Source organism: Sphingobacterium sp. UDSM-2020 (assembly GCF_016132525.1).
In the GTDB taxonomy this organism is placed as follows: domain Bacteria; phylum Bacteroidota; class Bacteroidia; order Sphingobacteriales; family Sphingobacteriaceae; genus Sphingobacterium; species Sphingobacterium anhuiense.
Window position 1 is genome coordinate 237,175 of record NZ_CP066166.1, and the last position, 115,343, is coordinate 352,517.

The 115,343-nt window shown below is 35.4% G+C and carries 89 protein-coding genes (1 of these 89 running past the window's edge); 50 read left to right on the forward strand and 39 right to left on the reverse strand.

Features of this window, described 5'->3' with window-relative positions:
- Positions 1-87: 87 nt before the first annotated feature.
- Together JAZ75_RS01010 and JAZ75_RS01015 are read right to left on the reverse strand one after the other, a co-directional pair.
- Positions 88-273, reverse strand: a complete 186-nt coding sequence (locus tag JAZ75_RS01010; protein ID WP_208699779.1) for a hypothetical protein — start codon at positions 271-273, stop codon at positions 88-90.
- Positions 274-606: 333 nt separating this feature from the next.
- On the reverse strand, positions 607-1,365 hold the full coding sequence (locus JAZ75_RS01015) for a sulfatase-like hydrolase/transferase (protein WP_208699780.1): 759 nt from the start codon (positions 1,363-1,365) through the stop codon (positions 607-609).
- 40 nt (positions 1,366-1,405) lie between these two features.
- Here JAZ75_RS01015 and JAZ75_RS01020 point away from each other — a divergent pair, with 40 nt between their 5' ends.
- The gene (locus JAZ75_RS01020; RefSeq protein ID WP_208699782.1) at positions 1,406-2,740 is read left to right on the forward strand and encodes a mechanosensitive ion channel family protein; all 1,335 of its coding nucleotides are present in this window, start codon (positions 1,406-1,408) and stop codon (positions 2,738-2,740) included.
- Between the two features lie 264 nt (positions 2,741-3,004).
- Positions 3,005-5,026 (forward strand): BCCT family transporter, encoded by a 2,022-nt coding sequence (locus tag JAZ75_RS01025; RefSeq protein ID WP_208699784.1) that lies wholly within the window; start codon positions 3,005-3,007, stop codon positions 5,024-5,026.
- Between the two features lie 155 nt (positions 5,027-5,181).
- On the opposite strand, the gene JAZ75_RS01030 is transcribed toward JAZ75_RS01025, so the two are convergent.
- Complete coding sequence (locus JAZ75_RS01030) at positions 5,182-6,477, reverse strand: DUF389 domain-containing protein (RefSeq protein WP_208699786.1); 1,296 nt, start codon at positions 6,475-6,477, stop codon at positions 5,182-5,184.
- 208 nt (positions 6,478-6,685) lie between these two features.
- Here JAZ75_RS01030 and JAZ75_RS01035 point away from each other — a divergent pair, with 208 nt between their 5' ends.
- Together JAZ75_RS01035 and JAZ75_RS01040 are read left to right on the forward strand one after the other, a co-directional pair.
- Positions 6,686-8,083 carry a TrkH family potassium uptake protein gene (locus JAZ75_RS01035; protein WP_346599801.1) on the forward strand — a complete coding sequence of 466 codons (1,398 nt, stop codon included), beginning with the start codon at positions 6,686-6,688 and terminating at the stop codon, positions 8,081-8,083.
- A gap of 3 nt (positions 8,084-8,086) precedes the next feature.
- Positions 8,087-8,770 (forward strand): potassium channel family protein, encoded by a 684-nt coding sequence (locus JAZ75_RS01040; RefSeq protein ID WP_208699790.1) that lies wholly within the window; start codon positions 8,087-8,089, stop codon positions 8,768-8,770.
- 63 nt (positions 8,771-8,833) lie between these two features.
- Here the strand turns inward: JAZ75_RS01040 and glmM are convergent, their stop codons facing one another.
- Positions 8,834-10,216: a phosphoglucosamine mutase gene (glmM, locus tag JAZ75_RS01045; protein WP_021191171.1), complete on the reverse strand. Its 1,383-nt coding sequence runs from the start codon at positions 10,214-10,216 to the stop codon at positions 8,834-8,836.
- A 203-nt stretch (positions 10,217-10,419) separates the two neighbouring features.
- On the opposite strand from glmM, the gene JAZ75_RS01050 reads away from it, so the two are divergent.
- Both JAZ75_RS01050 and JAZ75_RS01055 read left to right on the forward strand, forming a co-directional pair.
- Positions 10,420-11,004, forward strand: coding sequence for a phosphatase PAP2 family protein (locus JAZ75_RS01050; RefSeq protein ID WP_208699792.1), 585 nt, complete (start codon positions 10,420-10,422; stop codon positions 11,002-11,004).
- Positions 11,001-11,819: a ZIP family metal transporter gene (locus JAZ75_RS01055; protein WP_132772670.1), complete on the forward strand. Its 819-nt coding sequence runs from the start codon at positions 11,001-11,003 to the stop codon at positions 11,817-11,819. The genes JAZ75_RS01050 and JAZ75_RS01055 overlap by 4 nt, the downstream gene beginning before the upstream one ends.
- Here JAZ75_RS01055 and JAZ75_RS01060 read toward each other — a convergent pair.
- Positions 11,816-12,292: a MarR family winged helix-turn-helix transcriptional regulator gene (locus JAZ75_RS01060; RefSeq protein ID WP_021191174.1), complete on the reverse strand. Its 477-nt coding sequence runs from the start codon at positions 12,290-12,292 to the stop codon at positions 11,816-11,818. The genes JAZ75_RS01055 and JAZ75_RS01060 overlap by 4 nt on opposite strands.
- A gap of 106 nt (positions 12,293-12,398) precedes the next feature.
- Between JAZ75_RS01060 and JAZ75_RS01065 the strand changes: the two genes are divergently transcribed.
- The 4 genes from JAZ75_RS01065 (at position 12,399) to JAZ75_RS01080 (ending at position 16,621) form a co-directional block, all read left to right on the forward strand.
- Positions 12,399-12,638: a ferrous iron transport protein A gene (locus tag JAZ75_RS01065; protein WP_021191175.1), complete on the forward strand. Its 240-nt coding sequence runs from the start codon at positions 12,399-12,401 to the stop codon at positions 12,636-12,638.
- On the forward strand, positions 12,639-14,738 hold the full coding sequence (gene feoB, locus JAZ75_RS01070; protein ID WP_208699794.1) for a ferrous iron transport protein B: 2,100 nt from the start codon (positions 12,639-12,641) through the stop codon (positions 14,736-14,738).
- Positions 14,739-14,744: 6 nt separating this feature from the next.
- Complete coding sequence (locus JAZ75_RS01075) at positions 14,745-14,912, forward strand: FeoB-associated Cys-rich membrane protein (RefSeq protein ID WP_021191178.1); 168 nt, start codon at positions 14,745-14,747, stop codon at positions 14,910-14,912.
- 281 nt (positions 14,913-15,193) lie between these two features.
- Positions 15,194-16,621, forward strand: a complete 1,428-nt coding sequence (locus tag JAZ75_RS01080) for an amino acid permease (RefSeq protein WP_132772666.1) — start codon at positions 15,194-15,196, stop codon at positions 16,619-16,621.
- 161 nt (positions 16,622-16,782) lie between these two features.
- Here the strand turns inward: JAZ75_RS01080 and JAZ75_RS01085 are convergent, their stop codons facing one another.
- Both JAZ75_RS01085 and JAZ75_RS01090 read right to left on the reverse strand, forming a co-directional pair.
- Entirely contained in the window at positions 16,783-17,640 is an 858-nt protein-coding gene (locus JAZ75_RS01085) for an aminotransferase class IV (protein ID WP_208699796.1), read from the reverse strand.
- A 13-nt stretch (positions 17,641-17,653) separates the two neighbouring features.
- The gene (locus JAZ75_RS01090) at positions 17,654-18,697 is read right to left on the reverse strand and encodes an RluA family pseudouridine synthase (protein ID WP_132772663.1); all 1,044 of its coding nucleotides are present in this window, start codon (positions 18,695-18,697) and stop codon (positions 17,654-17,656) included.
- A gap of 55 nt (positions 18,698-18,752) precedes the next feature.
- On the opposite strand from JAZ75_RS01090, the gene JAZ75_RS01095 reads away from it, so the two are divergent.
- The 6 genes from JAZ75_RS01095 (at position 18,753) to ppk1 (ending at position 29,672) form a co-directional block, all read left to right on the forward strand.
- Complete coding sequence (locus JAZ75_RS01095) at positions 18,753-19,658, forward strand: 1-aminocyclopropane-1-carboxylate deaminase/D-cysteine desulfhydrase (RefSeq protein WP_021191180.1); 906 nt, start codon at positions 18,753-18,755, stop codon at positions 19,656-19,658.
- A gap of 89 nt (positions 19,659-19,747) precedes the next feature.
- Complete coding sequence (locus tag JAZ75_RS01100; RefSeq protein ID WP_132772660.1) at positions 19,748-20,311, forward strand: NADPH-dependent FMN reductase; 564 nt, start codon at positions 19,748-19,750, stop codon at positions 20,309-20,311.
- A 72-nt stretch (positions 20,312-20,383) separates the two neighbouring features.
- A complete protein-coding gene (locus JAZ75_RS01105) occupies positions 20,384-20,962 on the forward strand; it encodes a DJ-1/PfpI family protein (RefSeq protein ID WP_021191181.1) in 579 nt (192 codons plus the stop codon).
- Positions 20,963-21,115: 153 nt separating this feature from the next.
- Entirely contained in the window at positions 21,116-21,496 is a 381-nt protein-coding gene (locus JAZ75_RS01110; RefSeq protein ID WP_132772658.1) for a hypothetical protein, read from the forward strand.
- Positions 21,497-21,572: 76 nt separating this feature from the next.
- Positions 21,573-27,470: an alpha-2-macroglobulin family protein gene (locus JAZ75_RS01115; RefSeq protein WP_208699798.1), complete on the forward strand. Its 5,898-nt coding sequence runs from the start codon at positions 21,573-21,575 to the stop codon at positions 27,468-27,470.
- A gap of 132 nt (positions 27,471-27,602) precedes the next feature.
- A complete protein-coding gene (ppk1, locus tag JAZ75_RS01120) occupies positions 27,603-29,672 on the forward strand; it encodes a polyphosphate kinase 1 (protein WP_168127455.1) in 2,070 nt (689 codons plus the stop codon).
- 36 nt (positions 29,673-29,708) lie between these two features.
- Here the strand turns inward: ppk1 and guaB are convergent, their stop codons facing one another.
- A complete protein-coding gene (gene guaB / locus JAZ75_RS01125) occupies positions 29,709-31,184 on the reverse strand; it encodes an IMP dehydrogenase (RefSeq protein ID WP_021191186.1) in 1,476 nt (491 codons plus the stop codon).
- Positions 31,185-31,423: 239 nt separating this feature from the next.
- On the opposite strand from guaB, the gene JAZ75_RS01130 reads away from it, so the two are divergent.
- The 13 genes from JAZ75_RS01130 (at position 31,424) to rodA (ending at position 47,923) form a co-directional block, all read left to right on the forward strand.
- Positions 31,424-31,897 carry a hypothetical protein gene (locus JAZ75_RS01130; protein WP_031289033.1) on the forward strand — a complete coding sequence of 158 codons (474 nt, stop codon included), beginning with the start codon at positions 31,424-31,426 and terminating at the stop codon, positions 31,895-31,897.
- 240 nt (positions 31,898-32,137) lie between these two features.
- Positions 32,138-35,104: a protein translocase subunit SecDF gene (gene secDF / locus JAZ75_RS01135; RefSeq protein WP_208699800.1), complete on the forward strand. Its 2,967-nt coding sequence runs from the start codon at positions 32,138-32,140 to the stop codon at positions 35,102-35,104.
- A 145-nt stretch (positions 35,105-35,249) separates the two neighbouring features.
- Complete coding sequence (locus tag JAZ75_RS01140; protein WP_208699802.1) at positions 35,250-35,684, forward strand: MarR family winged helix-turn-helix transcriptional regulator; 435 nt, start codon at positions 35,250-35,252, stop codon at positions 35,682-35,684.
- An 8-nt stretch (positions 35,685-35,692) separates the two neighbouring features.
- Entirely contained in the window at positions 35,693-36,697 is a 1,005-nt protein-coding gene (locus JAZ75_RS01145) for an NAD(P)/FAD-dependent oxidoreductase (protein WP_208699804.1), read from the forward strand.
- 3 nt (positions 36,698-36,700) lie between these two features.
- The gene (locus JAZ75_RS01150; protein WP_208699806.1) at positions 36,701-37,030 is read left to right on the forward strand and encodes a 2Fe-2S iron-sulfur cluster-binding protein; all 330 of its coding nucleotides are present in this window, start codon (positions 36,701-36,703) and stop codon (positions 37,028-37,030) included.
- A 265-nt stretch (positions 37,031-37,295) separates the two neighbouring features.
- Positions 37,296-38,615, forward strand: coding sequence for an NAD(P)/FAD-dependent oxidoreductase (locus JAZ75_RS01155; RefSeq protein ID WP_208699808.1), 1,320 nt, complete (start codon positions 37,296-37,298; stop codon positions 38,613-38,615).
- A gap of 1 nt (position 38,616) precedes the next feature.
- Complete coding sequence (locus JAZ75_RS01160; protein WP_208699810.1) at positions 38,617-40,272, forward strand: DNA polymerase/3'-5' exonuclease PolX; 1,656 nt, start codon at positions 38,617-38,619, stop codon at positions 40,270-40,272.
- Between the two features lie 83 nt (positions 40,273-40,355).
- Complete coding sequence (locus JAZ75_RS01165; protein WP_208699812.1) at positions 40,356-42,014, forward strand: M1 family metallopeptidase; 1,659 nt, start codon at positions 40,356-40,358, stop codon at positions 42,012-42,014.
- Between the two features lie 173 nt (positions 42,015-42,187).
- Positions 42,188-43,213 carry a rod shape-determining protein gene (locus tag JAZ75_RS01170; RefSeq protein ID WP_021191193.1) on the forward strand — a complete coding sequence of 342 codons (1,026 nt, stop codon included), beginning with the start codon at positions 42,188-42,190 and terminating at the stop codon, positions 43,211-43,213.
- Between the two features lie 89 nt (positions 43,214-43,302).
- Positions 43,303-44,145, forward strand: a complete 843-nt coding sequence (gene mreC, locus JAZ75_RS01175; protein ID WP_208699814.1) for a rod shape-determining protein MreC — start codon at positions 43,303-43,305, stop codon at positions 44,143-44,145.
- A complete protein-coding gene (locus JAZ75_RS01180; protein WP_208699816.1) occupies positions 44,138-44,653 on the forward strand; it encodes a rod shape-determining protein MreD in 516 nt (171 codons plus the stop codon). Before mreC ends, JAZ75_RS01180 begins: the two co-directional genes overlap by 8 nt.
- Positions 44,654-44,688: 35 nt before the next feature.
- Positions 44,689-46,665 carry a penicillin-binding protein 2 gene (mrdA, locus tag JAZ75_RS01185; RefSeq protein WP_132772634.1) on the forward strand — a complete coding sequence of 659 codons (1,977 nt, stop codon included), beginning with the start codon at positions 44,689-44,691 and terminating at the stop codon, positions 46,663-46,665.
- Positions 46,658-47,923 (forward strand): rod shape-determining protein RodA, encoded by a 1,266-nt coding sequence (gene rodA / locus JAZ75_RS01190; RefSeq protein ID WP_183912019.1) that lies wholly within the window; start codon positions 46,658-46,660, stop codon positions 47,921-47,923. The genes mrdA and rodA overlap by 8 nt, the downstream gene beginning before the upstream one ends.
- Positions 47,924-47,943: 20 nt before the next feature.
- Here rodA and JAZ75_RS01195 read toward each other — a convergent pair whose 3' ends face one another.
- From JAZ75_RS01195 to JAZ75_RS01205, 3 genes are read right to left on the reverse strand one after another with little or no spacing between them, the layout of a single operon-like run.
- The gene (locus JAZ75_RS01195) at positions 47,944-48,798 is read right to left on the reverse strand and encodes a nucleoside phosphorylase (RefSeq protein ID WP_168127447.1); all 855 of its coding nucleotides are present in this window, start codon (positions 48,796-48,798) and stop codon (positions 47,944-47,946) included.
- Complete coding sequence (locus tag JAZ75_RS01200; RefSeq protein WP_021191198.1) at positions 48,795-49,412, reverse strand: YigZ family protein; 618 nt, start codon at positions 49,410-49,412, stop codon at positions 48,795-48,797. The genes JAZ75_RS01195 and JAZ75_RS01200 overlap by 4 nt, the downstream gene beginning before the upstream one ends.
- Positions 49,409-50,272 carry a hypothetical protein gene (locus JAZ75_RS01205; protein ID WP_021191199.1) on the reverse strand — a complete coding sequence of 288 codons (864 nt, stop codon included), beginning with the start codon at positions 50,270-50,272 and terminating at the stop codon, positions 49,409-49,411. Before JAZ75_RS01205 ends, JAZ75_RS01200 begins: the two co-directional genes overlap by 4 nt.
- A gap of 878 nt (positions 50,273-51,150) precedes the next feature.
- Between JAZ75_RS01205 and JAZ75_RS01210 the strand changes: the two genes are divergently transcribed.
- The 5 genes from JAZ75_RS01210 to JAZ75_RS01230 all read left to right on the forward strand — a co-directional run bounded on the left by JAZ75_RS01210 (position 51,151) and on the right by JAZ75_RS01230 (position 56,484).
- Positions 51,151-51,975 (forward strand): prephenate dehydratase, encoded by an 825-nt coding sequence (locus JAZ75_RS01210; RefSeq protein WP_132772628.1) that lies wholly within the window; start codon positions 51,151-51,153, stop codon positions 51,973-51,975.
- Between the two features lie 133 nt (positions 51,976-52,108).
- Positions 52,109-53,215 carry a chorismate mutase gene (locus tag JAZ75_RS01215; protein ID WP_021191200.1) on the forward strand — a complete coding sequence of 369 codons (1,107 nt, stop codon included), beginning with the start codon at positions 52,109-52,111 and terminating at the stop codon, positions 53,213-53,215.
- A complete protein-coding gene (gene aroA, locus JAZ75_RS01220) occupies positions 53,215-54,462 on the forward strand; it encodes a 3-phosphoshikimate 1-carboxyvinyltransferase (protein ID WP_132772626.1) in 1,248 nt (415 codons plus the stop codon). Before JAZ75_RS01215 ends, aroA begins: the two co-directional genes overlap by 1 nt.
- A gap of 68 nt (positions 54,463-54,530) precedes the next feature.
- The gene (gene aroC, locus JAZ75_RS01225; protein WP_021191201.1) at positions 54,531-55,634 is read left to right on the forward strand and encodes a chorismate synthase; all 1,104 of its coding nucleotides are present in this window, start codon (positions 54,531-54,533) and stop codon (positions 55,632-55,634) included.
- Positions 55,624-56,484: an ROK family protein gene (locus JAZ75_RS01230; RefSeq protein WP_021191202.1), complete on the forward strand. Its 861-nt coding sequence runs from the start codon at positions 55,624-55,626 to the stop codon at positions 56,482-56,484. Before aroC ends, JAZ75_RS01230 begins: the two co-directional genes overlap by 11 nt.
- A 20-nt stretch (positions 56,485-56,504) precedes the next feature.
- Here the strand turns inward: JAZ75_RS01230 and JAZ75_RS01235 are convergent, their stop codons facing one another.
- On the reverse strand, positions 56,505-58,919 hold the full coding sequence (locus JAZ75_RS01235; protein ID WP_208699818.1) for a thiamine pyrophosphate-dependent enzyme: 2,415 nt from the start codon (positions 58,917-58,919) through the stop codon (positions 56,505-56,507).
- A 212-nt stretch (positions 58,920-59,131) separates the two neighbouring features.
- Here JAZ75_RS01235 and JAZ75_RS01240 point away from each other — a divergent pair, with 212 nt between their 5' ends.
- The 4 genes from JAZ75_RS01240 to JAZ75_RS01255 all read left to right on the forward strand — a co-directional run bounded on the left by JAZ75_RS01240 (position 59,132) and on the right by JAZ75_RS01255 (position 62,409).
- Positions 59,132-60,310: a DEAD/DEAH box helicase gene (locus JAZ75_RS01240; protein WP_208699820.1), complete on the forward strand. Its 1,179-nt coding sequence runs from the start codon at positions 59,132-59,134 to the stop codon at positions 60,308-60,310.
- Between the two features lie 85 nt (positions 60,311-60,395).
- Positions 60,396-61,142, forward strand: a complete 747-nt coding sequence (locus JAZ75_RS01245; RefSeq protein ID WP_132772619.1) for a hypothetical protein — start codon at positions 60,396-60,398, stop codon at positions 61,140-61,142.
- The gene (locus tag JAZ75_RS01250) at positions 61,142-61,945 is read left to right on the forward strand and encodes a DUF1080 domain-containing protein (protein WP_208699822.1); all 804 of its coding nucleotides are present in this window, start codon (positions 61,142-61,144) and stop codon (positions 61,943-61,945) included. Before JAZ75_RS01245 ends, JAZ75_RS01250 begins: the two co-directional genes overlap by 1 nt.
- An 11-nt stretch (positions 61,946-61,956) precedes the next feature.
- Entirely contained in the window at positions 61,957-62,409 is a 453-nt protein-coding gene (locus JAZ75_RS01255) for an NUDIX domain-containing protein (protein WP_021191207.1), read from the forward strand.
- Between the two features lie 550 nt (positions 62,410-62,959).
- On the opposite strand, the gene rlmH is transcribed toward JAZ75_RS01255, so the two are convergent.
- The gene (gene rlmH, locus JAZ75_RS01260) at positions 62,960-63,433 is read right to left on the reverse strand and encodes a 23S rRNA (pseudouridine(1915)-N(3))-methyltransferase RlmH (protein ID WP_183912009.1); all 474 of its coding nucleotides are present in this window, start codon (positions 63,431-63,433) and stop codon (positions 62,960-62,962) included.
- Between the two features lie 497 nt (positions 63,434-63,930).
- Here rlmH and JAZ75_RS01265 point away from each other — a divergent pair, with 497 nt between their 5' ends.
- Positions 63,931-64,812 carry a DUF3078 domain-containing protein gene (locus JAZ75_RS01265; protein WP_021191208.1) on the forward strand — a complete coding sequence of 294 codons (882 nt, stop codon included), beginning with the start codon at positions 63,931-63,933 and terminating at the stop codon, positions 64,810-64,812.
- Between the two features lie 59 nt (positions 64,813-64,871).
- On the opposite strand, the gene JAZ75_RS01270 is transcribed toward JAZ75_RS01265, so the two are convergent.
- The 5 genes from JAZ75_RS01270 to pheT form a co-directional block, all read right to left on the reverse strand.
- Positions 64,872-65,396 carry a hypothetical protein gene (locus tag JAZ75_RS01270; RefSeq protein WP_208699824.1) on the reverse strand — a complete coding sequence of 175 codons (525 nt, stop codon included), beginning with the start codon at positions 65,394-65,396 and terminating at the stop codon, positions 64,872-64,874.
- Positions 65,397-66,629: 1,233 nt separating this feature from the next.
- Entirely contained in the window at positions 66,630-68,183 is a 1,554-nt protein-coding gene (gene rny / locus JAZ75_RS01275) for a ribonuclease Y (protein ID WP_132772610.1), read from the reverse strand.
- 247 nt (positions 68,184-68,430) lie between these two features.
- Positions 68,431-68,721 carry a cell division protein ZapA gene (locus tag JAZ75_RS01280; protein WP_021191210.1) on the reverse strand — a complete coding sequence of 97 codons (291 nt, stop codon included), beginning with the start codon at positions 68,719-68,721 and terminating at the stop codon, positions 68,431-68,433.
- A gap of 55 nt (positions 68,722-68,776) precedes the next feature.
- Positions 68,777-69,085 (reverse strand): hypothetical protein, encoded by a 309-nt coding sequence (locus JAZ75_RS01285; RefSeq protein WP_021191211.1) that lies wholly within the window; start codon positions 69,083-69,085, stop codon positions 68,777-68,779.
- Positions 69,086-69,121: 36 nt separating this feature from the next.
- Entirely contained in the window at positions 69,122-71,518 is a 2,397-nt protein-coding gene (pheT, locus tag JAZ75_RS01290; RefSeq protein WP_208699826.1) for a phenylalanine--tRNA ligase subunit beta, read from the reverse strand.
- Between the two features lie 410 nt (positions 71,519-71,928).
- Here pheT and purL point away from each other — a divergent pair, with 410 nt between their 5' ends.
- The gene (purL, locus tag JAZ75_RS01295; protein WP_208699828.1) at positions 71,929-75,603 is read left to right on the forward strand and encodes a phosphoribosylformylglycinamidine synthase; all 3,675 of its coding nucleotides are present in this window, start codon (positions 71,929-71,931) and stop codon (positions 75,601-75,603) included.
- 76 nt (positions 75,604-75,679) lie between these two features.
- On the opposite strand, the gene JAZ75_RS01300 is transcribed toward purL, so the two are convergent.
- The 5 genes from JAZ75_RS01300 to JAZ75_RS01320 all read right to left on the reverse strand — a co-directional run bounded on the left by JAZ75_RS01300 (position 75,680) and on the right by JAZ75_RS01320 (position 78,956).
- Positions 75,680-76,126, reverse strand: coding sequence for a DoxX family protein (locus JAZ75_RS01300; RefSeq protein WP_132772605.1), 447 nt, complete (start codon positions 76,124-76,126; stop codon positions 75,680-75,682).
- Between the two features lie 384 nt (positions 76,127-76,510).
- Positions 76,511-77,653 (reverse strand): glutathionylspermidine synthase family protein, encoded by a 1,143-nt coding sequence (locus JAZ75_RS01305; protein ID WP_232789326.1) that lies wholly within the window; start codon positions 77,651-77,653, stop codon positions 76,511-76,513.
- A complete protein-coding gene (locus tag JAZ75_RS01310) occupies positions 77,653-78,027 on the reverse strand; it encodes a hypothetical protein (protein WP_132770120.1) in 375 nt (124 codons plus the stop codon). The genes JAZ75_RS01305 and JAZ75_RS01310 overlap by 1 nt, the downstream gene beginning before the upstream one ends.
- A gap of 2 nt (positions 78,028-78,029) precedes the next feature.
- Complete coding sequence (locus tag JAZ75_RS01315; RefSeq protein ID WP_021191215.1) at positions 78,030-78,323, reverse strand: hypothetical protein; 294 nt, start codon at positions 78,321-78,323, stop codon at positions 78,030-78,032.
- A gap of 141 nt (positions 78,324-78,464) precedes the next feature.
- On the reverse strand, positions 78,465-78,956 hold the full coding sequence (locus JAZ75_RS01320; RefSeq protein WP_208699830.1) for a hypothetical protein: 492 nt from the start codon (positions 78,954-78,956) through the stop codon (positions 78,465-78,467).
- Positions 78,957-79,042: 86 nt separating this feature from the next.
- Here JAZ75_RS01320 and JAZ75_RS01325 point away from each other — a divergent pair, with 86 nt between their 5' ends.
- From JAZ75_RS01325 to JAZ75_RS01340, 4 genes are all read left to right on the forward strand, one after another.
- A complete protein-coding gene (locus JAZ75_RS01325; protein WP_208699832.1) occupies positions 79,043-79,693 on the forward strand; it encodes a YiiX/YebB-like N1pC/P60 family cysteine hydrolase in 651 nt (216 codons plus the stop codon).
- A 63-nt stretch (positions 79,694-79,756) separates the two neighbouring features.
- A complete protein-coding gene (locus JAZ75_RS01330) occupies positions 79,757-80,464 on the forward strand; it encodes an FkbM family methyltransferase (RefSeq protein WP_132770124.1) in 708 nt (235 codons plus the stop codon).
- Between the two features lie 24 nt (positions 80,465-80,488).
- Complete coding sequence (locus JAZ75_RS01335) at positions 80,489-81,070, forward strand: Crp/Fnr family transcriptional regulator (protein WP_132770126.1); 582 nt, start codon at positions 80,489-80,491, stop codon at positions 81,068-81,070.
- A 135-nt stretch (positions 81,071-81,205) separates the two neighbouring features.
- Positions 81,206-81,796, forward strand: a complete 591-nt coding sequence (locus JAZ75_RS01340; RefSeq protein WP_132770128.1) for a YceI family protein — start codon at positions 81,206-81,208, stop codon at positions 81,794-81,796.
- A 49-nt stretch (positions 81,797-81,845) separates the two neighbouring features.
- Here the strand turns inward: JAZ75_RS01340 and JAZ75_RS01345 are convergent, their stop codons facing one another.
- The 4 genes from JAZ75_RS01345 to JAZ75_RS01360 all read right to left on the reverse strand — a co-directional run bounded on the left by JAZ75_RS01345 (position 81,846) and on the right by JAZ75_RS01360 (position 85,566).
- Positions 81,846-82,634, reverse strand: a complete 789-nt coding sequence (locus tag JAZ75_RS01345; RefSeq protein WP_021191220.1) for an SDR family oxidoreductase — start codon at positions 82,632-82,634, stop codon at positions 81,846-81,848.
- Positions 82,635-82,665: 31 nt separating this feature from the next.
- Complete coding sequence (locus tag JAZ75_RS01350; protein ID WP_208699834.1) at positions 82,666-84,321, reverse strand: ABC1 kinase family protein; 1,656 nt, start codon at positions 84,319-84,321, stop codon at positions 82,666-82,668.
- A gap of 107 nt (positions 84,322-84,428) precedes the next feature.
- Positions 84,429-85,070 (reverse strand): hypothetical protein, encoded by a 642-nt coding sequence (locus tag JAZ75_RS01355; RefSeq protein ID WP_132770132.1) that lies wholly within the window; start codon positions 85,068-85,070, stop codon positions 84,429-84,431.
- A complete protein-coding gene (locus JAZ75_RS01360) occupies positions 85,060-85,566 on the reverse strand; it encodes an RNA polymerase sigma factor (RefSeq protein WP_208699836.1) in 507 nt (168 codons plus the stop codon). Before JAZ75_RS01360 ends, JAZ75_RS01355 begins: the two co-directional genes overlap by 11 nt.
- 143 nt (positions 85,567-85,709) lie before the next feature.
- Between JAZ75_RS01360 and JAZ75_RS01365 the strand changes: the two genes are divergently transcribed.
- Positions 85,710-86,150 carry an acyl-CoA thioesterase gene (locus tag JAZ75_RS01365; RefSeq protein WP_021191224.1) on the forward strand — a complete coding sequence of 147 codons (441 nt, stop codon included), beginning with the start codon at positions 85,710-85,712 and terminating at the stop codon, positions 86,148-86,150.
- Positions 86,151-86,200: 50 nt separating this feature from the next.
- On the opposite strand, the gene JAZ75_RS01370 is transcribed toward JAZ75_RS01365, so the two are convergent.
- Positions 86,201-86,644: an Hsp20/alpha crystallin family protein gene (locus JAZ75_RS01370; RefSeq protein WP_208699838.1), complete on the reverse strand. Its 444-nt coding sequence runs from the start codon at positions 86,642-86,644 to the stop codon at positions 86,201-86,203.
- Between the two features lie 373 nt (positions 86,645-87,017).
- On the opposite strand from JAZ75_RS01370, the gene JAZ75_RS01375 reads away from it, so the two are divergent.
- A complete protein-coding gene (locus tag JAZ75_RS01375) occupies positions 87,018-87,788 on the forward strand; it encodes a methyltransferase domain-containing protein (RefSeq protein ID WP_021191226.1) in 771 nt (256 codons plus the stop codon).
- A gap of 39 nt (positions 87,789-87,827) precedes the next feature.
- Here JAZ75_RS01375 and JAZ75_RS01380 read toward each other — a convergent pair whose 3' ends face one another.
- Together JAZ75_RS01380 and JAZ75_RS01385 are read right to left on the reverse strand one after the other, a co-directional pair.
- Complete coding sequence (locus JAZ75_RS01380) at positions 87,828-88,454, reverse strand: methyltransferase (protein WP_208699840.1); 627 nt, start codon at positions 88,452-88,454, stop codon at positions 87,828-87,830.
- Between the two features lie 406 nt (positions 88,455-88,860).
- Positions 88,861-89,520 carry a DUF2625 family protein gene (locus JAZ75_RS01385; protein WP_208699842.1) on the reverse strand — a complete coding sequence of 220 codons (660 nt, stop codon included), beginning with the start codon at positions 89,518-89,520 and terminating at the stop codon, positions 88,861-88,863.
- A 1,011-nt stretch (positions 89,521-90,531) separates the two neighbouring features.
- Here JAZ75_RS01385 and JAZ75_RS01390 point away from each other — a divergent pair.
- Complete coding sequence (locus tag JAZ75_RS01390; RefSeq protein WP_208699844.1) at positions 90,532-91,512, forward strand: hypothetical protein; 981 nt, start codon at positions 90,532-90,534, stop codon at positions 91,510-91,512.
- A 245-nt stretch (positions 91,513-91,757) separates the two neighbouring features.
- On the opposite strand, the gene JAZ75_RS01395 is transcribed toward JAZ75_RS01390, so the two are convergent.
- From JAZ75_RS01395 to JAZ75_RS01430, 8 genes are all read right to left on the reverse strand, one after another.
- Entirely contained in the window at positions 91,758-92,741 is a 984-nt protein-coding gene (locus JAZ75_RS01395) for a DUF4973 domain-containing protein (RefSeq protein ID WP_021191062.1), read from the reverse strand.
- Positions 92,742-92,928: 187 nt separating this feature from the next.
- Entirely contained in the window at positions 92,929-94,983 is a 2,055-nt protein-coding gene (locus JAZ75_RS01400; protein ID WP_208699846.1) for a RagB/SusD family nutrient uptake outer membrane protein, read from the reverse strand.
- Positions 94,984-94,994: 11 nt separating this feature from the next.
- Positions 94,995-98,144 (reverse strand): SusC/RagA family TonB-linked outer membrane protein, encoded by a 3,150-nt coding sequence (locus tag JAZ75_RS01405; RefSeq protein ID WP_232789327.1) that lies wholly within the window; start codon positions 98,142-98,144, stop codon positions 94,995-94,997.
- A gap of 12 nt (positions 98,145-98,156) precedes the next feature.
- Entirely contained in the window at positions 98,157-99,572 is a 1,416-nt protein-coding gene (locus JAZ75_RS01410) for an IPT/TIG domain-containing protein (protein WP_168127522.1), read from the reverse strand.
- A gap of 1,000 nt (positions 99,573-100,572) precedes the next feature.
- Positions 100,573-101,676 (reverse strand): family 43 glycosylhydrolase, encoded by a 1,104-nt coding sequence (locus JAZ75_RS01415; RefSeq protein WP_208699848.1) that lies wholly within the window; start codon positions 101,674-101,676, stop codon positions 100,573-100,575.
- A gap of 99 nt (positions 101,677-101,775) precedes the next feature.
- Entirely contained in the window at positions 101,776-104,253 is a 2,478-nt protein-coding gene (locus tag JAZ75_RS01420; protein WP_208699850.1) for a glutaminase family protein, read from the reverse strand.
- A 99-nt stretch (positions 104,254-104,352) separates the two neighbouring features.
- Complete coding sequence (locus tag JAZ75_RS01425) at positions 104,353-106,197, reverse strand: glycoside hydrolase family 2 protein (RefSeq protein WP_132770150.1); 1,845 nt, start codon at positions 106,195-106,197, stop codon at positions 104,353-104,355.
- 430 nt (positions 106,198-106,627) lie between these two features.
- Positions 106,628-107,788, reverse strand: coding sequence for an aldose epimerase family protein (locus JAZ75_RS01430; RefSeq protein WP_208699852.1), 1,161 nt, complete (start codon positions 107,786-107,788; stop codon positions 106,628-106,630).
- Positions 107,789-108,014: 226 nt separating this feature from the next.
- Here JAZ75_RS01430 and JAZ75_RS01435 point away from each other — a divergent pair, with 226 nt between their 5' ends.
- Both JAZ75_RS01435 and JAZ75_RS01440 read left to right on the forward strand, forming a co-directional pair.
- The gene (locus tag JAZ75_RS01435; RefSeq protein ID WP_208699854.1) at positions 108,015-111,170 is read left to right on the forward strand and encodes a two-component regulator propeller domain-containing protein; all 3,156 of its coding nucleotides are present in this window, start codon (positions 108,015-108,017) and stop codon (positions 111,168-111,170) included.
- Positions 111,167-111,943: a response regulator gene (locus JAZ75_RS01440; protein WP_206368480.1), complete on the forward strand. Its 777-nt coding sequence runs from the start codon at positions 111,167-111,169 to the stop codon at positions 111,941-111,943. The genes JAZ75_RS01435 and JAZ75_RS01440 overlap by 4 nt, the downstream gene beginning before the upstream one ends.
- Before the next feature lie 87 nt (positions 111,944-112,030).
- On the opposite strand, the gene JAZ75_RS01445 is transcribed toward JAZ75_RS01440, so the two are convergent.
- Positions 112,031-113,503 carry a glycoside hydrolase family 76 protein gene (locus JAZ75_RS01445; protein WP_208699856.1) on the reverse strand — a complete coding sequence of 491 codons (1,473 nt, stop codon included), beginning with the start codon at positions 113,501-113,503 and terminating at the stop codon, positions 112,031-112,033.
- Positions 113,504-113,845: 342 nt separating this feature from the next.
- Between JAZ75_RS01445 and JAZ75_RS01450 the strand changes: the two genes are divergently transcribed.
- A protein-coding gene (locus JAZ75_RS01450) for a hypothetical protein (RefSeq protein ID WP_208699858.1) crosses the window boundary here: on the forward strand, positions 113,846-115,343 show its 5' portion. Its footprint extends 662 nt past the window's final position; the window shows 1,498 of its 2,160 coding nt (coding positions 1-1,498); it begins with the start codon at positions 113,846-113,848; its stop codon lies off the right edge, out of view.

The window sequence follows — 115,343 nt, forward strand, 5'->3', positions numbered from 1 at the left end:
GTACAATAGACAGCGTCGACATTCTGCACTAGGAAACCTTACCATAGAGCAATTCAATAACAAAAAACAAAATCTTAAAAAAACTGCTTAACTAGTACTGCCGATTTTATTTGCAAGTCCAATGTCAGGTTTTTCTTGTTCCATATTTAGTATTGCATGTAAACTGTCGGTCTCAGTTATTACTTCTATATCAGAAAAGTCAAGCAGCACATTCTCTATGATTTCAACTATGCTTTGATTATCGTCGCACACAAAAACTTTTTTATCAATCATAACATAATGGTTTATACAACTAAAGTATAGAAATTACTTTAATTTTGGCATTATTGTAAAAAAATAATTAACAAAATATCAATAAAAACATCTTATTTAGAGATACCAATTTATTTTAAATTTGTTTGTATCATTATTATCCTTCGTTAAACTCGTAAAAAGTTATTATCTCAAAAAACACATTTTTCACATGTCATCATCTTTAATAGGAGAATAAATAATAATATTACCAATATTATAAAGTTGGTGATTAGTGTCTTCTTGGGAAATGTAATAAAAGACTCTCTATTCGATTTAACTCACCTTAGAGAGTACGAAAAGTAAGATCATATTTTACTTAGTCAGTTGAACAGGGACATCATTCGCCTGTAAACTTCCTGAAGTGGTTCTCCCCTCATCAATATATTTACCCATCAAAGCGGTCAGTTCTTTAACCACCAAAGGATATAAATCCACAACATTATGTGTTTCTGAAATGTCTCTATCTAAATCATATAATTGTATTTGGGGTAAATTTTGTTTTATTAAATCTTTTGTTGTTGGATAACTCCATCCACCGGAACCTGCTCCAAAAACCATTTTCCATCTACCCTTTCTGATTGAAAAAATACCCTCTCCAGAGTGATGAATAATATCCTTTCTTTTATATTCACCTTGGGACACTTCTTTCATCAAAGGGTACATACTGTAACTATCTTCGCCTTCGTTATCCTGCAATGGTGTACCGACTATCTCTGCACATGTCGCCATAAAATCGGCAAGACTAATGGTTTGATTTCTTATGCTGCGACCTGTTATAACTGCTGGCCACTTCATAATGAAAGGAACTCGATGTCCGCCCTCAAATATATCGTATTTGGTTCCTCTGTATTGATAACTTGGATGATATCCAAAATTTTCCAATTCTTTTAAACCTGCCGCTGGAGCAAAACCATTATCACTCGTAAAAATGATGAGTGTGTTCTTCTCAATCCCTTGTTTCTTCAATTCGGCCATAACGCGTCCTACGATCGAATCTGTCATCATAACAAAATCTGCATACTCATTTATTCCACTTTTACCTAAAAAATGAGATTTTTTAGAAGAGCTCAAAAATCCTTCTATTTATTTTTTTGTACATTTGTTTGTTAATATGCAAAAATCAAATAGTATTAACATTCACGGACAGACAACAAGTTCAATCTACCACTGGACATTTAACCTTGCTGAAACAATAGGATTACACGACAAGACAGCACATATTTTAAGTGCCACTTTTCTCATTATTGTAACCTTTATCTTCTTACTGTTATTAGATTATTTTCTACGTTTCTTTTTCAATTCAATCGTTACGCGGCTTATTAAAAAAAGTAAAACTAATTGGGATGATAAATTACTTCAAAATAAAGTTCAGATTCACTTAAGCCGTTTTATATTGATCGCAATTGCGCAGCAATTTCTACCCAACATCTTTATAGGCTTCCCATCTTTTATTGACATACTAACGAAACTTCTTGGTATTTTGATGATCTTCGCAATCTATGGTGTGGCTAATGCGCTGTTAAAAACTGTAAGAGATATACTTCGTTCATCTAAAGGTTTTATAGATAAACCTGTTGACAGTTACATTCAGGTGCTACAGATATTTTTGATATTTTTAGTTGGGACTCTTATTGTTTCTGTACTTACAGGAAATTCTCCGTGGTCATTTCTTGTTTCACTAGGAGCTGCCTCTGCTATTTTGATGCTGGTATTTAAGGATACCATTCTTGGTTTTGTAGCAAGTATACAGGTCTCTGCTAATGATTCGGTACGTGTTGGAGATTGGATAGAAATGCCTAAATATGGTGTTGATGGGGATATACTCCAAATAAATCTAAACAATGTACGCGTGCAGAACTGGGATAAGACAATTGTTACCATACCGACATATACCTTGCTGAGCGATTCCTTCAAAAACTATAGAGGTATGCAAGAAAGCGGAGGAAGAAGAATTAAAAGATCTATTTATATCAAAATATCCACCATTAGGTATCTCAGCGATGAAGAAATTCAGGAACTTAAAAAAATTGCACTTTTAACACCTTTTATTGAAAAAAGAGAAAGAGAAATAAAAGAATATAATACAAAAAACAAAATTGATCCCAAAGTTCTTGTAAATGGGAGAAGAATGACAAATATTGGTTTATTCAGGGCATATATTAAAGCCTATGCAATACAAAATCCAGATATTCACCAGGATCTAACCCTATTAGTGCGTCAGCTGGCGCCAAATGAATATGGACTTCCTTTGGAATTGTATATGTTTACTAAAGGAACACAATGGTCATTTTTTGAGGATACGATGTCTGATATTTTTGATCATTTATTTGCGGCTATTAAATCTTTTGACCTAGAAGTATTTGAACTGCCTGCATCTGATGATATTCGGACGCATCTAAATCACCAACATGTGCCATCAATGTTAAAGCACTGGAATATACGATAGCATTTCTTTAATCTGGGAGCTAAAAAATATTCAATTCGTTTGTGATATCTATTTTTAAAAAAATTCTGCTTCGCAAAAGATCAATTTTATAAATTCTGAAAAAGAATGAAAACATATTTGGAGTGATTCCGTTCTAGTATTATGATTTCTTAATAAGAAGAAATGCCCTACTAATAGCACTTAATATTAAAAAAAAAGACGATTTAAAAACATTTTATTTCAAATACATAATCCTATAGCGATGAATCTTAAAATTAAACTTTTATGAAATTAACTAATCTCATAAAGCTAAAGAGCAGCTTTGTTTCTGGTATTATTTTCCCCAGTCTCATCTTTATATTTGGTATTACTTTTTTATCTTGCTTTTTTCCGGTGAGAGCAAATTACTACCTGAATATCCTAAAAACTTTTTTATTTGAAAATATGAACTGGCTCTATGTCATGGTTGTGACTATTTTTGTACTCTTCCTACTTTTTCTAATATTCAGTAAATATGGAAGCATAAGATTAGGTGCCAATGACACGAAACCTGAGTTCTCTTTTTTCTCATGGATATCCATGTTATTTGCGGCAGGAATGGGTATTGGACTAATGTACTTCAGTGTCGCTGAACCGATGTCCCACTACACAGATCCCTCGGTAGCTGGACTAACGTCCACTGCACGTGCTAAAGACGCTCAATTATACACATTTTTCCATTGGGGTATACATGCCTGGGCAATATATGGCGTCGTAGGACTTTCACTCGCTTATTTCACGTATCGGTATAAACTACCCTTATCATTAAGAAGTTGTTTTTATCCGATACTAAAAGACAAAATACAAGGTCGCGCTGGCGATATTGTTGATATGTTTGCTTTGTGCAGCACTTTCTTTGGTATTACAACCACATTGGGTTTTGGTGTGGTGCAGCTCAGTGCCGGCTTAGTACATCTGGGAATAATTCCAGAAAGTAATTTTATGTATCAGGTTATCATCGTCATCGTCATCATGACCATCGCCATTCTTTCGGCTACATCTGGAGTAACAAAAGGTGTTAAAATATTAAGTCAAATTAACATAATAGCGGCATTGGCCCTGATGTTATTTGTTCTTATTTTAGGTCCGACTACTTTTTTGTTGGGAACATTTTCTGAAGGTTTAGGTGAATATATCAATGCCTTTTTTCATCTCACATTTAATACCCATGCACATGAACCCGAGCGTCAGCAATGGTTCTTCAACTGGACTATACTCTATTGGGCCTGGTGGATCTCCTGGTCTCCATATGTAGGTTTATTTATTGCTAAAATATCCAAAGGAAGGACAATAAGGGAATTTATCAGTGCTGTGCTCATCATACCTTCAGTATTTAACTTTATGTGGATGACTATATTCGGGAATAGTGCCATATGGATGGATCAACACCAAGCTCATGGTGCTCTTAGCGCCATAGTTGCTAATACTGATGTACTTCTTTTCAAATTTTTTGAATTCTTCCCGCTACAACAGCTAACAAATATACTTTCCATTTTTATAATTTTCATCTTCTTTGTAACATCAGCCGATTCTGGAATATATGTGATGAACAGTATTTCTACAAACAATGCCTCAAAATCGCCTAAATGGCAATTTATATTCTGGGGAGTGTTATTGGCCATACTTGCTTTGGTACTTTTAAATGCTGGGGGACTAAAATCTTTGCAAACAATGACTTTGATCACAGCACTTCCCTTTTCTATTATTATGTTATTGTTTTGTTACTGTCTCATGCAAGCACTCACCATAGACACTGAATATCATGCACGTGAATTTTCACACTCCACAAACAATTGGTCAGGTGAATATTGGAAAGAGCGCTTAGGACGTATTCTGTCCTACAAAGATCGAAATACAACAGATGCATACTTAAAAAACACAGTGTTTCCTGCTTTTCAGGAACTTGCTGAAGAGTTTGGATCTAAAGGGATAATTGCTACTGTAAATTTAAAATCTGAAAGCCCATCATCTGTTGAAATCGAAATCAAGCACGATGCTATGACTGATTTTCGATATGGCGTAAAAAGTCAACTCGAAAAAATATCAGACTTTTTACGTAAGGAAGAAAACGCACCCGATATTGGTACAATGAAAACACATGTACCCATGACTTATTTTGGTGACGAACGCGAGGGGTATGACATTCAGTATTTTACTAAAAATGAAATCATTAGTGATGTACTGAAACAGTATGAACGATTTTTATCCCTATCATCTGATGAGAAAAATGCAATATTCATAGGTAGTAATTTAAAAGATCAAGGTTAATATGTATAATCAATCTGCTAAATAACTAACAGATTGAGAAAAGAAGAATATCAATTATTTTAATCCGAACGTTATTGATAGAAATACTTCGAATTCTATTACAAATAGCAAAAAACGGAATGGTTTAAATTAATTCTTAACCATTCCGTTTTTTGCTATTCACCTTTCAAAATCTTGATATCAGATCCAGCAAGCTTAATATTCAACCAATCTCTCAGCTTAGAAAGTTCTTTATTGTCCATTTTTTCTTTCCCACTGTAGAACAAAACCGTTTCCATCTTGGTACTATCTACTGTGTTTACTGTTAATTGCTTTCCTATAGAAAAAGGTGTTAGCGTTGGAAATAATGTTGTAATTTCTTTAATTAACTCCTGATCATCAAACTTATATGTGATCAGTTCCTTTCGAAGATTTTGAATAGCAATATCTTTTTCAGACACATTTTCTGAACGTCTACTGATTTCTGCCAAGATATCCCGCTTTAAATCAGTACTATCCTGACGAATAAACAATTCTGTATTATCGATATTATATAGCAAGAGTTTACTTTTCAAATCAATCAACTCAGATTTTGAAAATTTCTTATCCAAAAAAGCTAATTCGATTTTTTTAGGGTTTTGATTAAACTTAGTTTTTTCGTAAATCAGAGTATACCCATTTTGTACAAGTTCATTTTGAATAAACTTATTCACTTGCTGCGTGAATTTTTTCTCCTGCAGTAAAGCATATGCTAAATAAAAACTCGGTACAATCATCACTAGAATTAATAGAGTAATCGTCCTTGTGATGCGCTTTTTCTTTCCTTCATTTAAAAAGCTTACGCTTGGGTATTTCAAAAATTTGACAATAAGAAAAGTCGATATACAAATAAAGAAGCAATTGATCATATAGAGATACATAGCACCTCCGAAATAAGACAGGCTTCCAATGGCTAAGCCATAACCTGCGGTGCAGAGCGGCGGCATTAATGCCGTAGCTATAGCTACACCAGGGATGGGATTACCCTTCTCCACTCGAGTGATGGCTATCACACCAACCATACCTCCAAAAAATGCGATCAGCACATCATATATATTTGGTGATGTTCGGGCTAATAATTCCGATTGGGCCTCTTTAAAAGGACTTAGTGAAAAATATAAAAAGGAAACAAATAAACTGACCAGTGTGGCAATCAAGAGATTTTTTAGAGATTTTTTTAATAATCCAAAATCGTAAGTTCCTAAAGCAAAACCGGCTCCGACTATAGGTCCCATAAGTGGCGATATTAACATAGCACCTATAATAACAGCAGTGGAATTGACATTCAAGCCCACAGAGGCAATTACAATAGCACAAGCTAATATCCATAAATTCGCGCCGCGAAATGAAATATTGGCGATCACATTCTCTAATACTTTTTCCTTTTGATCCTCTCCCTGATGCAGATTTAAAAAATCATTTAGCTTGCTCAAATTATAATCTTTTTATGTTTGTGACTAAATTCTAAAAATAGATCTAGACGATGACAAGATACTACAATATCTAAACATTAGAGATATTTAAAATAACAATACTATTTAATAAAAAATTATCCAACTTGATTTTTTTATTAAACAGAAAATAATATGCATTTAGCCTAATTTTTTTAAATTTGCTCAGCATTTTCACCAAATTTATGAAATGAAGTATTTACAGTTTAATAGATCCTCAATAAGTCCAACACAACTATTTATTCTTAGTTTTATGTTATTGATATTGTTAGGAACAATATTACTTCAACTACCTATCTCTTTAAATAAAGACCTCTCGATTGTTGATGCATTATTTACATCAACGAGTGCTGTATGCGTAACGGGTTTGGTTGTTGTAAACACAAATACTCATTTTACTTTATTTGGTCAGACGGTAATCATGATACTTATTCAAGCCGGTGGTCTTGGTATATTAACCTTTTCGAGTTACTTTAGCTATTTCTTTAAGGGGGGCTCCAGTTATGAACACCAGCTGGCAACTAAAGATTATATGAATGCGGAAAAAGTAGGTGAAGTTTTTATCATGTTAAAGCGCATTTTACTCATTACATTGATCGTAGAAGCATTTGGTGCATTGATGATCTACTTATCACTTAATGCTAAATTAATCCCCAATTGGGAAGAACGAATATTTTTCGCAGTCTTTCATGCGATCTCTTCTTTTTGTAATGCTGGTTTTTCAACACTGCCAAATGGACTGATGGAAGAAACTTATGTAAATAATTATAATTTACAGTTGATCATCATATTATTATTTGTTTTTGGAGGACTAGGGTTTCCGATAGTGATCAATGTGCTTAAATACTTTAAACATATAGCAAATAGATTGATGATGCGGCTGACAAAAAGAAAACAGGATAACTATACAGCCCGAGTTCTCAGTATTAATAGTAAAGTTAACCTGATCACCACATTTTCCCTTATTGTTATTGCAACAATTATACTTTTTTTCAAGGAGTATCATAATACCCTTGCTTCACATGAAGGAATAGGCAAATTCATTACTGCTCTTTTTACGGCTACCACTCCACGAACTGCGGGATATAATTCTATTAATTTTCATGAATTGCACTTTTCTTCAACTATACTGATCATCTTGTTAATGTGGATCGGAGCCTCACCAAATTCAACAGGTGGTGGTATCAAGACGAGCACTTTTTCATTGGCTATTTTTAACTTTATTTCACTTGCGAAAGGAAAAGAACATATAGAGGTTTTTAAACGCGAAATCTCTGAACGTACTATCCGAAGAGCATTTGCCGCAATGACGTTATCTTTATTGGTCATTGGCTTGGGCGTATTTTTAATAACAACTTTTGACCCAAAAATGAGTTTACTTGATATTGCATTTGAATGTTTTTCTGCTTACAGTACAGTAGGTTTAACACTCGGTATTACTGAAGACCTCAGTACAGGGAGTAAATTGGTTATTATCATCATCATGTTTATTGGACGGGTAACAATGCTGTCAATATTGGTATCACTATTCAAAAAAATTAAATTTACTAATTACCGTTATCCAACGGAAGAAATGACTATAATATAAAATATGAAATTTATCGTAATAGGGCTAGGTAGTTTTGGGGCTTCCCTCGCTGAGAAATTAACAGCTCAAGGAAATGAAGTTATGGGCGTGGACAACCGTATGGAAAAAGTAAATATGCTCAAAGACAAGATTACGCATACTATATGTATTGATGCTACAGATGAGGCAGCATTTATGAGTCTTCCGCTTAAAAACACAGATACAGTTATTGTAGCAATAGGTGAAAATGAAGGTGCCAACATTATGGCTACTGCTTTATGTAAAAACCACTTTGTAAAACGGTTGATCAGTAGGGCAATCAATTCGCTACATGAAAAGGTTCTACTAGCTATTGGTGTAAACGAAATTGTACACCCGGAGCAAGAAACTGCCGAACGATGGTCAAAAAAACTTTGTCTTAATGGGTTATTAGAGTCTTTTGAACTGAATGACAATTATAGCATTATAGAGGCAGTTGTACCCAATAAATATGTTGGGAAAAATCTACTGGAGATTGGATTTAGAGAAAAGTTCAATATTTTGGTTCTTACCATTTTGAAGAAGACAGAGCAAAGAAATATTTTCGGAACAAATAGAATGGTTGCCACTGTGCTTCAAGGAATACCGAACCCAAAAACAGTAATTCAAGAGGGAGACATATTGGCACTTTATGGTAGTAATTTAGATCTGAAAGATTTTCTAAAATAACGTACTCTAAAATCAATAAAAAAGAGAGCCTAAATATTTAGGCTCTCTCTAGTTTGCTAGTGATTACTTAATAATTTCTTCGATCTCAGCTATTATTTTTTGTGCAATTGCTTCTGCGGCTTCAGCTGTAGGACCTTCAGAATAGATACGAATAATCGGCTCTGTATTTGATTTGCGTAAGTGAACCCACTCATTTTCAAAATCAATCTTCAATCCATCAATAGTTGAATGCTCTTCATGCTTATATTTTGCTTCCATTTTTGCTAAAAGATCATCAATGTCCAATTCTGGAGTTAATGTGATTTTATTCTTAGACATAAAATATTGTGGCAATTCGGCTCTATATGCAGATACCTTTTTACCCAACTTTGCTAAATGTGTTAAAAATATGGCTACACCAACCAGTGAATCGCGACCGTAGTGTGATGCCGGGTAAATTACACCGCCATTACCCTCACCACCGATAACGGCATTAACTTCTTTCATTTTTGTCACTACATTCACTTCACCAACTGCGGCCGCAAAATATTGACCTCCATGTTTAACAGTTACATCGCGCAATGCTCTTGTTGAAGATAAATTAGAAACTGTATTTCCTTTTGTATGTTGCAAAATATAATCTGATACTGCTACCAAGGTATATTCTTCACCAAATAAATCACCATCTTCCATCATGAAAACCAAACGGTCAACATCAGGATCTACTGCAATACCTAAATCAGCTCCATTTTCCAATACTGCCTTAGAAAGATCTGTAAGATTTTCTTTTAGCGGTTCCGGGTTATGTTGAAATTTACCATCAGGCTCACAATGAATTTTATAAATTGTTTCTACTCCTAGTGCTTCTAACAAAGCAGGAATGAACAAACCTCCTGTGCTATTAACGGCATCCACTGCAATTTTGAAATTTGCATTTTTAACAGCTTCTACATCTACCAGATCCAACGCTAAAACATCATCAATATGTTTCTGCATGTAGCTTGTGTCTTTATGAACTGTTCCCAAATCTTCGAATTCTGAAAAATCAAAATCTAAGCTTTCACCTAATGCCAGTACTTGCTTACCTTCGGCGTCATTGATAAATTCACCTTTAGCATTTAATAATTTTAAAGCATTCCATTGACCTGGATTATGAGACGCTGTTAGGATGATGCCGCCACCAGCATTTTCTTTAGGAACCGCAATCTCAACTGTAGGAGTTGTGGATAAGCCTAAATCAATCACATCTACACCAATACTCTGTAAAGTACCAATAACCAAATTACTGACCATTTCACCGGAAACTCGTGCATCACGACCAACAACAATCTTGTTAATTCCAGTCTGATTCACAATGATCTTACCATAAGCTGCCGTGAACTTCACGATATCGATAGGTGTCAACCCTTCTCCAGAACGACCACCAATGGTACCTCTAATACCAGATATTGATTTAATTAAAGTCATGTTAAATTACGTTTATTCCGTAAAAATAAAACAATAGTCCAAATATTTATAATAAAGCGTTTCCTTTTCTGAAATAATTAACATACTTTTGTTGCAACATTGTTTCTTTTACATATATATCCGCATCAAATTGAAATTATTTATACATTTGGATTCAGATCACGAAGAACTGTTATCAAATAATTTCACTTTAATACAGCAACATGATTGACCAAATAGTACATATTGATCAAGAAATTTTTTTAGCCATTAATCAGGGATTAAGTAATCCGGTATTTGACTGGCTACTTCCAATTTTAAGAAATCCATATACTTGGGCTCCTTTATACCTCTTTTTAGTTATTTTCTTTATTAAAACATATGGTAAAACGGGCATCCTGATTGTTGTTATGACATTAGCTACATTCGGAGCTTCTGATGCAGTCTCTTCTCACTTTATCAAGAAATCAGTTAAACGGGTTCGTCCTTGCAATGATATCGTATTTAAAGAAGAGGTCAATATCCGTGTGAGATGTGGTTCAGGATTTAGCTTTACCTCTTCTCATGCCACCAATCATTTTGCTTTAGCATTTTTCTGGATCGCATTATTCAGAAGAAAATGGAAGCATGCGATGTGGTTATGTATCACATGGGCAACATTAATTTCTGTTTCACAGATATACGTGGGTGTTCACTATCCGTTTGATATCTTATGTGGAGCAATTTTAGGGATACTGATCGGTATGGCAACCGGATATATCTTTAAGAAACTAAAACCAGAATTCTTTAATCCCGTTATAGCGAAATGAGCGCAATCATCTTAGTAAGTATTCTTTTTTTCTCTGCATTAGCAAGTGGTTTAGCAGTGTTCTTTGTAAAAAGAAACAATACGAATTTACTTAAATTAATTCTATCATTTAGTGGTGCCTATCTGTTTGCCATCACGGTACTGCATTTAATACCGCATGTCTATCAGACACGTACTACAGATGCAGAAATTTTAGGAATATATGTATTAGGAGGATTCTTATTCCAACTGGTGCTAGAACAGTTCTCGCAAGGAATCGAACATGGACATCTTCATCATGAAGAAGGCCATCATCATGCTTTTCCTATGGGAATTATGATCAGTTTATGTTTACATGCATTTTTGGAAGGGATGCCTTTAGCTGCTACCCATCAAACAGAGCTGGTTTTTGGAATAGCAATCCACCATATACCTGCTGCATTTGCATTAGGAAGTTTATTGATCAGTACACATCTTTCTAAAAAGAGTATTACGACACTGTTAATTGTTTTTGCTGCGATGACACCTCTGGGATTTTCTTTCAGTAAAGCAATAAGTACCGGTGAAATTGGTAATATTCAACAGTATTTTGATAAAATAATGGCTGTTGTCATCGGTATATTCCTACACATATCGACAACAATATTATTTGAATCTGGCTCAGCAGATCATCATAAATTCAATAAAAAGAAAATGATAGCCGTATTTGTCGGTGTTGCAATTGCTTTGATGAATTTTTTATTTGATGGCCACGGTCACAGCCATTCTTCTTCGGAGGATACACAAGAGATCAATCATGATGGTCATGACCACAGCCATGACCATCATGATCACTAATTAGTTTTGGTTTCAGGTTCTAAACTTCCTCGAAATTTATCCAAGAGTTCATTTAATTGGGTACATTCAGCTTCCGATAGATGATTCGGGAGAATATCACTCAGAAGCATTTCTTGTTCTAGTTCTTCGAGGATTTTAAGCCCTAATTCTGTTATTAATAAGTTGACTGCACGTTTATCTTCATTTGACTTACAGCGATCGACTAGTCCTTTTAGAACCAATCGGTCTATCAACCTCGAAATATCAGGCGTATTCGTCAGCATTCTAGATTTTATCAAATTATTAGTAACCGGTTTCGGAAATTGTCCCCGCAATATCCGTAGCACATTGAATTGACGTAATGTAATTTGCTTTTGTTCTGCCCTCTTCTCCAAAACTGCAGTTACCCAATTACTTGTGTACAATAGGTTAACAGTGGCTCGTTGCCACTCCGTACTAAATTTTTTCACTTGTATGGCTTCATCAATTTTCATAATTTAAATATATCACATATTTATCATAAATGCATAAGAATTACATTAGAATCATTCTAAATCAGATAAAATTCATATATTTGAAAATTACATATTAAGAGAAATAATGCGCGATAAATCTAGTTTAGACAAGCTTAAAAAGGGACAAAAAGCTATAATAGTTGATTTGAATTCGAATGACATTCCCGCTAAATTTTATGAAATGGGATTCCTTCCCGGAACCGAAATTGAAGTCAAACATATTGCCCCTTTAAACGGTCCAATCTGTCTAAATATAATTGCTAGTAACTCATTGATTGCTATCAGAAAGTCTGAAGCCAAAGTAATCATTATCGATCCAAAATAAATGAACAATCCTATTATTGCACTTTTGGGGAATCCAAATGTGGGTAAAACATCGCTGTTTAATCGTATTACGAAACTCAATCAGAAAGTTGGAAATTATCCCGGTATCACCGTTGAGAAACGCGAAGGCTCGTTAACGGCAAACAATAAAACATATAAAATCATTGATTTACCCGGTACTTACACCTTATTTCCAAACTCTTTGGATGAAGAAGTTGTATTCAATATACTTGTCGATCAACAACACAAGCTTAAACCAAATTTAATTGTTGTTGTCGGTGAACCGTCCAACTTAAAGAGATCAATTATTCTCTATCAACAAGCGCGAGAGCTTGGATTACCGGCCATTTTTGTCATCAATATGATTGATGAAGCAACGACAAAAGGTATTCAAATTGATATTCCAAAATTGGAGTCCCTATTAAAGACTAAAGTTTTTTTAACAAATGCACGTAATGGTGAGGGGATTGACAAATTGATCAAAGCTTTTGATTCAATTCCACCACTATATATTGGAAACTTTAGTATTCCCGCACAATATGTTACACCTGTTGAGGAAGCAAAAAAACTATTCCCTCTGGAACACGAGTACAATACATGGCAGTATTTAGCAAAAGGTAACGTAGAATTTCTATCGGAGGAAAAAAATAATGCTCTAGAAAGTATTAGAAAACAGCATAATCTAACTCCACAGGTATTACAAAAAGAAGAATCCATTCAGCGTAATAAGAATTTAGAACATGCATTAAGTACAATCGTATCAAAAGATATCGATTCGAAAAGTGTTACGAATGGTATTGATAAAATCTTACTACACCCTATTTTAGGTTATCTGATTTTCTTTGGGGTGCTGTTTTTGATATTCCAGGGTATTTATAACTGGTCTGGACCAGCCATGGATTTCATTGATACGCAATTTGCCGATTTAGCGGCTTATGTGCAGAGTGTCTTACCAGCAGGACCACTTCCAGATCTATTATCCAATGGTATTATTAAGGGAATTGGCGGTATCGTTATTTTTGTTCCCCAAATTGTGATCTTATATATTTTTATATCATTGATGGAAGAAACAGGCTATATGAGCCGTGTAGTATTCTTAATGGACCGTTGGTTAAGACCTTTTGGACTTAATGGTAAATCAGTCATTCCATTGATCTCAGGTGTCGCTTGTGCTGTTCCTGCTGTAATGTCTGCACGAAACATTGAAAATAGTAAAGAACGTCTGGTAACGATGTTAGTAACACCGTTTATGACCTGTTCTGCACGATTACCAATTTACATTGTAATCATTGGTTTAGTCATTCCTGACACTAAATTTCTTGGGTTCAATATTCAGGGTATTATCTTATTTGCGCTTTATATTTTGGGCATTTTAGCGGCTCTTGGTTCAGCATGGTTATTGAATAAAATTATTAAGACCAAACATAAATCTTTCTTAATTTTCGAATTACCAACTTATAAATTCCCGGACTGGAAAAATTTATTTTTAAATGTTTGGGACAAATCATCCAGTTTCGTTTTTGGCGCAGGTAAAATCATCTTAGCCATATCTGTCATACTTTGGGCGCTTGGAAGTTTTGGTCCTGGTGATAAATTTAAAAATGCAGAAGAAATTGTAACGCAGAATAATCCGTCGCTATCGCAAGAAGATCTCGATCATGAAATATCTTCTTATAAGGTGGAACACTCCTATTTAGGATATCTGGGCATGGTAATTGAGCCTATTGTAGAACCATTGGGGTATGATTGGAAAATGGGAATTGGCTTGATATCATCATTTGCAGCGCGTGAGGTCTTTGTTGGAACAATGGCTACAGTTTATAGCATTGGTGATGATGCAGATATTGAAGATGATGCTTCTAAAAGAACAATCTTAAGTAAAATGAGAGCTGAGGTAAACAGAAATACAGGTTTACCTGCCTATAATCTTGCTTCAGGTGTTTCCCTTCTACTATTTTATGCTTTCGCAATGCAATGTATGAGTACAATAGCAATTGTAAAAAAAGAAACAGCATCTTGGAAATGGACTTTAATTCAAGTAGGATTTATGACAGGCTTAGCTTATATAGCAGCTTTAATCGCCTATCAGGCATTAAAATAAAATATTATGACGAATTTAACTATTCAATACATCATCGTTGGAGTAATCATTATCGCAGCGGTAATCTACTTTTCAAAAACGATGCGTGCTTCATTCAAAGGTAAAAAAAGTTGTGGTAAAGGTTGTGGCTGTGATATGACGCAACCGAAAGTTCAACAAAAAAATAATCTGTAATCACATTCAAATTAGAGATCATTCTTTAGTATAATATATACTGAGGATTAAAAATAAAAACCGTTGTCATGTTCGATGTCAACGGTTTTTGTATTCCATTCGGAGCTGAAATAGAAAAGTTATTTTTGTTGCTAAATAATAAAAAATTACCTTTCAGCTTTCATTACTTGCTATTAGCTTGTATTAACATCAATACAATGCCGAATTATTGATAGATAAAAACTATATTAGTCCTATCTAATGATATCAGCCCGTATATTAACTTTATAAAAAACAATTACGTGGATCAAAATCCAAAACAAAATAACGAATTAAAAAGAGGTCTACAGAATAGACACATTCAACTGATTGCTTTAGGCGGTGCTATTGGAACAGGCCTATTTTTAGGTATCGGTAAGGCTGCTATTTTAGCGGGCCCATCTGTGATATTGGGCTATGCTTTAGCAGGAATCATTGCTTTCTTTATCATGCGCCAATTGGGCGAAATGGTTGTAGAGGAACCCGTCTCTGGGAGCTTTAGCTTTTTTGCCAATAAATACTTAGGATCTTTTGCAGGTTATGCTTCAGGATGGAATTATTGGGTCTTGTACATATTGGTAAGCATGGCAGAGCTAACTGCTATCGGTGTTTATGTGCAGTTTTGGTGGCCTGAAATACCACTCTGGACTTCCAGTCTGTTTTTCTTTTTTATCATTAATGGGCTAAACCTAGCTTCTGTAAAAGTTTACGGAGAGGCCGAGTTCTGGTTTTCTATCGTAAAGGTAGCCGCGATTATAGCCATGATTTTGTTTGGTTCTTATTTGCTTATCAGTGGTACAGGCAGCCCACAATCTTCGATCAGTAATCTTTATAATGACGGTGGATTTTTCCCAAAAGGCTGGCTATCCCAAAGCAGTAATGGTACGTACGAAGGTCTACTTGCCGCGATCGCTTTGATTATGTTTTCTTTTGGTGGCTTAGAATTAGTCGGCATCACCGCCGCAGAGGCCGAAAACCCTGAAAAAAATATACCCAAAGCGACAAATCAGGTGATCTATAGAATTCTTATTTTTTATGTTGGCGCCCTTATTGTTTTGTTCTCACTATCGCCTTGGCAACAGATTACGGCAGATACAAGTCCTTTTGTAACGGTGTTTGACTCTTTGAAAAGTTTTCAGTTTACCCTATTTGGTAAAACCATCTACGCAACAAGCTTAATTGCCAATGTGTTAAATCTAATCGTACTAACGGCAGCATTATCCGTTTATAACAGTAGTGTCTACAGCAATAGCCGTATGCTATATGGTTTAGCAAGTCAGGGCAATGCCCCGAAGTTTCTAAACAAATTAAGTAAGAACCATGTTCCTGTCAATGCCATCTTAGTTTCGGCATTATTTGCAGCTATCTGTGTTGTTATTAATAAAATTATGCCCCAGGATGCATTAGAAATATTAATGTCGTTAGTTGTTTCTTCGCTCATTATTAATTGGGTCATGATCACCGTAACGCACTTCTACTTTAAAAAGGATAAAGTCCGTAGGCATATAAAAACAAAATTTCCATCTTTTCTCTTTCCGATCAGTAATTACATCTGTATTTTATTTTTAGTAGCCGTATTGGTCATCATGTGGATAACAGGAATGAAAGTACCTGTTGAACTAATTCCGATATGGATGGTCCTTCTTTATTTATCTTATCTTTTAGTGAAAAGAAACAAATCCAAACAATAAAAATATAGCGTTCATACTTTTGAACGCTTTACTTGTTTAAGATGTATAGGAATGATTCCCAAATTGATCACCACTCTCTTCAATTGTAATCATCACATAAATAAAAAAGCTTCTAAACGGTAATACCGTTTAGAAGCTTTTTATTAAATTTCTACTTTACTTTATTCAGGATCGTTATAATTCCAGTTTTGTAATTTATTCTGCAATATTCTGGAAATTTTATTGAAATATCTTTTTTGTTTATAACCCATGACCCATTGTACCCCTTGAACAGCGTTCGTGAGAAATATCTCTTCTGCTTCTTTCATGATCTGTGGGCTTATCTGAGCTTCTACCACCTCTATTCCTTCATCAATGGCCATGTCGATCACAACACGTCTCATAACACCTTCAATACAGCCTTCTGAAAGAGCAGGTGTATATAACGTTTTCTCGTAATGAACAAATATATTTGAACTCAATGCTTCGCATAAAAATCCTTCTTGATTCAATAATAAAACATCATCAAAACCCATTTTTTTCTTGTGAATTCCAGCTAAAACATAAATTTGAGAATTTAGTGATTTAATTTTTGATAAATCACTAAATGGTTTTTTATACTCGGTATACAAATCAACAATTAAACCTACTTTTTTATCCTTCAGATTAGGTTCAGGTTTCGCAACCTGAAACACGTACGAAGGTTTATTTGAATGTGGACTGTACAAACCGCCCCCATTTCTAAAAACAGTTAAGCGTATCCGGACAAGCTGACCGACCATATTATTTTTCCGTATCAGTTCCTCTACTTTAGAACGAAAGAAAAATTCATCATAAAGATTTGTATCTTCCAAATGTAAAGCGAGCATCCCTTTTTGCAACCTTTCCATATGGAAAGCTAGGAATCTGATCTCACCATCTTTAAACAGCATCGTTTCAAACAAGCCGTCGCCATAACGTACTGCCCTATTCTCAATAGAGAATATCTCTTGTTCTTCAGGTAAAATATTACCGTTAAAATTGATATATGTTGTTGGCATTTAAGTATAAATATTATTCTTCAGTTGGTTTTGATAAAGCGGCATAATGACGCCATTTCTCCAATCCTAAACGAAAATCTTCTGGTAATGGTACTTCAAATTTAATATTTTCTTTTGATGTTGGATGTACAAAACCAATTACTTCTGCATGAAGAGCTTGTCTAGGTAATATTTTAAAACAATTTTCTACAAATTGTTTATATTTTGTAAATACGGTACCTTTTATAATCTTGTCTCCACCATACATGGCATCATTAAATAATGGATGACCAATAGATTGCATGTGTGCACGAATCTGATGTGTTCTTCCAGTTTCCAACTGACATTCAATTAAAGTCACATAACCTAAACGTTCTATAACCCGGTAATGGGTAACAGACCAGCGCCCATTTGCTTCACTGTCGTACATAGCCATAATACGTCTATCTTTCTGATGACGCCCTATATAACCTGTAATGGTACCATCTTCTTTAATATCACCCCATACCAGCGCAATGTATTTTCTTGTGATACTGTGATCAAAAAATTGCTTCGCCAAGTGAGTCATCGACTTTTCATTCTTGGCAATAACAAGTAATCCAGACGTATCTTTATCAATACGGTGCACTAAACCTGGACGATCAGAGTTTCCGGGTAACTGTGGCAACTGCTGAATATGATGCGTTAAAGCATTTACCAATGTTCCATTATAGTTATTAAAACCAGGATGGACAACCATTCCAGATTCTTTGTTGACGATCAATACATCATTATCTTCATAAATGATATCCAAAGGAATATCTTCGGGATATACTTCGGTATCTCTTGGGGGATCGGGCAAGACAACAGTGATAACATCAAATGGTCTCACTTTGTAGCTTGCCTTTACAGGCTTTTCGTTCACTAATACGGACTCCGCTTCAATAGCTGCCTGAATTTTATTTCGAGATGCATTCTCTACTCTATTCATCAGAAACTTATCGATGCGCAGTAACGCTTGTCCTTTATCTACCTCTATACGCAAATGTTCAAATAACTCTTGATCATCTTGCTCTTGTAACTCTAAATTTTCAGCCATCGTACAAAAATAACCTAATTCATACAAATTCTACTAACTTTGTACATTAAAGTGTATGATATCTTTTAATTTTTATAGTCCCGAACAAAAAATTAGTTTTCCAGACTGGGGAAAAAAAACTATTTATGTCTCTATAAAGCGTGATGACATGATCCATCCGTTTATTTCAGGTAATAAATGGCGGAAATTAAAATTTAATTTGGAGCGTGCATTAGCAGAAAATAAAAACCATTTGGTCACTTTTGGCGGTGCATGGTCTAACCACATTTTGGCAACAGCTTGCGCCGGTGCTACCTTTGGTCTAAAAACAACAGCCTTTTTACGGAGTGACCCTGGAATAAATAATCCGCTCATCGCCATGTGTCGATTATTTGGGATGGAAATTATCTATACTGATCGTACCGAATTTAAAAATAAGCAAGTTCTGTTTGATAAACATTTCAGTAATAACTCAAATGCTTATTTTATAGATGAGGGAGGTCATGGACCGCTTGGTTCTAAAGGATGCGAAGAAATTATAGCATCACTACAGGAATCTTACGATCATATTTTTTGCGCCTGCGGTACTGGGACTACCCTCGCAGGATTACAACACGGTGTGGCGGCATCTGGATTACAAACTGTTGTCCATGGCGTACCTGTCTTAAAAGGAGGAGATTTTATTCATGATGAAGTGCACAAAATATATCCTAGCGATCCTGTTGCAACCCTTCATACTGGATATCATTTTGGAGGATACGCGAAAACTAAACCCGAACTTTTACGGTTCATTGAAAAATTTGTTTCCAATACAGGAATCATGATCGAACCAACTTATACAGGTAAACTCTTTTTTGCGGTTAATGATTTGATTTCTCAAGATTACTTTAAACCTGATGCACGCATTTTGGTTATTCATACCGGAGGGTTAACTGGCTTTCTGGGCATGTATGAACGTTTTAATCTTGATCTAGGTCAATAAATAACTATTTTGGAACCTTTCAAACATTATTTTGACATTTTCATAAAATTAATATTGTACGTTTGAACATCAAATAATAAAAGCTCAAAATGAAAATATTAGCATTTGCTGCTAGTAACAGCAGAAATTCAATTAACAAAACTTTCGTTACTTCAGTTTCTAAATATTATAAAGAAGTAGACGATGTAATCGATATATTAGATTTGAATGATTACGAAATGCCCTTGTATTCTATTGATAGAGAAATAGAGTCTGGCATTCCACAATTAGCATTAGATTTCGCTTCAAAAATTGATGAATCCGATTTTTTATTGATATCGATTGCAGAATACAATGGTTCTTACAATGTTGGTTACAAAAACATCATCGATTGGGTATCCAGAATTGCAGGTCGTAAAACGTTCAATGGAAAACCTGTTTTTCTATTAGCTACTAGCCCAGGACCTATGGGTGGATCTACTGTTTTAAATACAGCCGTAAATAGAATCACTTGGGATGGTGCAGAAGTTTTGGACTCATTCTCCTTACCTGAATTTGGAAATAATTTCGAAAGCGGAAAAGGAGTTACAAATATTCAACATAGAAGTAAGTTAGAAGCTAAAGTACGAGCAACTAAACGTGCTTTAAAAGAGAGAACGGCAAAGCTAGTTTAACCATAACTTAACAGAAAAAGTCATAGTCGTCTCTGACTTTTTTTGTATCTTGGAGAGATAAAAAACAAATTTATGGCAAAGAAAATATTATTACTTGTTGGCGATTTCGTAGAAGACTACGAAGCAATGGTTCCTTTTCAGGCTATGGGTTCTCTAGGTATTGATGTTGATGCTGTAGCACCAGATCGCAAAAAAGGTGATGTAGTACCTACTGCAGTTCATGATTTCACAGGTGACCAAACCTATAAGGAATTACGTGGACACAATTTTGGAATCAATAAAGATTTTGATACCATTAATGTAGAAGAGTATGATGGTCTGTATATAGCGGGAGGCCGGTCTGCAGAGTATATCCGACTGAACAAACGTGTATTAGAAATAACAAAGTATTTTTTTGACAACAATAAGCCCGTTGCGGCGATCTGTCATGGCATACAAGTTTTAACAGCAGCAAAAGTACTCCAAGGACGTACATTAACGGCGTATGTAGCTGTAGGACCAGACATCGAACTTGCTGGCGGAACATGGAAAAACATCCCCGCAGATCAAGCGATTGTAGATGGAAATTTAGTAACATCACCTGCTTGGCCAGGTCATCAAGCTATTCTTAAGGAGTTTTACAAACTATTAGGAATTACAATAGCAATTTAATTACAATACGTTTAAGGAAGCTATCAAGATCGTGAAATAAGTAAGGATATAAATTTTTTGCTCATGATAGCTTCATTACCATTACAAAAACAACTCGAGTACGCTGAGCTTACTGATACAAATGGAAGCTTACACTCATAATGAATAAGTTTAATGAAAAAAAATAAACGGGTATGGTTAATTATCATACCTATTCTAGCAATTCTAGCCTTCATGTTAAAGGATTCTTTAACACAAAAAAGCATTGAAGATCTACCTGGCGAATTTAAAGAGGTTGCATTTGTAAGAAATGAGCAAAATAAAGGCGGTATCATACGCATATATGCAATTTCTGTTGGCAAACCTGATGAAGCAGATTATAAGGCCTGCATAGATTTACTACCGGTAAATGATTATGGAAGCTCAACTACGGCTTACTTTTTTGATAAAAATACGCCCTATCCTACTTCACTAACTATAGAAGCTCCCCACTATGATGGGAAGAAGTTTCAAGCGATTCAAATTTCAAAAAAATCGGGTATGGATAAAAAATAAAAAGGAACAATAAATTCTTTATATTTAAAGAGAATACGCATTGTATTCTCTTTTTTTATTTTCTATAGGTTTTATCATGAAAAAAATACTCCTTTTCATATACTCATTATTGTGCTTATCGCATTCATATGCACAAAAGAAAAACAATCTTGCTCCCTTATGGATGCAGATTGACAGTCTGGCTGATAATCAATTTTGGAAAGAGATCTCTCCTATTCTTGCTAAGGTAGAAGCCGAAGCAGTAAAAAGAAATTGGTATGATGAACAGGTCAAAGCTTTTCTATATCGCCAAAAGATAAACATGCAGACTTCAGATGATTCGGATATAAAATTAAAAGTCATTCAAGAATTTGATATCAAAATTAAACAGCTCGAGAATAAAACCGCGAAAGCCATTTTAACCATTCAACAGGCCCGTAATTATAACGATTATTTCATCAGTAATTATTACAGCATTAATCAGCGTACTGAAGTACAAAACGATGTTAATAACGATTTTACTTTCTGGACAAGTAAACAATTTGAAGATAAAATCAAATCCTTATATCAAAATGCCTTAATAGAAAAAGACATGCTCTTGCATGAACCAAAAGAAAAATGGAGTAAACTCATTGAATCACCACAGCAGTCCTATCTGCCAACGCTATACGATATTGCAGTTTATGATTATATCGATCTCCTTCAACAAAATCAGCCCTACCAGATCTCTTCAGCTAGAAATCAAAAAGATAGTAATACCAAAATTGTCGATAGCTTATACCACGATCTTATAAAAATCCATGAGGGCAAAAATATAGATGCCTATTTATTTAATCAATACCAATTATTGCGTAGCAAAAATAATCCGGATTCTTCCAGATTACAAATTCTTGAAAATTGGATCGCAAAATATAAGCAGTCCCCACTCAAAGAAATTATGATTGTAGATTATATCAACATCTACAAAAACAAGGCAAATATTGTCGCGGTAAATCAACAAGAACAAATAAATATCTTACTAAGAAAAATAGAAACGTATTTACCGCTTGCGGACAGTGCTCATACAAAAACCTATCTATCAACAGTCCGTCAAAATATATTAAAACCAGAAATTCTTCTTGAATCGAAGGAATTTAATACCGCGAATAAAGAGGCATTAATGAAAGTGACACACCGAAATGTCAGTAAGATATTCTATAAAATAATACGTCCAAGAAATATCTTAGATCGTTTTCAATCCGAAATTAACAACGCTAATGATAGTACATTATGGAACATAATCCACACTTTCACCAAAAATAACAACGTTGTAAAGGAAGGCTTTTTTGATCTTAAAGATTTTAAAGATCAAGTAAGTCACGAGACAACTTTGCTAATCCCTGCACTTGATGCAGGTTCTTATACCATCGTATATGCTTCCTCTCCATTTGAAAACGAATACAATGAAAAAAACTGCTATGGCTATCTAAAATTAAATTTTAGCAAATACGCAATGTTGCAAGATGATCAAGTTGTACTGATCGTAAACCGGGAAACAGGGGCACAACAATCCAATGTCTCATTGAAATTTTACAACTTACGTCAAGATAAGTTTGAACTACAATCAACTGAAGCGACAGATAAGAATGGTGTTTTTAACAATAAAAATCAAAATAGAAATCTATTTTTAAGGATTAATGATGAACCTGTATTCATCCCCTTCAATTCATACTATTATCCTCAAGTTGATCATAAAGAAGACACACATAACGATGCAAAAATATTTACGGATAGATCGATCTATAGACCGGGCCAGATTGTCTATTTCAAAGCAATCGTATATAAGAATTACGAAAAGATTAAATACGCAACTATGGCTGATAAACGTATCGTTGTGGGATTATACGACACCAATAATCAACGTGTTGATGAAAAATCATTGGTCACCAATGATTTTGGATCAACAGCAGGATCATTTATCTTAAATACAGGTAATGTAACAGGTCAGTATTATATACAGATTACTGGTGATGGCATAAACCAAAATTACAGCTTCAGTGTAGAAGAATATAAACGTCCAAAATTTGAAGTTACTTTTGACGAATTTAAAGATAAGAAATCATTAGGTGACTCCATTTCTATAACAGGAAAAGCTATATCTTTTAGCGGTGTTCCTATAGCTAATGCCACGGTGGCATATTCGGTCAACAAAGTTGAAAATAGAATAAGACCTTTCGATGTATATGATAGAATTATCGATCGCACATTTAGCGAGACAATCAAAATAGATACCATACGAACTGATAACGAGGGAAATTTTATCATTAGTTTCAAAAGTGAAATACCACAAGATTTTAACAGCAAGTGGCGAGTTACCCAATCATTCAACATCAATGCCTCAGTAATGGATGCTACTGGTGAAACCAATGAAAGTACCACCCGTTTAACTATCGGAAATATTCCCTTTACTTTACAGATAGATGCACCAGAACAAATTGATGCAAATGATCTGGATTCGATTACAATAAGTGCACAAAACCTATCTGGACAAAAAGTACCTGCAAAAGGTAAATTTATACTAAAAAAACGAATAGAAAATAAACGTCTTATTGTCTCCCCGTCATTCTATATTGCGCATGACTTTAGTTACTACAATAGCATTCCTAAGGATGAATTTTTACAGAAGTTCCCCTATGAACCTTACGGAATTGAATATAAAAAAGAAGAGGATTTTACGGTGGTTTACGAGGCAGATTTTGATCTTTCCCAATCAAATAAAATAAAACTTCCAAACAGCAGTAGTTTTGCAGGAAAATATAAATTGGAAGCAATTTCAATTGTTGCGGAAGATACTATTCGTAGTGAGCGGATGATTGAAATCAACAATTCACGGCTACAATCAGATGAAAAATCACCTTTGACCGTTACTGCTGACAAAGCTAATTATCAACTAGCTGACAAGGCTAAAATAAGTCTGGAAACGGATTTTGATTCTCTTCATCTCAACATGACTTCTTCCGAAGATGAAAAAATAGATTTTAAAGTCGTTTCAAAAACGAAAACAACAATTCAAGTTGAAATTCCTAAAACCATCAAGAATAGTTTGGTATTGAATTTCACTGGTGTTAAAAATGGACAGCTTTTCACTAAAACTTTGGTGTTGCCAATACAACAATATAGCCCATCGCTAACAATAGAAACAAAAACTTTCAGAAATAAACTGTATCCTGGACAAAAAGAAACTTGGGAATTGGTCATTAAAGGAAAAAAAGGGGAGCAGATTGCATCAGAGCTTTTGGTGAATATGTATGACGCATCTTTAGACAAACTTAAAAATGTGACCAGCAATGATTTTTCATTTCCTCTAAATCCTTATTCATATCCTTCTTATAGAGCCTGGTATTATACCAATAATCTCAGCAGAAGTACTTTCATCCAAAATTTTGGCGAATTGAATTTTAACACAGCACTAGATTACGATCGATTTAAGAATTTTGGATTCAATATCAATAATTATGATTTTGGCCGTACCAGAAGAATGTCCCCTACTGGATCACTTAGAATCCGAGGTGCAGTAGCAAAACAGGCGGCTGGAGCAGCCCAAGAAGATCTTATGCTCGCAGATGCAGCATCTCCTGTAATGGAAGAGGTAGTCGTAGTCTCCAGTCAAGCAGAAATCGACAAAAATAAAGGCGAGAATCCAATTCAGATTCGGAAAAATCTACAGGAAACAGCTTTCTTCTTACCTCAACTACGAACAGATAAAGATGGTCATGCGGTGTTCAGCTTTGATTCTCCAGAAAGTTTAACCCGCTGGAAGTTTATGGCAATCGCGCATAGTAAAGAATTAGCTATAGGTACCTACACTAATTTTGTTGAAACACAAAAAGATCTGATGATTGTACCCAATATGCCACGTTTCTTTAGAGAAGCAGATCAAATAACAATCAAAGCAAAGGTCAATAACTTGTCTGCAAATGATTTAAAAACCTCTGTTTCGCTAGAAATGTTTGATGCAATTACCATGGCGCCCCTAGCTCTTAACATTCCAATAAAACAAATTACGGTAATTGCTAAAGGCAGTGAAAATACGAGCTGGGAAATTACGATCCCTAAAAATATTGAAGCAATCACCTACCGTATCGTGGCAAAAGGAGGTAACTTCTCTGACGGTGAAGAATCCACTATTCCTGTTCTAAAAAACAGTATGTTAGTCACAGAAACTTTACCTATTGCTGTAAGAGAAGGTCAGTCGAAATCTTTTGAAATGAAAAGTTTACAACAGGGCTCGTCTACTTCCGAACCATACCGCTATACAGTAGAATTAACAAGCAATCCGATCTATCATGCCTTATTTGCGCTACCCTATGTCAATGAGTATCCATATGAATCATCAGAATCAATTTTCAGTAAATTCTATCTAAATTCATTTTCTGCACATCTGGTCAATCAGCACCCAAAAATAAAGCCTGTATTTGAACAATGGAAAGGTAAACAGCAACTTCAATCAAATTTACGTATCAATGAGGAATTGAAAACAATTATGATACAGGAAACACCTTGGTTAAAAGATGCAATTAATGAGGAAGAAACAATGAAGAACATTGCACATCTATTTGATCAGAATACGCTTAAAAATACATTAAAAACAGACGTCGCGAAACTTGCTGCTTTGCAATCATCCGGTGGAGGGTTTTCATGGTATCCTGGAGGTAATGAGAATTTCCAGGTCTCCACCTATATCCTTGAGGGCATCAATAAATTAAATGCGAAAGGCATCATTGCTGAATTTGATTTGACAAATATGGTTAAACCGATCATCACGAAAGGCTTCGCATTTTTAGACAATGAGATTTTACATAATTGGTCCCGTTTTCAGCAAGACAATAAGATGAAACCTAATATTGATCAAGGAATCGAATATCTCTTCGTAAGAAGCAGTTATTCGCCTGAAGATAAAAATACGCAACTGGAACCAGCTATTGCATATTTTCTAAAAGAGATAGATAAAAATAAACTAACATACAGTATTAGCACGCAAGCCAAAGTAGCCCTTATTTTAAATCGCTACAACTTAAAGGAATCTGCTGCACTAGTCATCAAACAATTGCAACAAAAATCTATTGAATCTGTTGAAAAAGGTATGTACTGGAATCAAAATCAACCTGGCTGGTCTTGGTACGAAGCACCAATTGAGACACAAGCCCAACTGATAAGAGCATTTGACGAAGTAAGTCAAGATAAAAAAGCAATTGAAAATATGAAGATCTGGTTGATCAAAAATAAACAAGTACGACACTGGAATTCAACTAAAGCGACTGTCGCTGCTGTTGATGCCTTGATCAACTATGGCGAAAACTGGCTAGATGCTCCAGAAGGTCTTACCATAAAAGTCGCTGGTAAACCATTAGATGAAACACAAATATCGAAACAAATCGGTTCTGGTTACAGGAAAGAAAGTTGGATGAAAAAAGAAATTAAACCTGAATTAGGGAAAGTTGAAATCTCAAAAGCAAGTCCTGGCATAGCATTAGGAGGTTTGTATTACCAGTATTTTGAACAATTAGATCAGATACGGTCCGCCTCATCAACCATTAGCTTACAAAAAGAGCTTTATCTCAAGAAAATTGAACAGTTGAAAGAAGTACTAGTCCCTATAACAGCAGCAACACCTATTCAACTTGGAGATATTGTGAAAGTACGGATTTTGATAAAAAGTGATGGAAATCTATCATTCGTACACCTCAAAGATATGCGAGCATCTGGGTTTGAGCCAACAAATGTAACATCAACCTATAAATACAAACAAGGTTTTGGTTATTATGAAAGCACCAAAGACGCTGCAACGAATTTTTTTATCGATTATTTACCACAAGGAAGCTACGTATTTGAATATGAGTTAAGAGCAAATAATGCGGGTATATTTTCAAATGGAATAACAACTATTCAAAATCTATATGCGCCAGAAATGTCATCACATTCGACAGGTATTCAGATCAAAATAACGGATAACTAGATCACTTAATAGTATTAAAGAGGTGTTACTACATATATATTTAACAATTATTTAATACTATTAAAATACTACATTAATTAAGTAAATTTACATTTGAGGCTAATCGCATAAATAAGAAGTATTAAAAAAAATATGGCACGAAAATTCATTCCTAGAGATGTCAGCTGGTTAAGTTTTAATAGCAGAGTTCTACAGGAAGCGGCTGATGAAACAGTACCTCTTCCTTCTAAAATAAAATTCTTAGGCATATTTTCTAATAACCTAGACGAATTTTTTAGAGTACGCATACCGGGGCTAAAACGCGCAATAGATATTAAAGACAAAGAGGCTAATACATCCTTTTTTGAAGACCCGCAAATTATACTGGATGAAGTCAATACGATTGTTATAAAACAGCAAAAAAAGTTTGATAATTTTTGGGCGCTTATACAAAAAGAGATGGCGCAACAACATGTATATATCAAAGATGCAAGTCAGCTCAACCTCAAACAAGAAGAATTTGTTCGCAATTTCTATTCAGAAGATGTCGAGTCTAACGTCATTCCATTATTGCTCGATGATAGTCGCCCTATGCCCTATCTTCGCGATAAAAGTCTTTACTTAGGAATTTCCATGCGCAAACAGGAATGGGAATATGAAACAAGATTTGCCATAATCGAAATTCCAACTACGCTAAATGGTCGTTTTGTAATCTTACCCGCCTCAGCGAAGGAAAAACATATTATTTTACTAGAAGACATCATTAAATTCAATCTTCCTTATATCTTTTCTTATTTTGGATTTGACGAATTTCATGCGCATGTCTTCAAAATAACTAAAGATGCAGAATTTGATATTGATAATGATATCAATACCACATTAGCAGAGAAAATATCAAAAGGGATAAAAAACAGAAGAAAAGGTAAAACAACACGCTTTATCTTTGATAAAGAAATGGACCCTAGGCTAGTCGAATTTTTAATCAAAAAATTACAATTAACGAAAAAAGATAATATCATACCCGGGCAGAAAATCCATAATTTCAAACATTTTATGGACTTCCCTAATGTATTTAAGCAACCAAACCTGCCTATTACAAACCCAGCATTTACACATCCTCAACTGAACAAAACACAAAGGATTACCGATATCATTATCAAAAAAGATATCTTGCTATCATTTCCTTATCACACTTTCCGTCCAGTAATCGATCTGCTCCGCGAAGCGGCAATGGATCCAGATGTTAAGACCATTCAAATCACAGCATATCGCCTCGCATCAAATAGTAAAATCGTCAATGCGTTGATTAATGCGGCACGAAATGGAAAAGATGTAACAGTAATGCTTGAACTACAGGCTCGATTTGATGAAGAGAATAATCTATTTTGGAAAGAGAAACTTGAACTTGAGGGTATTCGGGTTTTAACTGGTGTTCCTAATAAAAAGGTACATGCAAAACTCTGCATCATTAAAAAAAGAGTTGGTGCCAAAACCATTCAATATGGTTTTGTAAGTACAGGGAACATCAATGAAAAAACAGCAAAACTATATGGAGATTACTGTTTATTGACCAGCAATAGAAGTGTCATGGCAGATATAAACAAAGTCTTTCATTTCCTAAAAAAGCCAAAAAGCAATCCAGCTGAAGTCATTAAAAACTGTAATAGCCTACTTATCTGCCCTACAGATATGCGTAATGGAATTATTCATTATATCGATAAAGAAATTGAGGAAGTTAAAGCTGGAAGAAAAGCACGTATCATCTTAAAGGTGAACTCGCTCAGTGATCGGATACTGATTAAGAAATTATATGATGCCGCCGAAGCAGGTGTACAGCTTGATCTCATTGTAAGAGGTATCTATTGCGCCACGAATCAAACAAAATTTAAAAAAGCAATCAATGCTATCAGCATCGTTGACGAATTTTTGGAACATGCCCGTGTGATGTATTTTTATGCTGCAGGAAAAGAAGTGACCTATATCTCTTCAGCAGATTGGATGACGAGAAACTTGGATCACCGTATAGAGGCTGCTGTAAAAATTAACAGTAAGAAAATAAGGGATGAAATCAAAGATATGTTGCAGATCCAGCTACGCGATAATGTAAAAGCCCGTATTTTGAACAATGAACTCAATAACCGGTACGTTGAAAATGACAAGGAGTCTTGTCGCTCACAAATTGAAATCTATAATTATCTCAGGAAAAAAACAGACGAGGTATAAAAAAAGGTCAGCGATTGAATCGCTGACCTTTTTTTATTAACCTCTACTATTGTAGTTAGGAGCTTCTTTTGTAATCGAAATATTATGTGGATGAGATTCACGTAATCCAGCACCTGTAATACGTACAAATTGTGCTTCTTGTAGCTTTTCAATTGTAGCAGCTCCACAATAGCCCATTGATGCCTTCAATCCGCCCATGTATTGATATACAACCTCAGCTAACGTCCCTTTATATGGAACGCGACCAACAATACCCTCAGGAACTAATTTCTTAATATCATCTTCAACGTCTTGGAAGTAACGATCTTTAGATCCTTTTTCCATCGCTTCGATAGATCCCATTCCGCGGTATGATTTAAATTTACGTCCTTCGTAAATGATCGTTTCTCCCGGAGCTTCTTCAACACCTGCAAATAATGATCCGGCCATAATGGTATAAGCACCAGCTGCAATTGCTTTTGCGATATCACCTGTTTGTTTTATACCACCATCAGCGATCAATGGAACACCAGTCCCTTTTAATGCCTTTGCTACTTCATAGATGGCGTACAACTGAGGCACTCCAACACCAGCAATAATACGTGTTGTACAGATTGAACCTGGTCCGATACCTACTTTTACAGCGTCAGCACCGGCTTCTGCTAATGCTTTTGCAGCTGCACCTGTAGCAATATTACCAACAATAACCTGTAAGTCAGGGAATGTTGCTTTCACCAATTTCAATTTATCAATTACACCTTTTGAATGACCGTGTGCAGTATCAATAGTAATCACATCAACACCAGCTTTTACTAAAGCTTCTACACGATCTAAAGTATCTGGAGTGACACCAACTGCACCACCAACCAATAAACGACCGTGCGTATCTTTAGCTGCATTTGGATAATGTTTGTATTTTTGAATATCTTTAAAAGTAATAAGACCTTTTAATATACCTTCATTATCAACAACTGGAAGTTTTTCAATCTTATGATCTTGTAAAATTTCTTCTGCTCGTACTAAATCTGTCCCTTCTGGTGCAGTAACAAGATTGTCTTTCGTCATTAACGAAGAGATCGGTTGACTCATGACTTTTTGGAAACGTAAATCACGGTTCGTTACAATACCAACTAACTTGCCTTTTTCATCTATTACAGGAATGCCACCAATCTTATGATCTTTCATAATTTTAAAAGCATCTCCTACTGTTGCAGTTTGCAATAAAGTTACAGGATCTTGAATCATACCGCTTTCTGAACGCTTTACTTTACGTACTTCAGCAGCCTGCTCTGCAATCGTCATGTTCTTATGCAACATACCAATACCGCCGGCTTGTGCGATAGCAATAGCTAAATCAGCACCCGTCACCGTGTCCATAGCCGCAGATACTAATGGAATATTTAATTTGATTTTTTTTGTCAGAAAAGTACTTGTATCGACATCACGTGGTAAAACTTCAGAATAAGCTGGAATTAATAATACGTCGTCGTAGGTAAGTCCTTCTGCTACGAATTTTTGTGGATCTAATTGCATGGCAAATATGTATTGGGTTCTCTATTTGCCAGGCAAAATTAAGTATTTTCAGCGAAATATAAAAATTAATTTCACTAATTACATTTAAATGATTATCCTAACATGCAGTTAACAGCTCATTCTCATTAGCTTAATCATGCAACCTTATCAAACAGCCAACATTCCGGTATCGTGCGTAACAACTTTTGGCAGGTTATTTGCATAAGATGTCTAAATTGAATTTATATAAAACACATATTATGAAAAAAGTATTACTATCGGTAGCAGCTGTTGCCATATTAGCTCTAGGAGCACAGGAGGCAAAAGCACAATCACCACAACGCGCTGCAATTGGTGTTGTATTTGACGGTACAGCTGGTGATTTATGGGGTGTTCAGTACAAACAGTCTATGGGAGGTGCAAACAACGGACAGGCACAAATTATGTTCGATGACAATGTGGTTGCTGTAGGAGCAGATTACCAATATGCAAGACCATTTTCTGGTGCTAAAGGGTTAGGATGGTATGCAGGTGTTGGTGCACAGTTATCTTTTGTTGACGCAGGTGACAATATTACTCTTGTAGCACTTCGTCCTCAATTAGGTCTAGAATTTAAAATTCCGGCTGCACCTATCGGTTTTCACGCAGATTGGAAACCAGATTGGAGATTAAACCACAATAGTGACTTTGATGCATCTACTTTTTCATTCGGTATCAAATACACGTTGAGATAATTAAAATCGTATATTTTAATAGAGAAAGCCTCCCAAACGGGAGGCTTTCTCTATTATATCGCATCCTTATATACTGTTCCTTACAATTTAATCGCTTTTTATCATAAGCTTAATCAAATAAAGCTTTTCATTTTACAAAATTTTTATACCTTTGGCATTCTTGGAGAATTGTAATTTTCATACAAGAATGAGTTATCAATTATATCATATAATATCAAACTAATACACTAAAAACAGACGATGCAAGGTAAAGGGCTGATTAAATTTTTGGTGATAGCGGTATCTATAGCATGTCTATACGCCCTATCATTCACTTTTGTAACCCGCAAAGTTGAGCGTGATGCTGAGAATTATGCACAAGGAGATATGGCACGTGAAAAATCGTACCTAGACTCTATCGCTGGCGAGGTTGTTTACAATTTAGGTTTTGCAAAATACACCTATAGAGAAGCTAAAGCACAAGAACTTGCTTTAGGACTTGATCTAAAAGGGGGTATGAACGTTACGATGGAAATCTCAATCGATGAGTTGATTCGTAACTTAGCAGATAATCCTAAAGATGAGAAATTCAATGCTGCACTTACAGCTGCTATTTCGAAAAGTAAAACAAGTCAAAAATCTCTAGTTAATTTATTCATTGAAGAATATAAAGCTTCAGGTAGTACGACTCCACTTTCAACTTATTTCGCGACTAAAGATAATGCATCTTTAATCAAAGCGGGGGACTCTGATGCACAATTGGAATCTTTTTTACAAAAAGAAGCTGATAATGCTATCCAAAACTCGTACAAAGTACTTCGTACACGTATTGATAAATTTGGAGTTGCTTCTCCTAACATCCAGATTCAACAAGGTACAAATCGTATTTTGATCGAACTTCCAGGTGTTAACGATGAACAACGCGTCCGTAAATTATTACAAGGATCAGCTAAATTAGAGTTTTACGAAACTCATGCTAATCAAGAAGTGTATCCTTTATTGGAAAACATCAATAAAACTTTGTCTACAACTTTAAAAGTTGCTTCGACAGATGATAAAGCAACAACAGATTCGACTAAAAAGTCTGATGACTTATTAGCGAACCTTGGTGCTAATAAAAACACAAAAGATAGCGCTGCTGCTAAATTGTCGCAAGAAAATCCATTATTTGATGTTTTGAGACCTGCTGTTTACATGGGTGAGAATCAACAAATGGCTTTAATGCCTGGCGCAATGGTAGGTAGTGCAGAACTTAAAGATACTGCCAAAGTAAATGCTTTTTTAAACAAACCTGAGGTTAAATCTATTATCCCTGGAAATCTAAAATTGTTATGGTCAGTAAAACCAGAAGCTAAAACACCAAATATCCTTTCTTTATATGCAATCAGACCTGCAGGCGTTGATAATGGCCCAGTATTAACTGGTGATGTTATTACCAATGCGCGTGATGAGTTTAATGAGAGAAATGAACCCGTTGTTTCCATGCAGATGAACAGCGACGGTGCTCGTGAGTGGAAAAAAATTACAGCTAAAGCAGCACAAGGTCACCAATCGATCGCTATCGTTCTTGACAATGTAGTCTATTCTGCACCTGGCGTTAATGAAGAAATCGCTGGTGGTAATTCATCTATCTCTGGTTCTTTCACAGTGGAAGATACAAAGGATTTAGCGAACGTACTAAAAGCTGGTCGTTTACCAACTACCGCTAAAATCGTTGAAGAAGCGATCGTAGGTCCTACTTTAGGACAATCGGCTATTGATTCTGGTGTGAATTCAGCAGTTATCGGTATTGTGCTTGTTCTTGTATTCATGATTGCATACTATAACACTGCAGGTTTAGTAGCAAACATTGCCGTTCTTGTAAACGTATTCTTTATCATGGGGGTATTGGCATCGCTGAATGCAGTATTAACACTCCCAGGTATCGCGGGTATCGTATTGACAATGGGTACTGCGGTGGATGCCAACGTCCTAATTTACGAACGTATACGTGAAGAATTAGCCGGTGGAAAATCAATCCGTCAAGCGATTGCCGATGGTTACAAGCACGCATTACCTTCGATCTTAGATTCACAGATTACAACATTCTTAGTTGGTTTGGTATTATTCTTCTTCGGAACAGGTCCAATTTTAGGATTTGCAACCACATTAATGGTGGGTATTATCACTTCATTATTCACAGGTATATTCCTTACTCGCATTATTTTTGAGTGGATGTTAGAACGTGATATGAAAATTAAAGTTTCTTTCCCTTGGTCTGCGAAAACATTGCAAAATGCAAATTTCCAATTCATCAAGAAAAGAAAAGGCCTTTACATCGTTTCTATTGTAATTGTTATCGCTTGTTTCGCATCAATCTTTATTAAAGGCTTTAGCCAAGGTGTAGATTTTCAAGGTGGACGTACTTATACTATCCGCTATGATAAACCAGTTGATTTGGAAGCTGTGCGTCAAAACTTAGATGATGCTTTCCAGAAAACAACTGAAGTTAAAGTCTTTGGCGCTACAAATCAAGTACGTGTAACAACAACTTACCATGTAGAAGAGACTTCTGATGAAGCAGATAAAGAAGTCTTAACTAAATTGAATGACGGATTATCGAAGGTAGATGCAAGCAACAAATATGAGATTCTTTCTTCTCAGAAAGTTGGTCCTAGTATCGCGACAGATATGAAAGCAAGATCAATTTATGCAACTATATTTGCGTTATTAATCATTGCGGTTTATATCCTAGTGCGTTTCCGTAAATGGCAATATTCAGCCGGTGCGGCAATTGCAACTGTACATGATGCCATCATTGTATTAGGCTTATTCTCTATTTTAGATGGTATTGTTCCATTCTCATTAGATATTGATCAGCATTTTATTGCCGCTATTCTAACGGTATTAGGTTATTCAGTGAATGATACTGTAGTGGTATTTGACCGTATCCGTGAAGATGTAAACAAACCAAATGCTTTAAATAAAGATTTTGGTGAAACGATCAACCACGCTATTAATACAACATTAAGTAGAACGGTTATTACATCATTGACTATTGTATTCGTATTAGCAGTACTATTTATTTTCGGTGGTGAAGTTATCAGAGGATTCTCTTTCGCGATCTTAATTGGTATTATTGTAGGTACTTATTCATCTATATTCTTAGCTGCACCAGCAGTATACGATTTAAGTAAAGGAAAACACTTTGAAGAAGCTCCTAAAAAAGCTGAACCGGTAACTCCTTAGTAAAAAAAACAAAACGTCTAAAAAGGCTTTCAGATAAAATCTGAAAGCCTTTTTTATTTTACAATCAATCTACCAAATACTTGTTGCACTAAGTATTTAATGATTATATTTGTTGTACTAAATATTAGCAATACAAATATTTTAAATGCAAGACGAAAAATTCAATCGATACTCTTTCATATTAGAAAGAACAGCAAAAAAAGTAAAACAATTTGCACAAAATTCTTTTACAGATAATAATTTTGATATTACCGTAGATCAGTGGACCATCATGAAGACACTTTATGAGAATGATAATCTATTGCAAAAAGAACTTGCTGAAAAATGTTGCAAAGATCAACCTACCCTCACCCGAATTGTTGATCTGTTAATAAAAAAAGGATTAACAGAACGAGTGATCCATCCCTCTGACAGGCGAAGTATCCACTTGCACCTAACAGAGGAAGGTCGAAAGAAAGTAGAAAACTACTCTCCCATCGTTTCCAGCATTCGCATGAAAGCTTGGGAAAATCTAACAGACGAGGACTTTAGTTCCTTCACACGTATTCTAGACAAAATTTATAATAACTTAAGTAATTAACATTTGATATGATAACAACAGACATATGTATAATAGGAGCCGGACCAGTGGGTCTATTTGCTGTATTTGAAGCAGGTTTGTTAAAGATGAGATGTCACCTCATTGATGTTTTACCTCAAGTTGGAGGTCAGTTGTCTGAAATATATCCGCATAAGCCGATATATGATATACCGGGCTACCCGACTATACGTGCTCAAGAGTTGATTGACAATCAGATGAAACAGATCGAACCATTCAATCCCACTTTTACACTCGGCGAGCGTGTTGAAGGCTTAGAAAGGCAGGAAGATGGTTCATATGTGGTCGTTAGTTCAGAAGGAACACGTATACACTGCCGAGTTGTTGTTATAGCAGGCGGTTTAGGATGCTTTGAACCCCGGAAACCTGAACTGGCCAATTTAGTTAAGTATGAAAGAAAAGGTGTTGATTACATGGTCAGAAATCCAGAAACGTATCGTGATAAGAAGATCATCATCGCGGGTGGTGGCGACTCTGCCCTAGACTGGACAATTTACTTAGCCGATATCGCAAAGGAATTAACATTAATTCACAGAAGTGACTCCTTTAGAGGAGCGCCAGATTCTGCAGAAAAGGTCTATCATCTTGCCCAAAAAGGGGCTATCAACCTCTTACTGTCCCACAACCTAGCAGATGTACATGGCTCAGATAGCTTATCGCATGTCATTGCAGTCAATAAACAAAAAGAAGAAGTCAAAATGGAAGCGGATTATTTTATACCGCTATTTGGGCTAACCCCAAAATTAGGACCTATTGCGGACTGGGGCTTAAATATTGACAAGAGTGCTATCGTAGTAAACACAGTTGATTATTCGACAAATGTAGAACGCATTTATGCTATAGGAGATATCAATACCTATCCAGGTAAATTAAAGTTAATTTTATGTGGATATCATGAAGCGGCATTAATGGCTCAAAGTGCTTTTAAATATGTGTATCCAGATCAAAAACTAAGCTTCAAATATACAACTGTTAATGGTATCAATACTTTTTAAATTATGGACAATATTATTGAAATAGAAATTGAAGATCGGGATGGAACTGTTCAAACAATCGAAGTTCCTACGGATGTCAACTTATCCCTAATGGAATTGCTAAAAGCATGCGATTATGAGGTCTTAGCTACCTGTGGAGGCATGGCACTTTGCGCAACTTGTCATGTTAAAATCAAGTCTGGAGGTGAAAACTTGTCCGAACCTCAAGACCAAGAGCTCGATATGCTCGATACTTTACCCGATGCTAATGATGATAGCCGACTAGCATGCCAGCTGCGGTTAACAAATGAAAATAACGGCCTAAGTATTAAAATAAGAGGAGCATTACAGTAATAAATTATCAAAGTGTACTTTCTACACACTTTTTTTCATTTTTTGAGACAAGCCGTATTAATAAACCATGCAATTAATACGGTTTACAAAACACTGATTAACAAGGAGTAATAAAACAAGAGATATATTAAAACAGTGAGTTATCAATAAATATGACAATAAAAAGCAAGTATATATAAAGATATTTTAGTTTTTTGAGTGAAAAATTAAGATATTTGCAGAAGGATTACAATTTTCCGAATATTTTATATAAATTTCAAATAATATGCTAAGCAATCGTTCAGATAGAAAATTCCCAAAAGTGGTCATTATTGGTGCTGGATTTGGTGGAATTGAAGTTGCTAAAAAGTTAAAAAATAAGGAAGTAGAAGTACTATTATTAGACAGAAATAATTTTCATACCTTCCAACCTTTAATGTATCAGGTAGCTACAGGTACATTATCTGCAGATTCGATCTCTTTCCCTATCCGTAAGATGTTCAAATCTCAGGAGAATTTTAGTTTCAGAATTGCAGAAGTTAATCATATTGACTCGTCCAACAAGACTGTTCAAACGAATATCGGTGATTTTGAATATGATTACTTAGTGGTTGCTACTGGAGCAACAACAAATTTCTTTGGAAATCAGCAAATTGCAAAATATGCGTTACCAATGAAAAGTATTCAAGAAGCTTTAAACATTCGGAGCTATGTGCTACAAAATCTTGAAAAAGCTGTACAAATTGCAAATCCGGAAGATCGCAAATCATTTTTAAACTTTGTAATTGTAGGCGGTGGCCCAACTGGTGTTGAGCTTTCTGGAGCAATTGCTGAGATCAGAAATAATATTTTGGAAAAAGATTATCCAGAATTACGCAAGGAAGAAATGAATGTTTACTTAGTCGAAGGACAAAGTAAAGTATTAGCAAACTTGTCAGAAAAATCTTCTGAAGACTCTGAAAAATATTTAAAAGCATTAGGTGTTAAAATATTACTAAATATTTCTGTAACGGGCTTTGATGGTACTGCAATCTCTTTTGGTGATGGTAGTTCGATCGAAACAAAAACAGTTATCTGGGGCGCAGGTGTTGCAGGACAATTTCCTGAAGGTTTCAAAAAAGAAAATATTCAACGCGGTAACCGCATTCAAACAGATGATCAATGTCGTGTGTTAGATATGGAAAATGTATACGCAATTGGTGACGTTTCCGCATTTATCACAGATGATTTACCACGTGGATTACCTGGCGTGGCACCTGTAGCACAACAACAAGGTAAATATGTTGCCAAGCACATTAGCAATGTGATGGATAACCGTTCAAATGAAAAATTCTCTTACTTTGATAAGGGCTCAATGGCGACAATTGGTCGTGCGAAAGCTGTAGTCGATATGGGTAAAATCCATTTTAATGGATTCTTTGGTTGGATTGTTTGGATGTTTGTTCACTTAATGTCTATTTTTGGTTTTAGAAACAAAGTAATTACCTTTATCAACTGGACAGTGAAATTTTTCACGAAGAACTCGGGTGTTCGATTAATTTTCTATAAATTCAATCAACCAGCGCCAGAGGTAAAACAAGAAGATCAAGTATTAGAAAATAACTAAAATGGATAATAAGACAATTGCTAAAAAATTCAAGTTATGTAGCCAACTGATGGAATTACATAATGAAAACCCATTCAGAACAAAAGCAATTGCCAGTGCATCCTTTAAGTTAGATAAAATACCTTTTCTGCTGGAAACTGCTTCTTTAGAAGAAATAAGCAGTCAGCCTGGTATCGGGAAAAGCACTGCAGAGAAGGTGATAAAATTAGCCGAAACTGGCTCGTTCGATGAGCTAGACGCAATGTTAAGCATTACTCCAGAAGGAATTTTGGAAATGCTTAACATAAAAGGCTTAGGTCCAAAAAAGATACAAATTATCTGGACTGAGCTCCAGATTGAAAGTGTTGGTGAGTTATTGTATGCTTGCAACGAAAACAGGCTCATTGAGGCAAAGGGTTTTGGCCTAAAAACACAAGAGGATATTAAAAAATCCATCGAATTCTCCATATCTAATCAAGGTTGGTTTTTATATGCAAGGGTATTATCCCATGCAAACAACTTACTAGCTTCATTACAAAAGAACTTATCTCCTACCCTGATTTCATTTACTGGAGATTTTAGAAGAAAATGCGAAGTACTTAGCGCTGTTGATATCTTATTGGATACGGATAAACAAACTACTTTAGCTTATCTAAATGCCAATTATGCTGACAGTCTAAAGGAAGAACTTGAATACATTTCATTTCGAGATGAATTAGGATTTTCCTTTCATATATATCTATCAGCAACAGCAGAATTTTACCAAAACTTAATATTAACCACCGGTTCTAAAAACCACTTAGAATTACTCGATCTAACTTTGGTTACAGCTTTAGGTTCTGAAGAAGAAATCTATGCTAAACAAGGCTTAGACTATATTGAACCTGAACTTCGAGAAGGGCTGGATGAAGTATTTTTGGCGAAAAATCATCAATTACCCAAATTGATCAATTTTGATGATCTTAAAGGAACTTTACATAATCACTCGACTTATAGTGACGGTGTGCATACCTTAGCTGAAATGGCAAGATATACAAAGGAAGAATTAGGACTAAGTTATTTCGGAATTTGTGATCACTCCAAAACTGCTGTATATGCCAATGGCCTCCCTATTGAGCGGGTGCAAAAACAGTGGGAAGAAATCGATCAGCTTAATCAACAACTTGCTCCCTTTAAAATATTCAAAGGTATTGAGTCTGATATTTTATCCGATGGTTCGTTAGATTATCCAGATGAAATTCTTGCAGGTTTTGATTTTGTAGTTGCATCCGTTCATTCTAATTTAAAAATGGATGAAGAGAAAGCAACTGCTAGACTGTTAAAAGCAATAGAAAATCCATACACGACGATATTAGGACATCCAACAGGCCGCCTCTTATTAAGTAGATCCGGTTATCCACTGGATTATAAAAAAATAATTGATACTTGTGCGGCTAACAACGTTGTGATTGAAATTAATGCCAACCCGTTAAGGCTTGATTTAGATTGGAGATGGCATCGTTATGCCTTAGAAAAGGGCGTGCTTTTATCAATTAATCCAGATGCTCACCGCACGGAAGGCTTACTTGATATGCATTACGGGATATTTGTCGCAAGAAAAGGAGGATTAAGTGCTAAAAATTGCCTTAATAGCTTTTCACTAACAGAAATTGAAAGCTTTTTTAATAAAAAAAGCTAATAGATCTATTTCTTAGCAAAGATCCCATTTTTTTAAATAGGCAAATTATCTTATATTTAACACTTATATTAAAATTATAAGCGTTGAAAAATCTATCCTATTTAATTCTATTTCTTTTATTATCTCCCTTCCTTGTAAATGGGCAATTATTATCAGACAAAAATGAATTTTCCCGCAAAGATTCTTTAAGAGGTCAACTGACTCCCTTAAGAACCTGTTACGATGTCACCTATTATCACTTAGATGTTGATATTAATATTCCAAAACGTAGCATTGCAGGAAGCAATCTCATTAAATTTAAAACTATTCAAGATTTCAATCGCATCCAGATTGATCTTTTTGATAATATGGCAATTGATAAAATTCTTTACAGGGGTAAACAGCTAAAGTATACAAGAGAATTTAATGCGGTTTTTATAGATTTTCCAACACAGATTAAAGCAAACACACTGGATTCTATTTTAGTGTATTTCTCAGGTACACCACATCAAGCCAACAGAGCTCCCTGGGATGGCGGATTTGATTGGAAAAAAGACAGCAATAACAAACCTTGGGTAGCGAGTGCAAATCAGGGTATTGGAGCAAGCTTATGGTGGCCCAATAAAGATCATCAGTCAGACGAACCCGATAGCGTCTTAATCTCTGTAACAGTGCCTAAAGAACTTATGAATGTTTCTAATGGTCGTCTCCGTAATGTAGAAAACATTGGTAAGAAGAAAACTAAATTCAACTGGTTTGTTTCCAATCCCATTAACAATTATAACATTGCAATCAATATTGGTGATTACGTACATTTTCAAGATAGCTTTAATGGTGAAAAAGGAAAGCTAGATATTGACTACTACGTACTACGTGAAAATATAGAGCGGGCAAAACCGCATTTCGAGGCAAATGTAAAACCGATGCTAAAAGCATTTGAATATTGGTTTGGCCCCTACCCTTTTTATGAAGACAGTTTCAAACTAATTGAAACATCTCATTTAGGGATGGAACATCAAAGTGGTATTGCGTATGGCAATCGTTTTTTAAATGGCTATCTGGGAAGAGATGGTTCTGGAACAGGATGGGGATTAAAGTGGGACTTTATCATCATACATGAAGCCGGACATGAATGGTTTGGAAATAATATCACAGCATCGGATATTGCCGACATGTGGATTCATGAAAGTTTCACCAATTATTCAGAAGCACTTTATATCGATTACTATTTTGGTAAAAAAGCTGGGCAAGAATACATACATGGCAATCGAAGAGCGATTCAAAACAAAACACCGATTCAAGGACAATATCATGTTAATAATGAAGGGTCCGGAGACATGTATAATAAAGGTGGTGTACTGCATAACATGATTAGAACAATTATAGCAGACGATGATAAATGGCGATCTATTTTGAGAGGATTAAACGCTAAGTTTTACCATCAGCAGGTTGATTATGATGACATTGTCAATTTCATCAATCAAGAATCTGGTTTAAACTTCAACTCCATATTTGAGCAATATGTGAAGACAACTTTGATTCCTGTGTTATGTATTTCAGAGACAACAGATGGAAAAGTTCAGGCGAAGTGGAAAAATACAGTCGAAAATTTTGAAATGCCGGTCTATATTGGTACCGCAGATAATAATTTAAAAGCAATTAATATCACGAACAACGACCAAACATTAAATATTCACAATCTAACCAAAGAAAATATAAAGATTGACACTTTTAATTACTACATTGACATACAGAAAAATTAATTTCTGCAGTAAAAACATAAGAAAATGCTTTAATTAACGTTTACTTGTTATCATCCTTAAAGCTCCGCAAAAGAGTTCTAAATTATCAATAAAAAAAATCAAGACTTACCTACAAAAACTAATAATTTTTAGTAGGTTTGCATATTCATAAAAAGTAGCTTAAAATACAGCAAATGGGTTTATTTAACTGGTTTACACAAGAAGTTGCCATCGATTTAGGTACCGCAAATACCTTAATTATCTATAATGACAAAGTAGTAGTTGATGAACCTTCTATTGTAGCCTTTGATCGTACGACAAACAAAGTAATTGCAATCGGACGTCAGGCAATGCAAATGGAAGGTAAGACACACGATAATATAAAAACAGTACGTCCTCTCCGTGATGGAGTTATTGCAGATTTTACTGCCGCAGAACATTTGATTCGTGGTATGGTAAAATTAGTAAATAATGGTAAAAGTTGGTTTTTCCCTTCGTTAAGAATGGTGGTTTGTATCCCTTCAGGAATCACTGAAGTAGAGAAGCGTGCCGTACGCGATTCTGCAGAAATTGCAGGAGCAAAAGAAGTGTATTTAATTCATGAGCCAATGGCTGCCGCAGTAGGTATCGGAATTGATGTCGAAGAACCAATGGGTAACATGATTATTGATATCGGTGGTGGAACAACAGAGATTGCAGTAATTGCACTTTCGGGTATTGTTTGCGACCAATCAATCCGTGTTGCAGGTGATAACTTCGACTCCGATATTGTACAGTATATCCGTAGACAGCACAACATCATGATCGGTGAGCGTACAGCTGAGAAAATTAAGATTGAAGTTGGTGCAGCTCTTCCAGAATTACAGGATCCACCTGAGGATTTCGCCGTTCAAGGCCGTGACCTCATGACAGGTATCCCAAAACAGATCACCGTTTCATATACAGAAATTGCACATTGTTTAGATAAATCGATTTCTAAAATTGAAGAAGCAATATTGAAAGCTTTAGAAATTACGCCTCCAGAGTTGTCTGCTGATATTTACCAAACTGGTATCTACTTAACAGGTGGTGGTGCTCTACTTAGAGGATTAGATCGCAGAATTCAAGCTAAAACTAAATTACCGGTACACATTGCAGAAGATCCTCTTCGTGCAGTAGTGCGCGGTACAGGCATAGCATTAAAGAATATTGGCAGATTTAAGTTCTTAATGCAATCATAATTGCCACAACTTAAAATTTTATATGCGATATAGTTGATTTTTCACTATATCGCTTCTTTATTAAATAGCAAAGTAATAATTATTAAACAATGAGAAACCTTTGGTTATTCCTTAGACGTTATAACGCTTTCTTTTGGTTTATCCTTTTTTTTGGATTTTCTATGTTTCTGGTTGTTACTAACAATACCTTTCAGCGTGCTAGTGCATTAAACTCTTCCAACACGATAATTGGCAATATTTACCAAAAAGTGAATTCATGGAAAAGCTACCTGTCACTAACAGAAACAAATGATCAACTTGTAAAAGAAAATGCAAGTTTGAGAACGCAGTTAGAAAACTATTTGACGACCGATACAGTCCCCATGGCTAAAAGACCGGTTATTGATAGTAGTGAATTTGGACGTTATGAGTTTATTATTGCAAGCGTTACAAATAATAGCATTCACCAAAAAAGTAATTATCTCACCCTAAATAAAGGTTCTTTAGCTGGTATTGAAAAAGGAATGGGCGTAATTGCTCCAAATGGTGTGGTCGGTATTGTGCTCAACGTAACACCGCACTTTTCGACAGTTCAGTCTCTACTTCATCCCGACACAAAAATATCAGTAACATTAGCTAATACTGATGTATTTGGTTCTTTAGTTTGGGGCAGCAACGTAGACTACCGTTTTGCAATGGTCAAAGAAATCCCGAATCACGTAAAAGTTAAGACTGCGGAAAAAGTATTCACTTCAGGCTACTCTGGCCACTTTCCAAAAGGTATACTGGTAGGCGCAGTTGTGGAAACGGGAATATCTTCCGGAGACTCTTTTTTAGATTTAAGAATTCTCTTGAGTACTAATTTTTCAAACCTCCACCACGTATATGTTGTGAAAGACTTATTGGCAAAAGAATTAAAACAATTAGAAGAAACGAATCAGGATAATGGCTAGAATATTACTCTTTAATATCATTCGGTTTTTGGTACTTATTGCCATGCAGGTATTCTTGTTTAAAAATATCGGCTATTACAATCTAGCAAGTCCTTTTCCATACATTCTATTTATCTTTTTGCTTCCTACCGGAATGCCGAACTTTGTATTATTTACAGTTGGATTTTTAACCGGACTTTCGGTAGATGTATTTTATGATACACTTGGAGTCAATGCCGCTGCGTGTGTTGCATTAGCCGCCTATCGTGTATTTTTTATGAAAATTACAATTGAAAATGATATGGATACATTCATTACTCCAATTTTAGGTGAAATGAATTTTAAATGGTTCTTTTCATATACTTTTTTCGGAACATTGATTCATCACTTTGTTCTTGTCACATTAGAAACATTCAGTTTCAAACAGTTTCAGTACACATTAGCGACTATTGGTTTAAGTTGTATCTTTACAATGGTTATCCTACTCATTTTTAGTTTTCTTTTCTATAAAAGAAAGAGTAGAATTTAGTAATTCCATCGCTTAAAAAGAGGATAAAAGAATTTATGAATAGTTTTTTTGCACGTAAATTTGTCATTCAAGGCATTATTATTAGTATTGCGTTATTAATAATAGCAAGACTATTTTATCTTCAGATTATAGATGACTCCTATATACATTCTGCTAACAGCAATGTCATGCGGAAAGTTATTGTATATCCCGCACGTGGTGTTATTTTAGATCGTACAGGTCAGGTATTAGTACAAAATGAACCTGTATATGACCTCATGGTTACGCCAAGAGAAGCAAAAGATATCGATACGGCTCTATTATGTCAATTGATTGAAATTGACAAAGAAGGTTTCATTAAACGCATGGATAAAGCCCGTGCACATTCCCCTTACCGTGCCTCCATCTTTGAAAAACAACTATCATCTCGAACGTATGCCCATTTACAAGAGTATTTGTATCGATTCAGAGGTTTCTATGTTCAAAATAGAACTGTACGAAATTATCCGGATAGTATCGCAGCACAGTTTCTGGGCTATGTAAATGAAGTTACAGAAAAAGATGTGGAGAAGTCGAACGGCTTTTATCGTCCAGGAGATTATATCGGCCGAAGTGGTGTTGAGCGCTCTTATGAAGATCTATTAAGAGGAAAAAGAGGGGTTAAAAACCTCATGGTCGATGCCCTAAATAGACCTAAAGGTGTATTTATGGAAGGACGCTATGATACCTTGGCTGTTTCTGGGGAAGGTCTAGTATCTTCTTTAGACAAAGAACTTCAGATCTTGGGTGAAAAACTGATGAAAAACAAACTGGGATCTATTGTTGCCATTGAACCTTCCACAGGAGAAGTGCTTGCTTATGTAAGTAGCCCCAGTTATAATCCAAATGACATGGTCGGTCGTGAAACAGGTAATAATTATATGAAATTATTAAATGATGAGACCAAACCCTTATTTAATCGTCCAATTCAAGCATCTTATCCCCCTGGCTCTGTATTTAAGGTAGTTGCAGCCTTAACTGCTCAACAAGCTGGCGTTATTGATGAGAACACCTCTTTCTTTTGTCCACATGGTTATAGCTATGGTGGCGGAAGAGGTTTTATGCGATGTACCCATTACCATGGAGCAACATCTTTGATCAGATCCATTCAAGTCTCTTGTAATACCTATTATGGGTATACTTATGCCAAAATGATTGATTCAAGAGGCCTATCAGGACCGAAAGCGTACGATCTATGGTACGATGCAATTTCCAAATTTGGTATTGGTCATCGATTAGGAATTGATTTGCCTGGTGAAAATGCAGGCTTATTATATAAATCAGAACATTTCACTAAAAGTTACAGAAACGACAAATGGCGTTCATCTTTTAATATTTCATTATCCATCGGCCAGGGAGAAATGGGCGTTACTCCACTGCAGATGGCAAATATTATGGCCATTGTAGCAAATAGAGGTTTTTATTACCGTCCTCACCTTATTAAAGGTATCGGAGATAAAAAGATTGTGAAGAAAGAGTTTACCGAAAAAATATCAGCAGGGGTAGACGCTAAATATTATACTCCGGTAATAGAAGGATTAAGCAGAGCAGTAAATATGGGCGAAGGAACAGCCTTCGCAAATAGAATTGCTGGTATTGAAATGTGTGGAAAAACAGGAACAGCACAAAACCCACATGGTAAAGATCATGCTGTATTCTTTGCATTCGCTCCTAGGGATAATCCTAAAATTGCCATTGCCGTTTTTGTTGAAAATGCCGGTTATGGTGGTGTATGGGCTGGTCCCATTGCCAGTATGATGGTTGAAAAATATATCAAGGATACAATCACAATGCCGAAGCATATTCAAGATCGTATTTACAATGCTAATTTTATGCCTGCTCCAAAAGCAGACCCAAAGAAAGCAGATTTGAAGAAAACAACGGATTCAACTAAATCTAAAAAAGATACCACAAAAAACGTTAACCGTATTGCTGCAGTAATGCCAAAGGAAACAATTGTCCACCATAGTGCTGTAAGGAGAAATCATGAATAACCAAAAAAGTAGTTTTTTCGGAAAAATAGACTGGTTAACCATTATCTTATGGTTGGCTTTATGTATAATCGGTTTATTTAATATTCATGCGGCAGTATATGATCCGGAAAATCCCGGATTGTTTGATATGGCAACAAGATATGGTAAACAGTCCATGTATATTGCCTCAGCTTTGGTATTAGGAATAACAATACTGATTATCGATGCAAAATTTTTCAGTTCAGCATCTCCTGTTATCTACGCTTTAGTTATTCTATTATTGATTGCAGTCTTAGTTGTAGGGAAAAACGTGGGGGGAAATCAAGCTTGGATTGATCTAGGCTTTTTCAGGCTTCAACCATCTGAATTTGGAAAACTGGCAACCTGTCTCCTCTTGGCCAACTACCTCAGCTCTCAAAGCAACAAAAACCCAAATATGCATACTTTAGCCATCGGTGCTGGTATAGTATTATTCCCCGTATTCCTCGTAATGCTTCAGCCTGATACCGGTTCTGCTCTAGCTTTCTTTTCCCTCATCTTTGTATTCTATCGAGAAGGATATGTCAATAACAGCTTACTTATTTTCGGAGGACTCTGTATTGTCCTATTTGTTATGGCACTACTCGTAAATGCATGGATATTAATTGGCATACTCGCTTTAATTGCGGGCTTTTTCATGTGGACGTTTAGAAAAAAGCGGAAAAATTTAATTAATATAGGAATTCTTTTTGCCGCTTCGTCGGTATTCATATTATGTGTGGATCTTGTCTACAATCATGTTTTACAATCTCATCAAAGAAATCGTATTGATATCATCCTTGGGAAAATGGACGATCCACGAGGGCAGGGTTACAATTTAAATCAATCTAAGATAGCAATTGGTTCTGGACAATTTTGGGGTAAAGGCTATCTTCAAGGTACACAGACCAAATACAATTTTGTTCCCGAGCAAAGTACAGATTTTATTTTCTGTACAGTGGGTGAAGAATGGGGATTTGTCGGCTCTACATTTTTAATAGCGATATACTTAACATTATTGCTCCGCATCATTCATATAGCAGAACGACAGCGATCTGCTTTTGCAAGAATTTATGCTTATGGAGTGGCTTCCATCCTATTTTTTCACTTCTTTATTAATATAGGAATGACAATAGGAATTGTACCTGTCATTGGTATTCCATTACCATTCATAAGTTATGGAGGATCTTCGTTATGGAGTTTCACCATTTTACTCTTCATCATGCTAAAATTTGACTCAAATAGAAAAGGAGTTGTTTAATACAACTCCTTTTCTATTTTTTAAAAACGTTCTAAAATCATTTTTATAGCACGATCTACGACTTTATCTGGCTCTGAACTAAAATGTCCCGCTACACGGCTGGCTAAAATAGCATTAATAGATAGCGCTTGATGACCAAACATACGGGATAAAGCATATATTCCAGCAGTCTCCATTTCTAAATTTGTAATTCTTAAACCATCTGACTTGAAGCTATTCGCCAATTGGATCAAATTAGGAAACGTATTTTCAGAGCGCACATTCCTACCCTGAGGTGCATAAAAGCCAGGAGCAGTCATCGTCACTCCTTTTGGCAAATCGTAAGCATATTGTGCTAATAAATTTTTACTGGCCTCCGCAACATAAGGCTTTAGATATAAATTCGGAAAAGCATCCCATACTGCTCTTTCCAAAGTTTTCTCATAAGCTGAATAGGGTTTTACATAATATTGCATCAGGGCATCAAAGCCTACTCCAAATGAAGAAGCCAAAATCGTTCCCATTTCAATATCCGATTGAACAGCACCAGAAGTTCCGATTCGAATGATATTTAAACTTGTTAGCTTTGACTTTAATGCTTTTGATTCAAAATCAATATTCACGAGCGCATCCAATTCATTAAAGACAATATCAATATTATCCGTTCCAATGCCTGTTGATATAACAGAAATACGTTTATTACCAATATATCCTGTGTGTGTAATAAACTCCCTTTTTCCCTTCTGAAGTTCAATACGGTCAAAATACTGAGATACCTTTACTACACGGTCAGGATCCCCTACTGTGATAATGGTATCTGCAATATCTTCTGGCATTAAATTCAGATGATAAATACTCCCATCTTTATTCAATATTAATTCTGAATCATTTATCATATTGTCCGCAAATAAGAAAGTTTACAATTATCAATTTTATCAAAACGTGTAATGACCGAATTGACCTGCATTTTTCGTACTTCAATTTCCATATAGCATGTATTATCAAAAACTTGTTTACTGACAGTTATATTCTCTTCTTTAACCACGCGCATCACGTCGTTCATAGCTAAGTAATCAAATTCAATTTTATAGATATCATTGACAGTTTTCTCTACAATCTCTACGGCAGATAAAACCTCTTGAGTCGCCGTTTTATAAGCATTAATCAGACCTGGGACGCCTAATAAAGTTCCTCCAAAATAACGAACTACAACCACAATAATATTTGTTACATCTTGTGATAGTAATACATTTAAAATAGGCCGACCGGCCGTCCCCGAAGGCTCTCCATCATCATTCAGCCGATATACTGTTCGATCCGGACCAATTCGATATGCCCAGCAATGGTGTCTCGCTTTAGGATGTAGGGTTTTTAGATCTGCTATGATTTCCTTCAACTGATCTTCCGTAGTGAATGGGTAGGCATAGGAAATAAATTTACTTCCTTTATCACGAAATATTCCCTCTGCACTTTTTTCAATTGTACGATAAGTATCTTCAAATAAACTCACAAATATGTTATAATTAAAACTGATATAATAGAAAGTGCTAGCCCTAATTTATTGATAGCACTTAATTTTTCTTTAAATAATAAAACACCGACCAGAGCCCCTATTGAAATTACACCAATATTCATCCCTGTGAAAACAATAGAAGGATTATCTGGAATTGCTCGATGAGCTTTCATATAAAACAATATATTCCCAAAATTGAAAAAGCCCAATACAATGCCAAATCCGAAAGATTTAAAAGAAAATGACTGCTTTTCAATTGCTAAGAAATAAATCATAAATAGAAACGCCACAGCTATGGCCAATAAAAAAACAACAAACATAGCTGTAATATAAGGAACAGATTGATGAAGCGCTATTTGTTTAAAAAGAATGTCAATAACACCCATTCCAATAAAAACAATTAAAGGATACAGCAGGCTACCAATCTTATTGTTATTTTTAACATTCCCCTTTTGCCAACCAATGGAACAAATGATAGCAACTAAACCGACTAGAATACCAATTCCTTTATTCCAGGTAATGACTTCCGAAAAAAGTACAAAGGATGCCATTAAAGGAATAAACAGAGACAATCTTTGTGCAATCTCCGTTTTAACCAAACCTGTGTATTGAATTGTCAATGCAATAAAAATAAAAAGTGTTGGAAGTAAAATTGCCAAAGGAATATACAATTCCCAAGGCATTTGTCCAATCTGTATATCTCCGAGGTCTGGCTCTAAAACAAAATAAGTTAGTACTGCTGCTACAGGATAATTCCAGACAATAATTTGTTTGGTGCTTACCTGCTGTAGTTTTGCATACTTTAATAGCACTGCGACCGTAACACTACATAGAACACTTAATAAAACAAAAATCATAAACTTAAATAATTTCGAAAACCGTTTAAAGCTATTCAGGCCTTCTCCTTCAATTTTACGAAATATTCCTCTTATTTCACATTTAGAAGACCTAAAACTGATAAAAGCCAGTTGCTATCTTCAGATAGGAATTAGTGATTGGTATCAAAATTAGCTAGCAATTTTCCAGCGATACAGCTTACTCACTATCCAGCCTTAGTCATTGATGTAGTTTTTATGTTCCGTCATATGAGAAATATCTCCGATAACATAGACTTCTATTTATGCATAACTTAAATAGTGATCGTATGACAAGCAACACACCTTGATATACCTAATCAACTCATTGCGGAGACTAAATGTTGAAAATTTTCAGCTTAATTTTCGATATATTCTAAACAAAAACACAAATAAACCACCAAATTAATGACATAAAATAGTGTTTTTAAAACAAAAATATAACATAAATAAACTTAAAAAAAACACAAAAATAAACTTAAAAAAGAGACAAAATAAACTGATTTTTTTCATAAAAAAATAATCTATATTATAATTTATATGCATTTAAACAAAATAAACAAGGATATCAAACACAAAAAGCACATAAAAAATTACATAAAAAACAGCTAAAAAAATAGCTGTTTTTTTCATTAAAAAACACATAAAATTACGACTAAAAAAATATTTAATTTTTATCTTGCATTTATAAAAAACATCCGTATATTTGAAATATCGAAACGAACAAATAATGAAAACGACGACTACATATTTTTTCAATTACTTTTATTTTAGACAATAAGAGCAGGGACGAATTTGTAATTATCACAAGATATTAAAAAGCAAAAGTTCCGATCAACAATCGGAACTTTTGCTTTTTCTAAGAACATATAAAACAAACAATGGGTTTAAAAATTGCAATACAGGGAGTAAAAGCTTCCTTTCATGAAGAAGCATCATTTAAGTACTTCGGTGAAGACATCGAAACGATAGAATGCGATACTTTTAAAAAAACCTGCGAATTATTAAAGCAGAAAAAAGTTGATTATGTTGTAATGGCTATTGAAAACTCAATTGCGGGAAGTATCTTACCCAATTATAATCTTTTGAGAGATTATAAATTCAACATTGTAGGTGAAATTGCCTTAAGCATTCATCAAAATTTATTGGCTTTACCAGGAGTTAAACTTGCTGATATAAAATTCATAGAATCGCATCAAATGGCCATTCGCCAATGCGAAGAGTTCTTGCAGGAATTACCAGATGTTAAAATATCAGAAAGTTCAGATACAGCGGCTTCAGCAGCAAAAGTGGCAAATCAAAAATTAACTGACACTGCTGCTATTGCAGGTACACTTGCTGCAAAAACGTATGGTCTCAATATATTAGAAGCAAAGATTGAAACTAACAAAAAAAATAGTACGAGATTCTTAGTGTTATCCAATGATGTCGAAGAACAAGCAAGTGCAAATAAAGCTTCTTTATCCTTTCAAACAGGAAACTCGGTAGGTTCTTTAGCTTCGATTTTACAATGCTTTGCTGATCAAAATATTAACCTAAGTAAAATCCAATCTATGCCTGTCATAGGAAAAAGAAATGAATATGATTTTTTCGTTGATGTGGAATGGAAAAAGCAATCAGATTATGACGCTGCTATTCGTAAAGTATTAAAACACAGCATCAATTTTAATATTATGGGTGAATATGTAAAAAATGACCGCATATAAGTTCTAGTAAATAAAAAGTAAAAAATAAAACTCACAATAGATATTGAAATCATCATGGCCTAAAGCGCTCGAAAAGTAACGAAAAATGATCATGATAACTTCATAACCACTAAAAAAATAAAATTACATAATAATGAAAAACACATTAGATATCGTCCCTTTAAAATCTTGGTTAGATACAGGAGACAAGCCTTTAATCATAGCAGGACCTTGTAGTGCTGAAACAGAAGATCAATTGGTTTCAACAGCGCATTTATTAGCAAATACTGGTAAAGTAAACATCTTACGTGCAGGTATATGGAAACCACGTACTCGTCCAGGAGAATTTGAAGGTATTGGTTCTATTGGTTTAGAATGGTTGAAAAGAGCAAAAGCAGAGACAGGATTATTGACAGCGACAGAGGTTGCAACAGCGAAGCATGTTGAAGAAGCATTAGCTGCTGGCGTAGATGTGTTATGGATTGGAGCGCGCTCTACTGCAAACCCATTTACTGTGCAAGAAATTGCTGATGCATTAGTTGGAGTAGATATCCCTGTATTCGTTAAAAACCCGGTAAACCCTGATTTATCATTATGGTTTGGTGCTTTAGAGCGTATTAACCGTGCGGGAATCAAAAGATTAGGAGCTATTCATAGAGGTTTCTCTTCTTACGAAAAATCAGCTTTCCGTAACGAACCAATGTGGGATCTTGCGATTCAATTAAAATCATTATGTCCTGATTTGCCAATTATCAACGATCCAAGCCATATCTGTGGTAACCGTGAATTGTTGCCGTACATTTCTCAAAAAGCAATGGATATGGATTTACAAGGATTGATCATTGAATCACATATTGACCCTTCAGTTGCTTGGACTGATGCAAAACAACAAGTTACTCCAGCGGCTTTGGCTGATTTAATTGATCACTTAAACTTACGTAAAGCAGACTCAGATAATCAAGCTTTTGAAGATAAATTAGCAGAATTACGTACAAGCATCGATAAATTAGATGATCTAATTATTCAAAAAATTGGTGAACGTATGAAAATTGCTGAAAAAATTGGCGAATACAAGCGTGATAATAGTGTCACAATCTTACAAGTTAACCGTTGGGACGAAATCGTTCAAAAACGCACGCAGCTCGCTGAAGCATTAACTTTGAGCAATGATTTTGCAGTTAAATTCTTAGAATTAATTCATAATGAATCAATTCGTAAACAGAATGCAATCATGAATACTCAACCTACTGCGGAGGCATAATGAGTCAACAGGTGATTACACTTACTCACCCATCTAAAAGTATTAATGGTACGGTTCAACTTACTGGTTCAAAATCAGAAAGCAACCGTGCCCTTATTATTCAAGCATTGGGAAAAGAGAAAGTACAAATAGAAAATCTTTCGCAAGCTTTTGATACAGTTACACTAAAGAAGGCTCTTCTGCTAGCTACCAATACGCAATCTGAACTAACCAAAATTGATATTGGACCCGCAGGGACCGCAATGCGTTTTTTAACAGCCTATCTTAATCTGATTAAAGGAAATTTCATTCTAACCGGTTCAGAACGTATGCAACAAAGACCTATCGGTATTTTAGTTGACGCGCTCAAGACTATCGGAGCTGATATTCATTACGAAGCAAAATCTGGCTTCCCACCTCTTCATATAGAAGGTGGCATGATTCAGAGTAAGGATAAAATTTCAATTAAGGGAAATATTAGCAGTCAATATATTTCAGCTCTATTGCTCATTGCGGCATCCTTAAAAAAAGGTTTAACACTTGAAATTGAAGGCGAACTTACTTCACGACCTTATGTCACCATGACGTTGAATATGTTGAAAGAAGTTGGTATTCAATACGAATGGTTGCATAATACCATTCATATTCCAAATCAAGAAACAAAGGAAGCAACGATTTATGTCGAACCTGATTGGAGCGCGGCGTCTTATTGGTATGCCATAGTAGCACTTTCTAATTCAGGATCGATCATACTTCCCGGATTGAAAAAAAGTAGTCTACAAGGTGATATAGCAATTGTTGAAATTATGAGCCACTTTGGTGTTGCCTCAGCTTTTGAACAAGATGGTTTACACCTTACAAAAATAAGTGAACCTTCTGGGAAAACATTTTTTGACATGAAAGAATGCCCAGATTTAGCACAGACAGTAGTAGTTATAGCGGCTGCATTAAGACGCGATATATCACTTACAGGTTTAGAAACATTGAAAATTAAAGAAACAGATCGAATTTTAGCTTTAAAAACAGAAATTGCTAAATTCGGAGCAAAATTGATCGAAGATGGAACCACTTATCACATCAAAACTGATGAAGTCTTCGAACCAACAGCTGTTTCTTTCGCCACATATGAAGATCATAGAATGGCAATGGCATTTGCCCCACTTGCATTAATATTCAAAAGTATTAATATTGAGGAACCACAGGTTGTCGAAAAATCTTATCCAGACTTCTGGAAACATTTAGCTGAGCACAAATTTATTATTACTTAGCAAAAAATACCGCAATAATGCTCCTATTATTGCGGTTTTACCTATATTTATAGAAATTATATTAAATCATGGCAGGAAATTCATTTGGCGATTTATTTAGAATTAGCACTTTTGGGGAATCTCACGGAAAAGCGATTGGTGTTATTTTAGATGGCTGTCCTCCAAATATAGCTATTGATGAGGACTTTATCCAATCAGAACTTGATAAACGTAAGCCCGGTCAATCAAAAATAACCACACAACGCAAAGAAAGTGATACAGCACAAATTCTTTCTGGCGTATTTGAGGGCAAGTCTACAGGAACACCTATTGCCATACTTATCCCAAACGAAGATCAAAGATCGAAAGATTACTCACATATAAAAGATATCTTTAGACCATCACACGCAGACTATACATATCATATGAAATATGGTCATCGTGATTACCGAGGTGGAGGTCGCTCATCGGCTAGAGAAACTGCAGCTAGAGTTGCCGCAGGAGCAATTGCCAAATCCTTTTTAAAACAACATGGAATAGAAATATTTGCGCACGTATCAGGTGTTGGCAAAATTGAATCTCCAAATTTAGATACAAAAGATTTAGAAGCATTGTTAGATTTGAGAGAATCTAATATTGCACGATGTGCTGATCCTGCTACAGCGAATGAAATGATTGAATTCATTGATGCTGTTCGTAAATCAGGTGATACTGTAGGAGGACGCATTTCAACTATTATTAGAAATGTACCAGTCGGATTGGGTGAACCTGTTTTTGACAAATTACATGCGGATCTAGCTAAGGCAATGATGAGCATCAATGCCGTACACGGTTTCGAATATGGATCAGGATTTGCTGGCTCTGAATTACTAGGTTCACAGCATAACGATCTTTTTGTATCTGAAGAACATGATATCCATCGTACTAAAACCCATACCAATTTCTCTGGAGGAATACAAGGTGGTATTTCAAATGGTATGGACATCACATTTAAAACAGCTTTCAAGCCTGTTGCTACTATTATGAGAGATCAACAGACAATTGATTCAAATGGTAATGAAGCTACAGTTCAAGGAAAAGGAAGACATGATCCTTGTGTAGTTTCCCGAGCTGTTATTATTGTTGAGGCAATGGCTGCATTAGTTATTGCTGATCATTTATTAAAACAATCTAGTTACAAAAATGTCAGATAAAAGTGAATTCATTTTAGGAGTGGATATCGGCGGCACACATATTAGCGCCGCTATAGTAAATAAATTAGATTGGAAAATTATTCCGAATAACGTGGTGAGAAACCACGTTTTTTCGCAAGAAAATGCTAAATCGATTTTCCTTACTTGGGCAAACACAATTAACAGTTGCGTAGAAGCTGCTGGATCTATGGTAAAACACATTGGAATAGCAATGCCTGGCCCTTTCGATTATGAAAATGGTGTGTCTATGATGACTGGACAAAGCAAATATGATGACCTATATAAAATGAATGTCAAAACCCCGTTGGCAACATTAATAGGAATTCCAGAACAAAATATTCATTTCATTAACGATGCCGCGGCTTTTTTGCAAGGAGAGGTTTTTGCTCAACATCTGAATACAAAAGAAAGAATTTTAGGAATCACTTTAGGTACAGGTCTCGGTTCAGCAGTCTGGAACAAAGGAGAAAAATCTTTCGATGCCGATCTTTGGAACACACCATATAAAGATTTAATTTTTGAAGAGTTTTTAGTAACCAGATGGTTTATAAAACGGTTTAAGGAACTTACAGATATTGAAGTAACGGGACTTAAACAAATTATCAATGAGCATCAACAAAACCCTGCCTTTAGCATATTATGTGAGGAATATAGCATCCATTTATTGGATTTTCTTGATTTCTTCAGTAAAAAATATAATTGTATAGACTTTGTAATCGGAGGAAATATTGCAAAAGCACTACCTATACTATTGGGTCAAAAGAAAAATCAAGTAGAAGCATATAATATAAAAACTGCAATTCTAGGAGAAGAGGCGGCAATTATTGGTGCTGCCGCTCAATTCTCATAAAAGTATCTATCCCTCACTGACTAAAATAGTGAGGGATATTTATCCGGATTACCTTCGTTCATCATTTCAAAGACAGTTTCCACAATATCATCGCTCGAAGGTTTTGTGAAATAATCACCATCAGAGCCATAAGGAGGCCTATGTGCTTTAGCACTCAACGTTCTAGGCTGACTATCTAATAAATAATAACCATTTTGATCCTCCAATATTTGCTGCATTATAAATGCCGATGCACCACCAGGGACATCCTCATCCACAACCAATAATTTATTCGTCTTTTTTAACGATTCAGCACATAAATGAGCTTTATCAAAAGGCTGTAAAGTTTGAGCATCAATAATTTCAACACTGATGCCCAATCGATCCAGTTCCATCGCAGCCTCTTCGACCACACGTAAAGTAGAACCATATGAAACAACAGTAATATCAGCACCTACTCTAATGCACTCAGCATAACCAATCGGGATCGTAAAGTCACCAATATTATCTGGTAAACGTTCTTTTAAACGATAGCCATTTAAACACTCGATCACAAGAGCAGGCTCATCGGATCTAAACAAAGTATTATACATTCCAGCAGCTTGAGTCATATTACGAGGAACACAAATATGCAGCCCCCTTAAAGTCCCCAAGATCATAGACATTGGGGAACCCGAATGCCAGATACCCTCTAAACGATGACCACGAGTACGAATAATAACAGGCGCTTTCTGTCCCCCAAACGTACGATAACTCAAACTCGCCAAGTCATCACTCGCCACCGTAATACCATAAAGAAGATAATCTAAATATTGAATTTCAGCAATAGGCTTAAGTCCCCTAATAGCCAATCCAATTCCTTTCCCTATAATAGAATTCTCTCTAATTCCAGTATCAAATACTCTATGTTCTCCAAACTTCTCTTGTAGACCAGCAAACCCTTGATTTACATCACCAATTTTACCAACATCCTCACCAAATGCTAACAAGCGCTCATCTCGATGGAAATTCTCTTCGAAGCATAAGTTAAGAACTTCCCGGCCGTCAATAAATTTAGCATCATCAGAATATTGAGGGGCGATAACTTGGACATTTTCCGGACCATCAACTCCTGTGGTAAATAATTTCGAATTATATCGGGATTCATTTACCCCTTGTTGAAGTTTATACCAAGCCAATAAAGCACCTTTACCTTCAATATCCTTCCCTTTCAGTTCACGAATGACCTTGCGGACAGTACTATAAACCTCCTTCAAAGAAGGTTCAGTTAAAGATTGCAATTGTTTTAAAGGTAATTCGACCAGTTCGTCATCAATTTGACTTAAAAGTCCAATAGCCTGTGAAGCATCAACAGCTAAAGCTTTATTATAATCAGACCAGGCACGTCTCTGCTCCTTCCTCACGAAATCCTTCGCTTCTTCATCAATTAAAGTCAACTGCTCAGCAGTTGCAATATCCGAATCAATCAACCATTGATGCATTTTAGCAATACAATCATGCTCAAGCTCCCAGTTTAAACGCTCTTTCGACTTATAACGTTCATGAGAACCAGAAGAAGAATGCCCCTGTGGTTGAGTCAACTCGATAACATGAACAATACAAGGCGTATGGTGCTCCCTAGCATATTTTGCAGCTCGCTCATAAGCCTGACAAAGTCCTGGGTAATCCCAGCCTTTTACTTTAAATATCTCAAAACCGTTAGATCCATCTTCCTTCTGAAATCCTTTCAAAACTTCGGAGATATCCCCTTTAGTCGTTTGCACCTCATTCGGAACCGAGATTCCATAACCGTCATCCCATATCGAAATAACAACAGGAATCTGTTTAACACCTACAGCATTGACAACTTCGAAAAATACTCCCTCTGAAGTTGACGCATTACCTACAGAACAAAAGACAACCTCATTACCCCCATTAGAAAAATACTTTAAATAAGATAAATTCGGATTCTCACGATACAGTTTTGAAGCTAGGCCAAGACCTAAGATACGAGCCATTTGCCCGCCAGTAGTCGAAATATCTGAGAAAGTATTCTTTTGCTTCGTTTGGTCCAACCAATTACCTTCCTCATCAATAACACGGACTGAAAAATGACAATTCATTTGACGCCCCGCAGAAGAAGGATCATATTCAACATCAGGATGAGCATATAATTGCGAAAAAAAATGATAAATTGAGGTCATTCCACTTGCAAAGGCCAAGGTTTGGTCCCTATAATATCCGGAACGCCAATCACCCTTTTGAAATACTTTAGACACTGCAATCTGCGCCAGTTCCTTCCCATCTCCAAAAATTCCAAATTTTGCTTTTCCTGTTAAGACTTCCTTACGTCCCAATAGACTAACATATCTGCTCTCTACTGCAACCCTATAATCTTCAACAATGATCTTTCTAAAGTCATCAAAACTTAATTTCGAATTTAAATCACTGCCTTGGTCTAATGTGGTTTCCAACATATTATATTTTCAGTTTCCAACAAATTTAATAAAAATAATATTCTAAAATAATCATTATTAACATTAATAAATAATTGGAGATAGCTATTTAAACAATATAAATAATTGCTTAACGGAATTAGCACTTACAATTACCTTATAGCTACTCTACTAAAGAATATTATCAATTTAGTCACTAAATCTTATCTTTGGTAAAATAAAACATCAAAACTTTGAAATTTCAAGATCTTAATATTCATTCAAGTCTTTTATCCATCTTAGAGCAATCAGGATTCACAATCCTGACATCCGTTCAAGAACTTGTGATTCCTCATATACTAAATAAAAAAGATCTTATTGCGATTGCTCCTACAGGAACAGGAAAAACCGAAGCGTTTACAATACCCATCTTACATCGCTATTTCACACAAGAAATTACATTACAGGAGCAGACACTTATATTAAATCCTACAAGAGAATTAGCGTTGCAAACACAAAGCCGTATAAATAAGCTCATTCAAAGCTACCCCGTTACAACCATCACACTTGTTGGAGGACAGGCTTATGATATGCAGCTAGCAGGACTATTGCAAAGTCCTACTATACTTATAGCGACCCCTGGCCGTATCTTAGATCTTATTGACCAAGGGAAAATTACATGTAATACTATTAAAACGCTGGTTATAGATGAGTTTGATCAGTTATTACAGCTAGGTTTTATTAAAGAAGTAAATCAAATTTTAAAGCATTTACCAAATAAAAAACAAAGCCTTTACTTTTCAGCTACACTTCCTAAAGATATTTTGAAAATTGTGAATAAAACGTTGAAAAATCCAATTAAAATTGAAATAGAAAAGGAAGTGAAGAAATGCACGATCGAAGAAAGTGTATTTTATGTAGACAGAACCAATAAAAAAAAACTGATCAAGTACTTAATCGAGTTAAACCCGGAAGAACAGATACTGATCTTTAGCAGAACAACACATGCAGTAGATCGTATCGTAGCGGATTTAAAAAAAGAAGGAATTGTCGCCGAAGGGCTTTACGCAGATAAAGCGCAGAAAAATAGAACGCAACTATTAACGGCTTTTAAATCAAAAGAAATTCAGATACTTGTTGCCACAGACCTACTGGCTAGAGGAGTAGATATCGAAAACCTTCCCATAGTAATAAATTACGAAGTCCCGGATAGTGATTCCTTATACACGCATAGAATTGGGAGAACAGGAAGAAGTATGACAACAGGTAAAGCTTATACCTTTTGCGACGCACAAGACAATAACAAGTGGATCCAATTACAATTATCATTAAATAGACAAATAAAAATAAACGACCAGCACCCTTATATATTAACCTGGGAACAAATGATTTCCACAAGTCAAGTCAAAACAGCTAAGAAGAAAAAAAAATAAGGAATCGAAATTGTTGCACATCCTTATATCCCATTCCTAATAAAATGTCTATTTTTACTAATTATCATAATGATCGAAATTTAATATGAGTACGGTACATTTATTTAACGACAGTGAAAACTCAAATGAAAATCTGCTAGGGGATCTTTCAAAAACTATCAATATTAATTCTTTACTGGAGATTCCGTTTAAAGAACGTGATGAAAAATGGGTAGCAGAATTTTTAGACAACATAGGTGAGTCAACCTTCCAGCTGGCAGCATCAGAACTAATCATAGGTCCTGATGGATATCCTTATTTTCAATTAGAAAATGCACCGAAAGATCAAAATTTTCAAGCTTTTGTGATCAAACATAAATTGAAATCATTCCTTCTCAAAAAAGGTATGGGGCTTGCTATTAATACGCATCAAGAGCAACCAGACTGGATCTTCTCATATGGTGACCTAGTCAACTATTCCTTAAATAATGAATTCTATTCTGATGAGTCTATTTTTTCAAAAAAAACGGAAGAGGCTCACATTGATAAAGATGAAAAAATCTTAGTGGGACAACCTTCAGAAACAATTCTACCAAAAGACTTACGCCATAATTTGAGAGAATACTTAGTAAACATGGGGATCAAAGAACCCAAAATTATGTTGATAGCAAGAAATTATGATGATGAAACTTTGGTAAGTCAGGATTTAGTTTTTAATATTACACCAGCTATGTTTCAGACTGAGCAAGATTTTAAACAAATTATGGCATCTATATCTTGGTTTTTACCGAGGCATTATTCCTACATGGGTATAGACGAGCAAACAGTTGAAAATGGTTTTATGCCTTTATAATGATGAAACTCAAATATCTATTGCCGATCGGCTTATTAGCACTGTCTGCTGCCTGTGCTACACAGCATCATTCAAAAAATCAAAATAAGAACGAGTGGATCAGTCTGTTCAACGGAAGAAATCTTGATAATTGGATTGTGAAAATACACCATCATGATGTTGATGTAAACTTTGCCAATACCTTCCGCGTAAAAGACGGTGTAATACAAGTCAATTACGATGGCTATGGTGATTTTAATGAGCAATATGGACATCTTTATTATAAAACGCCCTATTCAGATTATCACGTTAAGCTAGAATATCGATTCTACGGAGATTTACAAAAGGGCGCACCATCCTATACCTTACGGAACAGCGGGCTTATGTTTCATTCACAAGATCCAAGAACGATGCCTAAAGAGCAGGATTGGCCAATCTCAGTTGAAATGCAATTTTTAGGAGGGTTAAGCGATGGAAACCCGAGACCAACCGGCAATATGTGTTCTCCAGGAACAGATATCGTCTATAAAGGAAAAAAATTGGAATCACATTGTCTAGAATCAACCTCTAAAACATACGATGGAGATCAATGGGTCAAAGCAGAATTGATCGTACATGGTGATTCATTGATAACACATATCATTAATGGGGATACTGTCCTTCAATATAGCCAGCCAACGATAGGTGGCGGAGTGGCAAATAGGTATGACCCAAGAATAAAAATTGATGGCAAAAAGCTAAAACAAGGATTTATAGCCTTGCAAAGTGAAGGTCAGCCTGTGGAATTCAAAAATATTTATCTTAAAGATTTATCAAAAAAATAAAATAATAGCACATGTTTCCTTTTAATGTAAGAGTATATGGAATTTTGATTAATGATGATAATGAAGTACTCATCAGCGATGAGAAAACTGAAAATGTATCGTTCACCAAATTTCCTGGAGGTGGTTTAGAATACGGAGAAGGACTTATTGATGCCCTAAAAAGAGAATATCAAGAAGAATGCAACTTTGATATTGAAATCTTATCACACATCTATACAACTGATTTTTATGAAAAATCAAGCTTTAATGACAGTCAGATTATTTCAATATATTATTTAATCAAAAACAGCACCCCCATTCAGATCCGAACCACAAAAAAAGAATTTGACTTTGAAGGCCAGGAATATGAAGATGGTAAAGCGCAATCTTTTAGATGGGTAAAAATAGAAAACTTGAAAGAAATTAATCTAACATTCAAAACCGACCAAATGGCATGGAATATTTTTTATAAGGATATAAAATAAATTTGTATTTATAAAAAAAAACATTAAATTTACGTATACCAATAAAAAAATTACCTTTTATAGAAGGAACCTAATAAGTTATTTTGTTAAGACTATTCCAGATTTAAAAAAGTAAAACTTTGGTATACTGAATTTTGCAAATTCCTAGTTCTATAGGTATTTTAATAGTTAGTGTGATTTTATGGCGATACTCCCGGTATCGCCTATTTTGTTTTAATAAAAGTCCAGACACTTAAGTGCAGGAACTTACATTGCTTCAAAAATTATATTGAAAATATATACGCTTATGCAGGATTTCTACGCATTTATAATCAAATCACTAAAACTAAAAGAGGCTCTAAATGAAGAATAGAACCTCTTGTGAAAAGTTAGTGCTATAAATCGTTTAGACAAAATAAGCCAAAAGCAATACAATAATAATACAAACAATAATAATAATCTTAGTGACTCCTGAATTATTATCATCGCTCTTAAAGTGATAATCTCTTTTACTTGGTAACATATGTAACTCCTTTCTTTAATTGATGCATAAATTATATTAATTCCACAATTATTCATGATGATAAGGCTCACCTTTTAAAATTGAAAATGCGCGATAGGTCTGCTCAACAAAAAACAAACGAATCATCTGATGCGAAAATGTCATCTTTGATAATGATATTTTCTGATTAGCACGCTGATAAATCTGATCATCAAAACCATAAGGCCCTCCTATAACAAAGATAAGATGCTGCGTACTCTGAATCATATTCTTTTCCAAATAAGAAGCAAATTCCAAAGAACGATACTCCTTCCCAAACTCATCCAGTAAAACAACAGTATCCAAAGAATTAATATGTTTCAGCAAAAGTTGTGCTTCCTTTTCCTTTTGTTGTTCTTTCGTTAGATTTTTACTATTCTTGATATCTGGAATAACTACGAGATTGAAGGTTATATAAAACTTTAATCGTTTCAAGTATTTTTCAATTCCTTCAATCAAATATTTATCATCTGTCTTCCCAATGCACAACAAAGTTATTTTCATAAATCATTCTCTTTCTACAAAAATGACTTATTTTTTGATTATTTTGTAATAAAAGTTCCAATTATTAAACAAGCGAACGATTAACTTTGTTTAATATGCTAGATTTGGAACAGTTAAAGCTACCCTATTTCTATCGAAATCCTAACACCTGCTGCCAAATCGACTCACAAGTAAATGATGCATCAATCTGTATCCTATTTTTCAGACATCGGACTACGACCAAATCCTCTCCCCTAATAAAAAACTAGCACAACAATCAAATAATCATCTTGATCAAAAACAGTTCCATATGACCTCCTTTTCTAATTCCTATTTAGATCTGAGCAATTACTTTTTTAAGAATAGTGATTCTTAATACACATCATATTGTTTGCAAAAAACAGTGTTCTTCTAGACAAAGGTTGTGTTTTTTGATTGTTTAATAATAAAATATTGACTTTAACTAAACAATCTAAGTTGGCTTTGTGTTTAAGCTTTTAGACTTAAAAAAATGAAATATGAATAAAATAAAACTTTTATTGTTTGCAGCCATCTTTCTAATAATTAACAAAGGTCAGGCACAAGTTGATTCGACAAAGAATTGGACCATACATGGAGAGAACACATTTCTGATTAACCAAAGTTCATTCTCGAATTGGGCTGCCGGGGGAGTCAATTCTTTCGCAGGCAACATAATCTTAAATTATGACTTCAACTATAAAAAAGAAAAATGGTCCTGGGATAATAAAGTAATTGCAGCTTATGGTCAAACTTTTCAAAAGGAAACAGATTGGAGAAAAAATGACGACCGATTATCTTTAAACAGTTTATTGGGTTACCAAGCTAAAGAACATTGGCTGTACACCTTTTTTCTTAATTTTAACACCCAATTTGCCAAGGGTTATGATTATACATCCGCAAATAAAAAATTGCTATCAGAGGCCTTTGCTCCTGCCTATTTAAGCTTTGGTCCCGGTATAGCTTATAAAAAATCAGATAATTTAAAATTTAACTTGTCTCCCGCAGCCGTTCGCTTTGTTATTGTTAAGAATGATAGCCTAGCGCCAAATTATGGACTGGATCCTGGAAAAAATACACGCGTAGAATTTGGTGCTTCATTTGATGCCTATTATAAAACACAAATTATGGAGAATGTTACTTTTGAAAATATCCTAAAACTTTATTCCAACTATTTAGAGAAGCCACAAAATGTAGATATTGACTATACGGCCAATCTAAATATGAAGGTTAACAAATGGATTACAGTAAATGCAGGTGTACAGTTAATATATGATGATAACACCAAACTTCCTAAAATAGAAAATGGAGTTCAAGTAGGCAAAAAATCTGATCTACAAGTGAAACAAATACTAGGAGCTGGTATTACTTACAAATTCTAATGATGTAAAAAAGCCTTGTTCTTAGTAAAGAACAAGGCTTCCAAATAACTATATAAGTTTTAATATTTTAGCTTAACCTTTCTAAAAACAAAATGCCAAAGCCAAATAGGACCTACGGAAATTAATGTCCAAAATTCACCTAATGAAATAGCTTTATTCTCTTTAGACTTACCCCACCATAATGCAGCTAAAGAAACTGCTGTAATCACTCCAGAAACAAGTAATACATTTGGTCCACCATCCCGCTCAATATATTCGAGTTGCACAATAAAATAACTCATTATGCCTATACATAGTAAAACAGCATAAGATAGTGTTGGAGAAAGCTTTAAATAATAATAGATAAGCACGGCAATAAAAAATGAACCCCAGTTCAGAAAAGTATGCCATCCCAATTTAACCAAAAAATCAAATTGAGGAAATGGAATCATCCAAATCAGTCCCATTAAACCAAAAAAGAATAACGGTAAAAAAATAATTTGAAAAATTCGATTCGTAGGATTCTGAAAATTTGCATTTAAATTCTCAAAATATTGATCAACTGGTCTTTTTACTTCTTGAACGGGCGGTTGCTTTTTCTTCATCTGATCTGCGTTATAGTTGCTATGCAATATGAATTGCAAAAATACTAAAAATAAAAGTTGAAAGTAAGGCGAAATAGCGATTAAAAACAAAAAAAGCCAGTCTCTAAATAAAACTGCTCTGTTGAAAACCGAATATAATGCCAATAATACATCTTAATCACTAAATAGGATCAAAAAGAAATCTAAAACACTTATTTTCATTACGGTACAAATATTCAAAAATTACTTAAGAGACAGCTTTTCTTATTAGAGACTAGATAGCAAGGGATGATATTTTCACGCTCAGAAGCAAAAATATCTTAACATATGCTTTATACCAGGATGTTCTCTATTTAAGTTTAGAGTGACTACAATACATAAAAGACAATGGAACCTTGGACCTTTCGACACGATAAATGTAGAAATCATTTTGCGCAAACGCAGTAAAGCAAAGCACAATGGCTTATTGATTTCTCCCTCCCGCCTACATATATCACAATATGGCGGACTGACTATGCGCCTTTAGTCAATCATGATGCGCAAAGGCAATAAAGCAATGCGCTATGGCTTATTGATTTCTCCCTCCCGCCTACATATATCGCAATATGGCGGACTGTCTATGCGCCTTTAGTCAATCATGATGCGCAAAGGCAATAAAGCAACGCGCTTTGGCCGATTGGTTTATCTCCATAGCCATAGTATCGTGCATTATGGCGATACATTTCGATACTCTGGGTAGTTCATATTGCGACACGGCATATTGAAAATTCTGGATGGCCTTTAAGTATCGCTACGTAACATGCTTTTAAGATAACCCTATTTAACTATTAAGAATAAACGATTTGCAAACAAGTAACGTTGCAATACTATTTAGCCCCCTGTTAAAACCCAAAGTACTCCTCGCAGAAACTCACTGCACCTACGGAAAGTGTTATTTTTACTTGAATCTTTTCATAATCATCTTTGGGAGCTTATTTTTCAGTCAAGCGAAACGAAAAATCCATGTAACAACTTTGCTTTGCAGTATGGTGAAATAAAATAAACAGAAGGATTTGTGCGCAAACTATACCGCGATAAGATCAATCACATGCTCCTGCTTTCCATGTTACGTAGAATAATGAGCTACTTTGAATATATAACAGTAAAAACATCCTCTTAACAGCTCAAAATATAGCTCAAATCATTAAAAAAACTAAGGCTGTCTCAAATAAATGAGACAGCCTTAGTTTTAAGCTATATTTTTAAAATCTCGTTTTATTTCGCGTAGGCGACAGAACGGATTTCACGAATAACAGTTACTTTAATTTGACCTGGATAAGTCATCTCAGTCTGAATTCGGTTTGAAATATCAGCGGCAAGAATCTCAGCCTGTGCATCAGATATCTTTTCACTTTCAACAATAACACGTAATTCACGACCGGCTTGTATAGCAAAAGTTTTTTCAACGCCTGGATAAGATAATGCTAGATCTTCTAACTCCTTTAGTCGTTTGATATAACTCTCCACGACTTCACGGCGAGCCCCAGGACGAGCTCCTGAAATAGCATCACAAGCTTGTACAATTGGTGAAATCATTGCTGTCATTTCAACTTCATCATGGTGAGCACCGATAGCATTACAAACATCAGGATGTTCTTTATATTTTTCAGCCAGTTGCATTCCCAAAATAGCATGTGGCAATTCTGGATTATCATCAGGCACTTTACCAATATCATGTAAAAGACCAGCACGTTTTGCATGCTTAACGTTTAACCCCAATTCTGCTGCCATTGTAGCTGCAAAATTTGCAACCTCACGGGAGTGCTGCAACAAGTTCTGTCCATAAGAAGAACGGTAACGCATACGACCGACCATACGGATCAATTCCGGGTGTAAACCGTGAATACCAAGATCAATAGCTGTACGTTCACCTATTTCAACAATTTCGTCTTCTATCTGTGTACGTGTCTTTGCAACTACCTCCTCAATACGCGCAGGGTGGATACGTCCATCTGTCACAAGACGGTGCAAAGCCAAACGAGCGATTTCACGACGAACAGGATCGAATCCCGATAAAATAATTGCTTCAGGGGTATCATCAACAATGATCTCAACACCAGTAGCAGCTTCTAATGCACGAATATTACGTCCCTCACGTCCAATAATACGGCCCTTGATTTCATCATTCTCAATATTGAAAATAGAAACCGTGTTCTCAATAGCAGATTCTGTAGCCGTACGTTGAATGGTCTGGATGACCACTTTTTTAGCTTCTTTTGTTGCTGTCAATTTAGCTTCATCAACGATATCTTTAATTTGGCTAATTGCTTGTGAACGTGCCTCTTCACGCAAAGAGTCGACCAGTTGATTTTTAGCTTCTTCCGCTGTAACTCCAGCAATACCTTCCAGTTGTTTAATCTGCTGTAGCTTTAACTGCTCAACTTCCTCAGACTTACTTTCATTTACTTCAACAAGCTTTTCAAGCTGTTTACGGGTTCCATCTAATTCTTGTTTTTCGCGGTTTAAATTCTCTAGCTTCTGATTGACAGATTGTTCCTTCTGGCGTAAGGTATTTTCCTTTTGACTGATTGTATTATTTCGCTGACTGACCTCTTTTTCATGCTCTGATTTTAGCTGTAGAAACTTCTCCTTTGCTTCTAAAAGCTTTTTCTTTTTCAGATGTTCTGCTTCTTGATCTGCCTCTTTTATAATGCTTTTCACCTTTTCTTGAGCTTCTGCTGTTTGTTTACTAAACAAAAGAGCTAAAAGATAACGGCCAATTGCAATACCAACAATCAGAGAAAGTATGATATAAATTGCGATGTCCATGTAATATTAATTGTTTATATGTATTTTATTTATTTATAATTTTCAAAAAAAAACCGCAATTAAATAACGGGTATCTAATATTATTAAACTTCTATATCATATGATTAGGCTATGATCATGGTCCAGATGGCTTACGCAAAATGACCTACATCTTTTTCGCCTGTAATATTGAAGCGTTAAGTTTAAAATAGTGACAACCCGAATTCAACTGCGGCAAATTCGTTTAGTAAAGCGCTATAAAGAACGATTATTTTGTAAAGAAATTAGATAATAGCTGATCCAGTTCATGAACTGATTGCTCTAAACCTTGATCTTGTGTTTGAACTTGTCGCTCAGCTTTCAACATTCCTGTTGCGTACTGAAGGACGCACATTGACAATAAATCCTGTTTATCACGAACAGTATAGCTATCTTGTAACTCTTTTACTTTTTCATTAATCAATTTCGCTGCATGGCGGATTATCTCCTCCTCTGCTGTATCAACACGTAGCGGATACACACGATCAGCGATATTTATTTTGATGGAAATCTCTCCCATTGTTATTTGAGCTTTACGTTGTATTAGTAAGTTATCCTTGTACTACACTCTTCACTTACTTCAACAAACTAATACATTTGTCTATTTCTCGCACAAAATCGTTAATTTTTTGCTTTGTGTCAAGTATTTTCTCATTAATTGCATCCTTATCGGCTTCAGAACTATCAAGAGAACGAGCAACTGCCATTGCTTTCATTTGCTCCTCCATTTGCTTATTCTTATCGCTACTCGTATTGAAAGCGACTTGAAGCGATTGAACCTCTAATTTAAGTAAATCATTTTCTTCTTGCAAGACTTCGCACATTTGAATCAAATTTTTCGTTTTCTCAACGATAATATTCATTTGTGAAGATAATGCTGCCATATACTAAATTTATACAATTAAATGTTATTATTCAAATTAACCACGCACTTCTGCGTTTACTTCTTTCTCAAAGTTAAGAATTAATTTTTGAACTATTGCGTCAATTTGTTTGTCCATTAAAGTTTTTTCCTCATCCTCGATAATAAAACTCAAAGCATATGATTTTTTGCCTGCAGGAATCTTGTCTCCCTTATAAACATCAAATACTTTAACCTCTTTTAAGAGTTTACGTTCGGTTTTATGCGCGATTGTTTCCAATTGTTTGAACGTAACTGCTTCATCGATCAACAACGATAAATCACGTTTTACAGCAGGAAACTTAGATACCTCTTTAAACTTAATAACATTTTTACGGATGATCTTCAGTATTTGATCCCAGTCAAAATCAGCAAAAAACACTTGCCCATCGACGTCAGCTTTGGATAAAGCAACATCAGATACCGCTCCGAAAGTTACTAAAGGTTTTGTACCCTTCATATAACTTAATCCGTAAGCGAAATGATCGGTAGGTGCATCTTCCAACTGAAGTCCTTCAATTTTCAATCTTTTCAAAATAAGATCGACAACCGCTTTCAGATTGTAAAAATTTACCGATTGCTTACTATTGTTCCATTGCTCAACTTCCAACTTTCCACTAATAGCAATAGCCAAGTGCTGTTTCTCTTTATATCCCTCACCATCGATCGAATATGTTTTTCCAATTTCAAAAACCTTCAAATCAGAATTTCTTCTCTTTTGATTATAAGAAACTGCTGTTAAAGCTGAAAACAACATATTTTGTCTCATGGTATCCAAATCAGAACTTAATGGATTACACAAACGAACGGCGGTCGCTTCATCATTTACATAATCCAACTTCGTTAATGAATTCGAAAGAATTTCTCTAAAACCATTTGCAATAAGCAAATCTGCCAGTTGATTTAAAACAACCTCTTTATCAGGTTTTTCTGAAGTATTTAAAGATGACTTTATCTGTGGTTTCAATGCGACGTTATTGTAACCGTAGATACGCAAAACCTCTTCTATCACATCCACCTCACGCGTAACATCAACACGATAAGCAGGAACTAATACATCAATACTATCTGCCGATTCCTTTTCAATACCGATACCTAAGGCAACAATAATTGATTTTATTTCCTCATTAGGTATATCCTGACCGATTAATTTACGGACATTATGATAATTGACATTAAAAGCAAATGGATTTATTACAGCAGGATAAATATCGGTAATATTAGAAGTGATCTCACCACCAGCGATCTCTTGAATCAGAATAGCCGCCTTTTTTAATGCATTAACGGTAATATTTGGATCAGTTCCTCTTTCATATCGGAAAGAAGAATCTGTTTTCAGATGATGACGCTTTGCTGTTTTACGTACTGAAACTGCATTAAAATATGCTGACTCTAAAAATATATTTGTAGTCGATTCTGAAACGCCTGAATTAGCACCACCAAAAACACCAGCGATGCACATTGGCTTCTCAGCATCGGCAATAACAAGATCTTCAGCAGAAAGCTTACGCTCAACACCATCTAAAGTGACAAAAATCTCATCTTGTTTCGCTTGTCTAACAGTAATTTTATTACCTGCAATCTTATCTTGATCAAAAGCATGAAGTGGCTGACCCAAGTCATGTAATATAAAATTAGTAACATCAACGATGTTATTAATGGGACGAATACCGATAACGTTTAAACGCTCCTTTAACCAATCAGGGGATTCAGTTACTTTAACACCTGAAATATTAATTCCTGAATATCTTGGACTGCCGGAATGATTTTCTACAATTACTTCTGTATTGACACCAGACCCTTCTTTAAATTTAGAAAGATCAATTTGCTTCATTTCAGATCTAAAATATGCGGCAATATCACGAGCGACACCTAAATGTGAAGCTGCATCTGCACGATTCGGAGTCAAACCAATTTCATATCGGTAGTCATCTTCGATCTGATAAAAATCTTTGACAAGTGTACCAACCTCAGCATCTGAAGGAAGTTCTACAATACCTGCATGCGAATTGCCTAAACCAACTTCATCCTCCCCGCAGAGCATTCCTTCAGAAACTTCACCACGGATTTTTGATTTATTGATCTTAAAAGGCTCACCGCTAGTTGGATGAACTGTTGAACCAACTGTCGCAACAATAACTTTCTGACCGACTGCTACATTTGGAGCTCCACAGACAATATTTAACAACTCGGGCTGACCAACATCAACCGTTGTAATTTTCAATTTATCTGCATTCGGATGTTGTTCGCATGATTTTACTTCCCCTATGACCAACCCTTCTAAACCTCCTGGTATACTTTGGACCACATCTAAAACCTCAACCTCTAATCCTACGTTAGTTAGAATCAAAGAAAGCTCTTCTGGTTTTTTATCAATATCGATATGATCTTTAAGCCACTTATATGAAATATTCATTTTAGAATCTTATTTTACGCACAAACTTAGATAAATTTGCTCTGATTCGCAATATAATTACAGTCTTATCCATGCAAATTTATCGTTTTATCCTCTACCCTTGAGAGTTTATTACTACCTATAATATTAAAATTTGTATGTAAATAACCAATTCAGTTTTATAGACTGGCTCAGTTTCTATATTTAAGTAATAAAAAAAGAGAACGTATGGGCAGCTCATTTACAGCATATAAAACTTAAAATCGTAAGTACTTCAAAAATTAAAAAGAAGTTGAGATCAAGCAAAAGATGAACCGCTTAAGAGTAAAAAATATTTTTACGATTATTTAGCACTTTTCATTCCTAATAAGTCAAAGGATTAACGTAAATTTGTATTTTAATTTGAAGAACGTTCAAAACTTACAGTTATAATGATTCATTTCTTTGTGAACCCAAGCGACATCGTTTACGGTGTGCAAACCCTACAAGATTTATCAACCGATGATATCTCTAAACTAAACTGGCTATTTGGAAACGCTACCAAAATCGAAAAAGCAACCTTAAACGATTATTATGTTGGTCCTCGTGCAGCTATGATTACTCCATGGAGTACCAATGCTGTAGAGATAACCCAAAACATGGGTATTCAAGGGATTATTCGAATTGAAGAATTCCATAAGGCACAAGCTGATTTTATCGATTTCGACCCAATGATTTCTCAAAAATATGAGTCATTGACACAAGAAATGTATACCATCAATATTGCTCCTGAATCTATTTTAGAAATTGAGGATATTGATGCTTATAACAAACAAGAAGGTCTTTCTTTAAATCCTGAGGAAGTTCAATATCTTTCGGACTTAGCAACAAAATTAGATCGTAAGTTAACCGACTCAGAAGTATTTGCCTTCTCTCAAGCAAATTCAGAACACTGTCGCCATAAAATATTCAACGGTACTTTTATTATCGATGGCGAAGAACAGCCGACATCGCTTTTCAAATTGATTAAGAAAACATCTGAAACAAATCCCAACGAAATCGTTTCGGCATATAAAGATAACGTAGCTTTTGTTAAAGGCCCACGGATCACCCAATTTGCACCACAATCTGCAGATAAGCCAGATTTTTACGAAGAAAAAGAATTTGACTCTGTACTTTCTGTAAAAGCAGAAACACATAATTTCCCAACTACCGTTGAACCTTTCTCAGGAGCAGCAACTGGTTCAGGAGGTGAAATTCGCGACCGTTTAGCTGGAGGACAAGGATCATTACCTTTAGCAGGAACAGCGATTTATATGACGTCTTACTCCCGCTTAGAAGAAAACCGTCCTTGGGAACAAGCGATGGAAGAACGTCCATGGTTATACCAAACTCCAATGGACATTTTAATCAAAGCTTCCAACGGTGCTTCAGATTTTGGTAATAAATTTGGACAGCCTTTAATAACAGGATCGGTCTTAACATTCGAACATGAAGAAGATGCCCGAAAATTAGGATTTGACAAAGTAATCATGCAAGCGGGTGGTATAGGCTATGGTAAATTAAACCAGGCAAAAAAACATACTCCAAAAATTGGTGATAAGATCGTTATACTGGGTGGTGAAAATTACCGTATCGGTATGGGAGGAGCAGCAGTTTCTTCTGCTGATACAGGAGCTTTCGGTTCCGGTATTGAATTAAATGCAATTCAACGTTCAAATCCAGAAATGCAAAAACGTGCCGCAAATGCAGTTCGTGGAATGGTGGAATCCGATCACAATCCAATTGTATCTATTCATGATCATGGTGCAGGAGGTCACTTAAACTGCCTTTCAGAACTAGTAGAAGAAACAGGCGGCCTAATTGATTTAGATGCACTACCTGTAGGTGATCCTACCCTATCAGCAAAAGAAATTATCGGTAACGAATCTCAGGAAAGAATGGGATTGGTGATCGGTGAAAAAGATATTGACACGTTAAAACGCGTTGCCGATCGCGAACGCTCTCCAATGTACACTGTTGGGGATGTAACAGGAGATCACCGTTTCACTTTCGAATCAAAAACAACCGGTGAAAAACCAATGGATTATGCCTTAGAAGATTTCTTCGGGTCATCTCCCAAAACAATTATGAAGGATACAACTGTCGTTAGAAATTACGCAGATGTAAATTACAGCACTGAAAATATCCCAACTTACCTAAAACAAGTGCTGCAATTAGAAGCAGTAGCCTCTAAAGATTGGTTAACCAATAAAGTTGACCGTTGTGTTGGCGGACGTGTTGCTAAACAACAATGTGTTGGTCCATTACAATTACCATTGAATAACGTGGGAGTAATGGCATTAGATTATAAAGGTAAAGAAGGTGTAGCAACTACAGTAGGTCATTCTCCCGTAGCAGCAATTATAGACCCTGCAGCGGCAAGTAGAACGGCTATTGCCGAATCATTGTCAAACTTAGTATTTGCTCCTATTAAAAATGGTCTTGCAGGTGTATCACTGTCGGCAAACTGGATGTGGGCCTGTAACAACGAGGGTGAAGATGCTCGCCTTTATAAAGCTGTCAAAGCATGTTCAGATTTTGCTTTGGAATTAGGAATCAATATCCCTACAGGAAAAGATTCACTATCGATGAAACAAAAATACCCGAACGGTGACAATGTCATCGCTCCAGGTACTTTGATCGTTTCTGCAGCTGGTAACTGTACGGATATTACAAAGGTTATAGAACCTGTGCTAAATAAAAATGCTGGTTCTATATACTATATCAATCTATCAAAAGATAGTTTCAAATTAGGCGGTTCTTCATTCGCTCAGATCTTAAACAAGATCGGTAAAGAAGTTCCAACCATTCAAGATGGAACATATTTTAAAACGGCTTTTAATACGATTCAAGATTTAATAAAAGCTGGACAAATTGAAGCTGGTCATGACATTGGTTCAGGAGGTTTAATTACGACTTTATTAGAACTGACATTTGCAGATGTAAACTTAGCTGCAAATTATGATTTATCAAGCTTAGGTGAAGCAGATACTGTAAAAGCACTATTCAATGAAAACATTGCTGTTGTTTTACAGGCAAAAGATGACGCTACATTTGAAAGTGCTTTCGCCGCTGCTGGTATTGATGCTGTTAAGATTGGAGAAGCAATCTCAGGTGCAGAAGTTTCCTTCAAAAATAATGCTGACACGTTTACTTTCAATGTTGTAGAAACTCGTGATACTTGGTATAAAACGTCTTTCCTATTAGATTCAAAACAATCTAAAAATGGAACTGCTCAAGCTCGTTATGATAATTACAAAAATCAGCCATTGAATTTTGTATTCCCAAATCACTTCACGGGGTTGAAACCTGCAATAGACGAATCAAAACCTAGACCAAAAGCAGCTATCATTCGTGAAAAGGGTTCAAATTCTGAACGCGAAATGGCAAATGCGATGTTCTTAGCGGGATTTGATGTAAAAGATGTCCACATGACTGATTTAATTTCAGGACGTGAAACACTAGAAGACATTCAATTTATTGGTGCTGTTGGGGGATTCTCGAACTCTGATGTTCTAGGTTCTGCAAAAGGTTGGGCTGGTGCATTTTTGTACAATGAAAAAGCTAAAACGGCATTAGAAAATTTCTTTAAACGTCCTGACACCATGTCGGTAGGTATTTGTAACGGCTGTCAATTGTTTATGGAATTAGAATTAATCAACCCAGAACACGGAGTTCATGGTAAATTACTTCATAATACTTCACAGAAACATGAATCTAATTTCTTATCCGTTACCGTTCAAGAAAACAACTCGATCATGTTATCAACGTTAGCTGGTACAACATTAGGGGTATGGATCTCACATGGTGAAGGTAAATTCAATTTACCTGAAGAAGAGTCACAATATAATATTGTTGCTAAGTACGCTTACGATCAGTACCCTGCAAACCCTAATGACTCTGATTATAATACAGCTATGCTTTGTGACAAAACTGGTCGTCACTTGGTAACCATGCCACATATTGAGCGCTCAACATTCCAATGGAATTGGGCAAATTATCCGAAGGATCGTCAAGATGAAGTGACACCTTGGTTAGAAGCATTTGTAAATGCCCGTACTTGGATTGAAAAAAATAAAAAATAGTTTTCTATACGGAAAAAATAAAAAAACCTCTTGCATGAATTGCAGGAGGTTTTTTTTTGAATTGATATAATCAATATTAAATCTTTCTCTCATAACCAGGTCTATTCATTAAATTATCTAATGAATATTTACCCGAACCCATAACAAGAAATAAAATAAGCAAAAGTAGAACAACAATGGACAACCATAATTCTCCATTAAGAAAACTAAATCCATGCGTTAAGTTTACAAAAAATACAGCACCAAACAAGATCGGCAAAAGAACTAGACAAGCTAACCTGGTCTGGAAGCCAAAAATAATAAACATCCCACCAACAATCTGGGCAAAAACAATATAATGCACCCCTCCCCAAATATAAAATGTATAGTTAACTTGCTGCACCAAAGAACTAACCCGATCTAGATCACCAACAAAGCTCATTCCTTTGATTAAAATTAAGAATCCTACAGCAATCCGTAGGTAATCTATCCATTGCGGATGATGCGTATCACCCCAATGCTCAATTTTGTGAATAAGGTTCATAATATTATTCCTTTCTTATTGATTTATAGCTACAACAAACCTAAATTAGTTTTGTTTTTATATAATTTTCAACAAAGAATAATAGCTGTTTTTAATAAAAAAAAGTAATTTTAATATATTGCTAATATAAATAGATGTACCCTTATCATAATAAAATAAAACAGCGTATTGCTAATGGAGAATTCATTACATATGAGTATGTACCGAAGTACAAACAAATTGCACCATGCATGTTGCTATACTTTAAAACTGAACCGTACATTCGGCCGATAAGAGAACATCGGTTCCAAGAATATGAACAAATATTCCGGACTTTAAAGCAGGAATTAGAATGTCCAAAAAGTAAATAGTCTATTTGGGATAAAAAGGACCATTAATTTTTGATCAATGCTTAATGATATGCGGAACAAATCGACTCTTATCCGTGGTGATGGGCATAGTCGATTCTCTAAAACTTATACCACACGGTTCCTGTCCAATAATCCAGCTGCCTATGATAGAAAAACCCGATTCTTCTTTATGAAGTGTAGCCAGCTCTTGATAAATATACCCTTCATGTCCATATTCACCAGATGTTGAATAAATGAGCTCCTTATCATAATACATTGCGATATTAGCACCCTCCCTGGATAGAATAGGTTTTTTAATGTAATTCCTAAGTGTTCTCTGCTCTTCAAAATAAGCTGGCAATAAGTTATCATGATGCGGAAACAAATCCCATAATATGGGTAAAATAGCTTTGTTAGACAGTATCATTTTCCATGAAGGCTCTATCCATTGAGTTTTATTGATATCATTGAGGATATGGTGCCCAAACTCCTCATGTACCATCCATTCCCAAGGATACAATTTAAATATAGATTGGATCGAGTCACCCTCTAAATCAATAAATGAATTTCCATTCCAACCAATATCGTCGATGTAGATCAATTGTGTTTGGATGCCAGCTTGTGTGGCCGTATCTCTTAAATATTCTACATTGGTCAGATCCTCCAATGTCTCCTTTGCACAAGTGAAATACAAAATATCACCTTTGAGATAAGGTTTAATATCTTTCCAAGAAGTGATCAATTGCTCATGTACGCTATTAAACTGATCGACTGATTCTGAAAAATAATGGTTTTTCCAATACCACTGGACAATGCCACACTCAAATAAAGAAGTCGGTGTATCCGCATTAAACTCCAGTAACTTTAATTTTCTTTTACTGCTATCATAAGCAAAATCAAAACGACCATAAATTGAAGGAGATTCACTTTCCCACGACTGTTCGATATGAGGTACCATATGATCGGGAATATGAAATAAAGCGTAAAGCTTATTTGCAATCACATGTTCAACTGCTTTTAGACACATATCCCAAAGCTCAGCTGTTGCTTGATAAATAGTGTCTGCTTCATTACTAGTGATTTCGTAGTAATAATTATCTATCCAGTAAGGTTCATCATGATCCGAATGATAACCATATCCAATAGCCGTTAATCTAGATTTCCAATTTGGATCAATCGTAAGATGTTTAATTTTCATTATGAACCGACAGAAGAAGAGTGGGAAGAAGCAGCAGTATTGCCAAAACCACCTCGCTTTGCTTGATATGCAGCAGATTTTTTAGCATTAGTACCAGAAACAGAACTGGGATTTAGATTATTGTTCGCATATCCCATTCCTCCCCCAAGATGTCTAAAGGCCATAAACCACAAAAGAGAAGACCCCATACCTCCGCCCGTACGATGCTGATCCTTATAATCATTTGTAACTTCTGTATAAGGAGCAGTAGAATCAGCACGCATAAAAACACGCTGTTTATTTTTATCCTCCGGAGGAGACTGAGCAGTTCCACATGAGGCCAAAACGGAAGTAATTAATACTAATTTAATCGCTGAAGATGTTTTTTTTCTCATAATTACTGCACGGTTACGTAAATAGGAACTTCACTAAGTGTTTGAGCAGAATCCCCAACACTCCAGGTATTCACTTTCTTTGCTGTAATGATCGTATCACTTTGAGAAGCAATTTGCTCTCCATTAAACCAGATATGCTGTTTAGTAATATGCAGGACTGAATCACCTTTCACTTCGGTCACTAAAACCACTTCACGAGCAGACTTTTTATCTAACTGCTCTAATGGCTTATCTTGTTGCGCATTGGAACAACTCATGAAAACCATGACTGGAAGTACGAATAAAATATATTTCATTTCAACGGAATTTAAACAAGAAGAATACTGCTAGCTATTCTGATAGCTTAGAAAATAATAGGGCAATTTACAAAAAACTAAATACAAAACATTAAAAAAACAGTACTTAACGAACGTTTAAAACGATAGATAATGATTTGATTAAAATTCTTTATCGTATGTACGATTCCAATGTTTATTGCTGTCCAAAGGAGTTGGAATAACACGATACTCAAGGTTTATTCCATTTAATCTTCTTTTTTTGATCCGTTTATTTACTTCGTTAATAAAGGCAATATGGGTAATTCGGTAAGTTCCAAAACTTGTTCCTCTTATATCTTCTCTATCCAACAAATCCTCAACCAATTCAAAATTAAAAAAGCATCCTAAATAATCCTTCCAAAAGAAAATAGGATTGTCAATTTTATCCAAATAACTGTCTTCAGGATAACATAATTCACCATCCTCAACTTCAAAGTGGTCGGATAATACCTTATTTGTATGAGCTACAAATTCTTTCGCAACTTCTTCATCTTCGATTGGAAGAAATGAAATTATATCTTCCTCCTCTAAGCTATCAAACATCAAATGATTATTGAAGCAATGAATCAATTCGGGCAATAATTCCACCACATCATTATACATTTTTCCCATCTTGCAAAGATACAAACATTCTATCATTACATAATTATTTTTAGCTAATGATTCTATTTACATCAAATTGCATGTAAATTTATGCCATGAAAGCACAAAGAATATTATTCAGCATCCTAGTTATACTTTTATCCCAACTTTGTTTTGCTCAAAAAGTTGAAACTAAAAACCTTAAAAATGGTGATCTTATCTTTGTAGAGGCGGAACAAGAAAATCTATCCGGAGCTATAAACCGTGTGACACAACGTGACAAAAAAAATTCTTTTGATCACATTGGACTCTTAGAAGTTGAGCATGATTCTATTTTTGTTTTACACGCAAGTTCTAAAAATGGATCCATACGTCAAAACTTAAAAGATTTTTATGATTCTCAAAAAAATAATCAAAACAATTTAGTCGTTTACAGACTAAAAAAAGAATATCAGAAAGCTATACCCCTAGCGATAAAAACTGCAAAAAATATGCTGGGAAAACCGTACAATTGGAGCTATATTTTAAATGAAAACACTTACTATTGTTCCGATTTTATCGAAAGAGCTTTCAGAAAATCTCAAATTTTTACCTTAGAGCCCATGACCTTCATCAATCCTGCTACGGGTGAAATAGACAACTTTTGGAAAGATTTTTATAACAAACAAGGACTGGAAGTTCCTGAAGGAAAACTAGGTTGCAATCCCAATGGATTGGCAGCGTCAGAAAAATTAACAAAAATCGGTTTTCTAACACCCTTAAATTAATTAGAATATCATTAAAATTAATTTTTATCGTAACTTACGACCACCATCAAACATACAAATTATATGAGTCCAAGCCTAATCAACACGTTGAAGAAGCAATATAAAATACTTTCTGGAAAAATATCATCATTCAAGATCGAACATAAATGTCCACATGTTTGGTACGGAAATTCTTATGGTGGATTTTTTGTCAATCCAGATCTGCTGCATCCCGATGCGATTGTATACTCTTTTGGAATAGGACAAGACACTTCTTTTGATGATGCCATTATTCAAAAGCACAATTGCCATGTCCATGGCTATGACCCAACACCGAAATCAATTGAATGGATAGCACAACGATCAGATCTATCTCCCAAATTTCATTTTCATCCGTTCGGATTGGACAAGGAAACCAGAATAACCCATTTCAATTTACCAAAAAACAAAGAGCATGTCTCCGGCTCCATCATTAACCATCAAAATGTTGATGAGAATAATATGGTAGAAGTACAAATGAAATCACTTATAGATATTGTATCTGAAAACAACCATAGCTACATCGATGTGCTAAAAATGGATATTGAAGGCTCAGAATATTGCGTCATAGAAAGTATTCTAAATTCATCCATCGAGATCCGCCAGATTTTATTAGAAATACACGAAAGATTTTTTGATAATGGAATTGAAAAAACAAAAGAGTTATTAAACTCTTTACATCAACATGGATACAAAGTATTTGGGATTTCTGATACTTTAGAAGAAATTTCTTTTATTAAAGTCTCTAGTTAATATCATTTCAGAATTAATTATCTCATGGACATTTTCAAGGATTACATAAAAAAAAGAATAGCCGTTACAGAAGAACAACTTGAACAGATCACGTCTAGTTACACCCAAACACATGTAAAAAAAAAGAGCTTCATTCTGCGGGCAGGGGAAATATGCAATTTTGAAGGATTTGTAAAGAAAGGCTGTTTTAAAATTTTCTATTTGACTCCAAATGGAGAAGAACATATTTTATACTTCGCTATAGAAGAATGGTGGATATCAGATATTGCCAGCTTCAATGATCAAGAACCCGCTCAATTATATATTCAAGCTTTAGAAGATTCTGAAATACTAATAATCTCGAGAGAACAGAAAGAAAAACTCTTCACTAATTGTACTCAAGTAGAACGGCTATTCAGAATTATGTCCCAAAGAGCTCAAGTAGCATCACAACATCGCATCATTGCGGCTCTGGGATTTACGGCGCAGGAGCGCTATCTGGATTTTATTAAACGTTATCCAAAAATATACCCCAGAATATCTAATTTGCAGCTCGCATCTTATATCGGAGTTACACAAGAGTTTTTAAGCCGATTAAAAAGGCAGATCCTAAAACCAAAAAAATAGTACATTTTATTGATGTAGGTCAATTTTTAAAACAGCATTATTCGTCATCTTTGTACAAGTTAATACAACAATTTATTTGTTTATCGACAAACATTTTAAACAAGATTACTGTTAAAAAAGATAAAAAGAAAGATTATGAATAATTTATTGAAAATTGTAGCAGCCACAGTCTTAATGATCAATGGCGCCTTAGCACAAGTAAAATGGAGTGCAGATCCTGCACATACAAACGCAAGATTTGATGTAAATCACTTAGGGATAAGCTTTGTCGATGGTGAATTCACGAAAGTATCCGGATCCATTGATGCTCCGAACAAAGAGAGTTTTGATAATGCAAAATTAGATTTCACGATTGATGTCAACAGTATTGACACACGAATAGATGCTCGTGACGGCCATTTAAAATCAGATGACTTTTTCAATGCAGAGAAATACCCAACAATGAAATTAAAATCTGTTTCTTTTAAACAGGGTAAAAAAGGAAAATATGTATTAATCGCCGATCTAACAATCAGAGATGTGACAAAGAAAGTTACTTTTGACGTTACTCAGAACGGAGGAATCATTACTGATCCTTGGGGAAAGACACGGGCTGGTTTCACTGCGAAAACTACTATTAATCGCTTTGATTTCGGAATGAAATATAATGATAAATTACCGTCAGGGGTTGAAGCTGTCGCAGCAGATGTGGCCATCACAGTAAATACAGAAATCGTACTGAATTAAGAAAATAAACAGATAAAAGCCCTTAAGTAAATACTTAAGGGCTTTTATTTTAAAATCCATTCATCATGCCACCATCAAGTGGAATATTGGATCCGGTGAGGTAGCTCGCATACTCAGAACAGATGAAGGCGACAAGATAACCGTACTCCTCGGGTCTGCCCAATCTATTCATGGGAACTTGCTTCAATCGCAAAGACAAAGCCTCTTCATACGGTATATCTAGACGCTCCGCATCCATCTGTGTCAATGATTGAATGCGCGCAGTATCAAATAGACCTGTCAATATACTGTTAACTGTTATATGATGAACGGCAACATCTTTCGCTAATGATTTGCTCCAGCTCATTAATGCCGTACGCACTGTGTTCGATAATACCAAATTTGACATTGGCTCTTTTACAGTTAACGAAGAAACATTAATGATACGCCCATAACCCGCACTTTTCATATGAGGTAATGCCAGATCTGTCGTATAACAGTGAGTCTTAAATAATAAGTCAAATGCCCGTTGATAGTCTGCTAATGATTGATCTGCAATTGTGCCGGCCTTCGGACCATTGGTATTATTAATCAATATATCAACAACATGATGAGTAAAATACTGGGATATTACACGTTGGTATTCTTCAAAATCATTAAAATCTACGACAAGATAACGGTGCTGCTGTCCTCTACTCCGATCTAATGTAGCAAGTGCAATTTTCAGCTTCTCTTCATTTCGAGCCATTAAAGTGACAGATGCACCATGTAAGGCTAACTGTTGTGCTATTGCGCAACCTATACCACCAGAACTGGCACCAACCAATGCTTTCTTATTTTCTAAATTTATTTGTATCATATTATTTTATATAATGTCTAACCTCTATTGACTAATCTCGATTTTTAGCACGTATCATAGCTATAAATAGATAAATCGATAAAGAAAAAGAAGTTCCTAAAAATACCCATGCCCAAACTGGAATTCCTAAAAATTTAGGCTCAACATGCGCGATAATAACCATACCTGCAAGCATATTCAAGGACAAAACCATAATTCCGATTACAATACGGTTAACGCCTTTTCTTAAGATCTGGGTAAATGACTTAGCACTGATCAAGTGGTGATTAAGCGTGAAATTTCCAAGCTTTATTTGCCTAAATAAGCCTCTAAGATCATCAGGAAGTTTTTCAATATCACGAGCAAAAGAAAAAGCCTTATTCTTCCCTTTTTCAAATAAATATTTTGGATCCATTCGCTCCCGCATAATACGGTTTGCAAACGGTCTTATACTCTTCATAATATTCAAGTTTGGATTGAGTTGCCTACCAATTCCCTCCATTAATGATATGCCTCGAATAAGCTGATAGATATATTCAGGAAAATAAAGACGGTTATCCCCAATGATCGTCCATAATTTATCAAATAATGACTCCAAACTGATATCTCCCAATGAGACGTTATCAATCAGATCAAAAATCTCATACAAAGAACGTTCAAATCTAGCACGATCGGGAATATTACTCACAACCGCCACATCTTCAATCGTATCAGCTAGATGCATCGCATTGGAAGAAACTGCCGCCTGGATAAACTCTTCTAAATTTTGTCGGTCTATACCTAACAATTTACCCATATTTCCAAAATCAATAAAAGCTAGTTTACCATTTGGAAGCACAAGTAAATTACCAGGATGAGGATCGCCATGAAAGAAACCATGTACGATCACCTGTTCTAAATAAAGATTGATGCCATTATCTACAATCTCCTCTAAATCAAGTCCCATAGACTGCAACTTCTCCTTATCCGTCACTTTAACACCGTCCATAAATTCCATTGTCAGGATACGATCAGAACTTATTTTCGGATAAACCTTAGGAACACTGATTTTGCTGTTGCCCTTAAAGTTTTTGGCGAAACGCTCTATGTTATGACGTTCATTTAACAGCGAAATTTCCTGAACCAAGGTGGTTGCAAAAGAGTCAACAATTAATGGTAAATTAAGATTGTGCAAAGGTTCACTATAGCCTACCAAAATCCGGGCAATATCTCGCATTAAAGATAAATCCGTTTTCAGAATCTCATCGACTTGAGGCCTACGAACTTTAACAACAACATCTTTTCCATCCATGAGTTTCGCCTTATAAACCTGGGAAATAGAAGCGGCGGCAAAAGGTTCTGGATCAATAGAAGCGAAATGATCATCAAAAATAATATCCAGTTCCTCTTCAATATAACTTTTGATATCAATGCTAAATGGATCAACACGATCTTCCAAAAACTTCAATTCTTCAATAAGCTCTTGGGGCAATAAACCTTCGCGTGTAGAGGCAGACTGCCCAAGCTTAACGAATGCTGGCCCCAGCTCTTCTAAGGCCATACGAATACGTCTATAAACGGAAATATTCGCTACATCAACACCTATTTCTAAAGAAGTTTTACCGGTATTCCAGGGGAGCCTGTTTAAGATATCGCGAAATCCATATTTAGCAAGTACGCTAATGATATGAGAACTACGCTGTATTTTTTTAGCTGAATGCTGCATCATAACCTTTTATCCGATTAGATCATCAAGATACAAAAACCTTGCCCACAAATCGAATTGAGAAACTCTTTTAAAGATTGATAACTCAAAATAAAACAGTTTTATTACAATTACTCTTCCTCTAGGGCATCGATATTTTTTTTGATCATTTTCAAATATTTGCCATAGTAGTAATAACTCATAGACTCAATACAAACAACCAAACAAATCAAACCTGCAAAAACCCCAAGAATAAAAAATATGATAAACGAGGAATCATTTTCCCAAGTAGCACCAAAATGATAAATCTTATCTGCCCACTCCGCAGAATGACCTAAAGAGAAAAATATGAAACAAATAAGAATTCCCTGAGGAACTAATAAATAAGAAGACATTTTATAAGTTTCAATCGAAAATTTTAAATCGTAATACAATTTTAACAGATTTTCACGAGAACTTAATAGTTCAAATTGCTTTGTGGTTTTATAAAAATAAAAAAACTTTTTATAGTAAAATAGACTGGATATGCACATTTGAAGTAATAAAAAGTAATAGGCAACTTTTGTATATCCTGTGATCATATAGGTATCAATGTTGGGCAATAACATCAAAAATGTAATTGCACACAACCATGAGAAAAATTCCATTTTGATATTTCTCCTCAGTTTCACAAGAATGCTACCAACGGATTTATAATGATTAAGATTTGGATCAATCTCAAAATTATTTTCCGCTTGATTATTCCATTGTTCTTTTAATTCATCAAAATTCATAACCTTGTGTTTTAATAATCTGTTGCAATTTTTCTTTGGTTCTGTTCAATTTAACACGTGCATTTACTTCAGAGATACCGAGATTAATAGAAATATCGCGATGACTTTGTCCTTCCAAAAACAGAAAGATTAATGCTTTCTCTACAGGATTCAGATGTTGAACTGCTTGATAGAAATAACGTAACTGCTCCTCTTTTCTTTCCGAATCAAATTCATCTACGACATCAATATCAACAGTAAGCTCATGCTGATCAGGCCGGCGTTTCTCCTTTTTGAAATACATGAGGGCAGTGTTAATTGCCACACGATACAGCCAGGTAGAAAATAAACTCTCCTTCCTAAAGGAGCCATAAGACCGCCATAACTGCATAACAATTTCCTGAAATAAATCCTGCTGATCCTCTAAGTTGTCCATATACATTCGAGACACCTTAATGATAGCACCTTTATTCTGCTCTATCTGTTTTAAAAAATGCTGTTCGTCTGGCTTTATCATTAATCGTGTAGCCTCTTAATGTAATTAAGTTTAATATACAGGATTAGTACCGCATTTTTGAAAATGTTACAGTCAATATTTAAAAAAAAGAATCTTTTGCATTTTATTCACTATTTTAGGTTGAAAACAAAAAATATCATCGTATGGATAAAATATTTTTTAAAGGTCAGGTATTATGGGCGCAGATTGATCCAAATCGGCATTTACGTCACTCCGCATATGCAGACTTCTGTGCACAAGCAAGAAGCAATATGTTAAATAAAATTGGATTATCTCTAGAGCAATTTGCTAAACATCACATAGGCCCCATCCTATTTAGAGAAGAGCTACTATATCATAGAGAAATTCATCTCGATGAAGAAATTTATGTTGAAGTAGAATTAACCAAATTCAATATTTCCAATAGCCGATTTTCTTTTAGGCATATCGTTTTTAAAGCAGATGGAACAAAAAGTGCTACCATTAATGTCGATGGTGCTTGGCTAGATTTAGAAAAAAGAAAATTAACATTAATTCCTCAAGAATGGAATCATTTTATGGATAAAATTCCTAAAGCGGATGATTATACAGAAATTTCAGAATAAAAAAAGCTTCAAGGAATTTACTCCTTGAAGCTTTTTTCAATAAACACATATTACTTAACTTCTATTAATCTTTTTGCTACAATAGCATCTTCTCTCTTGCCCACTGTCACTACTAAAACACCATCTTCGTAGACCGCGTCAATATTGCTGTGATCTACCGTTTCAGGCAATGCAAAAGATCTTGAAAAAGAAGTGTAATTAAACTCTCTCTTACTAAATAATTTCTCTTCACTTACTGAATCTTCTTTTTTCTCAGCAGATATAGTTATTATTTTTTTATCTACATTGATCTTAAAATCAGACTTCGTTAAACCTGGAGCAGCCAGCTCAATACGAAAAGCCTTTTCTGTCTCCGAAATGTTCACCGCAGGAACGCGGGAGATCAGACGATCCGAAATAAAAGAATCGTTAAACAAATTATCAAACACTGTACTTACAAATGGATTTACAGAATCAGTATTCAAGCTTTTTGTTGGAAATTTAATTAATGCCATTTTTTGTCCTCCTTTTATGTTTATACTTTATTTTTTATTAATCAATTTACATTAGTATTTCAATTCCCATACCAAAACATTAAAACAAAAAATACATAGACAAAATGTCTGAATAACTTATTTAAAGTTGACAATATGTCACTTTCGATATAAAGAAAGAAAATAACAAACTTAAAATCAAGCAATTTGAAAATAAAATTTTATTATCAAAAAAATATAAATTGTTTACACTTAGTTTTCAGCATAGAAAAAATTGTAATTGATAGCGAAAAAAAAAGAAAAACAAAAGCTGAACATATAATTAGTGTTTATCAATCAAAATTTAGTTAAATTAGATTACAAAGATGTATTGACAATCATAACATAGAAAAATATGAAGTGGAATCCCCAAATTTACAATCAATTTAAAGATATACGCAATCAACCATTTTACGATTTAATCAATTTTATTACTGAAGAACCACAACAAAATTGTATCGATATTGGCTGTGGTACAGGTGAACAAACTTTTATCCTGTCCAACAAGTTAAAAAATGCGCAATTTCTAGGTGTTGATTCTTCAGAAGCGATGTTATCCGAGTCTTCACAATTTAAAAATGACAGATTAGCGTTTAAAATAGCTACTACTGAGGATGTCCTCGATACAAAACAAAAATGGGACCTGATATTTAGCAATGCGGCATTACAGTGGTCTGATAACCATCAAACCCTATTTCCCGATCTTTTGTCGCTATTAAATCCCAATGGCCAAATTGCAATTCAAATGCCGATGCAATCGGATAATATCTTAAATCAAATTTTATTAACATTAGTGCAAGAACAGCCATTTAATGACTATCTCAGTGGATGGAAAAGAGAATCACCAATGTTATCAATAGATCAATATGCGGCAATTATGTATGACGCAGGATTGATAAATTTGCAAATTATTCAAAAAGTATATCCCATAATTGCACAAAGTTCACAAGAATTACTAAACTTTATTTCTGGCTCTGCTTTAATTCCTTATCTGGACAAACTACAGGAGGATCAAAAAGAAGAGTTTATTACGGTTTATAAAAGTCGTATCGAACAAAAATTTCCCAAATTTCCAGCCATATATGCCTTTAAACGACTGCTACTATATGGAAGAAAACCCGTTTAAGCTCTTATGCGCCTGCTATCATAGAATTCCATAATTGGATTAAGGTTTTGAAAAATTAATAAAAATCTCTTTTCCTGCTCTTGGTGAAATACTATTGTAACACTTTTCCATTTTGTCGATGGAAAAAAAAGGTCTGAAAAGCTTTTCATAAGTAACAACATCACCTCCAAAAGGAGGCCCAGGTGCTTCAAATGCTTTATCAAAAAGTAAACCAACAATCCGACCCTGTGGTTTCAGCAAGGATAATACTTTTTGCACGTAATCTGCACGTCTTTCCGGTGCAATCGCACAAAAAAAAGTTTGTTCCAACAACAGATCATATTGCCTCTCGTGTTCAAAAAAATCTGTACAAAGAATCTTTATAGCAGGATATCCCGCAAATTTTTCAATCAATCCTTTAACTGCTTCTTCAGCAAAATCAATTAAAGTAATGTCAGTGAAATTATTCTCTAATAAGTAGACCGCTTCGTAGGCATTTCCACAGCCCGCTATTAAAATTGTCGCATTTTTATTAGGGTATTGCGCCATATACGCAGTAATAGCCGGAGAAGCATAACCGATATCCCAACCGGTTTGATTGTTCTGCCACTTCGTATTCCAATAGTTTTGATCCAGGACAGGCTGTACTGTTTTAACTGGAAATCGTTTTTTAATCTTATTATTCATACACCTAATAATAAATAATGATCACTTAATACAACTGTTGAACATCTACGCTTACCTAATCAAAAGCCATATTTGTGCAATTTGAATAAATAAATTTAAAATAATTTTGCTTAGTGTAAAAATAACACTTATATTTGTGTCATCATAATTTAGGTTTATAATTGGTTATAAAGGTTTTCATTCTCCCCGTTTGAAAACCTTTTGTTTTTTAACAGAAAACCAAACTTATAACGTTAAAATTCACGTTTCAATTCCTTTAAACAAACATTTCATTCTATACTAAAATCGCTGGATAATTTTTTCACTACCTACTGTGTAATAACAAAATATCCAGCGACTAAATATGAAAGATCGAATCTTCACAAGAGCAATTATGCCGAAAAAGACCAATCACAATACGTTAAGATTATATAGACTCCAATGCTAATTTGACATGTTCATCAATCAAAATCAGTCTTCTGCTCCTTCCTTTATTATTATTCTTTTCAGGTACACTCAGATTGGGATCAAAAGAATACACTTGATTTCCTTCAACCGTTGCAACATCTGCTTTCCAACCATCCCATTGATAGTCTTGATAAAATAAACCAAGGTCTCCATTTAATGACCAATTAATGAAGTCTGCGTAACCGCATTCCAAACTTTCCCAACGCAAAGTATTTGGAGCAAAGTAATATATTTTACCTATCTCTTCCCCCAGCTCCCCAGCATTAATTGCAAAATATCCACCCAAAACATCATCAGCAATCAGTAAGAAGCCCCCTTTCTCTCCTTCATTGACATAGGTCTTACCTTTATTCCACTCCATCATACCTCTATTCAGCTTTGTGGAACCCGAACCTAAGATACGTAACCATCCATTTTCAATTAGAATACCCCCTGTTTCAAAAACAATAGCCCCCATCGGCGATTTAGTTGAAATCTGCAAGCGTAACAACTCCTCATCAGCTCGCTTACAAACTCTTGGCAAAGTTTCAAAGGTATTCTTTGAATTTTCCATCCACTTTTGTACAAGTGCCCAACCAAATCCATCCTTATTTATTAAATCTTTTAATGTTTTCATCATCTAATCTTTTAAAAAAAACATACGGTGATGATAAATACATTATAACCTCCAATATTTTTCACTTATTATATTCTCAACTATTACTGATATGATAACCCCACTTTACCTTCATTGAATATAATTCAAATGGTACTATAATAAAACAGAGTAAAAAGTAATAGTGCGCATTTTTCTCCATCAATAACGTATAAGATGCTTTATGCTAAGCATAATATTCAATCTGTTTTCAAAATAGCAAGCAATACCTTATCCCAAAATCAAACAAAGAAAACGCTACTGCAAAGAAATAAAAAAGAAACGAATAACCCGTAAAAATTAAGGTTAAATCAAAATAGGATACAATTCGAAAAAAATATTAAAAAAAATTTGTCTTAGTGTACAAATAACACTATATTTGTGTCATCATAATTTAGGTTTATAATTGGTTATAAAGGTTTTCATTCTCCCCGTTTGAAAACCTTTTGTTTTTTAACAAAAAAACAACTTACCAATACATACTTAGACAAAGAAGACAAGTCAATATTCTAAGACCCCTACCATCATACTGTTCTCCATTCAAAAGAAAATACTGAAAAAATAGGAGCCTTTCGGAGCTAATTTTCCTACTTCTAGATTTCCGTATTATTTCTCTTCAAAAGTATTTAGCCAGACTTATCAATTGAAGTAATACATACACAATAAATATCCTAAACTTAAGTTCAACTTGATTAAAAATACAATAGAGGAACTGGAAAAGACTGGTTATACTGGATCTATATCAAATAAGCATAGGACTTCTATGGACTTATTAATATTTTGGTAGGCGGAGAGATCAAGGAATCAGAATAATTAGCATCCATGACAAATTATTATTTTTAAATTCATACAACCTTAAAATTCAATTCTTATATTTCCATAATAATAAAGGATACCTATCTTTACTTATCTAGAAACAAGTCAACGAGCACGATAAAACTAGATGATGAACAAAGCTTTTGAAATAGACAAAAACTAACCATAAATAGAAAAACTATGAAAATTCAAAAAATGGTATTAAAACTATCACTTTTGTTAAGTTTTATACTCACAACTGAGCTTGCGACCGCACAACTTGGAGGCTTTCTCAATAAAGTAGGAAAAGTAGCAACAAGTAAGGGCACACAAGCGCTAGGTTTGGACAAACTACTCAAAGAACCCGAAGCGATATCCACGAATTTTGCAGATGTAGATAGAAAAGGTGAGCAGATGCCAAGTTTTCAACAAGATGCAAATTATAAGCCATTACAGGAACTTCCCAGAAACGCCAAAGATGGTTATATTTTACAGGCTGGTCATTTCGAGATGACAAACAAAAGCTACTGCTTAAAAGCGGGTACTCATGCGCCATCATCGGGAGATGGTTATATGTATGCACCCACCTTAGGTAAGAAAAAAGAAGTTGTTACAGCCATACTTAAAAGTGCTGAACAACATCCCGAAGTAAAACAAAGCGATATTCAGATGCTCTTATGGACAATAATAGCTAAAACAAAATTTATCGATTACGCTGGCTCCGTAAAAGAAACAGCATTGACATTGCTAACACCTAAACAAATTTTGCAACTAGAAGGGGGCGCACTTGGAATTTTACCTTTTGATGCAATGGCTGCTGCCAAAGAACAATTGCCTGCATCGCTGCGCGCAGTCTTTGAAGCTGAAAATAATATTAGAAGCCTAGTTTCTTCAGGTAATTACTCCTATGAAGAATTTGAACAATATGCAATTTTGGCGGGTATGGCTATGCCAAGAACAGATACACCAAGTGGAATTTGGACATTACATCCTGATGGTTACTATATTCGTTATTTCCCTAGTGGATATAGCATAACCCGTATTCAAATTCATGTACCTGAAGAATTAATAAAACCAGGTAAAAAATTAATCTATGATGCGACAGACGATATCTCATGTCCTGCAAATAATGGTTCCCAACGTTTAGCGCAAACAAATGAACCGATTCAAAATCATGAATAATTGAACAACCAAATAAAAAAAACAGACTTATATATTCCATGTTTTTTTGATTTAATAAAAAAGCCAGACATGGTTACTGTTTCTCACAATATGATAAAAACGCAACCTTTAAAATTAACGGGCTAATATCTTCCATGATGTTAGCCCCTTAAAATAAAAAAAATGCGAAGTTTTTACGCTCCGCATTTTCCTACAAACTAAATCACCAAACTAGTTTTTCTGCGACACATCCGATCGTTCCTTCTTTACCATTCGATTGACTGATCTTCGTCAGGAATCTCGGTGTTCAATCGCCGTTGTAAAATCAATGACCCCGTAACCTTATATTTAATAGCAACATTTGGAACCATCGTATAGTCGGTAAATTGATAGTCAATATTATTGATAGCAATGTAGCGGTGCAGTAGATAAGGCCTTACCGCATCCATCTGCTCTGAAATAGTATAACTGGCATCTTTATTCACTTTGAAATTCATGTTGGCATTATCAGCACGAAAGCTGACCCCACCAGTTTCATTAAAAGTTGCATAAATTTTATATTTACCACGATCTTGTCGTTCTTCATCTATGTTTCCTGCATAAAAGAAAATCGTATTTTCATCAACGACATAACTCCGAATTTCACTTTTAACAATAGGAGTTTCGTTTTCATATCCCTCCATATTTGTTTTCAAAGCTGTACCGCTATAGGTTCCCGAGTAATTGTTAAAAGGATAGATACGCAATAGAGCTTTACGATAATGTTTTCGAGGATTAGCTTTGTATCCATTGGACGCATCGTCCAAGATCGTTAATGGGAGAACCCACTTATCGACCATGTCAATATTTTTAAGCGTGAAATCTATTGGCATTAAAGCAGTGCTTTCACCAGCTTTTATATGAACTGCTGGAGTCATTGAAAAGTATTGACTCATAAGCTCCCGGTAATAAAAATCTTCCCTGTTTTGAAAACGTTCATAATTCAACACCTTCAATGTATCGGGATCCACACGAACTTGAACAGTCATATTTTTATCATTGATAGTCGATCCGCTAACGATCATAGGTAGCATGAAAGTCGTTTTCTGATCTCCTTTATACCGCACATAGATATTAGAAACACCCTCAATTGTCAAAGGTGCTTTAAATGACACAAAATTTTCAAATTGTTCATCTTTCCATTCATCATTGCAGCCGCTAAATAAGAACAGCAAAGAGAGTAACAAGAGTTGTATATATCTTTTTTTCATTGGACAATTTATTTTTATAAGTGTAAATTATAAAGGGCATACAAGAGTTTAGTAACACTCTTTTTTTTAAAGGCATTTATTTTAAGTACTATATTATTTACGATCTAAAAGCATGCATCAACTAATTTTACAATATTCCATCACTATGTTATACCGCTTAGCTCATATGCATAAGCATCACATATCTTTAATCATTGTAAGTCCATCCTGGATTTTGAGTCAATCTCTTATTACGTTTAAGCTCACTATGACTGATCGGCCAAAACCACATTTTATCCGCAAAGGTCGTTTTAAGTGTCCATATGGCTACTGGTCTATGAAAGAGATCTCGCTCCTTAACATTCATCAAAATATTACACCCATAAACTGGTAAAGCCTCCTCAACAGGCGCATCCATCCAACGACGTAAATCATAGTAACGCTGTCCCTCTCCCATCAATTCTATAAAACGTTCTCGTTTCAAAGTTTTTCTTAATTCCACTTTGCTAGTATACACCTGAGCAGGATAGTCTGGTACACCAGCACGAATACGAACCGGATGAGTACCACGCTGTATCTCTTTAATATCGCGACTGATCGCATAAGTTGTACCGCGCCACGAAGGAATATTATAGGAACCACTTAATTCATTTAATGCCTCGGCATAGACCAATAAAATATCAGCATAACGAATGGCAGGTTCAGCTTTTGAAATAACGCGTGACGCACTCCCCCCCTCGTAAGTGTCACTTGGATGAACAAATTTTTTCACTCCAAAACCCGTACGAAGCCAGTATGCATTGGATGAGTTGAAGCCATTACCCTTTGTATCATCGCGGTAATAAAACACTTGCTGATTGCGATTGCGTTCCAAGGTCTCATTCAGTAAAGTCCAGAAGCTACCATTATAAGCAACAGAAGCATAAAACCGAGGCTCTCGATTGGCATATTGCAAAGAAACACCTTCTCTCAATGGCCTATATTTACCTTTGCTATAATCATCAGCTGATACATAACCACTTAACCGGTTTGTTCCATTTCCACGTCCGATCTCACTATCTTTACCTGGAATATCTTTTCCGTCATTCATATAATATGCATCGACGAGCTTCTGTGTAAGACCATGCGTATTCCATCCGGTTGCAGAACGAGGCAACTGATGGATAACCATATCTGCTACGCTTTCACCATCTTGATTATTACCTCTAGTGAAAATAAGTTCCGGATTTCCTGAGGCTTGCAAAGTACCGTCAAACACTTGCGCATAGGATTTGGCAGGATCAATATTTGCCCAACCTTCCGGCCAGTTCTTTCCTGAAAAATTATTATCATTTGGCGGAACTACAGTTGCATCATCACCAGTTTCTTGGATTGGAACCCAATACAGCCGATATACGCCTAATTCAATCACATCTCGCGCAGCGGCTGCAGCCAGAGCCCATTTCTCATCTTGATAATCTACTGAAAGCAACCGCTTACCGACATCATCGACCAATCTCGCTGAAAAGCTTGACGTATTTCCGTTGGCTAATGGACTTGCCGCATACAGCAATACTTTAGCACGTGTGGCCAATGCGGCACCGCAACTAGGGCGAGCAGAACCATCCTGACCACGATTCATACCTAGCTTTTCCATTTCTTTAGCCGCCAATAATAGCTCATCAGCAATAAATTTAGCACACTCCTCATAGGTGCTGCGTGCTGTAGCAATGTCATCATAACTTTGTGTATAATCAATTCCTTCATCAGGTAACAATGGAATCGGACCGTATTTCCGCAAGAGTAACCAATAGAGGTAAGCTCTACCAAAACGAGCTTGCCCGCGATAATCTTCGATCTCAGCAGCAGTCATTTCTGTATTCATATACACATGATGAATAAAAGTAGTGGCATTGCGAATGCCCCGATAACACTGCGTCCAGCTATCTTGCTTATCATTTTCAGTATAAATCCCCATTTTGAACATATTATAGGATAGTTCGGTCTTTGAAGGATCAAAATCACGATCCCGATCACCATAATACATATCATCTGCAAAATTATGGGGCGTGAGCCCCTTGCTGGCAACGTCAACATTCTCTCCTTTAAACTCTTGGAAAACATGTGCTAACCACTCCTCTGTATATACTTTACTCTTAAAGACTTTTTCAATCGTGATCCGATCCTTAAAATATTGATCAGATTCCAGATAATTCTTTTTACAGGAGGAAATAAAAGTTGTGCACAGCACAAATAATAGCATGAAATATATCTTCTTTTGCATTTTTATTCAATTTATAGATTAACATTAATGCCTAACGTAAATGATTTCGGAAGCGGATAGTCTTCACCCCTAGGGCTCGCGAGTTCAGGATCCCAAAGCTTAAATTTTGACCAGGTCAACAAGTTACTTCCAACAAGAAAAATTCGAATGTTATTAGTCTTGATTCGATTAGCTAATGACTTAGGAATAGAGTAACCGATATCCAGCGTTTTAAGACGAAGATATTGACCATTTCTAAGCCAGTAGGTAGATTCTCTAAAATTGTTAGCGTTGTAGCCATAACTTAAACGTGGATAGGAAGCATTTGGGTTTTCAGTCGCTGGATCTCCTGAAATATCCGCAGAAACCCAACGGTTATCGCCCATTACGCCTTTCATAACTTGCCCCCACTCGCCCTCACTGAATGCGTGCACAGTTTTTCCATAGGTGGAGAAAGTAGACTTTCCCGCTCCTTGAAAATGGACATTTAGATCAATCGCTTTCCAACTGATCGAAGCACCGATACCATAAATCAAATTTGGTCTTCTGGTAGCACCAATAGGTACACGGTCACCATCATCAATCACTCCATCACCATTAATATCTTTATATTTCAAGTCTCCAGGTTGATAATTTCCGAAAGTTTGATTCGGACTGTTGCGGATGTCATCATAATCTTTGAAGAGACCTAAAGCAACTAATCCTTTAGCCTGATCAACACGGAAACCGCGTTCATTCTGATAACCGTACACATTATTCTCTTCATCTTTTTCTAAAATGATATTCTTACTATAGGTAATATTACTTCTTGCAGTGATATTGAAAGCCCCTAACGTTTGCTTATATTCAAATCGACCATCGAAACCCCGTGACTGCACCGCGCCTACATTGGCACGAGGCGTACTTTCAAGTCCAACGATCGCAGGTAAAAATCTGCGTTCCATATATATACCTGTACGCTCCTCATTGAAGAAATCAAGATTAGCAACAATCTTATCTTTAAAAAGTGAAATATCGAATCCTAGATTTTGTTTCGTTGCCATCTCCCAGGTCACATATGGAGACGCTACTTGCGCATATTTCATTCCTTGATAGTACCTATTGAAACCATAATCGGCCCATTGGTAACCCCCATCTGGTATCCTGTTACCTGCACCATCTAAAGCAAAACTTCCGTCACTATTCCTTCGCCAGATTTCTTCGATCGTATATAAATAAGGAAACCTTTCCTGATTATTACCTACTTTTAATTGATCATTACCTACACGACCCCATGAATACCGGATCTTAAACATATTGACCCAATCCAAGTTTTCCTTGATAAAGGATTCCTCTGATACGTTCCAGGCTGCAGAAACTGCTGGAAAAAAACCATACTGCTGTCCAATAGCGAAATTTTCGGAACCGGTGTAACCAAAATTAAAATCGGTAATGTATCTATTTTTCCAATTATAGGTTACCCGTCCTGCGAGTGCTTGATTTCTTCTCGATATACCATTCTTAATATCATCACCAATGTTTACGGTTTTTACTAAGGCGTCACGCGTAAAACGGATTACCCCACCTATATTATGATCGCCAAAGCTTCGATCATAATTGAACATTAAATCCAGAAATTCACGTCTTTCTCCCTCAGCTCCACTCATTTGAAACATTTCACTGGGATTGGATACATGCGTAAAAATCAGATTTCCATTTTCATCGCGCGCACGTTCAGCACGCCATTGCTCAGGCCATTTACGACGGGATATATTACTTTTATTGTTGGTATCAAAACCGACGATTCCCCTAGCCCGAAGTCCTTTAATAATGAAATCGAAATTTTGTTCTATAGATACATTTGTCTGGATACTATTGGTCCAATTCTCATTAAAGCCCGTCTGCGTAGCTACTACCCAGGGATTAGTCTGATTCCCTGTACCGATCGCAGGTACGTAACCATTCGAATACATAACAGGTGTACGGATGGGCGAATACCCAAAGAGTACCCCCCAGAAATCATCATCCCCCATTCCTGGGCTGTTTCGTTTATCTAACGATCCTGCAACACCAATTTTAGCTACCGTAGTTTTTGTGATATTAAAATCAGTATTCAAACGATAATTCCAACGTTTGTAATTTGCATTGGTATTATAATCATTACGCAATGTTTCATCGATCTTATACATCCCACCTTCTTCAACATAACTCCCTGAAGCAAAATAGCGCGCTGTGGGGCCACCGCCACTCATATTCAGATTGGCTCTATAGGTCATCGCACCATCTTTGAGTAACAGATCTTGCCAATCTACATTTGGATATAAATCTGGATCCAGTCCTAATCTCAAAATTTCTAATTCTTCAGGTTGATAAATGGGTGCCTGATTACGCGTGATCCGCGATTCGTTTAAGAGATTAGCGTAAGTGACTCCATCTTCAAATTGAGGAGTAATCGTTCGGGTATTATAAATTGTTTCATCTTTAAAATTGATATTAATTTTACCCTCCTTACCTCGTTTAGTCGTAATGAGAATAACTCCATTTGCACCTCTAGAACCATATATTGCAGTAACTGCAGCATCTTTGAGCACGGAGAAGGATTCAATGTCTTCAATATTGATATCGTTGATATTACGTTCAATATTATCAACCAAAACGAGTGCACCTGTGCCACCACCAAAAGTTGAAATACCGCGAATCCAGAATTCAGAAATATTTTTACCCGGTTGTCCAGATTGCATCATGGCCATCACACCCGGTACATTTCCTGCTAATGCATTGGATAAGCTCGAAGTTGGATTGGATTTCAAGTCATTGACATTTACACTGCTTACAGCTCCTGTAGAAGTCAATTGCTTTTGGGCACCAGTTCCTGTGATTACAACTTCATCCAGAACACTTGTTTCTGATTTTTCCAATGCCATATTTATAACAAAGACATCTTTAATCAGCAGGTCTTGTTTAATATATCCGATATAAGAGAATGTTAATCTTTTATAGCGTTCTACTTTGATTTTATACCGACCATTATTATCGGTAACCGTACCTAATCCAGGTGAATCGGTTACAAAAATACTAACCCCTACTAAAGGTTGTTTTTGGGCGTCCGTGACGACACCAGTTACTTCGACGATCTCTTGAGCCAAAAGACTACAGGTGAAGCCGAACAGCAACATGCATATTATTAAGAATTTTTTCATCATTAAAACCACTGGTTATTCGTTAATACTTTGATCCATTTCTTCAAGTGCGATTTTACGGATACGGCGATTTGATTGATCTCCTATATAAAATGCACCTTCTGTTTCACTGTAAGCGATACCAGAAGGTCTGTCAAAACGTGCTTCCTGTCTCAGGTCTCCATCTACATAGCCATATGGATTAGCATTGATACTGGAACTGCCTCTTCCTGCAAAAGTCGTCACACTCCCATCGGGTTTCAAGATACGGATAGCATGATTCTGCTGATCTGTGAAATAAAAATCGTATTCATCTGTCTTACCATCAGCGACGTATTTCGGATTTTTAACAAAGACTCCCTGATAAGGATTTCGCAGTCTTGCAGAAGAACCTACCGCATCCTCATAACCAGCTCCTCTAAGTTGACCACAAACCAAATACGGTTGATTAAACTGTTTCTTTTCCCAATTATAATCGACACGAAGGATATAGTGCTGGTTAATGACAACAATGTATGCGTAGTTTCCCGTAGGATGAATCAAAATCTTATATTCCCATTGCGGATCATGCACGACAAATAATTGTTCGTAGCCTTTAACATCAAGACCTTCATTAAAATATTTATTCAGATCGAAACGAAAAAATTGTCCTTTCTCATAACTATTAAAATACATCTCCCCATTAATAGGATGAACAGAGGCACCATTACACTGCCTATAGGTGGTCAGCACCTCCCTATCCTGCCACTGTCTATCACGCGATAATCGATAAGTTGCTCGATCATTTTCTCCGCCGCGGTCTTCTGCGATAATCATATATTTATGATCAACCGTGAAATCAATACTACGGGGACGGTCAAAATCAGAACGTTTTTTTGTTACGGTACTATCTGCAAAATTGATCAAGTAAAGTCCATTGTTATTATCGAATGTCATCCAGAGATGCTTCGGATTCACAGGATCAAATTTCATAAAAGAAGGCTCCCAGAATCCACTTGCCATTTTACTTTGGTCTGCATCCTTAAATTTTCCGTCCCTCCACGGTTCATCCCCCCGTGAGTTTCGGTATCCTATAATGGTAGATACAACCATTTTGCGCTGGTAGTCAAAAGGTTTTGCAGATTTACCAATAGTTTGTTTATTTGGATCTCCGACCCGCACTTCAATGTCCCCATTAAACGCTTGCCTTGGGACCAAGCAGTATAGTGATTCTCCGACGGCACTAATGACTTTTGCTTGCTTTCCTCCAATAAGCACATTTATCTTTGTGGGATCATTTCCAAAATTTTGTCCATAGATAACAAGGCGCTGCCCCATACCTCCCGCTTTTGGACTAAAATCAGATACAACCACAGGTTTAGCTGGATCAAAAGGCAACGCCTCAGTGACATTTTTAATATCATCCTTACAGCCCCCCAATCCAAAAATAAGTACAAGAAATGTCCATAGCATATTGCTTAGGAGACACCTATTGCTGTTAATAAACTGTTTAGTTATCATAAAATATAATTTGGTTAAAATTTATTCTCAGTATTTAAAGTATTATCATCGATACAAATAACATTAGTGAATAATATCACCACAGCTAAATGGTATTAGCTTTTTAAATTAAAAAAAGGACCTCAATACGGTCTCCACTTTTTAACGATATATAAACTGCTACATTTTTAATTTACTTCTTGTAATTTAGATCTTTTAAAAAACCAGGTGAAGACATTTATAACTGCTATACCAGTATAGAACTATATGATAATGGTCAAAAAAATAGTAGCTATAATTTTATAAAAATCGCTATTTCCCTAACCTCAGAATACATGTGGTTTCAAATAAAGTCTCTAATTATATTAGAAGGTTTAATGCTATAATTGATTAATCAAAATTAATCAATACAAAAAACATGACACTACCAATTCATCTCAACAGTCTGCTAATTAGTATCATAAATAAACAAAACGACATGTTAAATATATTTTCAAACAAGATTTCCGAGGATAAAAACTTGGTTAAAAAAAAGAATAAATGAATAAAGACCATCCAAAGGAAGTAAGTTTATCGATTTTTACACAAAAAAGATTTCTATAAAAGACAGTAAAGAATAGCTTCTCGTACATGAGAATATATACATCAGATAAACACAAAACCGCTCTTTAACGGTCTCAAAAGAGCAGTTGAAATTGTGAGTATGTACGAAACAAAATGGGTAGATTTATCAATTGCGAGTTCGTCTTAATCTGCATCCATCACCTGGTCAAAACAACTCATTACTTCAGTAAAATTGAATTTATCAAATTTTACCAAAAAGTGTAATTATTAATTTTAAAATTAACTCAACTGATCTTCAAGTGAATATAACGAGACAAAAAACTAGATATGAAAGGAGCTTAACAGCTAGTGATTGTTAAGTGCTAGTATTACGAACTCTATAGATTAAAAATTTAGATAGTGCTGTCGACTATTGTACTGCTCTAAAAAATGGTGCTTCCTTAGCTAAATGGCTACTGGTATTATTTTCCACTATAGGCCAGTCGGCGACCCATTTAATTTGATCTAAGAGCAGAACGCGTCTGTTACCTCCTGAAGATACACGGCCTTGCTTAGGGTTTATTCCATGATACAGCATCCAATCAATGCCATTCTCATCGGTCATGATACGAGAATTATGCCCTGTACCTACAAAGTTGTCATTACCCTCTAGCAACAGCGTGCCAGCACCCCTCATTTTCAAATCTCGCCCCTCTCTATCAAAATATGGGCCTTGCAATACTTTTGCACGCCCCACCATAATATGATAAGTACTCTTGGCTCCTTCACAGCAAGAACCCTTTGAACCAAATAAATAATAATACCCTCTACGTTTATGAATCATAACAGCTTCAAAATCTCCTGCGGCCACTTTAAACTTTTTCTGTAAACTGGAAATAGCTAATCCATTATCTGTCAACGGTATTCCATATGTACCTTGCGTATCAGCATCACTAAAACTTCCCCAGAACAGATAATTAATGCCTTTATCGGAGAAGAAATGGGGATCTATAGAATTGGGAACTTGAATTTCTTGACTATCGAATAATTTACCTTGATCTAAAAATGGACCAATAGGTTGATCTGCAACCGCGACACCTATTCCTGGATTGGAATCTCCCCAAGTGGAAAATGCATAGTACAGCAAATATTTGTTCTTTAGCTTGATAACATCAGGTGCCCAGATTCCTCCAGCCATTTTCCATGATGGCTTCTGCTGAAAGGCTGTCCCTATCCATTTCCAAAGAACAAGGTCTTTAGATTGTAATATAGATACGAGACGTTCTCCGTGTTCATCTCCCCAATTATCAGCAGTACCATACGCATAGAAATAGGCTGACTTCGGATCTTTAAGTACTGTTGGATCCGCAAGTATGGGCTCAAATACTGGATTCAAATATGTGTTAGATCCAGTAGTAGCATCACTGCCACCGGTCAGATTGCTCTTCCGCAATCCTAAACTACTACACGAAATCGAAAAATAAACAGTACATATAAGTACTAAAAAACGACCGGTTACATTTAATTGATACATGATAAATGAATAATATGTCCGTAGGTTGAGCCTGCATTAAAAAAAGGGCCTTGTTGCATACAGGTATACACAAGGCCCTACAAACCAACCTATCTAAATCTACTTTACTTTTTCCATTTTTTCTGCCAGCATTTTGATAAAATAACCACCTACTACAGATCTAGCTTTAAAACCTGAGCGTTTAGGTTTATCTGTATAGATCCAATCTGACATGGGTACACGATCTACTGTCTCATTCATAAAACGATATACTGGGCTAATGAATTTTTCAAAGGTTTCTTTGTCATCGGCCATTGTTGCAGTCCAAGAAATCCAATCAGTTTTTGTATACTGTTGACGGTTATCCAATGGAAGACCATAAATGTTCTGCTTTGTGAGATAGTATTTGATCTCAGTTGTACGAATATCTTCATCAAAAATTTTCATTTTTAATATTTTGTCCCAGACCATGTTGTATTTTTGACTCCACGTACCAGATTGATCAAAGGTAAGTTTATAATGATCACCGTCTTGTGCCATTGTCTTCCATTTCTTAGCCATTGATTTTGCTTGATTGAGATACTTATCAGCGGTTTGCTGATCACTCATCATCTCCGCTAAATAACCATAAGAAGCAATTCCTAAAATCGCTTTAATCGATAAGTTGGCATTATGAGCAAAATGCCCTGCAAAGTCATCTGTACATAACTGATTTTCTGGATCAAGTCCTTTCTCTACCAAATAATCTACCCAGGTAGATAAGACTTTCCAATGTTTCTTTGCATAAGCAGCATTGCCTTCTGCTTTAGCAATAGCATAAGTTAATATTAACATATTGCCAGACTCTTCTACTGGCATATCTCCGCCATAGGTTTGCCCATTTGCTATCGGATAGGTACCCACGTCATGTGCCGCAAAAGGTTTTGTCCACTTATTGCTTTCACTGTAATAGAAAATAAAATTCATAAGACCTTTTGCCAGTTCAGGATTATAGTATAGAAATAATGGTGCTGAGGGATAAGTAATATCGACGGTGCCAATAGATCCATTGCTATCATTTTCCTTCGATAACAAAAGTAAATCACCATTTGGTGCATTTACCAATTTATGTGCAGCTATCGCTTGACGATACGCAAGTACGCATAATGCTGCATATTCTTTACCACCAGCCTTGATCGCGCTTTGCATCAATTGGGCATCAAATTGATCTGAGGCTTTTATTAATTTGCTATATTCTTTATTTGCTAAATCAAATTGCTTTTCAATGGTACTTTGGCCATCTCTATTCCAATAAGGACGTAAGTTTTCGTTAAAATACTGAATCGCATATAAATCGTCGTAACCTAAAAGTATCTTATCACTATATTTGGACGTTACGGAGAATGACTGACGCAGGGCCAGTTGCTTCCCTGAAACAGAGCTTTGAATAACGTGATTTGATTTTAAGAATTGTTTCCTTAAATCATGGCTATCACCAATCATGGCTTTGGTATTTTTTTGATCTCCAGCCATATAAAAATATCCCCAATCAATACGCAAGTCATCACCTTTATTACCCAGTATCTGTTGATTCTTACTTCCTGTTTTTACGTATTGTAAGGATCCATTTTTAAATTCACTACTTTCAGATTCTTGTAATGGCGAATTTAATGCCCAGTTTGGAGATGCTTCAAGATAGAATTCGATTTGATGTTTTTTACCATCTTTTGATTCAACTTGATAAGATAAATAATTGACAGGTCGTGTCAGTAAATCCAAATTATCCAAAAACATAGGAGCAGTAAAACTTACTTTCACTTTTACCGGCCCACAGTCAAAAACATAATGAGTTTGTGTTGCTTGCACATCAACGCTTTCTTGCTTTGCTTCCTGATCAAAATGATTACTCCCCTCTCTTTCTAAAAATAAGCCAAAATCAAAAAAGCCATTTGCAACTCTGTTGTGGCAGTAACCTCCAATGATATTTTTCCCTTTCCGAAGGGTTTTAACAACTTCATCTGAGAGTTTGACGCGATTATTTTTACCGGTTCTATTTCCGGTATTAACGACTTCTATTCCATTAACATATAAAATTGCATCATCATCATGGGTAAATTCAATATAAACAGACTGTCCCGCTAAATCTTTTTCTAAGTTGATAATCCTTCTAACCCATATCTTAGGCTCTTGCCAATCTGTTTTCGCATGAGATTCTTTATCTTTTGTACCAAATGGCGCAATCCCTGTTTTCCAGTTCGCATCATCAAATGCCAAGGTATTCCATCCGGCAGAAGGTTCCTTCTCTGTGTATGGCGCTTTCCAGTGATCATCTTCTCCCATTCGTGCGATAGGTTCTAATTCTATTTCCTCTTTACCTAAAAAACGATAAGCTTTACCATCTACTTTTATGACGCCAAGCAACGGAAAAGTTTTTCCGGTCCAATGCCGCACAACATCACCATAAAGTTCATCACTATACGACCACGCACTGGTATTGGGGTCAATGGTGACTAGAGGAAAAGCAGGTGCGCGCAAATTATTTTTGACTGGATTATGTTGCGCCGACGAAAAAAGCGATTGACACAACAGAACAGCTATAGCGACATATTTTAATTTCATTATGAATATATTGATGGATTACTTAAATAAATTTTCAATTTATTATCTTCATGAATCAGGTTACTCCACTTGCACAAAAGTAGAGCAACCTAATACACGCTAACGTTTAATTAAAAACTCAAATAAAGGTTTGTGAATTGCCTTCAGTTCACTTTCAGGCATTTTTATTACTTTTCGATCGTAGGTCATTAGTCCATTTGTTTCAACTTCCACATCTGTGGTTTGCGTATAAACTGCCGCTGATAATCCCATTGGAATCAAACGGTTTAGATCATGAATAAGTCTTTTATAACGATCCAATAACTCCGTTTTATTTTTAAAACTTTGATAACCCCAGTTGTCTTTTTGTTGCCAAGAATGCCCCTCGACCGGTAAGCCTAAACCTCCAAATTCACCTAATGCTAAAACCTGATTTGCACCAAATAAAGAAGGATCAGGCATAGCAGCATCTGGATAATTATGAATGTCAAGAATATGTCCAGTTTCCATGAAATTCCCTCCACTGGCACTGTTCACTAAACGAGATGGATCATTTGCAATTGTCCATTCTGTAATTTCCTTAGTTTTAAACTGTCCCCAAGCCTCATTGAAAGGCACCCAGATGACGATGCTTGGGAAATTATGCAAAACTTCCATTATCGCCTTCCATTCTTTACGATAATACTGTTCTGATATTGCCGAACGCGTCTTGTCACGGTCACCTCCTGAAATTTTTCCGGGTTGCATATCCCAATTATTTCCACCAAGATCACCGCTTGGCATATCTTGCCAAACTAACATACCGATACTATCGCAATGACGGTACCAACGTGCAGGTTCAACCTTAATATGTTTCCTGATCATGTTGAAACCCATTTCCTTAGTTTTGATCACATCAAATTTCAACGCTTCATCTGAAGGAGCTGTATGCAGACCATCGGGCCACCAGCCTTGATCCAATGGACCATACTGAAATGTAAACTTATTATTAAGCATTAATCGTTGAATACCATCTTTATCTTGCTGCATCGATATCTTACGCATCGCAAAATAACTTTTAGCCTGATCAATTACTTTACCCTTACGTAACAATTGAATTTCCAGATCGTACAATTTAGGATTAGAAGGAGACCACTCCTCTGCATTTGGAACAGCAATCTTAAAAGCCACATTTGGCTCACCTAATTGCTCCTGCAGAATACGACTGCCATCCACAGCTTTCACCTTGATCTGATCGCCAGGCTGACCTCCGGATACCAAAGCTTCAAAGGTTAAGCTTCCCTCATCCAATTGCGGAGTTTGCTTAGTACTTACAATATGACTTTGAGAAACGCTCTCTAGCCAAACTGTTTGCCATATACCTGTCACAGGTGTATACCAGATTCCATTAGGATGCTTTACTTGTTTACCGCGTGGCTGTGGCCCATCATCGGTAGGATCCCATACCCGAATAGCAATATCCTGCTTCGATCCCTTTTTAAGAAATTTTGAGATATCCATCGTAAAGGGATCGAATCCCCCTTCGTGCCTACCGACCAGTTGGTTATTGATAAATACATCACATTGCCAATCTACGGCACCGAAATGAAGTAAAATCTTATTTTTTTGAACTGCTTTATCTAAAGTAATGCTATTACTATACCACAACGCTTTATCTTTTCCCACTTCTTTCCCTACGCCAGACAAAGATGATTCAACAGCAAATGGTACCAAAATATTACCTTCCCATTGGGTTGGAATAGCCTGAGCATCGACAGGTGTAATGGCATATTTCCAAAGTCCATTCAAATTTTGCCAATTGTTCGATCGGACGAGCTGTGGTCTCGGATATTCTGGATGTGGCTTTTCAACATTTACTTGTTCCCCCCAAGAAGTTAAAATATGCGAACCTGCGGGCTTCCAATCTTGAGCAAAGTTCATCTGTATGGTCATTAATAAACCTGCAAACAATAAAGTTCTCTTCATAATAAAAAAACGTATAATCATTAATATCTATATCACTATATTTAAAGATGGGACGACTACAAACCATGAACTTAGGCTCCCATCAAAATCAATTCAATTCTTATTTTGTAATCTCAATATTTTCCACACGAACCTAAAATGCTGTGATCAGTATCATTCTCTTTTAACCCCAAAACGATCATATTTTCTAAGATTAAACCATAATTCCTCGAAATAATTATTGAATGATTATTAGGTCCTTATGCTTAATTACTGGTTACTCAAATTTATGATTTAACAAGCTACTTTAACTTGCTAATTTTCTCAAAAATGTGCGCATTTGTATCATTTAATTAAGCTTAGCAAAGGATTCTAAATTATTATTAAAGAAAAGCCCATTACCTAAATAAGAAATGGGCTTGATTATGTTTGGATAATATGAAAATAACAATTACAGAACTGAGAATCGATATAGTGATTTAGTTTTATAGATCTGACCAGGAACTAATACGGTTGTTGGAAAATTCGGTTGATTAGGGGAATCTGGATAATGTTGTGGTTCTAAACAAAATGCAGTTCTAAAAGAGTCTTTTTTACCATTTTTCAATTGGACCTTTTCACTCATAAAATTACCACTGTAAAATTGAATCCCCGGTTCCTGCGTCAAGATATCCAGGACTATTCCGGATTGATCACCCACAATATGAGCAGCTTTATACCAATCACCTTCTCTTTGTTTATTTAAGACAAAATTATGATCATATCCCTTACCATAAGACAGTTGACGATCATTAGCATCAATATCTTTACCAATTGCCTTAGCGGTCGTGAAATCAAAAGCTGATCCGCCTACTTTCTCAAGTTTTCCAGTTGGAATCAATGTACTATCAACAGGCGTGAATTCATCGGCAAATAACTGAAGCTGGTGATTCAATATTGAACCACTACCTTCTCCGTTTAAATTAAAATAAGCATGATTTGTTAGATTTACAACCGTTTTTTTATCCGATTGCGCCTCATATCCAATTGTTAGTTCATTTTGGTCATTTAAATCATATGTAACTTCCATCGCAATATTTCCTGGAAAACCTTCAGCTCTATCTGGCAAGGTATATGCAAATGTAATCGATGAATCGCTCTTCATTTTCAAGGTCCAATTGGCAAAATGAACGCCATTAAACCCACCGTGTAGTGTATTGACACCATTATTAATAGGTAGTTGGTAAGTTTGTCCATCAAGTTGAAACATTCCCTTTGCTATACGGTTTCCAAAAGGACCGACAATCGTTCCAAAATAGGGCTCTGCCGGGTTGTTGTAATCGGTAGCTTTTGTAAATCCCAAAACCACATCCCTTAAATTACCTTGTTTATCCGGAACCCACAAACCAACTATGCGTGCACCAAAATTTGTAAAGTATGCATGCACACCCCGTTTATTTTTCAATTCAAATAACTGGACATCATGATCATTTATTTTAGCAGCAAATGCAGCGCTATCCATATAGGAAATCATTCCAGATTGATCCTTATTTTCTGTGACATTCTTTTGCTGACATCCTAATCCAACGACAAGGATACTAACAATACCCATACACTCCATTTTTCTTTTCATTTTTAATTTATTTTAGGTCCCTTATAAAGGTTCATAATTTTGATCATATTGATCAACTTAAGCGATTTAGTTGACAGATAAATGAAATAATTGAACTTAAAAGTTACGATTTACTTTTTAATTTTTTATCTTCAACCTTACAAGTACTAAAATCCTAAATTTAGAAAATATTGATTAGCAGAATTGTTTCATAATACTGCTCTTTTGTATCAATTACCAATTAGACATGATAAAAATTAAATTGTTGCTTCTTTATTTTGCTTATCTTTTATTTTCTGCTCATATCCATGCACAACCTTATTATTTTAACCATTATCAAATAAATGAAGGACTTTCTAACAACGCAGTTATCTGCAGTATGCAAGATAGCTACGGATTTCTATGGTTTGGTACCAAAGATGGATTGAATCGCTTTGATGGAAATTCTTTCAAACACTTTACAAGTAAAGAAGATCATCGAAGTTTAGGAAGTAATTCTATTATATCTTTAAAAGAAGACTATCAAAAAAAAATGTGGATCGGTACAGATCAAGGGATCTACTCTTATGATCCCATTCATGAAAATTTTGAAATATTAGATGAGAAATTTAGAAGCACAGAAGTTCCTGTTATTACGACAGATGGAAAGCACAACCTATGGTTTATATCCAATGGAATGCTTTACCTGCACAACCTTACAAATAAAGTAACAAGACAACTTACAAAATCAAATCTGTACATCACATCACTATGCAGCACAAAATCCGGAAAACTCTATTTTGGAACTCCAGAGGGTATTATTTACCTCGTTAACGAAAAGTATCAGATTACTCCATTTCTTGATTTCACAAAATCATTTGAAAAAAAAGATTGGTATAGCATTGAAAAAATAGTAGAAACAAAGCAGGGACAACTCCTAATTGGGACTTCCAAAGCGGGTGTGTTCTCCTACGAAAAGAGCACTGGAACACTTACTTCCATTCTTGGTCAAAAACAGTTGAAACAATTTTTATATGTAAGGGATATTCTTCAACCGAATGACCATGAATATTGGTTTGCAACAGAATCTGGCTTGTTTGTTTATCAAATCGCCACTAAAAGTTTTCTCCATTTACGTAAGGAGAATCATAATAAATGGGGTATTTCCGACGATGCAATTTACAACATATTACAAGACAAAGATCAGGGCATCTGGTTAGGTACTTATTTTGGTGGACTAAATTACTATCATGCACATAACAGCATCATCGAAAAAATTTTACCGGGCGACCAACCAACAAACCTACAAGGATCGGTTGTAAGGGCCATTAAAAAAGACAAAGAAGGTAATATTTGGATGGGTACCGAGAACGGCGGAATATCAAAATGGAACCTCTCAACCAATAAGATCCAAAGTTTTACGAGTCAAAATAGCTCATTAGCTAATAATAATATTCATGGATTACTAGCCATTAAAGACAAATTACTAGTCGGTGCTTTTGTAAATGGACTCGATATATTCGATTTAAAACGTTTACAGGTGACACAACATTTAGATAGAAATAGTTATCATAATTCGGAACTTGAAAGTAATTTCATATTCCACCTCTATCAAACAAAAAAAGGTGAAATTTTAGCTGCTTCTACACGAGGATTGTACCGCTTTAATTTGGATACCAAACAATTTTTCTTAATAAAAAATGTACCGGCTTATATTTTTTACACCTGTATATTAGAGGACTTCCGGGGTAATTTGTGGATAGGTACGTGGCGTGATGGTTTAATTTGTTACAATCCAGAGACCAATTATTTTAAACATTATAAGCAGCAGACACATGATCAACATGCGCTACCCAATAATCGAATTAACAGTTTATTTGAAGATTCAAAAAAAAGATTGTGGATTGCAACTGAAGGAGGAATGGTAAAAAAAGAATTTGAAAATAACAGCTTTAGCTCTATAAGTATAAAAGACGGAATGCCCAGCAACGTTATTCTCTCATTTTTAGAAGACAAAGAAAATAATATCTGGGTGGCTACTTCCAAAGGTCTTGTTAGGTATAACCCCGTCAACCACAAAATACGGACATTCAATATGGAATCGGGTTTACCAACATTACAGTTCAATTACAACTCTTCCTTTGATGATAACAACAATAATTTCTACTTTGGGACTATCAATGGTTTGATCCGATTTAAGCCCGAACAATTAAATCAAATCAAATACAATGCAAAAACACCTATTTTTATTACAGATTTAACTGTCAATAATCGAGAAGTAAGTCAAACTGATGAATCAACCATTCTCAAAAAATCAATTCTCTTTACCGAAAGTATTAAACTTAAGCACGATGAATCCTCATTTAGCTTAGATTTTGCAGCATTACATTACCAAGCTCCTCATTCTGTACGCTATAGTTATAAAATGTTAGGAATAGATGAAAAATGGAACCCTATCAATGGTATCCCCCGCGCATACTTTACCAAACTGTCGCCAGGAAATTACACATTCATAATTAAAGCTGAAGATCCAAATGGCACTGCGATTCCACAAATCAAGACCTTGAAAATAGAAGTATTACCGCCAATATGGGCAAGTCTTCCTGCATATCTTATCTATGGATTTATTATTATCGGGCTTATCGCATTTATAATTCATCATTTTAATGAAGCAATAAAACAGCGGAATCGTCAACATATCTTAACAATCCAAAACTTAAGAGATCAAGATTTATACCGTTCAAAAATCAATTTTTATACTGATGTTGCTCATGAAATCCGAACTCCGTTAACATTAATAAAGGCCCCTTTAGAAAAATTGATGGATAGAGTCGAACGCAGTCCGGCTGTAGATAAATTACTGCTAACGATGGAAAACAATACCAATAAACTTATTGAATTAAGCAATCAATTACTGGATTTCAGAAAGGTAGAGGCCGAAGGGTTTAAATTAAACTTTGCTCCGCATAACATAAGCCATATTTTACAAGAAATTATCAATAATTTTGCCATAACCTTAATTGCTCAAAATCGTGTTTTAACACTAGATATCAGTCAGAGTATTATCGCTTTAATAGATCTGGACGCTTTCGAAAAAATCTGTTATAATCTGCTTAATAATGCATTAAAATATGCTGATCATCGAATAGAAATAACATTAAAAACTGATGAAAACACAAAAACATGTGTATTGATCATAAAGAACGACGGGGCAATAATTCCGCCAACAGAACAGCAAAATATTTTTGAACCTTTTAATCGCTTAAAAAGAAGCAAAAGTATTTCAGGTAGTGGATTAGGTTTAGCCCTAACTAGATCATTGACCTTAAAACATCAAGGGACATTAATATATGAAATAGACGAATCCTCCTTCAACGTATTTAAACTCATACTTCCTCTAAATCAAAGCTCACTATCATCATGAAAAATGCAAAAGCCAATATCCTCTTAATCGACGATCATCAAGAATTACTTGAATTTATTGCAGATGATCTCTGTGAAGAATATCATGTTCAAACCTGCAACAATGGTATAGAAGCATTGAAATTGATGGAATCGGATAATTTTGATTTAATTATTAGCGATGTCATGATGCCGGAAATGGATGGCTACGAATTATGCCAACATATTAAAGAAAATATGGCATCCTCCCATATTCCGGTAATTTTACTTACGGCGAAAAATAGTATTGAATCTAAAATCCAAGGCTTAGAATTTGGCGCTGATGCTTATATTGAAAAACCATTTTCACCGGCATTTTTAAGAGCACAAATTGCCAGTCTTCTAAAAAACAGATTAAAAGTAAAAGCTTTTTTTGTTAGTAACCCTTTATCACAGATACAGAGCATTGGGCAAAATCAAAGCGATCAAGAATTTCTTCAAAAAGTGGATGAAATTATTCAGAATCATTTAGATGATCCGAAATTCAATGTTGACCGTATGGCTGATATTTTGTGTATGAGCCGACCAACACTCTATCGAAAAATTAATGTTGTTTCAAGCCTATCTCCTAATGAATTGATTAACCTGACCCGGCTGCGAAAAGCCGCAGAATTACTAGCACAACGAAAATTCAAAATCTATGAAATATCCAACTTACTAGGCTATAGCTCGGCCACGCATTTTTCACGGAACTTTCAAAAACAATTTGGAGTAAGCCCTTCTGAATTTTTAGAACAACAAAAACTACACTCCTAAAATAACTAAAAGACCCCATGCTAAATACATCAGGTCTTTAAAATCAATCTTTAATTTTTGACTAAAATCACAACCTGCTATTTAGGTTTATTTCGATTTGTCTAATTCGTATTGCGATAAAATAGCATATTGCGCAGCATATGTAAACATGAACATACCTTCCAGATTATTTTTATTTTGATCGGTGTCCCATCCCTTTAATAAATCTGTTGGTAAAAACCCATCCTTCAAGAAATGGTCATATCCATAATCAAGATTCTTTTGAAAAGACTCCATGTAACTTCCTACTTTTCTATAATTAGGATAAATATTAAAGAATCCCCGTAGTAGGATACCGTTAAACCAATTGTTGAATCCGGAGGATTCGTAAGTGTAATATGCCGGAATCTGCTTTCCCAATTTTGCAAAATACTCGAAACTAGCATGAGATAATGACTGTGCATCTTCCCTATATTTTTTTGATTTTGTTACACGATACAGATCTGCTGCTCCAGAAATCATCGTTCCGCTATTATAGGAAAACGAAGGACCTACAGCAGTTTTCAAGCGTGTATTTGCACGGTATCTCGTTCCATTTACATTCTCATATGCGATAGTACAATCCGGAAAGCAATCTCCCATCATATCTGAATACACACCTTGGTTGTTTAAAAGGTAACGTTTTTGCCAATCGTAGACTTTTTTTGCAAAACTTAGATAATAATCACCTTTATTTAACATTTTAGAACGACGTGTTTTTTTGTCTTTTGGATCGACATAGCGATGCTCGATCTGATCAGATTTATGCTTATAGATTTCGTGTAGCCATACCAAGGGGCTAACCATTGGACCGTTGCTACAAGCATGCTTGGTCACATAACCTGGGCCCCAGGGAATACCGCCATGCTCTTTATTTCTATCATCTAGTGTACTATCCCAACCGTCAAGAACATAGGCCGTCAAATACTCAGCCTTTTCTAAAAAGACTCGATCATTCGTTAGGTGATAGGCGTCTAATAATTCACGGACAAGCCACATTTGGTCATCGTAAACATTCAGTATCCCAGTAACATTCGCTTTCCCCTTTTCTCGAACACGGTCTACAGCATAGACTGCCCACTCTTTTTCTTGTGTAAATGACGTCAACTTAAAAGTACCTAGATAATAATCAGCATTATCAAATAGTTTTTTCAACAAATCGACATAACGCTTGTAATATTGATTAAACAATAATACATTGCCATTTTCCTTTTGAAGTTTAAGACTTGTTAAAATTGCATTAACAGCTTCTATCGAAGCTGTATACATCCAAACACTCCCCCTTTCAGAAGATAGTTCTTTGGTATCCGGGTTGTAAAATCTAGCCATGGTCATCTCATCACCTGAAAAATAGGTGGCAATGGATTTATCAACAAGCTGAATGGAACGCAGTAAATTCTGATTTTGTAGGTCTAAAACATTCTTGCCATCCCTGCCATTTCGAATCGTGGCATGGGTAGGCGTTAAAAAACAAAACTGTACAAACAGTAATAGTGGAATAGCATGAATAAAAATGCTTTGTAGCTTTCTTAAAAATTTCATAAGAAGAATCTGGTTTATAATTAGTCAGAATTTTGCCCATGATTAGGGCATTAAATTCTGGAACAAGATAAGTGGAATCGATTAATTTTAGGGTTAAAAAGGGGTTAATAGGCAAAAATAAAACAATAACCCGGTTTTACTTTAATGCTACAGCGTGTTAAAATCAGAAAACATGTAACAACGTATTTATTTCATTTGATTATTTTTTTGTATACTTTTAAGGCATTAAGATGTTGAAAAATTAGTTACTAACCATTAAATCATCTACGAAGGTTTATTCGGTCGCCTTTTAAAGGGAATGATGCGTCCATGCTTCTTGATTTAAGTTTTTGATTGCGTTGTATGAAATTCTATTATATATATTTTGCTATTTACTTATTCCTGCCAACGCTATCCTTTTCACAAGGACTTAAATTTAACGGAGGTCATCACGCAATCGATAAACGTACTTCTTATGAAGTTTTTGGAGAAAACACAATTTCATTTGAAGGACTATTTGATATTGACTTTCAACTTGCAATCTATGGCACCAACTCACTGGGGAATATCCTTAGAGTTCAAAACAAGGAAAATAATACCATCTATAACCTGTTTTATGACGAAGAAAAAGATCAGTGCATTTTCAGACTAAATGAAGAAGGAAAAAGTAGTTTGATCATAGCTAAGATAGATCGTCGGTTATTAGACAACAACAGCTGGTTTCCGGTTAAATTAACCTTTAATCTGACACAAGGAATTTTTAAACTTCAAATAAAAAACAAAGTTTTCGCATCCGAAAAAATTAAACTCCCTAACCCCTATTTTCCAATCATTACTTTCGGAAAAAGTGATTACCTAATCGATGTCCCAAATATGGGAATTAAAAACCTATCCATTGGAAATAAAAATAACAAATATGTGTTCCCCTTGAGGGAAAATGAAGGTAATATCGTTCATGATTTTGAAGGAAATAACTATGGTTTAGTAAGCAATCCCGAATGGTTGATCAATGATTCTTACAAATGGCAATTAGTACAAACCTACAATTCGTCGATTCAAGCAGGCTCTAATTACAATGAAAGCAGAAAAGAAGTCTATTATTTCAATCGCGATTCTATATTCATTCATAATATCAAAACGAATGACACTCGGAAAGTTGCTTTTCAAAAAAAATGCCCTGTCAATCTGATCCAAGCAACCAATTTTCTCGATGTAAAAGCAAATAAGCTTTATGTTTATGAATTGTATCATAATTATCCCTATGAGGGCCCCACCGTCGCCAGTCTTAATCTAGATAACTTAACATGGACTATTGAAAGCTATGATCGTGTCCAAAAGGAACTGCATCACCATGGATTCTTTTTTGATCAACAAGCAAAGCAATATTACATCTTCGGAGGATATGGAAACATGTCCTATAGTGACAAATTCTATCAATATGCCGCTAATTCTACCAAATGGCAAAAACTTGAAGATTTTACCGGAGATAAGCTCTTCCCTCGATATTTTCTTTCAGCCGGCTATATGGAAAAAAACCGTACGGCTTATATTTTTGGAGGAATGGGAAATGAGTCGGGAGAGCACATTGTTGGAAGAAAATACTATTATGATCTACACAAAATTAACTTAGATACTAAAAAGGTGACAAAAATGTGGGATATTCAATGGAAAGATAAGCACGTGGTACCTGCACGTGGTATTGTATTCCCAGATCAGTCACACTTTTATGCCTTATGTTATCCCGAGCATCTCACCCGATCAGCAATCAAGCTTTATCGGTTTTCAATCCAAGATGGAAGCTATGAAATATTAGGTGATTCTGTATCCATCTATTCGGACAAGATTTCAACACGGGCACAGC

Coding starts and splice junctions, on each gene's coding strand:
- JAZ75_RS01265 (WP_021191208.1), top strand. CDS start 63,931: ATGAATAAAATAAAACTTTTATTGTTTGCAGCCATCTTTCTAATAATT.
- feoB (WP_208699794.1), top strand. CDS start 12,639: ATGAACAATCCTATTATTGCACTTTTGGGGAATCCAAATGTGGGTAAA.
- JAZ75_RS01415 (WP_208699848.1), bottom strand. CDS start 101,676: ATGTATCAATTAAATGTAACCGGTCGTTTTTTAGTACTTATATGTACT.
- glmM (WP_021191171.1), bottom strand. CDS start 10,216: ATGACTTTAATTAAATCAATATCTGGTATTAGAGGTACCATTGGTGGT.
- JAZ75_RS01095 (WP_021191180.1), top strand. CDS start 18,753: ATGATATCTTTTAATTTTTATAGTCCCGAACAAAAAATTAGTTTTCCA.
- JAZ75_RS01055 (WP_132772670.1), top strand. CDS start 11,001: ATGAGCGCAATCATCTTAGTAAGTATTCTTTTTTTCTCTGCATTAGCA.
- JAZ75_RS01375 (WP_021191226.1), top strand. CDS start 87,018: ATGAAGTGGAATCCCCAAATTTACAATCAATTTAAAGATATACGCAAT.
- aroC (WP_021191201.1), top strand. CDS start 54,531: ATGGCAGGAAATTCATTTGGCGATTTATTTAGAATTAGCACTTTTGGG.
- JAZ75_RS01215 (WP_021191200.1), top strand. CDS start 52,109: ATGAAAAACACATTAGATATCGTCCCTTTAAAATCTTGGTTAGATACA.
- JAZ75_RS01425 (WP_132770150.1), bottom strand. CDS start 106,197: ATGAAGAGAACTTTATTGTTTGCAGGTTTATTAATGACCATACAGATG.
- aroA (WP_132772626.1), top strand. CDS start 53,215: ATGAGTCAACAGGTGATTACACTTACTCACCCATCTAAAAGTATTAAT.
- JAZ75_RS01065 (WP_021191175.1), top strand. CDS start 12,399: ATGCGCGATAAATCTAGTTTAGACAAGCTTAAAAAGGGACAAAAAGCT.
- rodA (WP_183912019.1), top strand. CDS start 46,658: ATGAATAACCAAAAAAGTAGTTTTTTCGGAAAAATAGACTGGTTAACC.
- JAZ75_RS01235 (WP_208699818.1), bottom strand. CDS start 58,919: ATGTTGGAAACCACATTAGACCAAGGCAGTGATTTAAATTCGAAATTA.
- JAZ75_RS01075 (WP_021191178.1), top strand. CDS start 14,745: ATGACGAATTTAACTATTCAATACATCATCGTTGGAGTAATCATTATC.
- JAZ75_RS01105 (WP_021191181.1), top strand. CDS start 20,384: ATGGCAAAGAAAATATTATTACTTGTTGGCGATTTCGTAGAAGACTAC.
- JAZ75_RS01365 (WP_021191224.1), top strand. CDS start 85,710: ATGGATAAAATATTTTTTAAAGGTCAGGTATTATGGGCGCAGATTGAT.
- secDF (WP_208699800.1), top strand. CDS start 32,138: ATGCAAGGTAAAGGGCTGATTAAATTTTTGGTGATAGCGGTATCTATA.
- JAZ75_RS01270 (WP_208699824.1), bottom strand. CDS start 65,396: ATGAAGAAAAAGCAACCGCCCGTTCAAGAAGTAAAAAGACCAGTTGAT.
- JAZ75_RS01180 (WP_208699816.1), top strand. CDS start 44,138: ATGGCTAGAATATTACTCTTTAATATCATTCGGTTTTTGGTACTTATT.
- JAZ75_RS01405 (WP_232789327.1), bottom strand. CDS start 98,144: ATGATGAAAAAATTCTTAATAATATGCATGTTGCTGTTCGGCTTCACC.
- JAZ75_RS01330 (WP_132770124.1), top strand. CDS start 79,757: ATGAGTCCAAGCCTAATCAACACGTTGAAGAAGCAATATAAAATACTT.
- JAZ75_RS01430 (WP_208699852.1), bottom strand. CDS start 107,788: ATGAAAAGAAAAATGGAGTGTATGGGTATTGTTAGTATCCTTGTCGTT.
- purL (WP_208699828.1), top strand. CDS start 71,929: ATGATTCATTTCTTTGTGAACCCAAGCGACATCGTTTACGGTGTGCAA.
- JAZ75_RS01285 (WP_021191211.1), bottom strand. CDS start 69,085: ATGGCAGCATTATCTTCACAAATGAATATTATCGTTGAGAAAACGAAA.
- rny (WP_132772610.1), bottom strand. CDS start 68,183: ATGGACATCGCAATTTATATCATACTTTCTCTGATTGTTGGTATTGCA.
- JAZ75_RS01060 (WP_021191174.1), bottom strand. CDS start 12,292: ATGAAAATTGATGAAGCCATACAAGTGAAAAAATTTAGTACGGAGTGG.
- JAZ75_RS01170 (WP_021191193.1), top strand. CDS start 42,188: ATGGGTTTATTTAACTGGTTTACACAAGAAGTTGCCATCGATTTAGGT.
- rlmH (WP_183912009.1), bottom strand. CDS start 63,433: ATGAAAATAACTTTGTTGTGCATTGGGAAGACAGATGATAAATATTTG.
- JAZ75_RS01255 (WP_021191207.1), top strand. CDS start 61,957: ATGTTTCCTTTTAATGTAAGAGTATATGGAATTTTGATTAATGATGAT.
- JAZ75_RS01420 (WP_208699850.1), bottom strand. CDS start 104,253: ATGAAATTAAAATATGTCGCTATAGCTGTTCTGTTGTGTCAATCGCTT.
- JAZ75_RS01110 (WP_132772658.1), top strand. CDS start 21,116: ATGAAAAAAAATAAACGGGTATGGTTAATTATCATACCTATTCTAGCA.
- JAZ75_RS01320 (WP_208699830.1), bottom strand. CDS start 78,956: ATGGGAAAAATGTATAATGATGTGGTGGAATTATTGCCCGAATTGATT.
- JAZ75_RS01325 (WP_208699832.1), top strand. CDS start 79,043: ATGAAAGCACAAAGAATATTATTCAGCATCCTAGTTATACTTTTATCC.
- JAZ75_RS01010 (WP_208699779.1), bottom strand. CDS start 273: ATGATTGATAAAAAAGTTTTTGTGTGCGACGATAATCAAAGCATAGTT.
- mreC (WP_208699814.1), top strand. CDS start 43,303: ATGAGAAACCTTTGGTTATTCCTTAGACGTTATAACGCTTTCTTTTGG.
- JAZ75_RS01410 (WP_168127522.1), bottom strand. CDS start 99,572: ATGCTATGGACATTTCTTGTACTTATTTTTGGATTGGGGGGCTGTAAG.
- JAZ75_RS01050 (WP_208699792.1), top strand. CDS start 10,420: ATGATTGACCAAATAGTACATATTGATCAAGAAATTTTTTTAGCCATT.
- JAZ75_RS01340 (WP_132770128.1), top strand. CDS start 81,206: ATGAATAATTTATTGAAAATTGTAGCAGCCACAGTCTTAATGATCAAT.
- JAZ75_RS01205 (WP_021191199.1), bottom strand. CDS start 50,272: ATGATTTTTGTTTTATTAAGTGTTCTATGTAGTGTTACGGTCGCAGTG.
- JAZ75_RS01315 (WP_021191215.1), bottom strand. CDS start 78,323: ATGAAATATATTTTATTCGTACTTCCAGTCATGGTTTTCATGAGTTGT.
- JAZ75_RS01210 (WP_132772628.1), top strand. CDS start 51,151: ATGGGTTTAAAAATTGCAATACAGGGAGTAAAAGCTTCCTTTCATGAA.
- JAZ75_RS01300 (WP_132772605.1), bottom strand. CDS start 76,126: ATGAACCTTATTCACAAAATTGAGCATTGGGGTGATACGCATCATCCG.
- JAZ75_RS01435 (WP_208699854.1), top strand. CDS start 108,015: ATGATAAAAATTAAATTGTTGCTTCTTTATTTTGCTTATCTTTTATTT.
- JAZ75_RS01130 (WP_031289033.1), top strand. CDS start 31,424: ATGAAAAAAGTATTACTATCGGTAGCAGCTGTTGCCATATTAGCTCTA.
- JAZ75_RS01140 (WP_208699802.1), top strand. CDS start 35,250: ATGCAAGACGAAAAATTCAATCGATACTCTTTCATATTAGAAAGAACA.
- JAZ75_RS01345 (WP_021191220.1), bottom strand. CDS start 82,634: ATGATACAAATAAATTTAGAAAATAAGAAAGCATTGGTTGGTGCCAGT.
- JAZ75_RS01370 (WP_208699838.1), bottom strand. CDS start 86,644: ATGGCATTAATTAAATTTCCAACAAAAAGCTTGAATACTGATTCTGTA.
- JAZ75_RS01090 (WP_132772663.1), bottom strand. CDS start 18,697: ATGGCTGAAAATTTAGAGTTACAAGAGCAAGATGATCAAGAGTTATTT.
- JAZ75_RS01310 (WP_132770120.1), bottom strand. CDS start 78,027: ATGAGAAAAAAAACATCTTCAGCGATTAAATTAGTATTAATTACTTCC.
- JAZ75_RS01245 (WP_132772619.1), top strand. CDS start 60,396: ATGAGTACGGTACATTTATTTAACGACAGTGAAAACTCAAATGAAAAT.
- pheT (WP_208699826.1), bottom strand. CDS start 71,518: ATGAATATTTCATATAAGTGGCTTAAAGATCATATCGATATTGATAAA.
- JAZ75_RS01280 (WP_021191210.1), bottom strand. CDS start 68,721: ATGGGAGAGATTTCCATCAAAATAAATATCGCTGATCGTGTGTATCCG.
- guaB (WP_021191186.1), bottom strand. CDS start 31,184: ATGCAATTAGATCCACAAAAATTCGTAGCAGAAGGACTTACCTACGAC.
- JAZ75_RS01115 (WP_208699798.1), top strand. CDS start 21,573: ATGAAAAAAATACTCCTTTTCATATACTCATTATTGTGCTTATCGCAT.
- JAZ75_RS01085 (WP_208699796.1), bottom strand. CDS start 17,640: ATGCCAACAACATATATCAATTTTAACGGTAATATTTTACCTGAAGAA.
- JAZ75_RS01145 (WP_208699804.1), top strand. CDS start 35,693: ATGATAACAACAGACATATGTATAATAGGAGCCGGACCAGTGGGTCTA.
- JAZ75_RS01380 (WP_208699840.1), bottom strand. CDS start 88,454: ATGAATAATAAGATTAAAAAACGATTTCCAGTTAAAACAGTACAGCCT.
- JAZ75_RS01390 (WP_208699844.1), top strand. CDS start 90,532: ATGAAAATTCAAAAAATGGTATTAAAACTATCACTTTTGTTAAGTTTT.
- JAZ75_RS01350 (WP_208699834.1), bottom strand. CDS start 84,321: ATGATGCAGCATTCAGCTAAAAAAATACAGCGTAGTTCTCATATCATT.
- JAZ75_RS01020 (WP_208699782.1), top strand. CDS start 1,406: ATGCAAAAATCAAATAGTATTAACATTCACGGACAGACAACAAGTTCA.
- JAZ75_RS01250 (WP_208699822.1), top strand. CDS start 61,142: ATGATGAAACTCAAATATCTATTGCCGATCGGCTTATTAGCACTGTCT.
- JAZ75_RS01400 (WP_208699846.1), bottom strand. CDS start 94,983: ATGCAAAAGAAGATATATTTCATGCTATTATTTGTGCTGTGCACAACT.
- JAZ75_RS01155 (WP_208699808.1), top strand. CDS start 37,296: ATGCTAAGCAATCGTTCAGATAGAAAATTCCCAAAAGTGGTCATTATT.
- JAZ75_RS01440 (WP_206368480.1), top strand. CDS start 111,167: ATGAAAAATGCAAAAGCCAATATCCTCTTAATCGACGATCATCAAGAA.
- JAZ75_RS01195 (WP_168127447.1), bottom strand. CDS start 48,798: ATGATAAATGATTCAGAATTAATATTGAATAAAGATGGGAGTATTTAT.
- mrdA (WP_132772634.1), top strand. CDS start 44,689: ATGAATAGTTTTTTTGCACGTAAATTTGTCATTCAAGGCATTATTATT.
- JAZ75_RS01150 (WP_208699806.1), top strand. CDS start 36,701: ATGGACAATATTATTGAAATAGAAATTGAAGATCGGGATGGAACTGTT.
- JAZ75_RS01360 (WP_208699836.1), bottom strand. CDS start 85,566: ATGATAAAGCCAGACGAACAGCATTTTTTAAAACAGATAGAGCAGAAT.
- JAZ75_RS01335 (WP_132770126.1), top strand. CDS start 80,489: ATGGACATTTTCAAGGATTACATAAAAAAAAGAATAGCCGTTACAGAA.
- JAZ75_RS01230 (WP_021191202.1), top strand. CDS start 55,624: ATGTCAGATAAAAGTGAATTCATTTTAGGAGTGGATATCGGCGGCACA.
- JAZ75_RS01160 (WP_208699810.1), top strand. CDS start 38,617: ATGGATAATAAGACAATTGCTAAAAAATTCAAGTTATGTAGCCAACTG.
- JAZ75_RS01385 (WP_208699842.1), bottom strand. CDS start 89,520: ATGATGAAAACATTAAAAGATTTAATAAATAAGGATGGATTTGGTTGG.
- JAZ75_RS01305 (WP_232789326.1), bottom strand. CDS start 77,653: ATGAAAATTAAACATCTTACGATTGATCCAAATTGGAAATCTAGATTA.
- JAZ75_RS01025 (WP_208699784.1), top strand. CDS start 3,005: ATGAAATTAACTAATCTCATAAAGCTAAAGAGCAGCTTTGTTTCTGGT.
- JAZ75_RS01035 (WP_346599801.1), top strand. CDS start 6,686: ATGAAGTATTTACAGTTTAATAGATCCTCAATAAGTCCAACACAACTA.
- JAZ75_RS01040 (WP_208699790.1), top strand. CDS start 8,087: ATGAAATTTATCGTAATAGGGCTAGGTAGTTTTGGGGCTTCCCTCGCT.
- JAZ75_RS01100 (WP_132772660.1), top strand. CDS start 19,748: ATGAAAATATTAGCATTTGCTGCTAGTAACAGCAGAAATTCAATTAAC.
- JAZ75_RS01395 (WP_021191062.1), bottom strand. CDS start 92,741: ATGAAAAAAAGATATATACAACTCTTGTTACTCTCTTTGCTGTTCTTA.
- ppk1 (WP_168127455.1), top strand. CDS start 27,603: ATGGCACGAAAATTCATTCCTAGAGATGTCAGCTGGTTAAGTTTTAAT.
- JAZ75_RS01355 (WP_132770132.1), bottom strand. CDS start 85,070: ATGAATTTTGATGAATTAAAAGAACAATGGAATAATCAAGCGGAAAAT.
- JAZ75_RS01445 (WP_208699856.1), bottom strand. CDS start 113,503: ATGAAATTTTTAAGAAAGCTACAAAGCATTTTTATTCATGCTATTCCA.